Origin of the sequence: Microbacterium testaceum StLB037 (assembly GCF_000202635.1) — a bacterium.
Taxonomy (GTDB): Bacteria; Actinomycetota; Actinomycetes; order Actinomycetales; family Microbacteriaceae; genus Microbacterium; species Microbacterium testaceum_F.
Window position 1 is genome coordinate 1 of record NC_015125.1, and the last position, 111,183, is coordinate 111,183.

Consider the following 111,183-nt stretch of genomic DNA (forward strand, 5'->3'; position numbering starts at 1 on the left):
GGCGTTCACGGACCCGAGGCCTTCGGGGCACGCAAGGTCACGATCGCGACGGCCAGCGCGAGAGCGCACATCACCAGCACCGCCGCGAGGAACACCGACCACCCTGCCCCGCCGAACACCCATCCGAGCAGCCAGCCGAACAGACTCGAGCCGGCGTAGTACGCGAGGTAGTAGAGGGACGACGCCTGCGCCCGCGCGTCGGAGGCCGCCGCGACCGGAGTCCAACCGGATGCCACGGCGTGCGCCCCGAAGAATCCCGCGGTGAAGGCGAGGAGACCCACGACCACGACCGGGAGCGCCGGTACCGACATCAGCACGATCCCACCCGCCATCACGGCGATGCTTCCGACCAGCACCGGCAGACGCCCATGCCGCACCGCGAGCATCCCGGCGCGGGGAGACGACACCGTCCCCGCGAGATAGGCGAGGAAGAGCAGAGTCACCACCGCAGGCGGCAGGAAGAAGGGCGCCCCGGCGAGGTGGAACCCCAGGTAGTTGTACACCGCGACGAAGGCGCCTATGAGCAGAAAGCCCTGCGCGTAAAGTGCCAGCTGCACCCGTGAGCGCAGGTTCGCGAGAATCCTCCGCCTGACCGACAGGCCCCGCTCCTTTCGCGCGCGGCCCGGAACGAATCCCCGAGCCGACGGCACGAGCGCGACGAACAATACCGCCGCCACGACGCAGAGCAGAACGACGGATGCCACCCCCCACCGCCATCCGGCGACCTCACCGACCCACCCCGCGATGACCCTCCCCGACAGACCGCCGACCGTCGTGCCCGCGATGTACGAGCCCGCCGCCGCCGCGACGTGGCGCGGAGCGATCTCCTCGCTGAGATAGGCCAGCGCCACGGCGGGTACAGCTCCCAATGCCGCCCCCTCGAGGAGGCGTAGCCCCAGCAACATGACGATGTCATCCGCGAAGGGCGTGCACGCGCCGAGGAGCGTCGCCGCCACCAGTCCGAGCGCCATGACCGGAACCCGGCCGATGCGATCGGCGACGAGCGACCAGGGAATCACCGCGACAGCCAGACCCAGAGTCGACGCGGACACCGTCAGGGCGGCGCCTGCCGGCCCCGAATCGATGTCGGCAGCGATCGCAGGCAAGACAGCCTGCGTGGCGTAGAGCTGCGCGAACGTCGCCACCCCGCCGAAGAACAAACCCGCCAGGAGGCGCCTGTACTCACGACTCCCGGGCAAGTGGCCGGAGAACTCGCTCACGTTCTCGACTCTAGCTCCGTGTGACAACGACGAAGCGCCGCAATCATGCCCGTAAATGCGAAATGGCCACCCAGCTTTGGGTGGCCATTTCGTTAGAAGAAGTCCGGCGGTGTCCTACTCTCCCACAGGGTCCCCCCTGCAGTACCATCGGCGCTGAGAGGCTTAGCTTCCGGGTTCGGAATGTGACCGGGCGTTTCCCTCTCGCTATGGCCGCCGAAACACTATTGATGTTTCAAAAACCAACAACGATTACTTTCATTGTTGCGTTCCCGACCGTACATCGAGAACCACTCAGTGGACGCAAGCACCAAAAACGGTGTGTTATCAAGTCATCGGCTTATTAGTACCGGTCAGCTTCACGTATTACTACGCTTCCACATCCGGCCTATCAACCCAGTAGTCTGGCTGGGAGCCTCTCACCATAAAGGTATGGAAGTCTCATCTTGAGGCCGGCTTCCCGCTTAGATGCTTTCAGCGGTTATCCATCCCGAACGTAGCTAATCAGCGGTGCTCCTGGCGGAACAACTGACACACCAGAGGTTCGTCCAACCCGGTCCTCTCGTACTAGGGTCAGATCCTCTCAAACTTCCTACGCGCGCAGCGGATAGGGACCGAACTGTCTCACGACGTTCTAAACCCAGCTCGCGTACCGCTTTAATGGGCGAACAGCCCAACCCTTGGGACCTACTCCAGCCCCAGGATGCGACGAGCCGACATCGAGGTGCCAAACCATGCCGTCGATATGGACTCTTAGGCAAGATCAGCCTGTTATCCCCGAGGTACCTTTTATCCGTTGAGCGACAGCGCTTCCACAAGCCACTGCCGGATCACTAGTCCCGACTTTCGTCCCTGCTCGACCTGTCAGTCTCACAGTCAAGCTCCCTTGTGCACTTACACTCGCCACCTGATTGCCAACCAGGTTGAGGGAACCTTTGGGCGCCTCCGTTACATTTTGGGAGGCAACCGCCCCAGTTAAACTACCCACCAGGCACTGTCCCTGAACCGGATCACGGTCCTAAGTTAGATATCCAGAGTGACCAGAGTGGTATTTCAACAATGACTCCACACTCACTGGCGTGAATGCTTCACCGTCTCCCACCTATCCTACACAAGCCACACCGAACACCAATACCAAGCTGTAGTAAAGGTCACGGGGTCTTTCCGTCCTGCTGCGCGTAACGAGCATCTTTACTCGTAATGCAATTTCGCCGAGTTCGCGGTTGAGACAGTTGGGAAGTCGTTACGCCATTCGTGCAGGTCGGAACTTACCCGACAAGGAATTTCGCTACCTTAGGATGGTTATAGTTACCACCGCCGTTTACTGGGGCTTAAATTCTCAGCTTCGCCTTGCGGCTAACCGGTCCTCTTAACCTTCCAGCACCGGGCAGGCGTCAGTCCGTATACATCGTCTTGCGACTTGGCACGGACCTGTGTTTTTAGTAAACAGTCGCTACCCACTAGTCTCTGCGGCCACCACACCCTTTCGGAGCAAGTCCTAATAAGTGGATGGCCCCCCTTCTCCCGAAGTTACGGGGGCATTTTGCCGAGTTCCTTAACCACGATTCTCTCGATCTCCTTGGTATTCTCTACCTGACCACCTGAGTCGGTTTGGGGTACGGGCGGCTAGAACCTCGCGTCGATGCTTTTCTCGGCAGCATAGGATCACCCACTTTTTATCCGCATCGTGTCTCAGCCTCAATGACTCCCGGATTTGCCTAAGAGTCGGCCTACGCACTTGCACCAGGACTACCATCGCCTGGCTTGGGCTACCTTCCTGCGTCACACCTGTTAATACGCTAGCCGCACCAGCATGGGGTCGAGCGTTCACACACACCCGCCTCACCCCGAAGGGATCGGCTAAAGCGTGAGCTAGGACTCTTAGCACCACTGGATTAGCTTGGGCGGTTCTTCGCCGGTACGGGAATATCAACCCGTTGTCCATCGACTACGCCTGTCGGCCTCGCCTTAGGTCCCGACTTACCCAGGGAAGATTAGCTTGACCCTGGAACCCTTGGTCTTTCGGAGGACGTGTTTCTCACACGTCTTTCGCTACTCATGCCTGCATTCTCACTCGTGTAGCGTCCACGGCTGGGTCACCCCGCCGCTTCACTCGCCACACGACGCTCTCCTACCCATCAACACGGCTGGACCACGAAGGCCTACCAAAAATGTCAATGCCACAACTTCGGTGGCGTGCTTGAGCCCCGTTACATTGTCGGCGCGGAATCACTTGACCAGTGAGCTATTACGCACTCTTTCAAGGGTGGCTGCTTCTAAGCCAACCTCCTGGTTGTCAAAGCAACTCCACATCCTTTCCCACTTAGCACGCGCTTAGGGACCTTAGTTGGTGGTCTGGGTTGTTTCCCTCTCGACTATGAAGCTTATCCCCCACAGTCTCACTGCTGCGCTCTCACTTACCGGCATTCGGAGTTCGGCTGACGTCAGTAACCTTGTAGGGCCCATCGGCCATCCAGTAGCTCTACCTCCGGCAAGAAACACGCAACGCTGCACCTAAATGCATTTCGGAGAGAACCAGCTATCACGAAGTTTGATTGGCCTTTCGCCCCTATCCACAGCTCATCCCCTCAGTTTTCAACCTAAGTGGGTTCGGTCCTCCACGACGTCTTACCGTCGCTTCAACCTGGCCATGGATAGATCACTTCGCTTCGGGTCTAGGACACGCGACTGAATCGCCCTATTCAGACTCGCTTTCGCTACGGCTACCCCACACGGGTTAACCTCGCCACGTATCGCTAACTCGCAGGCTCATTCTTCAAAAGGCACGCTGTCACCCCTACTAAGGAGGCTCCAACGGTTTGTAAGCAAACGGTTTCAGGTACTATTTCACTCCCCTCCCGGGGTACTTTTCACCTTTCCCTCACGGTACTTGTCCGCTATCGGTCATCTGGGAGTATTTAGGCTTATCAGTGGTCCTGACAGATTCACACGGGATTTCTCGGGCCCCGTGCTACTTGGGATACTCTTCACGCCAAGAACAGGCATTTCGACTACGGGGTTCGCACCCTCTATGACCGGCCATTCAAAACCGTTCGTCTATACCCTCTTGTCACGTCGACTGCTCGGCAGAACAATCAGAAAAGTCCCACAACCCCCAACATGCAACGCCTGCCGGCTATCACACACGCTAGGTTTAGCCTCTTCCGGTTTCGCTCGCCACTACTCACGGAATCGCTTTTGCTTTCTCTTCCTGTGGGTACTGAGATGTTTCACTTCCCCACGTTCCCTCTACCCGCCCTATATATTCAGGCGGGAGTCACCAGGTACGCACGCGCCCTGGCGGGGTTTCCCCATTCGGACACCCTCGGATCAAAACTCGCTTATCAGTTCCCCGAGGCTTATCGCAGATTGCTACGTCCTTCTTCGGCTCCAGATGCCAAGGCATCCACCGTTTGCTCTTAAAGACTTGAAATCACATGAGTTGAATCGTCAAAAAATTGACTAATGATCTTTAAGATCATCTTCACGACACAAACCCGAAGGCTCATGTCGAAGATGCTCGCGTCCACTGTGTAGTTCTCAAAGTACGGGCGGTACCCACCCCACACGCCACAACCGTGACAGCAGGGAAGGCCCACAAGGAAACAGCCACCAACCAGATCCGAAAACCCGATCAGCGCCCGGCCCCTCAGGACCCAACAGCGTGCATGTACCCACCCCTCCGACCCGAACCGTTCCACAGACAAGCTGCGTACTAGACCCGAAATCCTCAGAATGAGCACCCCATCAAATGTTCCACCCATGAGCTAACCGGCAGACACATTCGGTCTGATCCGGCGCCTGGACACCCACAGCAAAACCATGAGCGCCAGATGCTCCTTAGAAAGGAGGTGATCCAGCCGCACCTTCCGGTACGGCTACCTTGTTACGACTTAGTCCTAATTACCGATCCCACCTTCGACGGCTCCCTCCACAAGGGTTGGGCCACCGGCTTCAGGTGTTACCGACTTTCATGACTTGACGGGCGGTGTGTACAAGACCCGGGAACGTATTCACCGCAGCGTTGCTGATCTGCGATTACTAGCGACTCCGACTTCATGAGGTCGAGTTGCAGACCTCAATCCGAACTGGGACCGGCTTTTTGGGATTCGCTCCACCTTACGGTATTGCAGCCCTTTGTACCGGCCATTGTAGCATGCGTGAAGCCCAAGACATAAGGGGCATGATGATTTGACGTCATCCCCACCTTCCTCCGAGTTGACCCCGGCAGTATCCCATGAGTTCCCACCATTACGTGCTGGCAACATAGAACGAGGGTTGCGCTCGTTGCGGGACTTAACCCAACATCTCACGACACGAGCTGACGACAACCATGCACCACCTGTTTACGAGTGTCCAAAGAGTTGACCATTTCTGGCCCGTTCTCGTATATGTCAAGCCTTGGTAAGGTTCTTCGCGTTGCATCGAATTAATCCGCATGCTCCGCCGCTTGTGCGGGTCCCCGTCAATTCCTTTGAGTTTTAGCCTTGCGGCCGTACTCCCCAGGCGGGGAACTTAATGCGTTAGCTGCGTCACGGAAACCGTGGAATGGTCCCCACAACTAGTTCCCAACGTTTACGGGGTGGACTACCAGGGTATCTAAGCCTGTTTGCTCCCCACCCTTTCGCTCCTCAGCGTCAGTTACGGCCCAGAGATCTGCCTTCGCCATCGGTGTTCCTCCTGATATCTGCGCATTCCACCGCTACACCAGGAATTCCAATCTCCCCTACCGCACTCTAGTCTGCCCGTACCCACTGCAGGCCCGAGGTTGAGCCTCGGGATTTCACAGCAGACGCGACAAACCGCCTACGAGCTCTTTACGCCCAATAATTCCGGATAACGCTTGCGCCCTACGTATTACCGCGGCTGCTGGCACGTAGTTAGCCGGCGCTTTTTCTGCAGGTACCGTCACTTTCGCTTCTTCCCTGCTAAAAGAGGTTTACAACCCGAAGGCCGTCATCCCTCACGCGGCGTTGCTGCATCAGGCTTCCGCCCATTGTGCAATATTCCCCACTGCTGCCTCCCGTAGGAGTCTGGGCCGTGTCTCAGTCCCAGTGTGGCCGGTCACCCTCTCAGGCCGGCTACCCGTCGACGCCTTGGTGAGCCATTACCTCACCAACAAGCTGATAGGCCGCGAGCCCATCCCAGACCGAAAAATCTTTCCAAACACGACCACGCGATCACGTCTCATATCCAGTATTAGACGCCGTTTCCAGCGCTTATCCCAGAGTCCAGGGCAGGTTGCTCACGTGTTACTCACCCGTTCGCCACTGATCCACCAAGCAAGCTTGGCTTCACCGTTCGACTTGCATGTGTTAAGCACGCCGCCAGCGTTCATCCTGAGCCAGGATCAAACTCTCCGTAAAAGAAAAAAGCCCACCCAACCGGAATAAGGTCGGGACAAGCGAGTTCAATCTGACCAAACAGGAAGTCAAAACTGACTATCCAGATGCCAACCCCAAAGGGTTGGACTTTGATCCAAAGGAATTTCTCGCAATCCGCAAAACGGACCGACGAGGAATAAATTGGCATTTGACAAGTGCACGCTGTTGAGTTCTCAAGGAACGGACGCACCCACAGAAACGATCTCTCGACCTACCCGTGAGGCAGTTCACTTCTATATTCAGTCACTCGAACCTTGCGGCTCTCACAGTGGGACCTATCTAAGAGATCAACGTCGTGAAACCCGGTCGAGGACCAGAACCAAAACCTTACACCATGTGTTGGGGTTTTGGGTTGTTCTCCGCTTGAGAGGACGCGGGGCCTTTCGGCCGCTCCGCTCTCCCCTGTGGGGCGAACAAGTAATAAGTTACGCGGATCCCACCGACTCGTCCAATCCACACCACCGCCCGGGCGTGTCGCACCCCGGAAACCGCGGAAAAACGCGGATCTGGCGCGTTCGAGCCGCAGCGCGGCCGCTGTGGCCTCGGAAGGTCAGACCTCGGACGGGATCGATGCCAGGGCGGCCGCGGCATCCGTGTGTCCACCGGTGAACTCGATTCCACCGAAGAACAGGGCTCCGATGACGAGGGCGAACACGAACGCGATCGACAGGAACAGGACGGCGACGCCGGCGACGGTCATCAGGAGGGGGATGCGGTTTGCCATGTGTCGAGCCTCCCCCACCCCCTCGTGCAATCACCAGGGCTTGCGCAGGAACGACCGAAGGCCGGTACCCCGAGGGGTACCGGCCTTCGATGAGGAACCGATCAGCGACCGGAGAGCTTCTCGCGAAGCGCAGCCAGCGACTCGTCATCGGCGAGGGTGCCCTGAGCGGGCGACTCCGACGAGAACGATCCGCCGAACGAACCGGTGTCCGCCGGGTTGGCAGCCTCGGCCTCGAGGGCCTTGGTGACGGCAGCCTTGTGGGCTTCCCAGCGACCCTGGGCAGCGGCGTACTCCTGCTCCCAAGCTTCGCGCTGGGTGTCGAAGCCCTCGAGCCAGGCACCCGACTCGGGGTCGAAGCCCTCGGGGTACTTGTACTCGCCACGCTCGTCGTACTCGGTGGCCATGCCGTACAGCGCCGGGTCGAACTCGGTGCCGTTGGGGTCGACCGACTCGTTGGCCTGCTTGAGCGACAGCGAGATGCGACGACGCTCGAGATCGATGTCGATGATCTTGACGAAGACCTCTTCGCCGACCGACACGACCTGCTCGGCGAGCTCGACGTGCTTGCCCGACAGCTCCGAGATGTGCACGAGCCCCTCGATGCCGTCTGCCACGCGGACGAACGCACCGAACGGAACGAGCTTGGTGACCTTGCCCGGAGCGATCTGACCGATCGCGTGGGTACGGGCGAACACCTGCCACGGGTCTTCCTGCGTCGCCTTGAGCGAGAGCGACACGCGCTCACGGTCGAGGTCGACCTCGAGGATCTCGACGGTGACCTCCTGGCCCACCTCGACGACCTCGGAGGCGTGCTCGATGTGCTTCCAGGAGAGCTCGGAGACGTGCACGAGACCGTCCACGCCGCCCAGGTCGACGAACGCACCGAAGTTGACGATCGACGAGACCGTGCCCTTACGGACCTGACCCTTGTGCAGGTTGTTCAGGAACGTGGTGCGCGACTCGGACTGCGTCTGCTCGAGCAGGGCGCGGCGCGAGAGCACGACGTTGTTGCGGTTCTTGTCGAGCTCGAGGATCTTGGCCTCGATCTCCTGGCCGAGGTACGGCGTGAGGTCGCGGACCCGGCGCAGCTCGATGAGCGAGGCGGGAAGGAAGCCGCGGAGGCCGATGTCGACGATGAGCCCGCCCTTGACGACCTCGATCACGGAGCCGGTGACAACACCGTCGTTCTCCTTGATCTTCTCGACGTCGCCCCACGCACGCTCGTACTGCGCGCGCTTCTTGGACAGGATGAGGCGACCTTCCTTGTCCTCCTTCTGGAGAACGAGGGCCTCGACGTGATCGCCGACGTTGACGACCTCGTTGGGGTCGACGTCGTGCTTGATCGAAAGCTCGCGGGAGGGGATGACACCCTCGGTCTTGTAACCGACGTCGAGGAGGACCTCGTCGCGGTCGATCTTCACCACGGTGCCCTCGATGAGGTCGCCGTCGTTGAAGAACTTGAGGGTCTTCTCGACCGCGGCCAAGAAGTCTTCGGCGGAGCCGATGTCGTTGATCGCGACCTGCTTGATAGCGGGGGCGGTCGTTGCGGTAGTCATGTAGTGGGTTGTCCTAGTGGGTGGGTGTCGGGCTTCGGCTCCTGCGAGACGGTCCCGGGTGGGGCCGTACCCGGCCGGGCGCCACTCGCCGGAAGGCGAACGAAAGCCACGAGCCGAAGCGAAGCGGATTGTTTCGTGCGATACCACTCGCTCACACCCGCGGAGCGGGATAGTCAGACGAGTGACACTCAAGCCTAACCCATTCCGCTTCCCAGATCTCGACCGGACCGGGCGCGACGCGGGGGCGAACGGTGTTCGCAGCACACCGTGACCACGCATCCGCCCCGGCGATCCGCCCAGGTTGCGTCCAGACTGCCATGCCAGGCTCCCCGTTTCGTGCCCGTCGATCACGGGCAGGACGTGCTGTTCTCCGCCGTCCTCGCGATACGAAACCGGTTTTATGAGTTCTGATTCGACGCCCCCGTACAACCGCCGCAGCCGCCGACTGGCTGCCCGCCGCTCCACCCGCCGCCCCGCGATCACCGCCGGTGCCGTCGCCCTCGGGCTCGCCGCAACGGTGGCCCTCACCGGCACCGCCCCTGTCGCACAGGCCGCCCCGGCATCCTCTCTTCTGTCGGCCTCGAGCTTCCAGCTCGCGTCCTACACGGCCCCCGTGACGCCGGCCACCACCTCGGCCCCCACTGTCGCGGACGCTCGTGCGGCGGAGCAGGCGGCAGCAGCTTCTCTGCAGTCCGCGGCAGCCGTGCAGAACGACATCTCGGCATCCGGACTCGACATCGGGCAGCCGGCCACCGTCGACACCAGCGCTCTGCAGCAGGCCACCGATCGGCTGGATGCCGCGCAGGTGCTGCCGCCGGCGTTCCTTCCCGGCGTGACCGGCGAGGTCACCGCCGCGGCGTCCGCCGTCGACCAGCGCGTCAGCGCCCTGCGCGGGAGCCTCGACGCGGCCGTGGCGAAGAAGCAGGAAGAAGAAGCCGCCGAAAAGGCCCGGCAGGAAGCTGAGGCGGCGGCCGCGGCGAAAGCCAAGGAGGAAGCCGAGGCTCGTTCGAGCGCTCCCTCCGACGACTCGTCCGGCGGGTGGACTCCCCCGCCGTCCTCGGGCGGCGGCTCGGGCGACAACAGCCCGGGAGGCGCTCAGTCCACCGCGCGCGGCATGCTCGCCGGCTACGGGTGGGGCGACGACCAGTTCTCGTGCCTCGTCTCGCTGTGGAACCGCGAGTCCGGATGGAACTACCAGGCCTACAACGCCGGGAGCGGTGCCTATGGCATCCCGCAGGCTCTCCCCGGAAGCAAGATGAGCTCGGCCGGCGCCGATTGGCAGACCAACGCCGGCACGCAGATCGCGTGGGGCCTCGGCTACATCTCGGGCCGCTACGGCAGCCCGTGCGGGGCGTGGGATCACTCGCAGTCGACCGGCTGGTACTGAGCTCAGCGCCACCACACCAACGAGCGCGCCGCGCCGGAGAACGCTCCGGAGCGGCGCGCTTCGCTGATCACGGCATCGCCTTCGGACAGACCGACCTCGTGCAGGGTCACGGGTCCGATCCGGCGCTGCCACTCCTGCGCGAAGCGGTGGGCGACCTCGCGACGGCGTCCGACATCCGCCGGTACCGCGAGGAAGCGACGGGGCCGACGCGAACCCGCGAGCCGGAGGACCGCGCCCACCACCGCGGAGCGCCCGCCCCGGTCGACCTCGAGCACGAAGCGCGGGGCGCGGACAGGGGCGCACAGCTCGATGAGGGCCTGCCCGAAGGCGGCACGGTCATCCGGCTCCGCACCGCGCAGAACGACCTCGAGTCTGTGCACGGCCGTGAGGGCATCGGCGGGGATGACCGACGGTGCGCCCGCCGCGGCGCGGACGCGACCGGCGTCCGCGAGTGCCGCCCAGAGCACCTCCACGATGCGGTGAAGAGTCGCGCGGGCGTCGCGGACGCGCCGCCTCCCCTGCCGCCACGCGATCCCCAGGGGAACCGCGGTGAGGGCTCCACCCAGCAGCGCCGCTCCCGCGAACGGCGGTGCAACGTCAGGCACGAGAGCGAACGCTCCGGCGATCGCTGCGCCCGAGGCACCGAGCGTTCCGACGAAAGCCGTCGCGGTCTCCCGCGTCGCCGACACGGATGTCGGGAACAACGGCACGTGCGGCCGGTGCTCGACGACGAAGGACTCCTCCTCGACGTCTTCGTAGGGCTCGCCGATGCGCCAGAGCTCTCGGGTGGTGGCACGCGACGGGATCGCGTCCAGGGCGCCGACGCCGGCGGACGCCGCGCCGGGAGCCTTCGACAGGACCCCGGTGAGCGCTCGGCGTTGGGCATGTCCGAGGGCGGCGCCGATGCCTCTGACGACCCGGCGCGGATCGTCGACGTCCACGCCCCAGAGCCGAGCGTGCTTGCGGCGGAGGCGGGTGGCATCCGGTTGCGCCTCCACCGCGAGGTCGGTCGGGACGAGCGCCGTCACCGTCCAGTTGTGCGCCGTCTTCTCGGGCCACGCCGGGTCGAGGCGGAGGGTGCGCCCGCGCAGCTGCTGCATCGCCGCGTCGCCGGCGGCGGCCGTGAGGTCGACGAGCGTGTTCACCCGCGGGCAGTCCCAGCCCTCACCGAACAGCCCCCGTGTGCCCACGACGACCTGCAGACGGCCGGCGCTCAACAACCGCGCGGCCGCGCCGACGATCCCTGCCCCGGCGATCCCCCGCACCTCCACGACGTGCGGATCGTCGTCGACGGGCGCCGCGGTGACCTCGACGCCGAGTTCTGCCACGAGCGCCGCCAGGAGTTCCGCTGCGTCGCGGCGCGCCAGGCGCACGGTCGACGAGGTGACGAGCATCGCGCGGAGGTCGGCGGTGGCGGCATCCGTCGTCAGCACCGAGAAGGTTCGAACGGCACCGGCCGCGCCGAGCAGACCTCCGTGCACGTTGCCGTGTCGCGCGAAGTCGGTCACGACGAGGGCGCAGAGCCGCTCGCCGAGCGCCGCCGCCTCGGCGGCCAGGATGTCGCAGGCGCCCTGGTCCTTGGCGAGGGACGAGGTCAGCACGGAGTCGATGGGGTCACGGGTCCGGCGCACCCCCCGGTCCGTGAGCGCGTAGCCGAAATCGGCGAGGAGGGTGCGCAAGCGCGTCCATTCCTCCGCACGAGACGGGTCGGGCAGCACGTGGTCGAGGGCGAAGCGACCGAGCAGCCGCAGGGTCTCGTCGGTCGTCGGCGGACGGCGGGCGAACGCGGGCAGGTGCGCGACGACGGGGTCGTCGGGGGCGACGAGGGAGAGCATCGCGCCGGCCGCCTCCGCCCCGGCGAAATCGGCCGCGAAGGCGGCGGCCAGCAGGTGGTCGATGTCGTCGGCGTCGGCGTCGGCCGTCCCCACGGGCTTCAGGATGCCGAGCAGGCTCGCGCGGCCGGACCCCACGGCGAAGCTCGTGCGCAGCGCGACCTCGAGGGCCTGCGCGTGCGCGCTCAGGAACAGGCGCTCCTCGGCGGTGGGTTCGACCACGTGGACGAGCTCGCGGTAGGGCGCGAGGTCCCCCTCGCGGACCACGGCCGGCACCGGCACCTCGAGATCGACCTCGCCCAGCAGCGAGATGTAGTTGTCGTACTCGTCGGCGTCGTCGGGAGTCGGCAGAGTCGCCGTGAGGCCGATGACGAGGGGATCGCGGCCGTCCGCCCGGATCCGGGCGAGGAGGGCGGCCACGACGAGCGCCCAGTGGTCGAGGAGGTGGTGGCACTCGTCCAGCACGATCGTCTCGACCCCGCGCGCGACCAACCGGTCGATGAGTTCGCGCGCGTTCGGGTGCAGAGCGGCGGCGAGGACCGTGGCATCCTGTCGCGCGAGCGAACGTCGGATCGCCCGCGCACGGGATTGGATGCCGCGCCGGTACGCGCTCGGATTGCTCTCCGACAGCGCGTCGAGCCATACCGTCGCGGCCTCGGGCGTCCGGTCGTCGTCCTTCAGCTCGTCTCGCCAGCGTTCGCGGGCGAGAGCGGCGAAGGGCGACGCGGAGTCCAGGACGCTGATGGATTGATAGGTGAGGGCGGTCAGGTCGGCCGGCGCCGCGGGGTCCTCCGACACGGCCGTGTCGTCGTGCGCGAGCGCGCGGGCCGCCCCGACCCACTGCTCGCGGATGGCGATCGTCGGGGCGAAGACCACGGTTCGCCGTCCCCGCCGGGCGGCGAGGAGGAGTCCGAGGAGGGTCTTGCCCGAGCCGGGTGGGGCGACGAGGTGGAGCGGCTCGCCGGCGTCGACGTCGACCCGACGGAGCGCCGCCGCTTGATACGCGCGCAATGTGCCGTCGAAGGACCACCCGGCGAGCGGGCGTGCGGGTTCCGGGGGCACCGGGCCAGTCTAAGGACCGGCGCGCCGCGCGGTCAGGCTCCGTTGCGGCGCGCGATGATCCCCGCGAGGAGAGCGTGCGACAAGGGGGCGACCGAGGCGATGAGCAGAATCGTGCCCCAGAATCCTTCCTCCGGTTGGAGCAGGATGCCGCCGAGGAGGAGCCCCGTGAACAGGACGGCGGACACCACCCGGCGGATCATGCGCTCGAGGTCGCGCAACCGACGTTCGATCCTCGGCGTCTGCACCGAGACGGCGCCCTCTTCGAACCGCGAGATCAGGTTGTCGACGCGGCGCGGCAGCCGCGCGGTCACGGCGGCCACGGCCCCTACCTCGCGCACGAGCGCTTGAGCGGTGTTGCCGCTCTCCTCGCGGATCAGGCGCTGCGCGTAGGGCTCGACGGCATCCCAGATGTTGAAGGACGGATCGAGAGCGCTGCACATGCCGCTCGTGAGCGACATCGCACGGACGATGAGGAGGAAGTTCTCGGGCAACTGGAACGGCAGGGTGCGGACGACGTCGCCGAACTCGACCGCGAAAGCGCGGAACTCGCGCGGGTCGACCTCCTGCAACTCCGCGAACCCCATTCCCCCGAAGCGCGAGAACAGTTGGGTCATCGCGCGCTCGAGCTGGACGGTGTCGGCCGTGGGGAGAAGGACGCCGATGTCGCGGATGCCGTCCACGAGACCCTTTCCGTCGCGCGAGGCGGCGGCGATGAGCACGCGCCGGAGACCCCGACGGAGCCCCGGAGGCACCTCCCCCATCATCCCGAAGTCGATGAAGGTGAACCGCCACGCCGGGGTGTCGGCATCCGGGGTCGGAAGCGGGGTGACGAAGACATTGCCGGGGTGCGGGTCGGCGTGGAAGAAGCCGTCCTCGAAGAGCTGGTCGAACATCACCGCGGCGAACCGCGCCGCCACCTCGGACGGGTCGATGCCGGCGGCGCGCAGCGCGTCGACGTCGGTGATCTTGATGGCCGAGACGTCTTCGAGGGTCAGGACGCGCCGCGTCGTGCGCTCCCAGGCCACGGCGGGGACGGCGACCCTCGCGTCGTCGCCGAAATCGGCGGCGAAGCGCTCGGAGTTGGCCGCCTCGTGAAGGTAGTCGATCTCTTCGAGGCTTGTGACGGCGAACTCCTCGACGAGCGCGGGCATGTCGACGCGGTCCGATACGAGCGAGACCTTGCTGAGCCACCGACCGACCTTGCGCAGGGCGCGGAGGTCGACGTCGACGATGCGGTCGATCCCGGGACGCTGGATCTTGACGACGACCTCTCGCAGTCCGCTCTCCTCCGCCAGCGCGTCGGTGAGGGCCGCCCGGTGCGCCTGACCGAGCGAAGCGGCAGCGAGCGGTCGCTCGTCGACGAAAGCGAAGGCGCGGGTCAGCGGCATCCCGAGCTCGTCCTCGATGCGCTCGCGCATTCGTGCGAACGGCACCGCGGGAACCTCGTCCTGCAGGCCCTCGAGCTCTTTCGTGATGATGGGTGGGAGCACGTCCAGGCGCGACGACATGAACTGCCCGACCTTGATCATCAGACCGCCCAGGTCGACAGCCAGCACGTGGAAGCGCTGCGCGAGGCGCAGCAATCGCCGGGTGCGGCCCCGGGCGGAGATCCACCCGAGGCCGAACCGCGGCAGGAACAGCTCGTACCACCACGCCTGGACGAGATACCGCGCGGCGAACCGCGTGATGCGCCGGTAGCGGGCGCGCATGAGGGCGTCGTCGGTCAACGGGACTCCTGGATGCCGACGTGCCGGAGGCACGCGCCGGGGACGGGCAATCTCAGCCCTGAGCGAGGATGGCGTAGAGCTTGCGGCGAGCGTCGTCGAGGATCTCGACGGCCTGCGCGACCTGCTCCTTGTCACCCGTGCGCGCCACCTGCGCGGCGGCCTGGGCGAGCTCGACGCCCGCCTTCGGGAGGGCCGTCATACGTCCACCGTCGCGCGAACCCGCGGACTCCCACGGGGCGGTGCGCTCGGTGGTCTCTTCGCCGGCGGCCTCGCGGCCCTCGGCGGTCAGCGAGTAGGTCTTGCGGCCGTTGGACTCCTCGGACTGCACGAGCCCCTCGTCGGTCAGCAGCTGAAGCGTGGGGTACACCGAGCCGGGGCTCGGCTTCCAGGAGCCGCCGCTTCGCTCCTCGATCTCGCGGATGATCTGGTAGCCGTGCATCGGCTGCTCGAGAAGAAGGGAGAGGACGGCCGAGCGGACGTCACCCTTGTTCATGCGCGGTGCGCTGCTCGCCTTCTGCTCGAACTGCGTGCGCAGCTGCTCCACGGCCTCGAGGATGTTGGACATCGGCCAGCCGGGGGTGTTGTTGCCGCCGCGTCCGCCGAACGCGTCTCCCAGGAATGAACCACTCATGACGACCTCCTTGGCGCGGACCCGATTTGAGTCAGCGATACATAACGATATATCGCTATGCGAAGGGATGGGGCCGTCGGGCGGGAACTTCTCAGTACCAGTTCGTGGCCTGCGAGTGTCCCCAGGCGGCGCACGGCGTGCCGTATCCGCGGGAGATGTAGTCCAGACCCCACTTGATCTGCGTCGCCGCGTTCGTCGCCCAGTCGGATCCGAAGCTGGCCATCTTGTCGCCGGGGAGCGACTGCGGGATGCCGGTGGCACCGCTGGGGTTGTACGCCTGGTAGTTCCAGCCCGACTCCTTAGTCCACAGCGAGGAGAGGCAGGAGAACTGGTCGTCGCCCCAGCCGTACTGGTCGGCCGCGAGCTGGGCGGCGAAGGCCTTCGCTCCGTCGGGGGTGTTCACCCGGGCGAGCGCCGCGGCAGCCTCAGCCTCGCGCTGCGCCTCGGCGGCCGCCGCAGCCTCAGCCTGTCGCTGCGCCTCCGCCGCGGCATCCGCCGCCGCCTTGGCCGCGACGGCGTCGTTCAGGCTGCTGCGCAGGGTGGCGACGCGGTCGTTGACGCGCTGGGTCTCGACCTCGGCGTTCTGGCTCAGCGCCGGCAGAAGGACGGTCGGCAGAAGGTCGGATGCCGACAGGCGCTCGACCGCGTCGCTCAGGGCGGCGGTGTCGATGCTCGTGTCCCCCACAGCGAGCGGCAGTCCCGCCGTCGCGATGTCGGCCTGGACGGCGGAGGCGCCGGCGAGGGCGGACTGCGCGTCGGTGGTCGCGGAGTCGGCGGTCTGGGTCACGGCCTGGAGGGTCGGGGTCGAACCGAGAGTCGCGACGCTCATCGCGGCGGGTGCCGTGGTGGCGGCGGGCGCGCTGAAGGCGGAGGCCGAGGCATCCGGCATCGACAGCGGCGCGGCGACGGCGAGGCCGGTCGTGGCGACCATGCCGAGCGCGAGGCCGGCGCAGGTCATCGCCGTGGTAAGCGTGCGGCGGGCGCGATGAACGGGGAGGAGCTTGAGATCGGAACGCAGCAAGAGAGCACTTTCGTCGGGGGCGCGCTCTCGGGCAGAGCGCGGTCGCTGTGTCGTCGGGTCGACACAAGTCCCCGAGTGTGGGTGGCTGTTCTGAGCGTTATCTCTTCGTTACCTGGGAGGGTCGTGGGAGGAGCATGGCGCGCGGGAGCGGCTACGGCGGTCGAGCACAGGCGCGATCGGCCGCGGCGAACCCCTCGAGAACGCGAAGGAAAGAGGGCCTCCGACCAGGGCTTTTTTGATAAACCTTCAAGGCGGGGTTGAATACCGCTTCCTCGGGTCCCGTCGACGCCTTTCGGCGCCGCCGGGCCGGGCTGATCCGCGCCCAAGAAAAACCGCGGATCAGCCCGATTTCTCAGGCGCGGTGGTCGCGGTAGTAGGCGAGCAGCCCCGCCGTCGAGGCATCCTGAGCGGCCAACGCCTCATCGTCGCCCTCGATCGCGGGCGCGATCTGCAGGGCGAGCTGCTTGCCCAGCTCCACGCCCCACTGGTCGAAGGAGTTGATGCCCCAGATGGTGCCCTGCGTGAAGGTGATGTGCTCGTACAGCGCGATCAGCTGACCCAGCACCGCGGGGGTGAGGGAGGGGGCGAAGATCGACGTCGTCGGGCGGTTGCCGGGGAAGGTGCGGGCGGCGACGAGAGCGCCGGTCGTGCCCTCGGCCTCCACCTCTTCGGCCGTCTTGCCGAAAGCGAGGGCTTTGGTCTGCGCGAGGAAGTTGGCGAGGAACAGACCGTGCACGTCACGTCCGTCGTCGGCCAGCGGATACGCCGGGTTGACGAAGGCGATGAAGTCGGCGGGGATGAGACGAGTGCCCTGGTGGATCAGCTGGTAGAAGGCGTGCTGGCCGTTCGTGCCGGGCTCACCCCAGAACACCTCTCCGGTGTCGGTGGTGACGGGCGTGCCGTCCCACCGGACGGACTTGCCGTTGGACTCCATGGTGAGCTGCTGCAGGTATGCCGCGAAGCGGTGCAGCTGCTGGGCGTAGGGCAGCACTGCGTGCGACTGCGCACCGAGGAAGTTCGTGTACCAGACGTTCAGGAGTCCCATGAGGACAGGGACGTTCTGCTCGATCGGCGTGGATGCCACGTGCTCGTCGACCGTGTGGAACCCGGCGAGGAGTTCGCGGAACGCGTCCGGACCGAGGGTGATCGCGAGCGAGAGTCCGATCGCGGAGTCGACCGAGTAGCGGCCACCGACCCAGTCCCAGAAGCCGAAGGCGTTGGTGGGGTCGATGCCGAAGGCCTCGACCTTGTCGAGCGCGGTCGACACGGCCACGAAGTGGTGGGCGACGGCATCCGTGCGAGCGGCGTCGGTGTCGTCGATCACTCCGGCGGAACCCAGCTTCTCCCACAGCCAGTCGCGGGCCAGGCGCGCGTTGGTCAAGGTCTCGAGGGTGGTGAACGTCTTCGACGCGACGATGAAGAGCGTGGTCTCGGGGTCGAGGTCGGCGGTCTTCTGCGCGATGTCGGTGGGGTCGATGTTCGAGACGAAACGCGCGTGGATGCCGGCATCGGCGTACGGAAGGAGGGCCTCGTAGACCATGACGGGACCGAGGTCGCTGCCGCCGATCCCGATGTTGACGACCGTCGTCACCTTCTTGCCCGTGACGCCGCGCCACTCGCCCGAACGCACGCGGTCGGCGAACGCGCTCAGACGGTCGAGCACTTCGTGCACGTCGTGGTCGACTCGCTGGCCGTCGACGACGAGCGCGGGCTCGACTCCGGCGGGGCGACGGAGGGCCGTGTGCAGCACGGCGCGGTCTTCGCTCGTGTTGAGGTGAGCGCCGCGGAGCATGTCCGCGAACCGCTCGCGCACGCCGGTCTCGCCCGCGAGCGCGACGAGGGCCTCGAGCACCTCGGGGGTCACGAGGTTCTTCGACAGGTCGACGTGCAGGTCGCCGACCGTGCGGGTGAGGTCGCGGACCCGGTCGGCGTCGGCGGCGAACCAGCCCCGGAGATCGGGATCGAAGGAGTCGCGCAACGCGGAGAGGCGGGACCAGGCGGCGGTGGTGGTGGGGTCGATAGGCGCAGTCACGGTGTCCACGCTAGCGATCCCGACGGTCGCGCACATCGCGGATGACGAAGCCGGGGGAAGACGCTACAGATCGACCGGATGGGCAGGAGAAGTCGACCCCTGTTCGGGGAGCGCGATCTCGCGCGTGGCATCCCACGGTTCGGTCCATCCGAGCCGGTCGAACAGTCCGTCCAGCACCATCGCGGTGAAGCCCCAGACCGTCTGCGGGCCGCCCGCCGTCTCGAGCGTGAACGCCGGTCCCCGCCAGACCCGTCCCTCGCGGCGGATCACCGTCGACCCCCGGCGGTCCGGATCGAGCAGATCCGCGACGGGGGCGCGGAACACCTCGGCCGACTCGGCGTGGTCCACCGCGCGAACCGGCGTCGGGCGGGACCACCAGCCGAGCACCGGGGTGACCTCGTGCCGGGAGAACGCCAGCGGCACGGCCGGGAGCGTCCCCAGCACATCGACGCCGTCGGGGTCGAGCCCCGTCTCCTCGCGCGCTTCGCGCAGCGCCGCGGCCACGGCATCCGCGTCTCCCGGATCGACGCGCCCACCCGGGAACGCGACCTGCCCCGGGTGCGCGCGCAGGGTGCTGGCGCGCGCCAGCAGGAGGACATCGAGGTCGCTCGGAACGTGCGCCGCTTCGCGTCGACTCGGGATGCCGTCGAGCACGCCGAACAGGACGAGGATCGCTGCGGCTCGGGCGTCCCCGTCGACGGGGACCGCGTGCAGGGCGGCGAAGTCGTCGGCGTGCGGACGGCGAACGAGGTTCTCCAGTTGCGCGCGGGGGGAGGGCATGGGTCGAGGTTACCGAGGGCGGCGTCCGGTCAGCCGTTGCACGCCCAGCCGTCGCCGTCCCGGTCGAGGTCGTATTCGTCCGGGCCCACCACTCGCGCGACCCCGTCGAAATAGGACGGGCCGTTGCCTGACCCACCCGCGCAGTCGACGTCCGAGTCGATCGGCACGCACGCATCGGCATAGCTCGGGTGGCATCCTTCGGACACCGGCGGCTCTGCAGCGGGCGGGGGCACGTCGTACGTCCCGACGGCGGTGACCTCTGAGACGGGCTCACGGGACACCGACTCGCTGACCAGCGTGCGCCCGGTCTCGACCCCGTCCACCGTGGTGACGCGGAACACCGAGACCTTCTCCCCGTCGACGCCGCCGACATCGACGCGCGACTGACCTCGGGGCAGGTTCCCGTCGTCGACGGACACATGGTCGAACGGAATCGTGGAGGAAACAGATACGTCGGACACGCGGACGACCGGGGTGGAGGACGGAGCGGGTGTCCGGGTCGGCAGTGGGTTCGAGGACGGTGTCTGCTTCGGTGAGGCCTTCGGCGTCGGCGAAGCGGGTGCCGTTGTCGAGAGGGGAGGCGTCCCGGACGGGGAGGGAACGGTCGGAGACAGGCTCGAGCCGTCGACGGGCTGGGCCAGCGGAGCGGGCTCGGCGAACGTCGCCGTGGCCGGAGGGAAAGTGAGGGCCGCCGCCGTCAGACCCCCTGTCGCGAGGACGACGACGGCGGCGACGGAGGTCGCGGCGACCGCCGCGGCGGGCGACGAGAACCGCAACCAGGTTCGGGATCTCGTCGCGAGGGCGACCACCCCGGTCACCAGGACGACCAGGGCTGCTGCACCGAGGAGGGGCCAGAGTACGAGGAGGACGGGGAAGACGATCACACCGGCCACGACCCAGATCCACACCGGGACCCGGCGCTTCCGCCTCGCGGTCGGCGTGAGCGGAGAGCTCCGCTGCCGTCCGCTCTCTCCGATCTGGTCCGACCAGGCCGTCCCGTTCCACCAGCGCCAACGGCGCCCGTCCGTCGGGTCCGGGTACCACCCGGGCTGTGGTGCGCTCATCGTGTCTCCCCCGACCGATCCGCGCGCCCTCGCGCGAGCGGTCCGGGCTCAGTAGAGCAGAACGGGACGCTCCGGTCCAGTGCGCGAGAGACCTCCATCGGCATTCTCTCCGCTGCTCTCGGGCTCCCCCTCCTCCGCCAGCACGATCCACCGCGGGTGAGCCGAGGTGCCGACACGGACGCGTCGGGGAGCCGGGGTGGTCTCGGGAGGCGGAGGGACCGGATGCCGGGCCTCGCCGACCTCGCTCGTCTCCCCCTCGATGGTCGGGGCGAGGAGCGTCGACCCGGCCGGGGCGACGTCCGACGGGGGCGGGGCGGACTCGTGCGGAGCGGATGAAGGCGGGGCCGAAACGGACGGCGCCGCGAGCGCTTCGGCGATGATCCGGCGTGGGTCGTACTGCCGCGGGTCGAGCGCTCGCCACTGCGCCGCGTCGGCGGGGACACCGAGCTCGTCCGCGGCGCGCAGCCGAGCGGCATCCACCGTCCGCCGGAGGCTCCGCACGAGCGCGGCGACCCGGGCGACCACCGTGGGCAAGCGGTGCGGGCCGAGGATCACGGCGGCGAGAAAGCCGACGAGCAGGAGCTTCTCGAAGGTCAGGCCGAACACGGTGGCTCCTCCCCCGCCGGGGCGGTCGTCCGTCGCGCGACCGAGCGATCGTGGAGGGCGGCGACGGCGAGCGCCGCCGCGAACAGGCCGCTCATCGGGACCGCGACGAGGAACATCGACAGCACGTCGGCGGACGGGGTCGCCAGGGCACTGAAGACGACGATGCCGACGAGGGCGTATCTCCAGCTCCGCGCGAGGGTGCGGGCGGGAAGGACCCCGGCGAGATTCAGCACCACGAGGAGAACGGGCACGACGAACGCGATCCCCGTCGCCACCACGATCTTCAGCACGAAGTCGATGTAGGTCCCCGCGTCGAGGATCGTGGAGTCCTCGGCCGAGGCGAATCCCGCCAGCACCGACACCATGTGCGGGAAGAGGAGCAGTCCGGTCGCGCATCCCGCGATGAAGAGCGGCGCCGCGGCGCCGACCGAGCCGAGGACGTAGCGCCGTTCCCGCCGGGTCAGACCCGGGAGGACGAAGGCGAAGAGCTGGTACAGCCAGACCGGACTCGACAGCACGAACCCCGCGACCAGCGCGACGCGAAGGTGGAGGTCGAAGGCCCCGGTCACGCTGTCGAAGTTGAGGCTCGCGTTGCGTTCGGCCGCGATCTGCGCGATCGGCGTCCGGACCAGGTCCATCACGGGTTCGTACAGGAACCAACCGGCGATGGCACCGAGCGCGATGGCCACCGCCGCCCACACCGCGCGACGCGTCGCCTCTTCGAGGTGGGCGGCGACGGGCATGGGGGCCGACCGCGGCGCCTCGGATCGGGAGGACGCGGCGGAGGGGGCGACGGCGGTGGTCACGGCGTGCTCGGCGGGGAGAGGACGGGCGTGGCGGATGCCGCCGGGCGTTCGGCGTGCGCGTGGACCGAGGTCTCGTCGGTGGGGGCCTCCGCGGCATCGGCGCGGGAGTCGCCCACCTCGCTCTTCAAGATGCGGACGGACTGCCCGAGGCTGCGGGCGAGGGCGGGGAGCTTGGCGGCTCCGAAGATGAGGACGATGACCGCCAGCACGATCAGGGCGTGCCAGCCGGTGAGGTTCTGCAGCATGAGAGGGGTTCCTTTCGATTCGGTTCAGCGCCCGCCCGGAGCGGCGCCCGCGGTCGGGGTGGTGGCGGTGTCGACGCGGACGCCGAGCGAGACGGTGTAGCCGGACGCGTTGTCGCCGGAGGTGGTGGCGAGCTGGAGCGCTCCCCCGTCGTCGCCGAAGACGTTGTCGCTGTCGAGCGAGACGCGCGTGAGGTTGGACGCCGAGGAGGGGTACAGGCTCGTGTCCGCGTAGACGACGTCGCACGTCTCTTTCGGCAGGGCGACCTGCGAGGTCGCGATCGCGTTGGAGGCGTCGGTGATGGCATCCACGCTCGGGTACACCTCGAAGTGGATGTGCGGCCACCGGCCGTCGTAGCAGCCGGGGAAGATCGAGGTGAACGACACCACGCCGTCGTCGCCGACGACCTGGACGCCGCGGAGGTACGTCTCGTTCTCGATGCCGGAGGAGTACATCGAGTAGTTCCCCTCGGTGTCGCAGTGCCAGACGTACACGGCGGCCCCGGTCATGGGCGTGTCGCCGTTCGCGGTGTCGAAGATCGTGAGGTTCAGGGTCATCGGGGTTCCCGCCGCTGTCGCGCCGCCGTCGAGGCTCGAGCGCAGATCGCTGCGGACGATTCCGGACTGCTCCAGGACGTCGGCGCCGTTGGATCCGTCTCCCGGGTAGGGGCCGGCGGTCTCGTCGGGGATCTCGCCGGCGGGCAGCGCGGCGGCCGAGGTCGTCGCCGAAGCGGTGGGGGTCGCCGACGCGGTCGCGGTCGGCGTGGCGGTCGTGGCGGTGGTCGTCCCGGTCGCGGCCGGGGTGCACGCGACCAGGGTGACGGCGCCGGCACCGAGGGCGACCAGCCCCAGGATCCCGCGGCGCGACACGAGTGTGCGGATGTCGAACGGCGCGCCCTGGTCGACGACGGGTTCGTCGGCCCGGTCGAGCAACCGCCCCTCGTATGCGGGACCTTCGGGGGTCATCTGGGTGTCGGGGATCCTGCTCATGGTCGCCTCCGGAGTCGGGGATGGTGTCGATGCACGACTCTGCGGGACTGACCCTCACCGGGACTTGACCGATCCTGTGCCCCAGCTATGCGACCTCGAACACGGGTCCCGCGGGCGATCCCCGTGTGAGGATGAGGAGACGGGAGGTACACCATGTCGGACACGCTGCACGCGGTCACGCTCGTCGTGGACATGCCCATCACCAAACTCGACGCCCTCGACGTCATCGCCTTCGCCGCCGACGGCGGCGTCGAGGACGCGGGCACCTCCCGCCCCCGGGTCTGGCTCGCGCCGCACGCCTGGGCCGAAGTCGAGATCCCGAAGTTCGCCGATCCCCCACCCTTCGCGATCGACGTCTACTCCGACGTGTCGAGGGAGGTCGCGTGGGCGCAGGCACGGCGGCTGCACGACGCCCTCGAGAGACTGGGCTGGGAAGTCGAACCGCCCCGGGCGGGTGCCCGGTGACCTTTCCTCGGTTGCTCTACGTCGAGGACGACGCCGAGATCGCGGCAATGACCCTCGAAGTCCTGCGCGAGACCTACGAGGTGGTCCATGAGACGGACGGCACGACCGGCCGCGATCAGGCGCTCCGCGGCCGGTTCGACGTCATCCTGCTCGACCGACGGCTCCCCGGCCGCGACGGCGCCGAGATCGTGCGCGACCTGCGCGCCGCGCACATGACGACCCCGGTGTTGATGCTGACGGCGCTCGGCGCCGTCTCCGACCGTGTGGAGGGTCTTGACGCCGGGGCCAACGACTACCTGCTGAAGCCGTTCGACTTCGACGAGCTCCTCGCGCGACTACGCGCGCTGTTGCGAGGATTCCGCGCCGAGGGTCGTCGCCGCGCCGTCGCCGACTGGACCTACCTTCCCGACACAGGCGTCGTCTATGGGCCCGGCGGCGCACGGGTCGCCCTCACCGCAACGGAGAACGCGGTGCTCGACCTGTTGTCGCGCAGCCCTGATCATGTCTTCTCGCGCGAGGAGATCGCGGGCGCGGTGTTCTCGTCACCGGAAGCGGTCACCACCGTCGACACCTATGTGCACTACGTGCGCCGCAAGACCGCAACCGATGTCATCGAAACGGTCCGCAGCCGCGGCTACCGGGCAGGAGCGGAGCAGTGAGCGTCGACGACGACCGTCGTATCGTCCACCGCTCGGCCGTGCGGGTGGGCACCCTGGTGGCGGGTGCCTCGGCCGTCGCGATCGCCGTCGGCGTCGGCATCCTGGTGTCCGTCCTCCTGACGCAGGCGCGCACCGAGGGCGGTGGGCACAGACCCTCACCCGGCGGGGTGGCCGGCGACCGGTTCGTGGTCGATCTCGACGACGTGCTGCCCTGGGTGCTCGCCCTCGGTGTCGCCGGCGTCGTCGTGCTCGGCGTGGTGGCGTGGGCCGCGGCCCGCTGGTCGGTCCGGCCCCTCGACGAGGCGCTGCGACGGCAGCGAGCGTTCGTCTCCGACGCCAGCCACGAGCTGCGCACACCTCTCACCGCACTGACGAGCCGTATCCAGATCGTCCAGCGACGCCAGAGCCGCGGCGAGGCGATCGACGAACCGCTCGAGCAGCTGCGCCGCGATGCGCAGGTCATGGACGACGTGCTGGCCGACATGCTGCTCACCGCCGAAGGAAGCGCGCACGCGGGTGCGGCCCGCGTCGACGAGAGCGTGCCGGCGGCCGTGTCCACGCTGGCCTCTCTCGCGACCGACGCGGGCGTCTCCCTGCGCGTCGGCGAGCTTCCCGACGTCACGGTCGCCGTCCCCGCGGTCACGGTGGTGCGCATGTGCACGGCGCTGCTCGACAACGCGATCGGTCACACTCCCGCGGGGTCCGCGGTGACGATCTCGGCCGTGGCCGAGTCGCACGACGTGGTGATCCGCGTCGCGGACACCGGCTCCGGCATCCGCGACGACGATCTCCCGCGCATCTTCAACCGCTTCGCGCGCGGGGCCGAGTCGGGCCGGCGCCGCGGCTTCGGCCTGGGCCTGTCCCTCGTTCGCGAGGCGGCGACACGCTACGGCGGACGCGTCGAGGTCGAGCGCACGTCCGCCGCCGGAACCGTCTTCGCGCTGCACCTCCCCCGAGCACGCTGAGGGGGTGGGCTCAGCCGACCACCGTGTCGCGGAAGGCCGAGACCTCGATGCCGCCCGCGAACCGGCGGCTGCGACCGTGCTCCCATACGATTCCGGATGCCACCGGCGCCACCGGAAGCCACTCGAGGTCGTCGATCCCGGCGATGGCCGCCACCGTCGCCCACGCGTCGGCCGTGGTGAGGTCGTCGGCGATGACCGTCGCGCTCACGGGACCGGCGAGGTGCACGCCCGTGCGGGGATCGATCAGGTGCGCCCCGCGCTCGGCGGTGCCCGAGGTGGCGACGGCTCCGTCGACGACCTCGACCGTGGCCAGCAGCTCCCCCTCGTGCGTGGGGTGCGCGATGCCGACACGCCAGACGTGCGAACTGGTCGCGGCGGTGCGCAGGCGCATGTCACCGCCGACATTGACGCCGACCGCCTCGATCCCGCCGTTCTCGAGCAAGGCGTCGAAGGCCTGCGCCGCGGCATCCGTCGACCATCCCTTGACGTAGCCGGTGGGATCGAACCATCCACGCCAGTGCGCGTCGAAGCGACCCCCGCTGCGCTCGCGCAGGTCGCGGCACCGTTCCGCCACCTCGGCCACCCGCGGGTCGATCGCACCGAGCTCGAGTTCCTCGTCACGGAGCCGGGAGATGTCGGAGTCGTCTCGGTAGGTCGAGAACACGCGCTCGTCGTCGCGCAAGCGTTGTATGCACGCAGAGACCGCGGCACCGACGTCGCCGTCGCGCCGCGCGGCGCCGAGGACAGTGATCGAGGCCACGGTGCCCATGACGGGGGCGGTGACGGTGAAGGCGGCACTCATCCGCGGGCCTGGTCGAGGGCGGACTGCAGCGAGGTGCGGTACCCGGTACTGGTGTAGGTGGCACCCGAAACCATGTCGACCTGGGCGCTCTGGGCCTGCACGGTCTCCTTCACCAGGACGGGGAGCGCCCGGGAGTTGATCTGCTGGTCACGCCCGCTTTCGGAGGGGTACCGCGGCACCTGCACGTCGGTGATCACTCCCTGCGACACGGTGATCTGCACCTGCACCGCCCCGTAGCGCGTGTTCACCGCTTGCCCCGTGTACGTGCCGTCGGTGAGGCCGCTCGACGAGGTCTGCATGGTCGAGCCGCTCGAGCTCGAGCCGCTCGTCGTCGAGCCGGAGGAGGCGGATGCCGAGGGGCTCGGCGTGGTCGTCGTGGTCTTCGGAGCCGTCGCGACACCCGACGAAGGGGCGTCGGCGAGAGCGCTCGTCGACTCGGGAACCGTCGAGGTGCGGTAGCTGAACAGCAGCACGAGGCCGGTGACGGTCGCCATGAGGGCGTAGACGATCTTCTTCATCGGGGTCTCCTCAGACGGTGAAGGCTTCGAGGTGGACGCGCTCCGCGAGGACGCCCGCACGGCGCAGGTCGGCGCGCACGGCATCCATCCACGGCTGGGGCCCGCACAGGAACACGTCGGTGTCGGCGGGTCGCGGCGAGACGTAACGGATGAGGTCGGCCCCGGCCCACTGCGCGTGCGAGCTCGGCAACCACGAGGAGGCGGTGTGCGCCCGCGGTCCCGGAAGCGGCGCATGCCGCAGACCACGCTCCCGCACGAGGCGGTCGATGGCCTCGGCGCGCAGGGCGTCACCGGCGGTGTGGTCGCGCACGATGAGCGTCGCCTCGCCCGGTGCCCAGTCGGCTCCTTCGAGCATCGCGAGCAGCGGCGCGACGCCCGCACCGGCGCCGATCATGAGCAGGTGACCGCCGCGGCGTTCGTCGGCGGTCATCGTTCCGTACGGCCCCTCGATGAGCACCCGCGTGCCGGGGCGGAGCGCGGCGAGCCGCTGTGTGCCGTCGCCGACGAAACGGGCCGAGATGACGAGCTCCCCGCCGGCCGGGTCAGTGGAGAGAGAGAAAGGGTGTCCGCGCGTCCAGCCCGCGCCGTCGAGGAAGCGCCAGACGAAGAACTGACCGCCGCGGGCCTTCAGGGCGTCGATCCGGCGCCCGGTCATGCGCACCGAGACACCGCTCCGACCGTCGCGCTCGACAGCGCTGACCCGGATGCCGTGGCGCAGCGACCTCGCCAGCGGAAGCCCGAGGCGGAAGACGACGACCGTCGCCGCGGTCACTGCCCACATCGCCCACCAGTAGACGGTGGCGGCGGGCGAGACGGTAAAGTCGGCGCCCGTCCACAGCATGTGCGGAATGGCGAGGCCGAGGCCGAGGTAGCCGTACAGGTGCAGCAGGTGCCACGACTCGTACCGCAGACGCGTGCGCGCCTTGCGCACCGAGGTGACCACGACCAGCAGCAGCAGTCCGGTCCCCGCGGTCGCCAGCAGCATGCCCGGGTAGTCCCACACGAACTGCCACGCCTGCTCGAGGGGGTTGATGCCCGCCTGCACCGCGTACCCCAGAATCTGCAGGGTGATGTGCGCCGTGAAGAGCGCGAACGACCAGAAGCCGACGATGCGGTGCATGCGGGTGATGCCGTCGCGACCGAAGCCGCGCTCGAACAGCGGCACGCGCGCCATGAGCAGCACCTGGTAGAAGAGCAGGTTCGCGGATGCCAGGCCCGCGGCGCGACCGAGAGCGTTGAGCGAGTCCGCTCCCCCGGCCAGCAGCGACTGCACCTCGCCGCCCGCGACCCACACGGCCACGACGACGAGGCTCGTCGCCCAGATGACGACGATCGCCGCGAGGTTCCAGATGGCCCGGGAGTTCGGCGTGCGCCGCGGGACACGGCGAGCGCCGCGCACGGCGGCGGCGGGCGGGGCGGCGAGGGCGGGTGCTGCGGTCATGCGCTCAGCGTGCGGGAGGACTCCCCAGACGGCTCCAAGAATGCCGACGAGCGGGCTGATACATAGGGAACGCCTAGCTTCGGGCTTGCCCAAGGGGACATGTCGGCTTCGCGCTTCGGACCCGCGCGCGGCCGGGGGGACGCGCGCCTCGCGCTACCTCACGCCAGGAGTTCTGAAGAGATTCACGACGTTGCCGTCGGGGTCGCGGATCAGAGCCGACCGATTTCCCCACGGCATCGTGGTCGGTTCGAGGACGATGTCCTCACCCTCGAGCGGGAGTGCGGCGAACGCGGCATCGACGTCGTCGACCTCGAACTCGATGAACACGGATCGGTTGGCGGCGGGGACGAGAGCCCCGTCGAGCATTGCGACCGTGGCGGTGCTCGCGATCGCGAGCTTCGCCCCCGGGCCGCTGAACTGCGCGAAGACGGCAGCGGGGCGCTCTGCCTGCTGGCCGGTGACCCGTTCGTAGAAGGCGACGAGAGCGTCGAGGTCGTCGGTGACGATACGGAGGGAGGCGAACGGCATGGGATTCCTTCGGATGAGGTGACGAGTTGAACGCCTCAGCCTCACCGATGGTCGCGACACCGTCCTGTCGGTCTTTCCTGAAGTCCGTCGAGATCAGTCCTCGACCACCGACCGCAAACGCCCGTAGAGGATCCCGAGGTCCGCGGCCCGGACGGCTCGTTGCGCGGGGCGCTCCTCGGTCACCTCGATCGACAGCATCCGGTCTCCCCGGAACGCGCGCACCCCGTCACGCAGCCGACACCAGGCGATGAGATACCACTGCCTCTCCTTTCTGATGGACCCCAACGGTTCGACATCGCGAAAGGACTCGGCTCCGTTCGCGTCCTGGTAGCGGAGACGCACGACCCGGTCGGCGCGCAAGGCCGCGGCGAACTCGGGCGGCACGACGACTTCGTCCTCGCTCTCCAGGAAGTGGACGCGCGAAGCCGAGGCTCTCGCGCGGGCCGCGTCGCCGTCCGGCATGACCGCGAGAATCTTGCGGGCCGCCGTCCGCGCGGACTGTCGAAAAGGACTGCGCCCGAGGGTGCCGAGCCCGATCAGCACCGCCAGCGCCTCGTCGAGCGTGAACCCCGCCGGCCCCAGCGTCGCGGACGCGTCGATGACGTACCCACCGGTGCGGCCGGGTTCCGCCCAGATCGGCACGCCCGACTCTTGGAGAGCCGAAAGGTCGCGCTCGATGGTGCGGACCGACACCTCAAACCGCTCCGCGAGACGGCGGGCGCTGCGGGGCCGCGGCGAGGCGGCCCGCAGTTCCTCCACCAGCCCGTAGAGCCGATCCGTGCGATTCACGTCCCCATCATCCGCCACGTCACACGTGCCGTGAGGACGGGAGCCGATCAGTCGTCGAGATCCACCAGTACGGCGCTGCGCTCCCACAGCTGCCGGGCGATCATCGGATCGTCGGCCAGCCGGCTCGTGCGAGCGGGCTTGTTGTTGGCGTAGAAGCCGCCGGGCTCCCAGTCGATGCCGGGCTTGCCGAGGGCGAGCCACGTCAGGCGCGCGCCGCCCACCGCGGTCGAGGTCATGAGGCTCTTCGCCAACGGGCCGCCGTAGAGGAACTTCCACGGACCGCCGCTGGACGCGCCGAAATTGGAGGCGATCACCCCGGGGTGGAACGCCGCAGCCGACAGGCCGAACTCGCCGAACCGACGGTGGAGTTCCTTGGTGAACAGCACGTTGGCGAGCTTCCCATTGCCGTACGCAGCGGTCGACGAGTACCGCCTCTCGCCCTGCAGATCGTTGATGTCGAAGCGCGGGAAGAGCTTCGCGGCGGCGCTCGAGGTCTGGATGACGGACGCCTGCGACTGGAGCAGCCGCTCGAGAAGCAGATTGGTGAGCAGGAAGGGCGCGAGGTGGTTGACCTGGAAGGTCGTCTCGTAGCCGTCCTTCGTCAGGGTGCGCTCGCCGAAGACGCCGCCGGCGTTGTTGGCGAGGACGTCGATACGCGGGTACCTCTCGAGGAGGGATGCCGCGAGCTCCCGCACCTGCGCCAGGTCGCTGAAGTCCGCGACGAACGAGTCGACGCCGAGGGAGCGGGCGACCCGAGCGGTCTTCTCCGGGTTCCGACCGACGACGACGACCTCCTCGCCGACCTGCACGAGCTGCTTCGCGGACGCGGCGCCGATGCCGTCGCTGGCGCCGGTGATGACGATGGTGCGGGTCATGCGAACCTCCTGGTCGATGTGCGCCACGCTAACGCGGGCACCGAGGAGAACCGCGGGGCTTGCCCTCGGCATCCGCACCTCCCCGGAACTCACAGCCCGCTCCCAGCCCCGCGGGACCAAATCAGCGGGGCGCGACGTTCTTACCCATGTCGCCCGCTCCAGAGCGACACGACGAGAGGATACGAACCGTGAGCACGGAGTACCGGAAGACGTCGGAGGCGCTGAGCCGCCTCACCGACCACCAGTTCGCCGTCACGCAGGACGACGCCACCGAACCGCCGTTCCGCAACGAGTACTGGGACAACCACGAGGACGGCATCTACGTCGATGTCGTGTCAGGACAGCCGCTGTTCTCCTCGACCGACAAGTTCGAGAGCGGTTCGGGCTGGCCGAGCTTCACGAAGCCCATCGACGACGCAGCCGTCGTGGAGAAGACCGACCGGAGCCTCTGGATGACGCGCACGGAGGTGCGCTCGGCCGGGGCCGATAGCCACCTCGGTCATCTGTTCGACGACGGCCCGCACGATGCCGGCGGGCTGAGATACTGCATGAACTCGGCTGCCCTCCGCTTCGTGCCCGTCGCCGAACTCGAGGAACAGGGCTACGGCGCCTACCTCTCGCTGTTCCCGGAGAGCCGAGCCTCATGAACCTCTTTCCGTTCCGCAACCGCAAAAGGAGCACCACCATGACCAGCGGACCCACTGACACCGGCGAGATCACCCGCCGCCCCGGCACCGAGACCGCCGTCCTCGCCGGCGGCTGCTTCTGGGGCGTCGAAGACCTCATCCGTCGCCAGCCCGGCGTGCTCGACACGCGCGTCGGCTACACCGGCGGGCAGAACGACCACGCGACCTACCGCAACCACCCCGGTCACGCGGAGGCCGTCGAGATCGTCTTCGACCCCATGCAGACGTCGTACCGCGACATCCTCGCGTTCTTCTTCCAGATCCACGACCCGTCGACCCTGAACCGTCAGGGCAACGACGTCGGCACGAGCTACCGCTCGGCGATCTTCCCGCTCTCGCCCGAGCAGGAGAAGGTCGCGCGTGACACGATCGCCGACGTCGACGCGTCGGGCATCTGGCCCGCGAAGGCCGTCACCACGATCGAGCCCGAGGCGCCCTTCTGGGAGGCCGAGCCCGAGCACCAGGACTACCTGGTCCGCATCCCGAACGGGTACACGTGCCACTTCGTGCGCCCCGGCTGGGTGCTGCCGAAGCGCGAGGAAGCCTCCGCGTAAGGCGTTTCGAAGGGCCCGGATGCCATGGCATCCGGGCCCTTTCTCAGGTCAAGAGATCGTCGAGCAGACGCTGCACACGCGCCTTGATGTCGTCTCGGATGGCGCGAACCTCCTCGATCCCCTTCCCCGCGGGGTCGATCAGCTCCCAGTCCTCGTAGCGCTTGCCGGGGAAGATCGGGCACGCGTCGCCGCAGCCCATCGTGATGACCGCATCGGACGCGCGGACGTCGTCGGTGAGCAGGAGCTGCGGCACTTCGGCGGTGATGTCGATGCCCTCCTCCGCCATCGCGGCCACCGCCACGGGGTTGAGTGCCGAGCCCGGAGCGCTGCCTCCGGACAGCACGGTGACGCGCCCGCCACCGAGCGCCCGCGCGTACCCGGCGGCCATCTGCGAGCGGCCGGCGTTGTGGACGCAGACGAAAAGGATCGTGACGGATGCCATGTCTCCATCCTGGCCGACCGGCAACCCCCGCGTTTCCCGGGGAGGCGCTGCTTAGGCTCGCCGGATGAGCGAATACGACGTCATCGTGGTCGGCGCGGGGCTGGCGGGACTGCGCTGCGCGACGCGGCTGGCGGAAGCCGGCCGGGATGTGGTCGTGCTCGAGGCGGGCGACGACGTCGGCGGACGGGAGCGGACGGACATCGTCGACGGCTTCCGGCTCGATCGGGGCTTCCACGTGCTGAACCCGGCGTACCCCGCCGTCCGGCGCGGGGTCGACATCGAGGCGCTCGCGCTGCGGCGCTTCCCCGTCGCGGTCGGCGTCCGTTTGGAGGATCGGCTCGCTCGGCTGGCGCATCCCGCGCGGCATCCGTCCTCGCTGCTCGAGACACTGCGCTCCGGTCTCGTCCGGCCCGCCGACCTCGCCGCGCTCGCACGGTGGGCAGGCCCCACCCTCGTTTCGGCGCGGGCCGCCAAAACGGGCATCGACCGCCCCCTCGGGGAGGCGTGGGACCGCGCGGGACTCCGCGGCCCCCTGCGCGAGAGCGTGCTCGAGCCCTTCTTGGCCGGGGTCCTCGCCGATGACCGACAGCGCACGTCGGACGCGTTCGTCCGCCTGCTGATCCGCAGCTTCGCGTTCGGGCGGCCGGGGGTCCCCGCCGCGGGGATCGGAGCGCTTCCCGCGCAGCTCGCGGATACCGCCCGCCGCGCTGGGGCCGGTATCCGCCTTGGTCATCGGGTTGTCTCGACACGGCGCCGGGCGTCCGGCTGGCACGTCGGTATCGAGGGACGGGATGCCGTCACCGCCCGCACCGTCGTGATCGCCGCCGGTCTCGACCCGGCGATGGATGTCGAGCTCCCGCGCACGCGCGGCTTGCAGACGTGGTGGTTCGCCGCCGATTCCGCGCCGAGCGACGATGCCGCGCTCCGCGTCGACGGCCGCCGCCGCGGGCCGATCGTCAACACCGCCGTCATGACGAACACCGCCCCGACCTACGCCCCGCGGGGGCAGCACCTCGTTCAGGCGACCTGCGTGATGCCCTCCATGGCGACGGAGGAGGGCATCCGGAGCCAGCTCGCCGAGATCTGGGATGCCGATACCCGGCCGTGGCGGCTCCTCCGGCGTGACGACATCGCTCGCGCGCTGCCCGCGCAGGATCCGCCCCTGCGGCTGCGCCGATCCGTCCGGCTCGACGACGGTCGCTTCGTCGCGGGAGACCACCGCGACACCGCGTCGATCCAAGGGGCACTGGTGTCAGGCGAGCGCGCGGCCGAGGCCGTCCTCGCCGACGCGGCCGGCTGAGATCGCGGAGCGCAGCTCTTCCGCGCGGGACGTCTGGAGGATCCGGAGCGACCCGTCCTCCAGGGTGAGACGCACGGCGGGGCCGGCCGACCACAGCGCGAGGCGGCGACGCCCGACGATCCGCCAGCCGATGCCGCCCGCCATCGCCGGATCGACCTGGCAGACGCGCACCTCGGCGACTCGTCCCCGCGGGAGGTGCATCACGCGGAAAGGCACGAGACGTACGTCGACGTGAGTGTCGTCCACGGTGACGGTGATCCGTCGAGCGAGCCCCATGGCCCCCGCCCCGACGACAGCGACGAGTCCGACGCCACACACCACGAGAGTGCCGATCCCGACCCGGTCGATTCGCGTGATCAGCACGGGCAGGGCGATGACGGCAAGAACCGCGACGAACGCCAGAGTGAGTGCACCCGCGATCGCGAGCCACCGCGGCCCGACGAGCGTCTCGTGGAAGCGCACGGACGGACTCCTTCCCCCAGGGTCGTGAACACGGATGTTTCGACGGTACCCGCCCATCCGCCCGGTTTTGCCGTTCGGGGGCCCGTGATCGCCCTGAGGCTACGGTTCCCGAGGGATCAGCGCGCCCGGGCGGCGAGCGCCGTCAGCGCTTCTCCCGTCACGCGCCGGGTGGTCCACTCGTCCATCGCCTCCGCGCCCAGCGCACGGTAGAACCCGATCGCGGGTTCGTTCCAGTCGAGGACGGTCCACTCCAGGCGCGAGTACTGCTTCTCGACGCACTCGGCGGCCAGCGCGGCCAGCAGAGCGACCCCGTACCCGTGCGAGCGGAACTGCTCGTGCACGTAGAGGTCCTCGAGCCAGATACCGTGGCGCCCGGTCCACGTGGAGTAGGTGAGGAACCAGATCGCGATGGCGCGGATCTCCCCCTCCCGCTCCACGACGAACGCGAAAGCGCGCGGGTCGTCGCCGAACAACGTCGCGGCGATCATCTCGGCCGTGTTGTCCACGGCATCCGGCTCGTTCTCGTAGTCGGCCAACGCCTGAATGCACGCGAGGACGCCCTCTTCGTCGCCCGCGCGGGCGGGACGCAACACGGCGCCGTCTCGGAGATCGGTCATGTCAGGGGCTCCCAGCTCTCGGCCGCCACGCGGCGGAAGTTGCCGCCGAGCACGGCGGCGGTGTCGGTGTCGGCCCATCCTCGCGCGGAGAGCGCGGAACCCAGACCGACGAAGGTCTCGGGCGGCATCCATTCCATGGGTCCCCACCGGGTGTAGCTCTCGTCGTACAGCGCGGGCGATTCGGCGATGGTGTCACGGAACGTCGGCCAGTCGAATGAGAAGTCCGTGCTGACACCGACGTGCCGGATGCCGACGACCCCGACCGCGTACTCGATGTGGCGCACCATCGCGTCGAGGGTGGGCGTATTGGGGCCGAGGAAGATGCCGACACCGGTGATGCCGATCACTCCCCCCGTCTCGGCCGCGGCGCGCGCCTGATCGTCGGTGATGTTGCGCGGGTGGTCCCACACCGCGCGCATGTTCGAGTGACTGAACACGACCGGTCGAGTGGAGATCGCGCACATGTCGAACGTCGTGCGCGCGCCGACGTGCGAGCCGTCCGGCACCATTCCGCGCCGGTTCATCTCCGCCACGAGGTCGCGTCCCCACGGGGTGAGGCCGTCGTCGACCGGGTCTAGGCAGCCGCCGCCCGCACGGTTGGCGTGGTTGTACGTGGGGCCGAGCGTGCGCACGCCCTGCGCGACGAGGGGGCCGACGGCATCCAGGTTCCCACCCAGCGGTGCGCAGTCCTCGAGGTCGAACGCGACGGCGGTGTCGCCCCGGGCCGCGATGCGGTCGATGTCGGCGACCGTGGCGGCGAGCTCGAGTCCGTCGATCGCGTCCACCTGCGCGCGGAAGGAGCGCAGGAGGGATGCCGTGAGCTCGGGCGCGTGGGGTGCGTAGCCGACGTTCAGCGAGACGTAGCCTCCCCCGGCCCCGCGGTACCGCCGCAGTTCGGCGATGTCAGCGGTCTCGACGAGTTCGACGCAGGCGTGCTGATCCCAGAGCATCAGGCGCCCGCTCGCGGCGCGAGCCCCGCATCCAGAGCCTCACGCTCGTCGAAGACGAAGCAGTCGCCGTCCCAGTGCGCGTCGCCGTGGGCGGCGAACCAGCCGAGGATCCCGCCGTCGAGCTGGTACGCGTCGAGACCCTCGTCCCGCAGATACAGCGCCGCCTTCTCGCAGCGGATGCCACCCGTGCAGAAGCTGACCACCGTCTTGCCGGCGAGCTCGTCGCGGTGGGAGCTGGCGGCATCCGGGAACTGGGTGAATCTCTCGATACGCCAGTCCTTCGCTCCGGAGAAGGTTCCGTAGTCGACCTCGAAGGCGTTGCGGGTGTCGACGAGCACGACCTCGCGTCCGGCGTCGTCGGTGCCGCGGTCGAGCCAGCGCCGCAGGGTGTCGGGGCTCACGGCGGGCGCACGACCGTCCTGCGGACGCACCTCGGGACGGTCCATGCGGATGATCTCGCGCTTCACCTTCACCAGGAGCTTGCCGAGCGGGACGGCGTCCGACCAGCTGTCCTTCGTCTCGAGGGCGGCGAACCGCTCGTCGGTGCGGAGCTCATCGAGGAACGCTCGCACGGGGTCGGCGGGCCCGGCGAGGAAGAGGTTGATCCCCTCCTCGGCGAGCAGGATCGTTCCGCGCAGCTCCGCCTCGACCGCTCGCTCACGAAGCGCGTCGCGGACCGCCGCGGGATCGTCGATACGCGTGAAGAGGTACGCCGAGACGTTGAGGACGGATGCCATGTCTCCAGGGTACGAAAGCGTCAAGCCTCCGACCGCCGCCGAGGCCATCGCCTAGCGTGGAGGATTCCTCGTCGTCTGGAGTTCGTCGTGCCCGCAGGACCCCTCGTGTCGGTCGTCATCCCGGTGCTGGACGACGGACCGCACCTGTGGAGGTGCTTACGCGCTCTGGCGGCGCAGACGCTCATCGCGGATGAGATCGTCGTCGTCGACAACGACTCGACCGATGACAGCGCCGACATCGCCCGGGCCGCGGGAGCGCGCGTGGTGTTCTGCGGCGAGCGCGGCATCCCCGCCGCGACCGCCACCGGTTACGACGCCGCACGGGGAGAGCTCATCCTGCGTCTCGACGCCGACAGCCTGCCGGCCCCCACCTGGATCGCGACGATGGTCGAAGCTCTCGCCGATCCGGACGTGGATGCCGTCACCGGAGGCGCGGTCTTCCACGACGGTCCGAGGTCTCAGCGCGTGACGATGGCGCGGGCGTTCCTCGGCACGTACAACGCGTTCGCGTTCCCCGCTCTCGGACACACGCCGCTGTGGGGGTCGAATATGGCGTTCCGCCGCGCGGCGTGGGACGCCGTGCGACACGAGGTGCACCTCGACCCGGAGGTGCACGACGATCTCGACCTCGCCTATCACCTGGGTCTCCGGCATCGCATCCGCCGAGTCCCGGGTCGGCACATGCGGGTCTCCTCGCGCACGGTGGAACCGCGCCGTTTCGTCCGCTGCTTCCGTCGCGGGGCGGGGACGGTCTTCGCGCACTGGCCCCGAGACATCCCGCCGGTGCGGTGGGCGCGGCTGGCCCGCGCTCGACGTCGAGCGGCAGGAACGGGGGCTGCGCGCTGATGGCCGGCATCCTGTTCCCGGACGTCGCCGCGCCCGACCTGCACGTGATGAGCTTCAACATCCGCCGGCGCTTCGACCGGATGACCTGGCCGCCGGCCGATCGGTGGCCGATGCGCAAGCAGCGCCTGCGGACCTTCCTGAGCGCGAACCGTCCGCACCTCCTCGGCTCCCAGGAGGCGATGCCCGATCAGGCGCTCTGGGTGCAGCAGTCCCTCGGGTCCGCGTACGGGCGCATCGGGCTCGGGCGCGGGAAGAATCGCGACGGCGAGGGCACACCTCTCTTCTACGACCGCGACCGCATCGAGGTCGAGGAGTGGGAGCAGGTCATGCTGTCGGATACCCCCGACGTCCCGGGCTCGACGGGCTGGGGCAACACCATCCCCCGCGTCGCGGTCATCGCGCAGCTGCGCGATCGCGCAACCGACGCGCGCTTCACCTTCGTCAACACGCACTTCGATGCCTTCTCCCGGCGCGCACGTCGGCGATCGGCGTCGTGGCTGCACGATCTCGTCGCCGCGCGCGAACGGCCGCTGCTGTTCACCGCCGACGTCAACGCGCACGTGCGCTCCGCGGAACTGGCAGGGATGTTCGCCGACGGTCTGCTCGTCGACACGTGGGCGTACGCACCGGCGCGGCGGACGGCGGAGTGGGGCACGTTCAACAACTACGCGAGCCCCCGGGTCGGCGCGCGGCGCATCGACGCACTGCTCGCGACCCCCGACGTCGGCGTGCGTGCCGTGGGCATCGACCCGCGCCCCACGGGCACGCAGTGGCCGAGCGACCACTTGCCGGTGCAGGCGGTCGTCCGCATCCATCCCGGAAGCGACGCGCGATGATCCGGGCCATGTACGCCAATCTGAAGCGTCCCCCGCGCAGCGTGACGGACTGGCTGGCCGATGTCGTGCGGGCCGTCGCGATCGTCGTCGTCATCGTGTCCCTGTTCACGCTGCCGTTCACCGATTTCGCGGTGCTGTCGATGTCACTGCCCGCCGTCATGCTGTCGCGCATGATCGGTCTGCGCTCGGGTCTCGACCTCGTCACGTGCGTGACGGTGTTCGTGGCCGCGGGCAGCAACGTCATCGATCTGTACCGCGCGTGGACGGGGTGGGACCTCCTGGTCCACCTCGCGTGCACCGGCGTCCTCGCCGCCGTCGCGCTCGTCCTGCTCGATGACGCGCGCGTTGTCGAACCCACCGGACACCGTCGCACGCCCATCGTCGTCGCGACGATCGCGGGCCTCGCGCTCAGCGCCGTGTGGGAGATGGTGGAGTGGTTCGGTTACCGCTTCATCACGGATGCCATCTTCGTGACCTACGACGACACGATCGGCGACATGATGGCCGGCGGCGCCGGCGCCTTGATCGCGGGAGTGCTGGCATCGCGGTGGCGCCTGACGCGCGCGGACCGCGCGAAGCTGTAGACCCGCGGGCCGCCTGCCGAACTCCGCTCAGACGTGGGCCGCGGAGACCGACTCACCGCGGCAACTCCGACGGCGCTCGACCCACAGGATCGCCAGCGCGGCGAGCCCACCCACCGCGGCGCCGACGGTGTTCATGAGCCAGTCGTCGGTGTCGCAGCGGCGACCGAGGGCGGGAACCAGCGCCTGGACCGTCTCGACGGCGGCGGACAGCGCGGAAACGGCGCCGATCACGAGCACCGGCCGACGGGTCGCGACCCCCAGGAACAGGGCGAGCGGCAGCATCATGGCCACGTTGGCGAGAGTGTCGATCCCCTGCAGGGGAACCGAGAACTGCACCGTACATCCCCCGTCCGACGGCTCGCCGTCGGGAAGGAGCGTGAGACCGGCCACCGCGAGGAGCGCCAGGCCCGACAGGACGAAGAGGGCGACGCGCAGCCGCAGTCGATGAAGAATCCACGCCGTCGCCGCCACCGCCGCGCATCCCGCCCAGAACAGCAGCGGCACCCAGCGCGAGATCTCGACGAGGATGGTCGAGATCACGCTGCGCCGCGCTCGGCCCCAGCGGCGTTCTCCGCACCCCCCGCGTTCCACTGCGCCGCGAGGTCGTCGAGAGACAGTCCCAGCGCGCCGGCCACGGCGGCGACGGTCGCGAACGACGGCGTGACCAATCGCCCGGTCTCGATCTTGCGCAGTGTCTCGGGCGAGACGGCGGCGGAGGCGGCCACGTCCGCGATGGATCGCGCGCCGCGCGCGTTCCGCAGGAGCACACCCAGGCGCTTACCCCGTGCGACGACCTCTGACGTGTGCGGCAGACGAACCATCATGGCTTCATCGTATCGGTATTGTTAGACCGGTATTGTTAGACCGGTCGAGTGGATTCCGCGTCAGCGAAAGAGAGCACCATGATCGAGATCCTGAACGCGACGCAGCTCGCGCACGCGCGAACAACCGGCGCCATCGTGGGTGAGACGTTGGCCGAGCTCCGGCGACGAGCCACCGTCGGCGTCAACCTGCTCGAGATCGACGAGTGGGCGCGCGAACTGATCGCGGATGCGGGAGCGCGATCCTGCTACGTCGATTACGCGCCCGCCTTCGGCAACGGTCCGTTCGGACACCACATCTGCACCGCCGTGAACGATGCCGTGCTCCACGGCCTCCCCCGCGACTACGCGCTCCGATCGGGCGACCTGCTCACCCTCGACCTCGCCGTGTCGAAGAACGGGATCGCCGCCGATGCGGCGGTGAGTTTCGTCGTCGGACCGGATCGCCCCGCCGGTAGCGCCGCGCTGATCCAGGTCACGGAAGATGCCCTCGCCGCCGCCATCGACGTGGCGCGACCGGGTAACCGGATCGGCGACATCTCCCACGCCATCGGACGCGTGCTCGCCGGGGCGGGCTACACGGTCAACACCGAGTTCGGCGGACACGGGATCGGCTCGACCATGCACGGCGACCCGCACGTTCCCAACGACGGCCGGCCGGGGCGCGGCTTCCGTCTGCGTCCCGGATTGCTCCTGGCTCTGGAGCCGTGGGTGATGGATGACACGGACGTCCTCGTCACGGACGCCGACGGGTGGACGCTGCGCAGCGCGACGGGGTGCCGCACGGCGCACTCCGAGCACACCATCGCGATCACCGACGGCCCCGCGGAGATCCTCACCCTCCCGCGGTGACCCGTGAGAGCGCCGCGAGATCGGGGGCACCGACGGCACCCCCGACCCCACGGGGCCACGGTCAGATATTTCCCGCCACGTCCGTCCCCACGAGGTCGCCGTCGGGGTTCGGCTCGCTGAGCTGCTCGCCGGGCGCGGTCGAGCTCTCGAGCGGGGGAAGCGCCGCCTCGAGGCGCGAGCCGATCTCGGCATCCACGTTCTTCCAGTACTGCACGGCACGGTCGCGCACGTCCTTGCGCGTCACCCCGCCGACGTGCCCGGTGATCGTTTCGACGAGACGGTCGCGCGCCTCGGCCGACATCACCTCGCGCACGAGCGTTCCGGCCTGGCCCCAGTCGTCGTCCTCGGGGTGCAGGGTCGCCGCCGAGCGCACGAGCTCGCCGTCGCTCTGCCACCCGCCGTCGCCCGCGCGGCGCGGATCGGCCGCGGGGCCCCCGGCGGAGTTCGGCGCGTACACGGGCACCTCGGGCGGGTTGTACTCGTAGCGCATCGCACCCTCCTTCGAGTACGAGTGCACCTCGGTGTGCGGGCGGTTGACCGGCAGCTGCTGGTAGTTCGTGCCCACGCGGTAGCGGTGCGCGTCGGCGTAACTGAAGATGCGAGCCTGCAGCATCTTGTCGGGACTGCCGTCGATGCCCGGCACGAAGTTCGACGGCTCGAACGCCGCCTGCTCGATCTCGGCGAAGTAGTTGCCCGGGTTGCGGTTCAACTCCATCGTGCCGACCTCGATCTCGGGGTAGTCGCTGTGCGGCCACACCTTCGTCAGGTCGAACGGGTTGAAGCGGTAGGTCTTGGCATCCTCGTACGGCATGATCTGCACCTTGAGCGTCCAGGTGGGGAACTCGTTCCGCTCGATCGCGGCGTACAGGTCGCGGATGTGGAAGTCGGCGTCCTGCCCGGCGATCTGGTCGGCCTCGTCCTGCGTGAGGGTCTTGTGACCGAGGTCGGTGTGGAAGTGGTACTTCACCCAGAACCGCTCGCCCTCGGCGTTGATCCACTGGTAGGTGTGCGAGCCGTACCCGTTCATGTGGCGCCAGGAGGCCGGGATGCCACGGTCGCCCATGAGCCACGTGACCTGGTGCGCGCTCTCGGGCGAGAGCGTCCAGAAGTCCCACTGCATCGTGTTGTCGCGCAGGTGGCTGCCGGGGAGGCGCTTCTGCGAGCGGATGAAGTCGGGGAACTTGATGCCGTCCTTCACGAAGAAGACGGGGGTGTTGTTGCCGACGAGGTCGTAGTTGCCCTCTGTCGTGTAGAACTTCAGCGAGAATCCGCGCGGGTCGCGCCACGTGTCGGGGCTGCCCTGTTCGCCCGCCACGGAGGAGAAGCGCGCGAGCATCTCGGTCTCGACGCCGGGCTGGAACAGCGCCGCCCGCGTGTACGCCGACACATCGCCGGTGGTGCGGAACGTGCCGAACGCCCCACCGCCCTTGGCGTGCACCACGCGCTCGGGCACACGCTCGCGGTTGAACTGCGCGAGCTTCTCGATCAGATAGTGGTCGGTGAGCGCGATCGAGCCGTCGGCCCCGACGCTCTGGGAATGCTCGTCGCTGGCGACGGGCGCTCCGCCGTTCGTGGTGGTCGGCTCGGTCATGGCTCTCCTCACGTCGTGGGCCGCGAAATGAAAGGCCCCCCTCGACGCTACGCAGGGGGTCCGACATCGCGGAGGCATTGCGGATCGATCGCCGACCACGTAGGCCCTCGGGTGTGTCAATCCCCCGATGCGCCCCGCACCGCCTCGACAGCATGGCGGGACCGACGAGAGGAACGGAACATGTCGAAAGATCTGTCGAAGGGCGACCGCGTCAGCTGGGACACCCCGCAGGGGCGGACCCAGGGCGAGGTCGTGGAGAAGAAGACGAAGGACTTCCAGCACGACGGCCAGAAGTTCACGGCATCCGACGACGAACCGGCCTACATCGTGAAGTCGGAGAAGTCCGGGTCGACGGCGGCGCACAAGGGCTCGGCGTTGAACAAGCTCAAGAGCTGAGTCCGCGGACGCTTCGACAGGCTCAGCGACCGCTCACGCAGAGGTCCCTGAGCCTGTCGAAGGGACCGGCACCACGATGCCCGGTGGCTTCGACAAGCTCAGCCACCTCCGCGCAAGGTCCCTGAGCCTGTCGAAGGGACCGGACCCCCGCGCGCACTACCCCCGCGCCTCGCGCCGCTTCCTCATCTGCGCCAACGCGAGACCCAGCCGGTGATTGCCCGCCAGCACATCCTCGTGACGCTCGAGGAACTCCCAGTACGCGTCGGTGAACACCGAGTCCTTGGCATCCTGAGCAGAGGGCCACCACGAGCCCATCTTCTGCAGGTACGCCCCGCCCGAGACGTACGGCTTGGTCGCCACGAACCCGCCGTCGGCGAACTGGCTCATGCCCATGACGTTGGGCACCATGACCCAGTCATACGCGTCGACGAACAGCGCGAGGAACCACGCGTTCACCTGCCGCGGCGCGTAGCCCTGCAGCAGGAACCAGTTGCCGAGCACCATGAGCCGCTCGATGTGGTGCGCATAACCCCAGCGGTGCACGCGCTCGAGGACTGTGCGCACCGGGATCGGCAGGTCGCTCGGCATCCGTTCTCCCGAGTACCAGTACTTCTCGATGCGCTTTTCGAGGTGCAACGCGTTGACGTGCTCGAGCTTCGGGTGCGCCCGGTACATCCCGCGCATGTACTCCCGCCACCCGATCACCTGCCGGACGAACCCCTCGACGGATGCCAGGGGCGCATCAGTCCGCGTGGCGGCGGCGACCACTTCCTCGACCGTGAGCAGGCCGATGTTCAGCATCGGCGAGATGATCGCGTGGAAGAGGAAGGGCTCGTCGGCCTTCATCGCGTCCTCGTAGCGGCCGAAGTCGTGCAAGCGCTCGGCGACGAACGTATCGAGCCAGTCGCGGGACTCCTCCGGGGTGACCGGCAGCCAGAACTCCTCCGCCGCTCCGGGGTGCTCGGGGAAGAGCTCATCAACCTCCGCGATGACCGCGCGGGTGATCTCGTCGGGCTCGATCTGAGGCAGGGGCGGGATGTCCACGCCCTTCTTCGGAAGGGCCTTGCGGTTGTCGGCGTCGAAGTTCCAGCGACGCCCGGCGGGCTTTCCGCCGTCCATCAGGATGCCGGTACGCCGCCGCTGCCAGTGGTAGAAGTCCTCCATGAGCGGCGTCGGGTGCTCGGCGAACCAGCCGTCGACGTCCTCTTCGGGCGTGAGGAAGAGACCGTCCGGGAGGACCTCGGTCTCGACGTCGTGCGCCTGGCAGATGCGAGCGATCCGCTCGTCGACGGGCCGGTTCGGGTCGCTCATCCACGTCAGCTCGGTGACCCGGTGCGCCTTCAGCAGACGTTCGAGCCCCGCCTTGAAGGTGAGGTCATCGTCCAGCGTGATCCGCCGGACGGTCCGCCCTTCACCCTCGAGGCGGGCTGCTGTATGCCGCATCGCCGAGATCAGCAGCACGATCTTGTGCCGGTGATACGGGAGCTTGCGGAACCGCGGCGCCGACTCGATGAAGAAGAACTCCTCGATGTCGTCGTCGTAGGCGGGGTGCTCGGCGAACTGCTGCGTCGCGAGGATCAGCGCGGCCTTCATGCACCGCGCCCCTCTCGCTCGTCCGCGACGACGCTCATGCGCGCCTCCTCTGCTTCGCCGCGTTCGCGCGGCACCCGCGCGAGCAGTAGAGCACCTGGTCCCACTGGTCGCGCCCGCTCCAGCGCTTGCGATCGGTGAACGGGCGTCCGCAGTAAGCGCAAGGCTTGGCGCGCACCTCGGGTCGTGACATGTCGTCATGGTCGCAAAACGCCGCATCGAGTCGCGGGGGCTTGCGCTGACACAGTCGCGGAGTCCGCGCAAGGCCCGCGCGCGCCCGCCGCGGTTCGTGATCGGGTGCCCCCATGGACACGACACCGGATCGCACGAACGACACCGCCGACGAGCCCGACGAGCTCGAGACCGCCGACGCGCCGCGAATTCCCGACACCACGGACGACGACGCACCCGTCGACAACCCCTCCGGGGGCTGACGCGAACGAAGGGCCCCGCGTGCGGGGCCCTTCGTCCTTCCGGTCGGTCAGACCTCAGTCGGTGAGGTCGAACTTCTCGTTCTCCCCGCCCTTCGGGCGTTCACCGGTCACCTTCGACGTCACCAGGGCGATCGCCGTGGCGAGGCGGCCGCCGGCGCTGCCCCAGTACTCCCCGGTCAGCGCGGAAACCTTCATCAGCGTGACTCCGGGGGACTCGGGGCCGTCGGGGAACCACGCCTCGACGGTCGTCGACCACAGCTCCTTGAGCTTCGCGAGGTCATCGACGACCTCGGCCTCGCCGGCGAGCGAGAGCCACGTACTGTCGGAGCTGAAAGACAGGCCGACCTTCGGGTCCCGCCGCACGTGCTCGACGGCGGAGGCGTGCGTGCCGACGATGAACCACAGGTCGCCGTCGGACTCGTTCTCCTGGACCGTCAACGGATGGGCGTGCAGCGCACCGTCCTCGGCTCGCGTGGTGACCATCGCGAAGCGGAACTTCTTCAGCAGCTCGTTGAGCGTGTCCAGCTCGGTGTCGGTGGATGACATGGCACTCCCTCTGTTCGTGGACCCCCAGCCCAGCGGGTCGATCCGACCCGCGCTATGTGTTGACGTCGGAGCCGTCGTCTGCTCTCGGCGGGGCGAGGCGGTCGAGCTCCTCCACGGCCTCCCTCGCCCGCCGGGTGCGGTCGGCGACGTCCTCTTCCCACCACCGCGGTCCGCGCTCACCGAGCCCGGCCTTGGCGAGTCCGACGCGACGCCGGGCGTCGGCGGTCCCGTCGGCGTCGCCCGCCCGCTTCGTCGTCCGCACCGCGGAGCGGGCCCGTCCGAGGTGGGACCTCAACCGGGCGGCGAGATCATGCGGCAGCGCCGGATCGGTGCGACGCCACCGGCGACCGTCGATCACCAGCCACCGCTCGGCGTCGGCGGAGTCGTCTGTTCCGGATGCCATGGCCCCAGTCCACCCCGGAAAGGAGGCCCCGAGAATCTCCCCGGCGCTCCGCAGGCATCCGTGCTACCGTGGGAGCATCAATTCCGGGATTTGCTTCATGGACGCCCGCCTCATCGATGAGATGTCGGGCGCACGGCACCGAGCCGTTCACCATCGGAATCCCCCTGTATCTCGTCGCACGGCACGCTCGATGACCTCCGTCATCGCCTGCCTCCCGCGGAAAGTCTCTGTGTCTTCGCTTTACCCTTCGCCACTTTCGTGGCGCCAGGCCGATCTCGACGTCTACGTCGCGACGGCCGGATCCGACTATGCCGGTTTCGTCGGCGCGGCCACCTCGGGCTATGAAGCCCAAGGTCCGCTCGGCGAGAACCTCGGCATCCACACGTCCGTCGGGGCGGCTCAGGCCGCCGTCGACGGGCACCGCGTACGCGGCACCACTTCGGTGCTGCGGCGTCCCCGTCCGCTCCGCGTTCGTCGGAACGGCGCCCACGGTCGCTTATGCGGCCCAACATGAATAAAGGAAGAACACGATGGCCACTGGCACCGTGAAATGGTTCAACTCCGAAAAGGGCTACGGCTTCATCGCTCCCGATGACGGCTCCGCCGACCTGTTCGCGCACTTCAGCGCGATCCAGGGCAACGGCTTCAAGGAGCTGACGGAAGCGCAGAAGGTCGAATTCGACGCCGAGCAGGGCCCCAAGGGCATGCAGGCGGCGAACATCCGCCCCCTCTAAGCTCCGCTTCACCCCGAAAGCCGGGTCTGCCGCATGCGCGGCGGCCCGGCTTTCGTCGTCCTCTCGGCGTGAACGCCGCGAGTCCGGCAGATGTGCATTCCCGGTGAGGTTCCTGCACATGTGGATGTATACCGGAGCCTCCATACATCGCCCCGTAGGGTGGGGCAGACCCGGGGAAGCCTCTCGGGATCCCGACTCCGGTCATGAATACCGAGGAGCAGTTCATCGCCTCCACCATCGTCGAGTCCCGTCTCGGCCCCGTCCGTCAGACTTACTCCGGCACCACGGAATTCCCCCCGATCGCGAAGGCCTACACGGAACTGTCCCAGGTCGTTCGCGAAAGCGGCCTCCTGGTCCGCACCCGCGTTTTCTACGCTCTCGTCGGTTCCGCCCTCGTCCTCGCCTTCGCCGGCTGCATCGCCGGTTTCGTGCTCCTGGGCGACAGCTGGTTCCAGCTGCTGATCGCCGCAGCGCTCGGCATCCTGTTCACCCAGGTGGCCTTCCTCGCCCACGAGGCGAACCACCGTCAGATCCTCGCCTCCGGTCCCGCGAACGACCGCTTGGCGCTGTGGATCGGCAATGGCATCGTCGGCATGAGCCAGTCGTGGTGGGCATCGAAGCACACCCGTCACCACGCCAACCCGAACCGTGTCGGCAAAGACCCCGACATCGAGATCGACACGATCTCGTTCCTCGACGAGGACGCGGCGAAGGCTCGCGGCATCCAGCGCTGGATCACCCAGCGACAGGGCTGGTTGTTCTTCCCCCTCCTGACGCTCGAGGGTCTCAACCTGCACGTGCTCGCCATCCGCCACCTGCTCTCGCGCGGCGAGGTCAAGGGCCGCTGGACCGAGCTCGGACTCATCGCCCTGCGCTTCGCGGTGTTCGTGGCTCCGGTCTTCGTCTTCCTCCCGATCGGCATGGCCTTCGCCTTCCTCGGCGTCCAGCTCGCGGTGTTCGGCGTGTACATGGGCGCGTCCTTCGCTCCCAACCACAAGGGCATGGCGGTGATCGCCCCGGGCGCGAAGCTCGACTTCTTCAGCAAGCAGGTGCGCACCTCGCGCAACATCTCCGGCGGCTGGTGGGCCACCTGGCTCATGGGCGGGCTCAACTACCAGATCGAGCACCACCTCTTCCCGAACATGCCGCGGCCGCACCTGAGCCGCGCGCGCGAGATCGTCCGGGAGCACTGCCAGACGCTCGGCGTTCCGTACGTCGAGACGACGCTGCTGCAGTCGTACGGCATCGTGATCCAGTACCTGAACCGCGTGGGCCTCGCGGCCCGCGATCCGTTCGAGTGCCCGCTCACGTCGGCGGCCCGCCGGGTCTGAGACCGCGCCACCATCCACGAAGGGCGTCGCGCCGGGGAACCGGTCGCGACGCCCTTCGTGTTCCCCCCCCCCCCCCCTCCAGCCTCGGGCATCGAGCTTCGGCTCGGGACACTCGCCGCCGGGCTCGGTCGCCCGCTCGAAGTGCCACCGCTCGTTCGCATATGTCTGGCAGAGTCCCCACTCCCGTCCGTGCTCGATGATCCACAGCTGCGCGTCGAGCGAGCCGATGTCGACCGCCTGCCCGGTCACGTGGCTCGACGTCTCGGGGGTCGCGACGTACTGGCGTGCGACCTCCTCGCTGCCATACGTGCGCACGGCGTCGGCGAGCAACCGCCGCTGCAGATCGACGCTGCGCCATCCGCTGGTGATGTCGAAGCGGATGCCGTCGGCCTCGGCCGCGGCCTGCGCCGCCCGCAGCGCGTCGAGGAGGGCCGGATCCAACCGTGCGAGGGCGGGGTGCGTCTCGTCGTCGACGCTCAACGAGGTCTCGGCGGCGATGAGACCGTCCGCCTCGGTCGGGATGAAGATCCCCGTCGGGCGCACCGCGGTGGCGAACGACGAGAACGTCAGGGTCACCGCCAGGGTGACGATCGCGGCGAGAACGAGCACGACGCCGCCCGCCGTCGCGAGGAGGAGAACGAGACGGCGGTGCCCCGAGGCGGGGTGGGAGAGAACGGCCATGCACCGCAGTCCACCGCCCGGCCCGTTGCCCCGCCGTATGGAACGTCGGATACGCGGACGATACGCCCCTCAGTCGCGGGCGACTCCGTGGAGTTCGAGATCACGGAGCTCCCCGTCGGTCAACGTGAGCGTCATCATCGTGCAGCGGGGCTGCCGCCGACGGTCCGTGGGCGATCCCGGGTTCAGCAGGCGCAACCCCGCCGGCGTCGTGGTGTCCCACTGGATGTGGCTGTGCCCGAACACGAGAAGGTCGGTGTCGGCGAAGGCGGCATCCATCCTCTTCTCGCGGCCGGTCGCGGCACCCGTCTCGTGGATCACGGCGACCCGGACGCCCTCGATCTCGGCGCGGGCGACCTCGGGAAGGCGCGCGCGGAGGTCGGCTCCGTCGTTGTTGCCCCACACGCCGAGCACGGGCCCGAGGGCGAGGAGCTCGTCCAGCACCCCCGCGGTCACCCAGTCCCCCGCGTGGACGATCAGGTCGACCTCGGATGCCACGCGCCGCACGGCATCCGGGAGGGTCCGGGCCCGCTTCGGCACGTGCGTATCGGCCACGAGGAGCAATCGGGTCGCCATGCGTCCACGCTACATACGCTCGCGATACACCGGCCCGCCTACGATGACGGGATGCGCGTGCTGATCGTCGAGGACGAGCCCTATCTCGCCGAGGCGATCCGTGACGGGCTCCGACTGGAGGCGATCGCGGCCGACATCGCCGGGGACGGCGACTCCGCGCTCGAGCAGCTCAGCTACACCGCCTACGACGTCGTGGTGCTCGACCGCGACATCCCCGGGCCGAACGGCGATGAGATCGCTCGGCACCTCGTCGCTCAGCCCGCCGCGCCGCGCGTGCTCATGCTCACCGCCGCGGACCGGCTCGACGACAAGGCGTCCGGGTTCGAGAGCGGAGCAGACGACTACCTGACGAAACCGTTCGTCCTGAAGGAGCTCGTGCTGAGGCTCAGGGCGCTCGCGCGCCGCCCCGCGGTCGGGGCTCCCCCGATCCTCGAGCTCGACGGCATCCGTCTCGATCCGTTCCGGCGCGAGGTGTACCGGGACGGACGCTACGTCTCTCTCACCCGGAAGCAGTTCGCGGTACTCGAGGTGCTGATGACCGCGGGCGGCGGGGTGGTCAGCGCGGAGGTCCTCCTGGAGCGCGCCTGGGACGAGAACGCCGACCCGTTCACCAACGCCGTGCGCATCACGATCTCGACGCTGCGTAAACGTCTCGGTGAGCCGTGGCTCATCCAGACGGTCGCCGGTGTCGGGTACCGCATCGGCCCCGCGGATGCGTGAGCGTCCGGCCGGCCTGTCGGTCCGGATCAAGCTGACCCTCAGTTACGCGGTGTTCGTCGTGATCGTCGGCATCGCGCTGTTCACCGTGGGATTCCTGGTGCTGCGTTTCCTGCCCGAGGGCAATCTCTACGCCGACAACGGCCTGTTCACCCCCGCTCGCAGCAATCTGGCGGAGGTCTTCGTCAAGTACGCGTGGTTCACTCTCGCGGCTCTCGCGGTGATCGGACTGGGCGGCGGGTGGATCGTCGCCGGTCTCATGCTCCGGCCCCTGACCCGCATCACCGACGCGGCGCGCGCCGTGCGCGACGGGAGCCTCGATCGCCGGGTGGATCTTCCCGGGCGCCGCGATGAGCTCACCGACCTCGCCGACACGTTCGACGCCATGCTCTCGCGTATCGCGGAGACGGTGCAGGAGCAGCGGCGCTTCGCGGCGAACGCCTCGCACGAGCTGCGCACGCCGCACGCGACGATGCGGACGATGCTCGAGGTCGCCCGCGCCGACCCCGACAACGTCGACGTGGAGCGGCTCCTCGGCCGGCTCGACGACACGAACGAGCGCGCGATCCGCTTGACCGAGGCGATCCTGGCGCTGTCGCGCGCCTCGCACGGCGGGGTGATCGCCCGCTCGGAGGTCAGGATCGACGCGCTCACCGCGGAGGTCTGCGCGGAACTCGCGCCGCTCGCCGTCGATGCGCCCGCCCGTCTGACGACGCGCATCGCCTCGCCCGCCGTAGCCGTCGCGGATGAGACGCTCGCGCGCCAGATGATCACCAATCTCGTGCACAACGCCATCGTGCACAGCGCCGCCGAGGGCACGGCATCCCGGGAGATCCAGGTCACGGTGCGGACGGATGCTCGCAGCGTCGTCATCGACGTCGCGAACACGGGAGCCGAACTCTCCCGCGAAACCGTGGCCACGCTGCCCGAACCGTTCGTGCGCGCGGCCGGTCGCGCTCGGACCGCGGCCGCCGGGACGGGGCTCGGTCTCGCCATCGCGGTCGCGATCGTGCGCGCGCACGAGGGGTCGCTCGAGCTGTGGCCGCGCGAGGGCGGCGGGCTCCACGCCCGCGTGCGCCTTCCACGGCCGACGGGCGACCAGGCGCGGGGCTGACGGGCGACGCCGGCCTGCGGGTCGCGGTCGCGCAAAGCGCGGGCCCGACGGGTCGGCACCGGCGCGCCGATCGCGGTCGCGCGGAGCGCGGGCCCGCGGGCTCCCTCTCCGGCGCCGCATCGCTCGCGCGCGATCGCGACCCGCCCGGACCCGCGTCATCCGCGCGAGACCGTCTCCCCCGCGCGCACCGCCGCCCGCGTCGATAGCCGCAGGACGATCACGATCAGCGTGCCCACCGCCGCCCCGAGGGTGTTGTGCAGCACGTCGTCCACGTCGGGTACCCGACCGGGAATGAGCGACTGCGCGGTCTCCACGGCGAGAGACACCGCCAAACCGAACGGGACCGTCAACGGCGTGAATCGGAGCGGGAGCAACGCCGCGACGGCGATGCCCAGGGGCACGAACAGCGCGATGTTCATCACGACGTCGCTGTTGTACGCCAGCGTCAGTCCGCCCCACCGCTCCGCGACGAGGAAGAAGGCGTCGACCGCCCGCTCCTGGAAGGGCCGGATGAGTGCGCGCGGGGCGAGGGTGAGCACCCCCACGACGGCGAGCGCCGCGGCGGCGACGAGGACACGGGCGGGGGTGAGGATCGGGGCGTTCGGCATGGAGACTCCTGGGTGTTCGGGCTTCCAGCCCACACGCCGCCGTGTTGCGAGCGCATCTGCGCCCGGCGATACGCGGACGATATGCCCTTCCCAGACGAGGACAATGGATGCCGTGACCTCCTCCCGTACCCGTCTCGCGCTCGTTCTGCTCGTCGATGTCGTCCTGGTCATCGTCTTCGCCGCGATCGGTCGCGCGACCCACGACGGCGACGTGCTCGGCCCCCTCGGTTCGGGGCTGGCGACGACCGCGTGGCCGTTCCTCGTCGCTCTGGTCCTCGGTTGGCTCATCGCCCGGGCGTGGCGCGCCCCTCTCGCGCCCCTGCGGACGGGGCTGATCGTGTGGGCCGTCACGGTCGTCGTCGGTATGGTGCTGCGCGCGGTGAGCGGCCAGGGCGTGGCCGTCGCGTTCGTGATCGTCGCGTCGATCACGCTGGCCCTGTTCCTCGTGGGCTGGCGCGTGGTCGCCCGGCTGGCGTCGCGGCGCCGCCGGGCCGTCTGAGACGCTTCTCCCCCGCGCGCCGGGTTCGCGCTCCACCAAAATGAGACGCTCGGACCGCCGGACGGCAGGTGAGGGTGAGAGACGAACAGTCGACGCCCTGGGAGGATGCCTCGTGACGAACCTGGATGAGGACCTGCGTGCCGCGGATCCCGCACATCACCTCGAAGGTTCTCGGGCCGAAACGATCGCTGCAAGAACGTGGGATCACATGCGCGCGATGGCCCCACCATCTCGTCCGCGGCGCAGGAGGCTCGTCCTCCCCCTCACCCTCGCCGTCATCGCGCTGTCGACGGGTGCTGCCCTCGCCGCACCGATATGGCTCGGGGTCGGGGAGGACGCGACCCGCGTCGATCCGGACGCACAGATTCCGATCACGTACACGACGCTCAGCGGGGTGAAGGTGGATTGCGTGTGGGCGGTCCGCGTCGGCGAGGATCAGCGCTCCGCCGCCGACGACCGGGTTGCCCGAGCGCTCGCTCAGACCGACTGGGAGGGCATCGGGCAAGAGATCTACGACTACGCGATCGCGAATCCGCGCGGCCCCCAGCCCGGCGAGGTCTGGACCAACGACACGCCGGAGGTGCGGGATGCCCTTGCTTTCCGGATCGCCGTCACGCCGATCATCGAACGTCGTCTCCCGGCTGAGATCCGTGCTCTGGAGCCGGGATGGGCGAGCACCAGCACCTGCACGGGTCCGTTCCGGTGAGCCGTCGCCCCGACGCCCGATCAGAAGACTGGGCGACGAGAGTCGCCGCCGACAACGGCGCCGACCTCCTTCGCTACTTCGCCCGTCGGCATCCGGACGACGCCGACGACCTGCTGAGCGAGACCCTGGCCGTGATCTGGAGGCGTCGCGATCATTTGCCGACGAACCCGTCCGACGCGCGCATGTGGAGCTTCGGTGTCGCGCGGAACGTCTCGCACCGTCACCGGCGAGGACTGCTCGGCCGCCGTCGCCTGTACGACGCCCTGGCATCGGAGGCCGACGTGACCGAGGCTGCGCCCGCAGACCCCTCCGCGGCGGCGGAACGTCGAGAGCGCGAGACCGACGTACGAAGAGCGATCGGGCGCTTGCGGGCGACGGACCGCGAGCTGATCATGCTCGTGCACTGGGACGGCTTCACCCTCGTGGATGCCGCCGCGTTGCTCGGGCTGAACGCTTCGACGGCTCGCACACGCTACGGACGCGCCAAGGCGTGTTTCGTCGTCCACCTGGAAGAGCACCGCTCCGCCCCGCGACGAGATGACGCCGAGTCGCACTCGACCCGACGTCGCTACGGCCCCGGCGTCCAGGACGCCTGACGGCGCTTGACAGGCATCAGTCCGCGAGCGACACGTCGACCTGGATCTCCGCCGCGAGGCGCTCCAGTTCCTCGACCAGGTCGTCGGTCTCGACCCCCTCGATGAGCGTCACCGTGATCGAGGCCTCGAACAGGCGTCCGCCCGCCATCGCGGCATCCGTCGTCTGCGTCGACATGCGTTCGATGCTCACGCCGCGCGCGGTGAGCGCCGCGGAGATCTCGCGCACGATGCCCGGACGGTCGTTGCCGATCACCTCGAGGGTCACGCTGTGGGGAGCGGATGCCGTGCCCTCGGGCGCTCCGGTGTGCACGGTCACCGCGAGGGTGCCGGCCATGCCCTCGAGCGCGGCGCGCAGGGCGTCGGCCTGATCGGCGGCGACCGACACCTCGACGATCCCGGCGAACGCTCCGGCGAGCTCAGCGAGCTCGCTGTTCTCCCAGTTGCCGCCGTGGGCGTCGATGATGTCGGCGACCGACGACACCAGGCCCGCGCGGTCATCGCCGACGATGGTCAGAACGAGGGTGGTCATGGCCCCAGCGTAGCGACCGGCCCCTGCTAGCGTGGGAGGGACGTCGAGGGGAGGGCGCACATGATCGCATCGCTGATCGCTCTGCTGAACCTGCTCCTCGCGACCGCCGAACTGGCCCTCACGCCGGGGACCGGCGCCCCGCTTCTCGCGGTGGTCCTCGCCGCGGCGGTCGTCGTCACCGTCGCGATCGTCCTCGTGGTGCTCCCGGCTCTCCTCGCCGGGGCGTCGCCGCGCGCGCCGCGGCCGATCGACCCCTCCGCGCCTCTCACACAGAGCGATCCCGACGCCGCCGGACATCCCCGTCCTCGAGCGCCGGGGTTCGTGGCCCGCGCCGCCTAGCCCTCCCCCGCACCGTCCGCTGACGGTGGTCTGTGGCATCCGTTCCGGAGGGGCGGTGGCGCAGTGATCCCTCGATCACCGATCCCTTGATCGCCGCCACGAACGGAACCCTCATGGACCTCTTCACCCTGCCCCCGCTCGCCTTCCTCCTCGACCTCACCACCCGAGCCCTGCTCGCTCTCACGGACACTCTCACTCCCCTCACCGGCGGACTCGCCGCCGCTCTCGCCGTCGTCGCCGTCACCCTCGTCGTCCGGCTCGCGCTCATCCCGGTGGGCGTGTCTCAGGCCCGCGCGGAACAGACGCGCGCGCGCCTGGCTCCCCGCCTGCGCGTCCTGCAGGAGCGCTGGCGCAAGAACCCCGAACGCCTGCAGCGCGAGACCATGCAGCTCTACCGCGACGAGAACACCTCGCCCGCCGCCGGTTGTCTCCCTCTTCTCGCCCAGGCCCCGGTCGTCGGTCTCCTCTACGCGGTTTTCCTGCATCCCACCGTGGGAGGGCACGCGAACACGCTCCTCACGCACGACCTGTTCGGCGTCCCCCTGGGCCGCAGCCTCGTGGGCGCCCTGACGTCGGGGACGATGGATGCCACGACCCTCGCCGTCTTCGCGAGCCTCGTGGTCGTGATCGCGGGGGTGGCCGAACTCACCCGGCGGCTCCTCCGTCCCGCGACCGACCCGTCGGCGCCGACATGGATGACGGGGATGGTCGGGGTGCTGCAGTTCACCACCGCGGGGGTGGCGCTGTTCGTCCCCCTCGCGGCGGCGCTGTATCTGACGGTCACGACCATGTGGACGCTCGGGCAGCGCCTCCTCCTCCGACGGCGTTACCCGCTGCAGGCGTGAGGATCAGGGGGTTCGGCGGTCCCACCGGGGGCTGCGCGCGGCGTTCAGCCCGGCCGTCGCCAGGACGAGGAGCGCCGCGCCCGCGGGGAACAGCATCGCCGTCTCCACCGAGACCTGCTCGGCGACCGCGCCGGTCACCGCCGACGACAGCGCCTGCGCGAGCGTCAGCGCCGAGGCGAGCACCGTCATCGTCGACGCGGTACGACCGCGCGGGGCACGGTGGCCGGCGAGGCTGAACAGGGTGACGAGCGAGGGGCCGACGCCGATGCCCATGAGACACAGCACGAGGGTGACGGTGGGGACGGACCCGCCGACCGTGTACGCGCCCGCCGAAGCCGTGAGGATGCTCGCGAACGCCACGAGACGCCACCGCAGCGAGAAGCGGGCGGGCAAGAGGGCGACGGCGAGGGCGAGAACGGCCGAGCCGACCCCCATCACGCCGTACAGCAGAGCGCCGGCTTCGGGGGCGCCCTGGGCTTCCATGAACGCCGTGAGCGAGGTCAGCGTCGAGCCGAAGAAGAGTCCTACCCCGAACACCGCGGCGACGAGCACGAGCAGTTTCGGGTGCACCAGCTCTCGTGCCGGGGCCATGGCTGCACGCTCGGCGCGCTCCGGGACGGCCCGGCCGGTCGGGTGCAGAGCGAAGGCGGTGACGAAGACGAAGCTCAGCACCGCCGCGCCCACGATCGGCGCCCACGGCGCGATCAGCGCCGCGAGGAGCCCGACCACGAAGGGTCCGATGACGAATGCCGTCTCATCCGCGGCGGACTCGTACGCCATCGCCCGCGAGAACGTGCGCTCGCGCCGCTGCGGGTCCACGCGCTCCCCGATGAGCGCCATCACCCGGCTCCGTGACATCGCGGCGGTCTGCGGACCGGTCAGCCCGATCGCCGCCGCCGACGCGAGCAGCAGCGCATCCGAGGAGGAGGCCGCGACCACGAGCGGGAAGAGCGAGAGCAGGATGCCGTTCGCGAGGCCCACCGGCACGAGCACGCGCCGCTGCCCGAAGCGATCGGCGAGGTCGCCCAGCACCGGACCCGCGACGACGACGCCGAGACCGACGGCCGCGGAGGTCAGACCGCCGAGGGCCACGGATCCGCGCACGGCGACGACCAGGGCCAGAACGCCCACCGTCATCATCGCGAAGGGAAGACGGGCCACGAACGCCACCGGGAAGTACCACAGACCGGTGTGATGGATCAGCGATCGATGGGTGGTCACGGGCAGAGTCATAGAGCGGTCTCCGGAGGCGGGGGAACGTGCCGCCTTGCCGAGCCGGTAGGTAGTTGCACTGCGTGCGGCGGGCGAACCCGCGCCCCCATTCTACCGAAGGGTCAGGAGACCAGCGCGGCGATCGCGGCGATCAGCGACGCCAGAGCCAGCGCGAGCGCGAGGCCGATGAGCACGGTGTGCACGATGAGGAACGGCGTCGCCTTGCCCGCGGCGTTCTTCGCGCGCGGGTCCTTCGCCACTCGCACGTAGAACCGCGGCCACACGACCGCGTTGAAAACGGCGTTGGCGAACAGCAGGGCGATGAGGACCGGTTCCATGCCTCCAGCCTAGGTTCTGCTCCGCGCGTCACACCGCGCACGCGATGCAGCGGCGGGCGAAGGGGCGGGCCTCCAACCGCGCATCGCCGATCGGACGGCCGCAGTTCTCGCACACCCCGAAGGTCCCGGATGCCACGCGCTCCCGCGCCGCCTGGATCTCGACGCGCTCCGCCTCGGCACCCCGGCGCAGGGCATCGACCTGCGCCCACTCCCCCGACAGGGTGGACCCCTCGGGATCATGCTCGTCGTCTGCCGTGGCATCCGCCCGGTCGTGCCGAAGGCTCGCCTCGTCTTCTCGCAAGCGGGCGAGCCGATGATCGACCTCGCGCTGGCGGTCGTCGAGCATGCGCTCCGCGTGTGCGGCATCCATCCTTCGACGCTAGCCCCCGCCACCGACACCGGCTCTGCGGCAGGATCGGGGCATGAGTGAGCTTCGACGTCATTGGACTCCGACCGCGGTGCTGTTCCTCGTCCTCGCCGTCGCGGGACTCGTGGGCACGTGGACCTTCAACGTCCTCGCCATCGTGCAGATGAGCGACTTCCTCGGCGATCTCGTCACGAGCGGGCCGGCCGTGTCGTCGATCACCGTCGATCTGCTCGTCGTCGCGATCGCCGGAAGCGCCTTCATCATCATCGAGGCTCGCCGCCTGGGCATGCGGTTCGGGTGGGCGTATGTCGTGCTCTCGGGCATCACCGCGTTCGCGTTCACGTTCCCGCTGTTCCTCGCGATGCGTCAGCGCCATCTCACGGCCCGTCGCGAGGCGACCGCGGGGGCGTGAGATGCCGTCGCCGGCGGCATCCCACGCCCTTCGGTCAGCGCGCGGCGAGACCCTCGCGCAGCCCCTGCGCGAGAGGAGTGGTCGGGCGACCCAGGAGGCGCGACAGCGTTCCATCGGTCTGCCCCAGCGCGCCGCGGGCGATCGCGTCGTCGATGCCCGCGACGAAGGCGGCGGTGCCGGCATCCAATCCCGCGGCTTCCAGGCCGGCGGCGAGTTGCTCCACCGTGACGGCCGTGTAGGCGACCGGGCGTCCGACGACCTCCGAGGCCGCCGCCGCGAGCTCGTCGTAGGTCCACGCGACGTCCCCACCCAGTTCGAGCGTCTGTCCGCGCAGGTCGTCTCCGATCAGCGCGATCGCCGCGGCTTCGGCGTAGTCGCGACGGCTCGCGCTGGCCACGCGGGCGTCTCCGACGGCGGCGACGATCTCGCCCGTCTCCGCGGCCCGCGCGACGGCGTCGAGGTAGTTCTCGGTGTACCAGTTGTTGCGCAGGATCGTGGCCTCGACGCCCGAGGCGGCGATGAGCGCTTCGGTGGCCTTGTGCTCGGCTCCGAGCGCGTAGTCGATCTCGTCGTTGCGCGGAGCACTGGTGTAGACGAGGCGCTCGACGCCCGCCGCGCGCGCCGCGTCGATGACGTTTCCGTGGCCGGTGACGCGGTCGACATCGGTCCCGGAGATCAGCAGCACGCGGGTCACGCCCTCGAGGGCCGGGGCGAGGGTCTCGGGGCGCGCGTAGTCGAACTCGACGACGCGGATGCCGCGATCGGCGAGGTCGCCGGCCTTGGCAGGGGTGCGGACGCCGGCGACGATGTCGGATGCCGGAACGCCACGCTCGAGCAGAGCGTCGACGACGAGGCGGCCGAGGTGTCCGGAAGCGGCGGTGACGAGGAGGGTCATGGGAGTGTCCTTTCGATCGGTACGCCGACCTCAACGCGTCCCCGTCAAGCACATTCCGGAATGCCGGTACCCACTTTCTGGTTAGGTACTCACATGAGCGTCAGTCTTGCGGAAATCCGCGCAGAACATCCGGAAGTTTTTGCCGACGGCTGCCCGACGCGCACCGTGCTCGACCACGTCATGGGCAAGTGGGGCATCCTCGTCCTCATGGCCCTGTCGGATGGGACGCAACGCTGGGGCGTGCTGCGCCGGAACGTGTCCGGGATCAGCGAGAAGATGTTGGCGAGCACGCTCAAGACACTGGAAGCCGACGGCCTGGTGGTCCGCACCGCCTACCCGGAGGTGCCACCGCGCGTGGAGTACGGGCTGACCGACCGCGGCCGCGGCTTGATGGAGCACGTCCTCCCGCTGATGGGATGGGTCGCCGAGAACGCCGCCGCCATCGTCGCCCGGCCGGAGTGACCGTGCTCTCGATCCCTTCTCGATACCTGCGCGAAAGCCTCTCTTTCCGGACGAAACGCCGCGCACCGTTCCTCCAGGTGGCGAAGTCCGCGATCGCTACCGTCGCCGCGTGGCTCGTCGCCGGGTGGCTCGTGCAGGGGCCGCCACCGATCTTCGCCGCGATCGCCGCGCTCCTCGTCGTCCAGCCCAGCATCAACCAATCGCTGACCCGCGCGGTCGAACGCAGCGTCGGCGTCGTGGTCGGGGTCGTGATCGCCTCCCTTCTGGGGATCGCCCTCGGCAGCCCGACCTGGGTGATCCTCCTGTCCGCCGGAGTCGCGCTGGTGTTCGCGTGGGCGCTGCGCATGTCACCCGGGGCGACCAACCAGGTCGCGATCAGCGCGATCCTCGTCCTTGCGCTCGGCACCGCCACGCCCAACTACGCGCTCGACCGCGTGCTCGAGACGCTGATCGGGGCACTGGTCGGCATCGTCGTCAACGTCGCTCTGGTCCCCCCGGTTCTCGTCCCTCCCGCGCGCGAGAAGCTCGAGGTGCTGGGCCGCGAACTCGCCGCCGCCCTCGAGCGCCTCGCCCAGGCGCTCGAGGCGCCGCAGACCCCGGCATCCCTCGAAGAGCTTCTTCTCGAGGCGCGCCTGCTCCGCCCCGTTCGGGATGCCGCGGCCACCGCCATCGCGGACGGCGCCGACTCGCTGTCGCTGAACCCCCGCAGCGGTCGCCACCGGGCCGACCTTCTCGCGATGCAGGATCTCCTCGACCGCTTCACCCCCGTGGTCACGCAGGCGATCGGCATGACCCGCGCCGTCTACGACGGCTACGACGCGACGATCGCCGAGGAGCCCTCGGTGCGCGCCATCGCCGAGCAGCTGCACCGCGCGGCGCACGACGTCCGCCGCGCCTTCGCCGTCGACACGGGGGCGGATCTTCCCATCGCCGCCGAGGAACCCGCCCTCACGCGACCCTTGCAGATCCGCACACCGTCCGCCGCGCACTGGGTCTTGGTGGGATCTCTCCTGATGGACCTGCACCGCGTGCACGAAACGCTGCGCGACGGCGAGGGGTGAGCGCGTGCGGCCTGGCGGCGAGGACGCCGGGCGCCGACGGCGAGGCGCTCTCCGCGGGCACACGCCGCGATGAGCACCGGACCACCTCGCTGCGCGGCGCACGAGTTCGCCCGCTGCGACCCCTGCCGCTCACGACCCTGGTTGACTGGGGCGATGGGTACCGCGATGTTCCCTCTGGGAGCTGTCCTCTTCCCGCACACGCCGCTGGCGTTGCGGATCTTCGAGGAGCGCTACCTCGTCATGCTCGGGCGGCTCCTCGACGAGTCCGCCCCTGCCTTCGGCGTGGTGCTCATCGAGCGGGGAACCGAGACCGGCGGCGGCGACCAGAGATTCGCGATCGGCACGATGGCGCGCCTGAGCCACGTGCTCCCCGAAGCGGACCAGCTCCAGATCGTCGCCCGCGGCACGGAGCGCTTCGAGATCGTCACCTGGCTCGACGACGACCCCTACCCGCGCGCCGACGTCCGCGCCCTCCCCGACCTCGAGTGGAACGAGGCTCTCGCCCCCGTTCTCGAGGAGGCGGAGCGCATCGTGCGACGGGTCCTCGGGCGGGCCGTCCAGTTCGGCGGCAGCCGATGGGACCCCGAGGTCGAACTGTCGGAGGACCCGCTCGAGCGTGCCTGGCAGCTCGCCGCGATCGCGCCTCTCGGGGAGCTCGATCAGATCGAGCTGCTGCGTTCCGAGACCGCCGGAGGCCTCCTCCGCGCGACGATCGACCTCACTCTCGCCGCGGAACCGCTGCTGAGCGAGCCCATCCCCGACGGTGTCATCGTCATCGAGGACGACGACGACACCGCCGGGGAGTGAGCGGTGGCCCGAGCGCGCTCGATTAGTCGGACGGAGCCGTCTTCTCCTCGACGATCGCCTCCGCGATGAGCGTGTCACCCGCGCCGAAGCGGATGAACCTCCCGATCGTCGCGGACTGGAGGAGCACCGCGGCTGCGACGGCCGCGACATCCGCGCGTCCCACCTCGGCCGACCCCTGCGGCGCCGTCGTGATGCGTCCGGTGGGCGGGTCGAGGGTGAGAGTCCCGGGGCCGAGGATGGTCCAGTCCAGGTCGCTGGCACGCAGGTAGTCGTCGGCGGCGAGCTTGGCGTCGGCGTACGCGAAGAACGAGTCGTCGGGCGAGATGCCGTGGTCCGGCACCGAACCGATCCACGACACCATGACGAAGCGCCGCTTGCCCGCGGCGCCGGCGGCGTCGACCGCGCGCTGCGCGGCATCCCGGTCCACCGCGTACGTGCGGTCGGCGTCGCCGCCTCCGGCCCCGGCCGCCCAGACGACCGCGTCCGCCCCGGCGAGCGCGTCGGCGAGCGCGTCGACGTCGGCCTTCTCGACGTCGAGGACGAGCGGCGTTCCCCCCGCCTTCTCGACGTCCGCCGACTGGTCGGGGTTGCGGATGACTGACACCGCCTCGTCGCCGCGTTCCGCGAGGAGCCCCGCCAGGTGCAGGGCGACCTTTCCGTGGCCGCCGATGATCACGATGCGTTCCATGTCACTGTCCTCCGACTTTCTCGACCGACATCTTGAGGATCACCCGATCCGCGCGGTCCGGCGGAGCCTGCTGCGCGGGGTTGCCGTAGCGCTGACCGAGGCGCACGTAGAACGCGCCCTCCGGATCTGCCACCTCCTCGACCAGACGCCCGCGCACCTCGATGTACCGGTACGGCTCCGCCGGGTCGTAGACCATGAAGCTCATCGACGGGTTGTGCTGCAGATTGCGGTACTTCTGCCGCGTCACCGTGTGGGTGAACAGGATGTACTCGCCGTCGAACTCGAACCACATCGGGTTCACCTGCACCGTGTCATCGGGCCGGACCGTGCCGAGCGCGCCGTAGTACGGCTTCTCGAGCAGGTCGCGCAGTCTGTCGGGGATCATGCGGCTCCTCTCATCGGGCGATCGAACTCGACCCTACGCGCGACCTCCGACACGCCCTCGCGGGGTTGACGGCCTCAGTTCACGTCCCCGTCGAGGTACACCCATCGCCCGGCGCGGCGGACGAACCGGCTGCGCTCCGACAGGACCTCGCGCTCGCCGCCCCGCCGCCACTCCGCGCGGAACGCGACGACGGCCGTGTCGGCTTCTTCCTGCGCGTCGTCGACGGTGAGACCCTCCCACTCGGTGCCGTCGTCGAGATCGAGGTCGTCCGGACGGGTCCGTGGATGCCACGACCGCACGAGATGCGCGAGATCGCCGACGACGTACGCGGTGTACCGGGAGCGCATCAGACGCTCCGCCGACGGCGCCGCCTCGCCGTCGAGGATCGGACCGCAGCAGCGACCGAACTCTCCCCCGCCGCACGGGCAGGGCGAGGTCGACGACGGGCGGACGCGGACCGATCCGAAAGACATCCCGCCACTCTAGGTCGCGCCGCGCGCGGACTTTCCACAGGACGTCGTCCGCGCGGCGCGGCCTTCGTAGCATGGACCCGGGGAGGCGACATGACGAATCAGACACCGCAGGACCGACGCCCGCCGTTCGCGGCGTACGGACCCGCGTCCGCCGGGTACGGCCAGACCGCCACCGTGTCGGCCCCGCCCCCTCCGGGCGCAACGGCGCCGTGGCCGAGCCCGCAGGCGGCGCCCACGCATTCGCCGGGATTCGTCCCGGCCCCCGGCTCCGCGGGTCCGCGACCTCCGCGACGCGGACTCGGCATCGTCGCTCTGGTCATCGCCTGCGCGGGCGCCCTCTTCGCCTTCTCCGCGTCGCCGCTGGTCTGGCTGTTGTTGGTCACCGCCCTCGTGCTCGCGATCGTGCAGGTGGCGCGCCGCGGCAGCGCCCGCGTCCCCGCCGTGGTGGCCATCGTGATCGTCGTTCTCGGCATCATCATCGCGATGGGTGCGGCGATCCTCTCCGGACTGACGTCTTCCGCGTCGACCGCAGACCCCGATCCCGAGACCGACACGTACACACTCGCCCAGAGGTTGTCGGTCGCCCCGGGCCGCGGCTCCCCGTCGGAACTCGCCTGGGGCACCGCGCAGACCATCGTCGACTCCGACTCCGGCGACGACGTCTGGTCGATCCGGGCCCTCGCCCCCGTCGACATCACCGCCGAGGCGGGTTCCGCGAGTCCGGCCCCGTTCTCGGCATCCGGATCTCTCGTCGCGGTGCCCATCGAGTTGACCAACCTCACCGACGAGTCCATCGACCCCGACGGGTGGCAACTCCGCTTCTCGTCGAGCTACCTCTCCCCCGAGGGGAACTACCTGGAAAGCGTTTACGACCCGTCCGTCACCGACGCCTACCCCAGCCGCTACGACATCCCGGGCCCCATCGCACCCGGCGAGACCGTCACGTTCTATCTCGTCGAGGACACGTCGTTCACAGGCGCCGATCGGGGCAGCGTGGAGGTGGGGCTCTACTCCGGCGACATCATCACCTGGAGGACGACCGGCGGCTGAGTGTCCCCGGACCACGGAAGAAGGTCCGGAAGAGGGAGGATGCCGGGCGAGATGACTACCCTGGGCACATGGCATCCCGGCCCGAGAAGCTGCTTCTCCTCGACACCGCGTCCCTCTACTTCCGCGCGTTCTACGGGGTGCCCGACAAGGTGCGCGCCGCCGACGGCACCTCCGTCAACGCGGTCCGGGGCCTTCTCGATATGATCGCCAAGCTCGTCTCGACGTACGGTCCCACCCGGGTGGTGGCGTGTTGGGACGATGACTGGCGGCCGGCGTGGCGCGTCGAACTCCTTCCGAGCTACAAGGCGCACCGCGTCGTCGAGGCGGTCTCGACCGGGCCCGACCGCGAAGAGACCCCCGATCCCCTTCTGGCCCAGATCCCTCTCATCCGCGAGGCCCTGGCCGTGCTCGGGATCCCCGTCGTCGGAGCCGCCGAGCACGAGGCCGACGACGTGATCGGCACTCTCGCGACCGCCGCCGACGTCCCGGTCGACATCGTCACGGGTGACCGCGATCTGTTTCAGCTGATCGACGACGACCACCACGTCCGCATCGTGTACACCGCGCGCGGTATGAGCAACCTGGAACTCGTCGATGACGCGGTGGTGGTGTCGAAGTACGGCATCCACGCCGCGCAGTACGCCGACTTCGCCGTCTTGCGCGGCGATCCCTCGGATGGCCTGCCCGGCGTCGCCGGCATCGGCGAGAAGTCGGCGGCGGCCCTGCTCACCGCGCACGGCGATCTCGACGGCATCCTCACCGCAGCCGAGGCCGGCACCGGCGGCACCCCGGCGCAGCGCGCCAAGATCCTCGCTGCCGCCGACTACCTCGCCGTCGCCCCCACGGTCGTGCGCGTCGTGCGCGACCTCGACCTCGACGTGCCGGACGACGAGTTGCACCCCCTCGACGACCACCGTCTCGCCGCCGCGAACGCCCTCGCCGAGAAATGGAACCTGGGTTCGTCGATGACCCGCGCCCTCGCGGCCCTGCCCCACTGACGGCACGACGCGCCGCGTCACCGCCCGCGGGTCAGCGCGCGCGTTCCAGCCACGATCGCAACCGATCGAGAGTCCAGGTCGTCACGATGCGCTCGTGCGGAACCCCCGCGGCCTCGGCACGGGCCGCGCCGTAGTCGAGCAGCGACAGCTGCCCCGGTGCATGCGCATCCGAGTCGATCGAGAACAAGCACCCCGCCTCCAGCGCGAGCGCGATGAGCTCATCCGGCGGGTCCTGCCGTTCGGGTCGGGAATTGATCTCGACCGCGACCCCCGACGCCGCGCACGCGGCGAACACCGCCCGCGCATCGAACTCCGACGGCGGACGAGTCCCCCGCGCACCCTCGACGAGCCGCCCCGTGACATGACCGAGCACATCCACGCGAGGATCGCTCGCCGCCGCGACGAGGCGACGCGTCATCGGCTCACGATCCATGCGGAGTTTCGAATGGGCGGATGCCACCACCACGTCGAGCTCGCGCAGCAGCGCATCCTCCTGGTCGAGGTCGCCGTCGTCGAGGATGTCGACCTCGATTCCCGACAACAGGGTGAATCCCCCGCCGCTCAGACCCCGGACGACCTCGAGCTGTTCGCGCAGCCGCGCGGGTGACAGCCCGTTCGCCACGGTGAGGCGGGGGGAATGGTCCGTGAGCGCCAGATACTCGTGGCCGAGCGCGCGCCCCGCCTCGACCATCGCCTCGATCGGCGTCACCCCGTCCGACCACTCGCTGTGGCTGTGAAGGTCGCCCCGCAGCGCGGCCCGCAGGGCTTCGCCGCCGGTCGCGCCCTTCGTCTCTCGAAGCGCCGCGAGTCGCTCGGGCACCCCGCCGGCGAGGGCCTGCTGGATCACCGCGAGGGTCGAGTCGCCGATGCCGGGACGCCGCCGAAGGCCGGGATCGCGGAGCTCCGCGTCGCTGAGGCCCTCGATCGCGGCTGCCGCCGTCCGGAACGCCTTGGACTTGTACCGCGACGCCCTCTCGCGTTCGAGCAGGTAGGCGATCTCGTTCAGGGCGTCCAGCGGTCGCATGCGTTACCCCGCGAGCTCCCGCGTGGTCGAGATCCACGCGTCGAGTTTCGCGGACGCCCGACCATCGTCGACCGCGGCGGCCGCGTCGGCCATCGCTTCGGCGAGCCGCTCGAGGATCGGGCGCTGCACCTCCGCGGCATCCTGGAACAAGCGATACGACACCAGTCCGGCCGCGGCGTTCAGCAGCACGATGTCGCGCACCGGCCCCGTCTCACCGGCGAGCGTGCGCCGCACGACCTCGGCGTTGTGGTCAGGGGTCCCGCCGAGCAGGGCGTCGATCTCCACGAGAGGGATGCCGAGATCCCGGGGATCCAGATCGTGCTCGTGGACGTCACCGCGGCTGATCTCCCACAGGCGGCTGTGCCCCGTCGTCGTCAGTTCGTCGAGGCCGTCGTCGCCACGGAACACGAGCGCCGTCGCCCCGCGGGTTCGGAAGACGCCGGTGATGAGGGGGACCCGGTCGAGATGGGCCACGCCCACCGCGTTCGCTTCCGCCCGGGCGGGATTGCACAGCGGACCGAGGAAGTTGAAGACCGTCGGCACGCCGAGCTCCGACCGCGTCGGCCCCGCGTGACGGAAGCCGGGGTGGAAGGCCGCGGCGAAGGCGAACGTGATCCCGGTGCGGTCGAGGGTCTCGGCGACGTGCGCCGGGTCGAGGGTGAGGGCGATCCCGAGGGACGACAGGACGTCCGACGATCCGGATGCCGAGCTCGCGGCCCGGTTGCCGTGCTTGACGACGGGGACTCCGGATGCCGCCGCCACCACGGCCGCCATCGTCGAGACGTTCACCGTGCCGTAGCGGTCACCGCCCGTGCCGACGATGTCGAGGACCTCGGCGCGGACGGGAAGGGGCACGGCGGCCTCGAGGATCGCGTCGCGGAACCCCACGATCTCTTCCACCGTCTCGCCCTTCGCGCGCAGCGCCACGAGGAAGCCGGCGAGCTGCGACGGCGTCGCCTCCCCCGCCATGACGCGTCGCATCGCCCACGTCGATTCCGACACGCTGAGGTCTCGCCCTTCGAGAAGGGAGGTGAGGACATCGGGCCAGGTCAAGCGTTCCGCCATGACACGATCCTTCCACACCGGCATCTCCCGCTCAGCGCCTCGACGGAGCCCGCGAAAGTCCGGCCGTACCGGGGATTCCCCGTGGATTCTTAGGTTTCCCTAAGTCTCGAGCGTGGAATATCTCCAGCTCGAGATGGGAATATCGGCCCGTCGGATCGCGCATAATGGGATGGTGACGACCTCAGCGACGTATTCCCAGGCCGTGCGTGCCGTGAAGCGGCCCGACCCGGTCGCCGTGGGCACCATCGTGTGGCTGGGCAGCGAGGTCATGTTCTTCGCCGGCCTCTTCGCCATCTACTTCACTCTGCGCAGCACCTCCGCGTCCCTCTGGGCGCAGGAGACCGAGCTGCTCAACGTCCCCTTCGCGACCGTCAACACGATCATCCTCGTGCTGTCCTCGGTCACGTGCCAGATGGGCGTGTTCGCTGCCGAGCGGTACCAGCCGTACCGCACCGGTAAGTCGTTCCGCTTCGTCCAGTGGGGAATGGTGGAGTGGTTCTACCTCACGTTCATCCTCGGCGCCGTCTTCGTGTCGGGCCAGGTGTGGGAGTACGCGACGCTGGTTGCCGAAGGCATGCCCATCAGCGCCAACCCCTACGCCTCGGCCTTCTACCTGACCACCGGCTTCCACGCCCTGCACGTGACGGGCGGGCTCATCGCCTTCCTTCTCGTCATCGGCCGTGCCTACGCCGTGAAGAACTTCGGGCGTAAAGAGATGACCACCTCGATCGTCGTGTCGTACTACTGGCACTTCGTCGACGTCGTCTGGATCGCCCTGTTCTTCGTCATCTACTTCCTGAAGTAAGAGAGCTGTACCTGACATGGCACGAGAGAAGAAGCCGCGCCGCGCCTCCGGGCGCCGCAGTCCCCTGGCCGCCGCCGCTCTGATCGGCATCGGCCTCCTGCTCACCGGTGGGGTCTACGCGGGCGCCTCCGCCGCGATGGCCGCGACGGACACGCCCACCAGCAGCGCCTCGTCCGCCACCGCGGTCGAAGAGGGCAAGAAGCTCTTCCAGGCGAACTGCGCCACCTGCCACGGCCTCGACCTCGAGGGCAGCCAGCAGGGCCCGTCGCTGTTCGGCGTCGGCGAGCTGTCGGTCCACTTCCAGGTGTCGACCGGTCGTATGCCGCTGCAGGCGCAGGGTCCGCAGGCCCCGCAGAAGCCGGTGCAGTTCACCGAAGAGCAGATCGACGCGATCGCCGCGTTCGTGCAGTCGTCGGCTCCTGGCCCGACCTACCCGAGCGCCGAGCTCACCGACGGCGAGGGAGACCTGTCGCACGGTGCCGAGTTGTTCCGCATCAACTGCGCCATGTGCCACAACGTCGCCGGCGCCGGCGGTGCGCTCACCGAGGGCAAGTGGGCTCCCGATCTGCACACCGTGACGCCCGTCAACATGTACGCGGCCATGGTCACCGGCCCCCAGAACATGCCGGTCTTCAACGACCTGAACCTCACCCCCGAAGACAAGCGCGACGTCATCTCGTACCTGATGTTCCTTCAGAAGTCCGAGTCCCCCGGCGGGTTCTCGCTCGGTTCGCTCGGTCCGGTTTCCGAGGGTCTGTTCATCTGGATCTTCGGAATCGGGGCGCTCATCGCGCTCACCGTGTGGATCACGGCGAAGTCCAACTGACCGTCGTCATCGACATTACGTAAACGCACGAGGAGCACCATGGCACACGAGGAAGACGCGCTCGAGCACGAGAGGGCTTCATGGAAGCCTTCCGCCGGGCTCGCGGTCGCGATCCCCGACCCCGTGGAGAACCCGGGTCTCCCGGGACACCGCCACCGCATGACCGACCAGGACCCGCAGGCGATGAAGCGGGCCGTTCGCACGGTCTACACCCTGTTCTACTTCTCGGTCGCCGCGAGCATCTGGGCGAGCATCGCCTACATGATCTTCCCGATCGAGTCGGGCGCGCTGATCGACATCCGGTACAACAACCTCTTCATCGGACTCGGCATCGGCTTCGCGCTGCTGGCGATCGGCATCGGCACCATCCACTGGGGCAAGTCGGTCATGTCCGACAAGGAGTACATCGAGGACCGCCACGCGACGCGCGGGCGCGACGACACCCGCGAGGGCGCGGTCAACGTCTTCGTCGAGGCGAACAAGGACTCCGGCTTCGGTCGCCGCGAGATCATCCGCAACTCGCTCTTCGCCGCTCTCGCCGCCTCGATCATTCCGGGCATCACGCTGTTCCGCGGCCTCGCACCCCAGGATGCGGACCCGGTGAAGCTGCTGAGCCACACGATGTGGAAGGAAGGCTCGCGCCTCTCGCACGACCCGTCCGGTCGTCCGATCCGCGCCGCTGACGTCACGCTCGGCTCGGCCTTCCACGTCATTCCGGAAGAGCTCGCCGGACTCGGCCACGACGAGGGTTACCTCGAAGAGAAGGCCAAGGCCATCGTGCTGCTGATGCGTCTGCAGCCCGAGCAGCTGAACCCCGAGACCAACAACATGGACTGGACGTACGACGGCATCGTCGCGTACTCGAAGGTCTGCACGCACGTCGGCTGCCCCGTGGCACTGTACGAGCAGCAGACCCACCACCTCCTGTGCCCTTGCCACCAGTCGCAGTTCGACGTCGCCAACGGTGCGGCCGTCATCTTCGGCCCGGCTGCCCGTCCCCTGCCGCAGCTCCCCATCACCGTCGACGCCGAGGGCTACCTCGTCGCTCAGAGTGACTTCCACGAGCCCGTCGGCCCCAGCTTCTGGGAGCGCAAATGAGCATCGGTACTCATCCCACCGAGAACGTCACGACCGAACCGGCCGTCTCCTCGGGCCCGCAGCCGGCGGGTCGCGACGGCAGGCCCCTCGGAGGCCGCTTCGTCGGCGCCGCGGCCAACTACCTCGACGAGCGCACGAGCATCTCGGGCATCGTCAAGGAGCTGGGTCGCAAGATCTTCCCCGACCACTGGTCGTTCATGCTCGGCGAGATCGCGCTGTGGAGCTTCGTCGTCGTGCTGCTGTCGGGCACGTTCCTGACGTTCTTCTTCCAGGCCTCGATGGTGGAGACGCACTACAACGGTGCGTACGAGCCCATGCGCGGCATCGCGATGTCGGCGGCCATGGAGTCCGCGCTGCACATCTCGTTCGATCTGCGCGGTGGACTGCTGGTTCGCCAGATCCACCACTGGGCAGCTCTGGTGTTCGTCGCCGGCATCGGCGTGCACATGCTGCGCGTCTTCTTCACGGGTGCGTTCCGCAAGCCGCGCGAGCTCAACTGGGTCGTCGGCTTCATCCTCTTCATCCTCGCGATGGCCGAGGGCTTCACCGGCTACTCCCTCCCCGATGACCTCCTTTCCGGCAACGGTCTTCGCATCATCGACGGCATGATCAAGGGTCTGCCGATCATCGGCACGTGGACCTCGTTCCTGCTGTTCGGTGGCGAGTTCCCCGGCACCGCCATCGTCGGCCGCCTCTACACGCTGCACATCCTGCTGCTGCCGGCCATCCTGGTCGCGCTGTTGGCGGTGCACCTGATGCTGATGATCATCAACAAGCACACGCAGTTCGCCGGCCCCGCCCGCTCGAACAGCAACGTCGTGGGCTACCCGATGCTCCCGGTCTACGCGTCCAAGATGGGTGGCTTCTTCTTCATCACGTTCGGTGTGATCGTGTTGATCGCCGCTCTCGTGACGATCAACCCCATTTGGAACTACGGCCCGTACGACCCGTCGCCGGTTTCGGCTGGTACCCAGCCCGACTGGTACATCGGGTTCGCCGATGGCATGCTGCGCCTCATCCCGCCGCACCTCGAGTTCGTCCTGTGGGACCACACCTTCTCATGGAACATCATCATCCCGGTCGGTGTCCTCGGTCTGTTCATCGTCCTCGTGCTGGTCTACCCCTTCATCGAGGCGTGGATCACCGGCGACACCCGCGAGCACCACATCGCCCAGCGTCCCCGCAACGCGGCGACCCGCACCGCGATCGGTGCGGCCGGTGTGACGTTCTACGCGGTCATGTGGGCCGCGGCTTCGTCCGACATCATGGCCACGCACTTCCACCTCACGATGGAAGGTGTGATCCACGCGCTCCAGGCGCTGCTGATCCTCGGCCCGATCCTCGCCTACTTCGTCACCAAGCGGATCTGCATCGCGCTTCAGAAGAAGGACCGCGAGATCGCGCTGCACGGATACGAGTCGGGCCGTATCGTCCGCCTCCCCGGCGGCGAGTACATCGAGGTGCACCAGCCCGTCGACGAGTACGAGCGGTGGAAGCTGGTCGACAACGAGACCTACGAGCCCCTGGTCGTGCGTCCCAACGCGCAGGGACAGATCCCCTGGTACGCGAACTTCCGCGCCGGTGTGTCGCGTTGGTTCTTCGAGGACCGTCTCGCCCCGCTGACGCAGGCCGAAGTCGACGCGGCCGTGGCGCACCAGCACCACGAGCCCGACCACATCGACCACGAGGAGACCGACGAGATCGCCGGCGCGAACGCTCGCGCAGACGAGGACGGTCGTCCGCACATGGCGATCGGCGAACGGGCAGAAGTCGAGTTCCCCGCCCCGAAGGGTCTCGAGGAGAAGAATCGTCCTCAGGGCGACAAGAGCGAGTGATCGCCAGACGAAACCCCGGTGCTTCGGCACCGGGGTTTCGTCGTTCCGAGGGCCTCCAGGCGCTCACCGGCGCGATGCCGCGGGCGAGTGAGTCTCCCCCACCAGTCCCATCCGCATCGCGTCGGCACCAGGGGCTGTCGCATTGGCAGGATGCCACTGGTGTGTGGCATCCGTCCCCTCCCCCGCTGCGCCCTGGGCGTCGTACCGTGAGCGGATGACCAGCACTCAGGAGTACTTCGCCGCCCGGCTCGCTGCGGAAAGCGACCCGTCCGACGTCTACGCCGCACAGAAGGCCGGCGACCGCTTCGTGCTCGTCGACGTCCGTGGCGACGACGCCTGGCGACAGGGCCGCGTGAGCGGCGCCGTCCACATCCCGTACCGCGAGATCGCCGCACGCGCGCCCGTGGAAATCCCGATCGACACTCCGGTCGTCGTGTACTGCTGGAGCCCCGGCTGCAACGCCGGCCAGAAGGGCGCTCTCGCGTTCGCTTCACTCGGCTACAGCGTGCGAGAGATGATCGGCGGCTACGAGTACTGGGTTCGCGAAGGCCAACCCTTCGAGAACGACGAGGGCCCCTGCGATCGGGTGTTCGACGCCACGGTGATGGTGGTGCGCCCGCGCTGAGCACGACGAGTGTGGGTCGTGCGCGAGGCCGACGAACGCGGCGCACGGGGGTGCGCGCCGGTTATCGAGCGGGCTCCCCTTCGGCGTCGGGACCAGGCCGTTCGAGGACACGGTCCCGGAAGCTCGACAAGTCTTCGAAGCTCGATCCCAGCACGTGCGCGAGTTCTGCCGACGTTCTCACCCAGACGGCGTCATCGGGATCCGGAAGCTCCTCCCGCGCGTGGGTGTCGCCTGGGACGATGTACATGGGGCTGCCCTGGGGATTGACGACCATCATCTTCCCGGCCACGCACAGACGGAAGATGAACTCCGCCTCTTCCGGCCCCAGCGTCGCGTGATCGATCCTCCCCGTTACGGGCCCTTCCTGAGACAGATCGTCGAGCTGAAGATCTGTCGAGCGTCCGTCGAACGCGAGGGGAGCGCTGTCCGACCTGCGGCTGAGCTCTCCGGAATCGTCCGGGAGATCCAGCCCCGCTCGGGAAAGGAAGTCGGCGAGTCCGACACGGTCGGCATCCAGGAGGTCACCGTCTCGGACACGCACGAACATCAAGGAGAAACCCACACGCGAAGAGTACCGCCGCGCGCCGCCCAGCGGCCCGGCAACAGGGCACGGGCGCATCTCGCACGCCAAGACGAGCGGGGAGATCGCCGGATCAGGCCGTCTCGACGTCCTCGGCGAACCATCGTGCCGCAGATCCCGAGAACACGGGCTCCCCGGCGACCGGTTGATCGTCATCGACGACGTCGCAGACGACGACCGTCACGTTGTCGCGCGTGCCCGCCTCGAGCGCGAGCGCGACCGCGGATGCCGCCGCGGAACGCGGGTCATCCGCTTCGGCGATGAGACGAGCCACGTCCGCCTCGGGCACGTAGTCGGTCAACCCGTCGCTGCAGAGAACCCAGCGATCACCCACGACGGGAGGACGCTCGGCGACCGAGACGACGTCGCCCTCAGCACCCCCGAGCGACGCGGTGATGATGTTGCGACGCGGGTGGGCTGCGGCCGCCTCCGGCGGGATGATGCCGTGATCGACGAGCGCTTGCACGTACGAGTCGTCCCGGGTTTCGCGAGTGAACTCGCCCCCGCGCAGCAGATACGCGCGCGAGTCGCCGGTGTGCGCGAGAAGCAGCTGACCATCAGCCCCGAGGAACAGGCCCGTGAAGGTCGTCGCCATGCCCCGAAGAGCGGGGTCTCGCTCGACGTGGGCGCGGATGTCCCAGTTCGCCTCGCGAATCCGGACGAGAAGACCGTCCGCGTCGATCGCACTCCCCCGCGTCGCCACCAGGCGATGGATGAGCGCCGCCGAGGCGAGGTCGCCGGACGGACCGCCACCGACGCCGTCTGCCACCGCCGCACCCCAGGACGCCACGAACGCGGCGTCCTGGTTGGTGGGACGATGGGCGCCGGCGTCTGAGACGGCGGCCGTATTCAGCCGAAGGGGCACAGGATCAGCGGGCGAAGTACCCGCGGTAGTACTCGTACACCCAGCCGACGATCGCGACCACGAAGACCATGAATCCGATGGGAACCATCCAGCTGCCCACCGCGAGACCGATCACGGCGATCGCCGCGGACGCAGCGAGCACGATGGGCCACCAGGACCAGGGGCTGAACTCACCCATCTCCGGGTCGCCGTCATCGATGTCGGCGGTCAGCGTGTCTTCGGGAAGCTCGCCGTTCTGCGCCTTGAGCACACGGCCCACGTAGAAGGCGATCATCGACGACATGAGGCCGAGGAAGACCAGTGCAACTGTTCCGACCCACTCGACACCACCGTGCTGGATGAGGCTCCAGACCGTGTAGACCGCCGCGATGAAGAATCCGAAGCCCGCGAGGAGCCACCAGAGTCCGACATTGGTACGCATCGTTTACTTGACCTCTCCAGCCGCCGCGTCGACGACGGGCGTGTCGGGGGCGTCCTTGGCCGGGCCCACGCCGACCGGGATACCGGCCTCGGGGTGGTTCAGGTCGAAGGCGGGGCGCTCGCTACGGATACGCGGAATCGAGGTGAAGTTGTGGCGCGGCGGCGGGCACGAGGTGGCCCACTCGAGCGATGCTCCGTAACCCCACGGGTCGTCGACCGTGACACGCGGCGCCTTGCGGGCGGTGATCCACACATTCAGCAGGAACGGGATCATCGAGGCGCCGAGGATCATCGAGCCGATCGTGGAGAGCTGGTTCTCCCAGGTCCATCCGTCGGCTGCGGCGTAGTCCGCGTAACGACGCACCATGCCGTCGACGCCCAGCCAGTGCTGGATGAGGAACGTCATGTGGAAGCCGATGAACAGCATCCAGAAGTGAACCATGCCGAGACGCTCGTTGAGCATCTTGCCCGTCCACTTCGGCCACCAGAAGTAGAAGCCGGCGAACATCGCGAACACGACCGTGCCGAAGACGACGTAGTGGAAGTGCGCCACGACGAAGTACGAGTCGGACAGGTGGAAGTCCAGCGGGGGCGATGCGAGGATGACGCCGGTCAGACCGCCGAAGACGAACGACACGAGGAAGCCCAGGGCGAAGACCATCGGCGTCTCGAACGTGACCGATCCTCGCCAGAGCGTTCCGATCCAGTTGAAGATCTTCACGCCGGTGGGCACCGCGATGAGCATGGTCATGAGGGCGAAGAACGGCAGGAGCACGCCACCCGTCACGTACATGTGGTGCGCCCACACGGCGACCGACAGGGCGGCGATCGCGATGGTGGCGTAGACGAGCGTCTTGTACCCGAAGATCGGCTTGCGGCTGAACACCGGGAAGATCTCCGACACGATGCCGAAGAACGGCAGCGCGATGATGTACACCTCGGGGTGGCCGAAGAACCAGAAGAGGTGCTGCCAGAGGAGAACACCGCCGTTCTCGGGGCTGTAGATGTGGGCGCCGAGCACGCGATCCGCGGCGGCGGCGAAGATCGCCGCGGCGAGAACGGGGAACGCGAGCAGGATCAGGATGCTCGTGATGAGCGTGTTCCACGAGAAGATCGGCATGCGCCACATGGTCATACCGGGGGCGCGCATGGTCAGGATCGTCGTGATGAAGTTCACCGCACCGAGGATCGTCCCGAAGCCGCTGATGCCGAGTCCCAGCATCCAGAGGTTCCCGCCGACACCCGGAGAGAAACTCGCGTTGGCCAGTGGCTGATAGGCGAACCATCCGAAGCCCGCCGCACCCTGCGGGGTGAGGAAGCCGGAGACGGCGATCGTCGAGCCGAAGAGGAACAGCCAGAAGGCGAACGCGTTCAGACGGGGGAACGCGACGTCGGGAGCACCGATCTGCAGCGGCAGCAGCGCGTTGGCGAAGCCGGCGAACAGCGGGGTCGCGAACATGAGCAGCATGATCGTGCCGTGCATGGTGAAGAGCTGGTTGTACTGCTCTTTGGTGGGGATGATCTGCATGCCGGGCTCGAAGAGCTCCGCGCGGATGATCAGCGCCATCACGCCACCGAGCATGAAGAAGATCACCGAGGCGATCAGGTACATGTACCCGATGGTCTTGTGGTCGGTGGAGGTGATCCACTTGACGACCAGGTTGCCCTTCTGCTCGACACGCGAGGTGCTGAGCAGAGCGGCTTGACGCGGAGGGAGAGTCGTCGGGCGAGAAGTGCCCTTCTCCTGAAGCGGAAGCGTCGTGGCCATGATCACTTGTTCCCTTCGGCGCCAGCCGTTGTGAGGTTCTGCAGACGCGACAGATCACTGATGTCGCCGACGTCACCGGCGTCACGGAGCGACTTGAGGTAGTTCTCGTACTCGGCGTCGCTCACGACCTTGACGTTGAAGAGCATGGCGGAGTGGTACTCACCGCACAGCTCGGCGCACTTGCCTTCGTACGTGCCCTCACGGGTCGGGGTGAACGACCACTCGTTGTCACGACCGATGTACATGTCCTTCTTGTACAGGAAGTCGATGATCCAGAACGAGTGGATGACGTCGCGCGAGCGGAGGTCGATCTTGACCGACTTGTTGACCGGCAGGTAGAGGGTCGGCACGTCTTCGAGGTCGTAACCGTCGGCCGTCGCCTTGGCCTGGACACCCATCGAGTACACGGCGTCGGAGTTGTCTTCCTTCGTGCCGTTGTACTGGAAGTCCCACGCCCACTGCTTGCCGTACGCGGTGATGGACACGTCGGGGTTGTCGTACTGCGTCTCGAGCGTGTTCTGGTCGCGCGCCGTGAAGGCGAAGAAGCCGATGACCAGGATCAGCGGGACGATCGTGTAGAAGATCTCGACCGGCATGTTGTAGCGCAACTGCACCGGGAGACCCGACTGGCCCTTGCGACGACGGTAGGCGATGACCGCCCACAGCATGAGGCCCCACGTGATGACACCCACGGCCAGCAGCACGATCCAGGAGTTGACCCAGAGACCGGCGACCATGTCGGTGTGGTTGGTGGCGGGCGTGCCGTCATCGACGAAGCCGGGCAGGAAGCCGTGCAGCTGGGTCGTGGTGCAGCCGGAGAGGAGCGCGACGGACGCGATCCCGACGGGGAGCGCAGCCCAGCGGAGGCGACGTTTGGAGGGCACAGTGCACCTTTCCGGGTCGTGGATGAAGCTTTGACAGTCTACGGCAACCTCTCACCGTTCTCAGGCCATTCGTCCAGTGCCGAGACATCGAAAACCCCCGGATTCCACGGTGTGATCCGTGGTTCCGAGGGTTCTCGAAGGCGGTTGCCGGACGGCGCGCCGAGCTCAGTGGAAGCTGTCGCCGCAGGCGCAGGAACCCTGCGCGTTGGGGTTGTCGATCGTGAAGCCCTGCTCCGAGATCGTGTCCTTGAAGTCGATGCTCGCACCGTCGAGGTACGGCACGCTCATGTCGTCGACGATGACCTCGACGCCGTCGAAGTCGACGACCTTGTCACCGTCGAGATAGCGCTCGTCGAAGTAGAGCTGGTAGATGAGGCCGGAGCAGCCGCCCGGCTGTACGGCCACGCGGAGGCGCAGGTCGTCGCGCCCTTCCTGCGACAGCAGGCTCTTGACCTTGTCGGAGGCGGCCGCGGTCAGGCCCACGCCGTGCTCGCGGGTGTCGGCGGCGGACGACAGTGTGGTGTCGGTCATGGCGATGCCCTTCGGTTGATCGGTCGCGGGGACGGAACGATTCTACGCCCGTCCCGGCCCCGCGGCCTCGGTCAGACGGTGCGCGCGTTCAGGCGCGCCAGCAGGAGCGCCTCCGACACCACCGCGTTGCGGAACGTGTCGAGGTGCAGCGACTCGTTCGGGCTGTGCGCACGGGCGTGGGGGTCCTCGACGCCGGTCACCAGGATCTGCGCGCCCGGGAACTCCCGGACGAGATCCGCGATGAACGGGATCGACCCGCCGACCCCGACGTCCACCGACGGGACGCCGTAGCCCTCGGCGAACGAAGCGCGCGCATCCTCGACGGCCCATCCGCTCGTGTCGACGAGGAACGCGTCCCCGCAGTCGACGTCGCTGAACTCGAGGTGGGCACCGAACGGCGCGTGAGCGCGCAGGTGCGCCTCGATCGCGGCGTAGGCGTCCTCGGCGCGCTGCCCCGGCGCCACACGGGCGCTGATGACCACGCTCGTCTGCGGGGAGAGCGTGTTGGATGCCGAGGCGACGGGGGTGGCATCCCATCCGGTGATCGTCACCGACGGCTTGTTCCAGATGCGGCTGAGGATCGAGTCGCGACCGATGGGGCTGACGCCCTCGAGCAGACCGGACTCCGCACGGAGGGTCGACTCGTCGTACTCGGGGGTCTCCGCGTCGCGGACGTGCAGCCCTTCGACGGCGACGGCACCGTCGTCGTCCCACAGCGTCGACAGGAGCTTCACGGTGGCGAGCATGGCATCCGGTACTGCTCCCCCGAGCATGCCCGAGTGGGATGCGTGCTCGAGGGTCCGCACCGTCAGGGTGAACCGGGCGTTGCCCCGGAGCGACACCGTGAGGCCGGGTGTGCGATCGTCCCAGTTGCCGGAGTCGGCGACGACGATCACGTCGGAGCGGAGCGCGTCGGCGTTGTCCGCGAGGAACTGCGCGAACGAGCGGGAACCGTATTCCTCCTCGCCCTCGATGAACACGGCGAGACCGAGATCGAGGTCGTCGCCGACGACCTCGGCCAGGGCACGGATGGCCGCGACGTGTGCCATGACGCCGGCCTTGTCGTCGGCGGCGCCGCGCCCGTACAGGCGACCGTCGCGGACCGTCGGCTCGAACGGCGGCGAGTCCCACAGCTTCTCATCGCCGGGAGGCTGCACGTCGTGGTGCGCGTAGAGCAGCACCGTGGGGCGACCGTTCTTCGGCGCGCGAGAGGCGAGCACCGCCGGCTGGCCGAGCTTGTCGGTGCCGGGGATCGCGGCGCGCTTCACCTCGACGCGATCGAACATCCCGGTCCCGCGGAACAGGTCGGCCACGGCATCCGCACTCCTCACCAGAGCGGACTGATCGAAGGCGGGCCAGGCGATCGAGGGGATGCGCACGAGGGCGCCCAGATCGGCGAGGGCGGAAGGGATGCCGGCGGCCGCGGCGTCGCGCACGGCATTCTGCAAGGACACGTCGGGGGTCATGCGGGTAATCTTAAATCTCCCGATCAGCGAGCTCTCGAGGTTTTCCGTGGCAAAGTCCCCCGCCCCCGCCCCCAACGACACCCCCGTCGACCCGACGGAGACCGGTTCGGGCAAGGGGCGCGCGACGCCCTCGCGGGCCGAGCAGGAAGCCGCCCGCAAGCGCCCGCTCGTGCCGGACACCAAAGAGGCCAAGGCCCGCGCCCGCGCCGAACTGGCGGCCCAGCGCGAGAAGGCCCGCGTCGGGATGGCCGCCGGTGAGGAGCGCTACCTCCCCGTCCGCGACAAGGGACCCCAGCGCCGCTTCGCCCGTGACTTCGTGGATGCCGGCTGGCACCTCGGCGAGGGCGTCATGCCGTTCATGCTCATCGTGATCCTGCTGACGGTGCTCCCGGTGCAGTTCTTCCAGTACTGGGCGTTCGTGGCCCTCTGGATCTTCATCCTCTTCGTCATCGGCGACATGATCATCACCTCGATCCGCGTGAAGCGCGCCGCGAAGGACAAGTTCGGCGAGAGCAAGCTCGAGAAGGGACTCGGCTGGTACGCCGCGATGCGCACCGTGCAGATGCGCTTCATGCGCCTGCCGAAGGCACAGGTCAAGCGCGGTCAGTACCCGGTCTGATCCCGGAAGCTCTCACGAAGCGGCGTGCCCTCGGGCGCGCCGCTTCGTCGTTGCGTCGGGCCTGAGCGCCGAACCCGGCTCACCGAGAGCGCGCGAGCCCGCGGTTGATCTGCCGCGCCCAGAGCGGTCCCCGGTACAGGAAACCGGTGTAGCCCTGCACGAGGTTCGCGCCGGCGGCGAGGCGCTCGCGCACGTCATCGGCGGTCTCGACTCCCCCGGCGGAGATCACGACGAACTCCGCCGGAACGACCGCACGCACCAGCCGCAGCACCTCCGCCGCCCGGCGCTTCAGCGGCGCGCCCGACAGACCTCCCGCTCCGGCTGCCTCGACCTTCGCGGCATCCGTGGAGAGCCCCGTCCGCGCGATCGTCGTGTTCGTGGCGATGAGGCCGGCGAGACCGGCGTCGACCGCGAGACGCGCGATGTCGTGGACCTCGTCGTCATCGAGATCGGGAGCGATCTTGACGAGGAGGGGCGTCGAGCCCGCGGCATCCTGAACCGCCGTCAGAAGGGGACGGAGCGTCTCGACGGCCTGGAGTCCACGCAGGCCCGGGGTGTTGGGCGACGAGACGTTGACGACGAGATAATCGGCGAGCGGCGCGAGGAGGCGCGCGCTGCGCACGTAATCGGTGGTGGCGTCGTCGACGGCGACCACACGACTCTTTCCGATGTTGACCCCGATCACGGGACGACGGCGCGACCGGCGAAGTCGGCGGAGCTTCGCGGCAGCCGCGGTGGCTCCGTCGTTGTTGAAGCCCATGCGGTTGATGACGGCGCGATCGGCCACGAGGCGGAACAGGCGCGGCTTCGGGTTGCCGGGCTGAGCGAGAGCCGTGACGGTCCCCACCTCGACATGGCCGAACCCGAGAGCGCCGAGTCCGCGGACCATCGTGACGTTCTTGTCGAACCCGGCGGCGACGCCGAACGGCGAGTCGAAGCGCAGTCCGAGGGCGCTCACGGCCTGATCGGGCGCGGGCGCGGTAAAACGACGGACCACGGATGCCACGGGCTCGACGCCCGCGACACGGATGACGAGCGCACCGAGGTGGTGGGCGAACTCGGGGTCGAGACGCGTGAGGACCGTGCGGAAGAGAAGGGGATACATCCCCGCCAGGCTACTGGACGTCGTCCCCCGCACCGCTCGCGGGCAGCGGCCGGTGCGCGTGGTCGGCCCGGAGCTGCGCGATCGCGGTGTCGAAGTCGTCGAGCGACTCGAACGCCTGGTAGACGCTCGCGAAACGGAGGTACGCCACCTCGTCGAGCTCGCGCAGGGGCCCGAGGATCGACAGACCGATCTCGTTCGCATCGATCTGCGACGACCCGGTCTGGCGGATCGCCTCTTCGACCTGCTGCGCGAGCATCGCGAGATCGGCGTCGGTGACGGGCCTGCCCTGACAGGCCTTGCGGACGCCCGACATCACCTTCTCGCGGCTGAACGGCTCGACGACACCCGACCGCTTGATGACGTTCAGGCTCGCGGTCTCGACGGTCGAGAACCGTCCACCGCACTTCGGGCACTGACGACGTCGACGGATGCTGAGGCCGTCGTCGCTCGTGCGCGAGTCGATCACTCGGGAATCGGGATTGCGGCAGAAAGGACAGTGCATGTGCTCGCCGATCTACTCGGGGAAACGGGCCGTGACGGCTTCGCCGTGCGCGGGCAGAGCCTCGGCCTCCGCCAGGGTGACGATCGCGTCGTGCACCGAGCGGAGCGCCTCGCGGTCGTACTCGATCACCTGCTGCGGACGCAGGAAGGTCGCTGCGGACAATCCCGCTCCGTAGCGCGACTGTCCGCCGGTGGGCAGGACGTGGTTGCTGCCCGCGAGGTAGTCGCCCAGGCTCACCGGGGTGTACGGGCCGACGAAGACCGCCCCGGCGTTGACGAAGTCCTCGGGGCGGGGATCCGCGAGGTGCAGTTCGAGGTGCTCGGGCGCGTAGGCGTTGCTGAACGCCGTCGCCTGCGCGACGTCGTCGACGAGGACGACCGCCGACTGCGGTCCCTCGAACGCGGCGGCCACCCGCGCGCTGTGCCGCGTGGCGGCGACGCGGGCGGGGAGGGCCGCGCGGACGGCGTCGGCGAGAGCGGGCGAATCCGTCACGAGCACGGCGGACGCCTGCTCGTCGTGCTCGGCCTGGCTCACGAGGTCGGCCGCGACGAGGTCGGCATCGGCGCTGCCGTCGGCGACGACAAGGATCTCGGTCGCTCCCGCCTCGGAGTCGGTGCCCACGCGTCCGGCCACCGCGCGTTTGGCGGAGGCGACGAAGTTGTTGCCGGGTCCTGTGACGACATCGACCGGGTCGAGGCCGAGGCTCGCGACCCCGGAGGCGAATGCGCCGATCGCACCGGCGCCGCCCATGGCGTACACCTCGGTGACCCCGAGGAGGCGGGCCGCCGCCAGGATGGCGGGGTGGACCCGTCCCCCGAACTCCTCCTGGGGCGGGGAGGCCAGGGCGATCTCGCGGACACCGGCCACCTGCGCCGGCACGGTGTTCATGACGACGCTCGAGGGGTACACGGCCTTGCCGCCGGGAACGTACAGCCCGACGCGTCGCACCGGCTGCCAGCGCTGCGTGACGCGGGCGCCGGGACCGATCTCGGTCACCACGGGCGCGGGCACCTGCGCGGTCGAGGCCACCCGCACGCGCGCGATCGCCTCTTCGAGGGCGGAGCGCACGGACGGGTCGAGGGTGTCGAGGGCCTCATCGAGGTGCGACGCGGGGACGGCGATCGCGTGGTCGGTCACGTGATCGAACTGCGCCGCCTGCTCGCGCAGGGCCTCTTCGCCGCGGACCGCGACGTCATCCACGATGCGCGCGGCGATGATGAGGGCTTCGTCGCGCGCGCTGTCGGCACGCGGGACGACCGCGAGAAGCTCGGCGGGCGAGAGCACGCGGCCGCGGAGATCGATGGTACGGAGCATGAGACCAGGCTACCGGCCGCCTGCGAGCCACCCTCCGCCGGAGAGGGCGGCTCGCAGGCGCTCCTCAGCCGCGCGTGACACCCGAGACGTCGTGCAGGTACCCGATGCGACCGTCGTCGTGACGGATGACGAATGTCTCGCCGCGGTCCTCGATCACGAGCGCCCACGCGGACGGCCCGATCCGGAAGATCGGCGTGCCGTAGTCGTCGACGACCTCGCGCTCGACCGGCGCGAGCGCCCAGAAGGCCTGAGCGGCGGGATGCGCGGGCTCGGCGGACAGGTCGTGGAGGCGGGTGAGCACGTCCGTCGGGTGATCGTCGGACGCGTTCGCGTGGTCGGTGATCGCGTGGTCGGCGCTCGCTTGGTTCGCGTTCGCGTGGTCGGCGCTCGCTTGGTCGGCGCTGGCGTGGTTCGCGTTCGCGTGGTTTGCGCTCGCGTGGTTCGCGCTCGCGTGGTCGCTGCTCGCGTGCGGATCGGGCGCGTGCTCGACGGCCGTCAGGACGGAGGTGGGCGGGTCGGTCGGACCCGGTCGGGGTCCCTCGGTCGAACGCACGTAGTCGCCGGGCGCGCCGACGTCCGCGCCGTCGTGCGAGCTCGTCGCCGCGTCGATGCTCGGTGCGACGGCGGAACCCGCCGGTGCCGGAGAGCGGCGCGCGGACCGGGGTGCGGCGGGACGCGGCACGACCGGGCGCACGGGACGGGCATTGCGGTGGGCGGGCACCTCTTCGCGACCGGCGAAGTCAGCGGCGAACGGAGGGATGAACGGTGCGGCGACCGTCAGGACGACGCCGGCCAGCATGAGGATCGCCTCGACCCACACGACCCAGGATCGAACCCATCCTCCGGTGTCGATCGCGATCGACACCGTCTCCCACAGCCATGCCACCCAGATGAACGCCGCGATCGAGAAGGCGACCGAGGCGAACTGATCGATGCCGAGCGACCCGACCCGGCGGATGCCCTGCGGGGACAGGCGGCGGAGGACGAGGAGGCCGACGGCCACCGTGGGCAGAGCGATGGCGGCGATCCACCAGAGCCCGGAGACCCAGACGTTGCTGCCCCCGACGAGGAGACGGGCGGCACCGGTGACGTTGTTGTCGGGGAAGAACGACACGAGGAAGGCGACTGCCCAGATTCCGAGCAGGGCGACCTCGCGCACCGAGAAGGGGCCGACCCCGTAGGACACCGTGCCGGAGCCGGAGCCGGAGGCCGAGGAAGGCAGTGAGATGCCGTGCGTGTTCACGTGGGAGCGCGCGGAAACCTGGCCCTCGGACGGGCCGACGGGGGCACCGCCGTCGTCGCCGTGATCGACGTCGATGTCGCCCGTCTCGCGCGGGTCGGTCTCGGCGCCGCGCGGCTGCATCATGGTCGAGCGCGCCACCCGAGGACCGGAATCCTCGGATGCCGCGGACGCCAGGGGGCCGTCCGCCGCGGAGTCCGCGGGCGGGACGGGGTCGTCAATGCGATCGGTCACGATGTTCCTTTCCGAGGGCCCCGCGGCGCCCTGTTCGGTCTTCGAGCGGCTCGCAGCGGCATCCTGTTGGACGTCCCGTGCGATTCCGCGCGATTCAACCCAGGCAGTTGGGCCCGAGCAATCCTTTCAACTCGCCGAAGAGATCGGCCGTCACGCGAACGGGCAGAGGCACCTCGAAGACCTTTGCCGTCCCACCTTTGTGAAGCTTGAGAAGCACCTCGGTATCGCCCGCATGGCGTTGCAGGGTCTGCGCGAGCTCGCCGATAAGAGCTTCGTTCGCGCGCTGCTCCGGGACCACCAAGGTCAGACCGCTCGCGGCGTCCATACCCTCGAGGTCGGGGGCGAAGGCGGACTGGGCGTGCAGATTCAGGCCGTCGTCGCGACGAGAGACCCGTCCGCGCACCACCAGGATCGAATCCCCCTGCAGGATCGGCGCGAACTCGGCGTAGGTCTTCCCCATGAACATGACGGTGACCTCGCCGTTGAAGTCCTCGACGGTCACCATGCCGTAGGGGTTCCCGCTCTGCTTGGCCACGCGGTGCTGGACACTCGTCAACAGGCCCGCCACCGTCACCTGATCGCCGTCCTGGACGTCTTCGGAGGAGAGGAGGTCGTGGATCGACGTCGACGCGTGCTTCGCGAGCGGAACCTCGAGACCCGCGAGCGGGTGATCCGAGACGTAGAGCCCCAGCATCTCGCGCTCGAACGCGAGCTTGTCCTTCTTGGTCCATTCGGGGCGTTCCGGGACCTTCGTCACCTGCTGCGGCTCGTCCCAGAGCGAGTCGAAGTCGAAGCCCACTTCACCGTTGGCCTCGCGCCTCTTATCGCTCACCGCGCCCTCGCAGGCGTCCTCATGGATCTCGAGGAGCGCGCGACGGGTGGAGCCGAGGGTGTCGAAGGCGCCGGCCTTGATCAGCGACTCGACGGTGCGCTTGTTGGCGACGTGCATGGGCACCTTCGCCAGGAAGTCGTGGAACGAGGTGTACTTGGCATCCTGTCGAGCGGCCACGATCCCGTCGACGACGTTCGCGCCGACGTTACGGACGGCGCCGAGACCGAAGCGGATGTCTTCTCCGACGGCCGCGAAGAATCTGATCGACTCGTTCACGTCGGGCGGCAGCACTCTGATGCCCATGCGGCGGCACTCATTGAGGTAGACCGCCATCTTGTCTTTCGAATCGCCGACGCTGGTCAGCAGCGCAGCCATGTACTCGGCCGGATAGTGCGCCTTGAGATAGGCGGTCCAGTACGACACGAGTCCGTAGGCAGCGGTGTGCGCCTTGTTGAAGGCGTAGTCGGCGAAGGACTCGAGGACCTTCCATAGCGTCTGCTGCGCGACGTCGCCGTACCCGCGCTCGGTCATTCCGCCGAAGAAGATCTCTTTCTGCTTGTCGAGTTCGCTCTTCTTCTTCTTGCCCATCGCCCGGCGCAGGAGGTCGGCCTGACCGAGTGTGTAGCCGGCGACGCGCTGCGCCACGGCCATCACCTGCTCCTGGTAGACGATGAGACCGTAGGTCGTGTCGAGGATGTCGGCCAGCGGCTCTTCGAGCTCGGGGTGGATCGGCTCGATCTCCTGCTGCTTGTTCTTGCGCAGCGCGTAGTTGATGTGCGAGTTCACGCCCATCGGGCCGGGGCGGTACAGCGCGAGGACGGCCGAGATGTCCTCGAAGTTGTCGGGACGCATGAGGCGCAGAAGCGATCTCATCGGCCCGCCGTCGAGCTGGAACACCCCGAGCGTGTCGCCCCGGGCGAGGAGTTCGTAGGATGCCGCATCGTCGAGCGCGAGATCCTCCAGCACGAGGGGGTGGCCCCGGTTGGCCTCGATGTTGTCGAGCGCGTCGTTGATGATCGTGAGGTTGCGCAACCCCAGGAAGTCCATCTTGATGAGGCCGAGCGACTCGCACGCGGGGTAGTCGAACTGCGTGACGATCTGGCCGTCCTGCTCGCGGCGCATGATCGGGATGATGTCGATGAGCGGCTCGCTCGACATGATCACGCCGGCCGCGTGCACGCCCCACTGGCGCTTGAGGTTCTCGAGCCCCAGAGCGGTGTCGAAGACCGTCTTGGCCTCGGGGTCGGTCTCGATCAGGGTGCGGAACTCCCCCGCCTCTTTGTACCGGGGGTGTTCGGGGTTGAACATACCGTCGAGCGGCATGTCCTTGCCCATCACGGCGGGCGGCATCGCCTTGGTGAGCTTGTCGCCCATGCTGAAGGGGAACCCGAGCACGCGGCCGGCGTCTTTCAGCGCCTGCTTGGCTTTGATGGTGCCGTACGTCACGATCTGCGCGACGCGCTCGTCGCCGTACTTCTCGGTGACGTACTGGATGACCTCACCGCGGCGACGGTCGTCGAAGTCGACGTCGAAGTCGGGCATGGAGACGCGGTCGGGGTTGAGGAAGCGCTCGAAGATGAGGCCGTGCTGCAGCGGGTCGAGATCGGTGATCTTCATGGCGTACGCGACCATCGATCCGGCGCCCGAACCACGGCCGGGGCCGACCCGGATGCCGTTGTTCTTCGCCCAGTTGATGAAGTCGGCGACGACGAGGAAGTAGCCGGGGAACCCCATCTGCAGGATGACGTCGGTCTCGTACTCGGCCTGCTTGCGCACGGCGTCGGGGATGCCGCCGGGGTAGCGGTCCTGGAGGCCGTTCTCGACCTCTTTGATCATCCAGCTGCCCTCGGTCTCGCCCGGGGGAACGGGGAAACGCGGCATGTAGTTGGCCGACGTGTCGAACTCGACGTCGCAGCGCTCGGCGATGAGCAGCGTGTTGTCGCAGGCCTCGGGGTTGTCCCGGAAGACCTGGCGCATCTCCGCGGGCGACTTCACGTAGTAGCCGTCGCCGTCGAACTTGAACCGCTTGGGGTCGTCGAGGGTCGACCCCGACTGCACGCAGAGCAGAGCGGCGTGGCTCGTCGCATCGTGCTGGTGCGTGTAGTGCAGGTCGTTGGTCCCGAGAAGGGGGATGTTCAGGTCTTTCGAGATCTTCAGCAGGTCGCTCATGACCCGCCGCTCGATCGACAGCCCGTGGTCCATGATCTCGGCGAAGTAGTTCTCTTTGCCGAAGATGTCCTGGAACTCGGCCGCGGCGGCCCGAGCCGCCTCGTACTGCCCGAGACGCAGGCGGGTCTGCACCTCGCCGGAGGGGCAGCCGGTCGTCGCGATCAGTCCCCTGCTGTAGGTCTGCAGCAGCTCCCGGTCCATGCGGGGCTTGAAGTAGTAGCCCTCCATGCTCGCTTTCGACGAGAGGCGGAAGAGGTTGTGCATCCCCTCGGTCGTCTCGGAGAGCAGCGTCATGTGCGTGTAGGCGCCGGAACCCGAGACGTCGTCGCTCTGCTGCTCGGGCGAGCCCCAGCGCACGCGCGTCTTGTCGGAGCGGTGCGTACCGGGGGTGACGTAGGCCTCGATGCCGATGATCGGCTTGATCCCCGCATCTTTCGCCGTCTTGTAGAACTCATACGCCGCGAAGGTGTTGCCGTGGTCGGTGACCGCGATCGCCGGCATGCCCTGCTTGACGGCCTCTTGGACCATCGGGCCGATGCGCGCCGCGCCGTCGAGCATCGAATACTCACTGTGCACGTGAAGGTGAACGAAGGAGTCAGCTGCCACGTATCGAGTGTACGTTCGGCCTCCGACATCGCGTCCGGAAGTTCAGAGCGGACCCCCAGGTGGGTGCCGCGCGTCGCAGTCCGCTCCCCCGCCCTCAGCCACCGGCTGGGTTACGGTGGGCGCGTGCCCACTCCCGACTTCGTCCTCGATCTCCGCCGCCTCGTCGGCACGCGCCCTCTCCCGCTCGTCGGGGTCACCGCCGTCATCGAGCGCGACGGCGCCGTCCTCCTCGGCCGACGCAGCGACAACGGGCGCCTCACCCCGATCACCGGCATCGTCGATCCGGGCGAGGAACCCGCGGATGCCGCCGTCCGCGAGGCCGCGGAGGAGGCGGGGGTCCGCATCCGCGCCGACAGGCTCGCCTGGGTCCACCAGATCCCCCGCGTCACCTACGCCAACGGAGACCAGAGCGACTACCTCGATCTCGTGTTCGCCTGCAGGTGGCTGTCCGGCGAGCCGCGGCCCGTCGACGGCGAGATGACCGATCTCGGTTGGCATCCGGTGGAGCACCTGGACGACATCCTCGACGAGGAGATGCTCGCTCGTGTGCGGGCCGGGCTCACGCCGGGCGCGGCTCGATTCGAGCAGGCTGCGGAACGGCCCTGACGCGGGTCAGAGCCCGTCGCGGAGGATCTCGAGCGCTTTCGCGAGGTCGGCCGGGTAGGCGGACTCGAAGCCGACCCACTCCCCCGTCGCGGGGTGCGTGAACGCCAGTCGGTGCGCGTGCAGCCACTGCCGTTCGAGGCCCAGCCGTGCGGAGAGCGTGGGGTCGGCTCCGTACAGGGGGTCTCCGACGCACGGATGCCGATGCGCGGCCATGTGCACGCGGATCTGGTGCGTGCGCCCGGTCTCGAGATGGATCTCGAGCAGCGACGCGCGCGGAAACGCCTCGAGGGTCTCGTAGTGCGTCACCGAGTCTTTGCCGTCGGGGACGACCGCGAACTTCCACGAGTGATGCGGGTGTCGACCGATGGGGGCGTCGATGGTTCCCGAGAGCGGGTCGGGGTGGCCCTGGACGACCGCGTGATAGATCTTGTCGACCTCGCGCTCTTTGAACGCGCTCTTGAGCAGCGTGTAAGCGCGCTCCGTCTTGGCGACGACCATCAGGCCGCTCGTTCCCGCGTCGAGACGGTGCACCACGCCGCGGCGCTCCGCCGGTCCGCTCGTGGCGATGCGGAACCCGGCAGCCGCGAGGGCACCGAGCACGGTCGGCCCCTCCCATCCCACCGAGGGGTGGGCGGCGACGCCCGCGGGCTTGTCGACCACGACGATGTCGTCGTCGTCCCACACGATGCCGAGGTCCGCGACCTCGACGGGCACGATCTCGGGCTCGCGCTTCGGCTCCCACTCGACGCTCAACCAGCCGCCCGCGCGGAGGCGATCGGAACGGGCGACCGTGCGGCCGTCGACGCTCACGCCCCCCGCGTCGGCGATCTCGGCCGCGAACGTCCGCGAGAAGCCGAGCATCTTGGCGAGCGCCTGGTCGACGCGCGTCCCGTCGAGCCCGTCGGGAACGGGAAGGTGCCGCGACTCCATGTCAGCGGGAACCGGGGTCCGTCGTGGCATCCACGCTGTCGCCCGAAGTCGCCGCCTCGGCCGCGCGCGAGGCACGCGTCTCGCGGGTGCCGTCGAGGCGGAGCCCGAAGAGCACGAGCAGGGCGACCGAGATCATCATCGACACGATGAACACGTCGGCCACGTTGTAGATGGCCGGCATCATCCACGGGGTCGAGATGAAGTCGACGACGTGTCCGACGGGGAAGCCGGGCTCACGGAAGAGACGGTCGCTGAGGTTGCCCAGCACGCCGCCGAGCAGAAGACCGAGCACCACGGCCCACAAGCGGGAGCGGACACGCGTGATCGCGAGGAAGAGGATGACGCACGCCACGACCGCCAGGGCGATTGTGAAGATCCAGGTGACGCCCTCGCCGAGGGAGAACGCCGCCCCGGGGTTGCGCACGAGGTAGAGCTGGAGCGCCTCGCCGATGACCGGGACGACGCGCTCGGGAGGAAGGTTCTCGATGGCGATCATCTTCGCCAACTGGTCGGCGGCCAGCACCACCACCGCGAGGATCGCGATGAGGGTACTGGCCGCCGCAGAACGCAGGGGAGGTCGACTGCGCAAAGAGTCGGCCTACAGACCGATCGCCGACACGGGCGTGGAGCCCGACGACGACGCGGTGGTGTCGAGGTCGCGCAGCTGGCCCTCGATGTACGAGCGAAGCTGCGAACGGTAGTCGCGCTCGAAGTTGCGCAGCTCGGTGATGCGACCCTCGAGGGTGACGCGCTCCTTCTCGAGACGAGCACGCTCCTCGCGGCCCTTCTGCTCGGCTTCGGCGACGATGGATGCCGCCTGAGCCTGCGCCTCGCTGATGAGCTGGTCGCGCTGGGCCTTGCCCTCGGCGACGTGCTCGTCGTGCAGGCGCTGGGCCAGCTCGATGATGCCGGCGCTCTGAGCGGCGGGAGCCGCGTCGACCTCGGCCGCGGGGGCCTCGGCGACAGGTGCGGGCGCCTCGGCGACGACGGGCGCCGCTTCCTTCGGGGCCTCGACCACGGGGGCCGCAGCAGCCGGAGCCGCCTCGCCGGACTCGTAGGCCGCGAGCTTCGCCTTCAGCTCGTCGTTCTCAGCGATCGTCTTGCGCCACTCGACGACGATCTCGTCGAGGAAGTCGTCGACCTCATCGGGGTCGAAACCCTCCTTGAAGCGCACGTGCTGGAACTGCTTGGTGACGACGTCATCGGGGGTCAGTGCCATGGTGTTTCCTCTTTCGAGAGCTCTGAGTTGGAACTGTTGGGGGTGTCGCACCGGGGCGTACCGCTTCGGAACAGCATAGCCGCCGCCCTCGACCGGTGTCGAAGGGCGGCGGCCTGAGAGGTCACAGAGTCGACAGAGACCGCGTGACGCTCAGCAGCAAGAAGCACAGGAACATGGTGATCGCGAATCCGAAATCGAACGCGATCCCCCCGATGCGCAGGGGCGGAATGAAGCGACGGATCAGCTTGATCGGCGGATCGGTCACGGTGTAGACGATCTCGGCGATCACGAGAGTGGCACCTCGAGGACGCCATTCTCGATTGAACATCGGGATGTACTCGAGCACGAGGCGCGCGAGCAGCAGCACGATGTAGATGAAGAGGAGCGCACTGAGAATCGAGCCGACCAGGCTCAGGACGGCCACGATCGCTTACTGGGACGCGAAGGGCGCGACCTCGGGGTCGGCCTGCGCGATCGCACCGTCTCCGGAGACGGCGATGTTCTCGGGCGAAAGCAGGAAGACCTTGCTCGTGACCCGCTCGATGCGCCCGTAGAGCCCGAGCGACAGACCGCTCGCGAAGTCGATCAGGCGGCGCGCGTCGGCGTCACTCATCTGCGACAGGTTGATGATGACCGGAATGCCCTCGCGGAAGTTCTCGGCGATCGTCTGCGCGTCGCGGTACTGCTTCGGGTGCACCGTGAGGATCTCGCTGACCGGACCGGCAGTGGGCTGACGCACCACGGCGGGCCGATGCAGGGGGGTCACGGGAGCAGCCTTCTCGACCGGCGCGGTCTGCTGCGGCTGCTGCTTGCGCGCGGCCGGCTGCGCAGGCTCCTCATAGGTCTCCTCCTCGTCGGCGAGTCCCAGGTAAACCATCGTCTTCTTGAGCGGGTTCGACATCGCATCCTCCGTTCGCTCGTCTGTGTCGAGGCTATCCGCGCACGGGCCTCGGACCCGTGATTGCGGACCCGATCCGCAGGTGTGTCGCGCCCATTGCCACCGCTTCGGGGAAGTCGCCGGTCATTCCCGCCGAGATCCATGTCGCATCCGGGACGACCGTTCGCACCGCGTCCGCGCTCCCGCGGAGTCGCTCGAAGGCACGGGCAGGCTCCTCGTCGAGAGGGGCGACCGCCATCACGCCGCGCACCCGCAGCGTCGACAGTCCCGCGACGTGGGTGGCGAGGGCCTCCACGTCGCGCGGGGCGACTCCCCCGCGCCCGGCGTCGTCCGTCAGGTTCACCTGCAGGAGCACGTCGAGCGGATCGCCCGAGCCCGCGGCATCCAGAGCATCCGCGATACGCGGACGATCGACCGAATGGACCACGTCGGCCGCCGCGCGGACGGCGCGGGCCTTGTTCGTCTGGGCCTGACCGATGAAGTGCCAGTGGAGGTCGACCACGTCCGCGAGCTCGTCCCGCTTCGCCGTCAGCTCCTGCTGCCGGTTCTCGCCGACGTCCCGGACCCCCAGCGCACGGAGCTCGCGGACCAGCGAGACGGGATGGAACTTCGTCACGACGATCCGGGTGATCCCGGAGAGGTCTCGGCCCGCCGAGCGGGCGGCATCCGCGATGCGCGCGTCCACGTCGGCGAGGCGATCGGCGAGGGCGGTGGACATGGGGCTCCTTCACGACGCAGCGGGCCCGGTCGAGACCGGACCCGCTGCAGTGCTCACTCGTGCTTACTTGAGGAAATCGGGCACATCGAGGTCGTCGTCGGCAAAGCCGCCGTCGTACGACGACTCGGGGACGTGCGCGGCCACGGGCGCCGGCTCGGGCTTGCGCTCGGGGGCGCGTTCGGTCGACGCCTTCTGCTCCTCGGCCGCGTGCAGGTCGCGGGCCACGTCGTCGGCGGGGATGACGGGGACGACCGGGGCCGACACCGCACGCTGCGCGCCGACGGCGTCGATGCGCAGCGAGGGCTCACCGCCGTCGAAACCGGCCGCGATGACCGTCACGCGCACCTCGTCGCCGAGGGTGTCGTCGATGACCGTACCGAAGATGATGTTGGCCTCGGGGTGCGCGGCCTCCTTGACCAGCTGCGCAGCGTCGTTGATCTCGAAGATGCCGAGGTTCGAGCCGCCCTGGATCGACAGCAGCACGCCGTGGGCACCCTCGATCGACGCCTCGAGCAGCGGCGATTCGACCGCGAGCTCGGCGGCCTTGATGGCGCGATCCGCGCCCCGCGCCGAACCGATGCCCATGAGGGCCGACCCCGCTCCCTGCATGACCGACTTCACGTCGGCGAAGTCGAGGTTGATGAGACCGGGGGTGGTGATGAGGTCGGTGATGCCCTGGACACCGGCGAGGAGCACCTGGTCGGCCGTGGCGAAGGCCTCGATCATCGAGATGCCGCGGTCGCTGATCTCGAGGAGACGGTCGTTGGGGACGACGATGAGGGTGTCGACCTCTTCCTTCAGACGCCCGACGCCGGCTTCGGCCTGGCTCTGGCGACGACGCCCCTCGAACGAGAAGGGCTTCGTGACGACACCGATGGTGAGGGCGCCGATCGACTTCGCGATCTTGGCCACGACCGGTGCACCACCGGTGCCCGTACCGCCGCCCTCGCCCGCCGTGACGAAGACCATGTCGGCACCGCGCAGGGCCTCTTCGATCTCTTCGGCGTGATCCTCGGCGGCGCGACGGCCCACCTCGGGATCCGCACCCGCGCCCAGGCCGCGCGTCAGCTCGCGGCCGACGTCGAGCTTGACGTCGGCGTCGCTCATGAGCAGCGCCTGCGCGTCGGTGTTGATCGCGATGAACTCCACGCCGCGCAGGCCGAGCTCGATCATGCGGTTGACGGCGTTGACGCCGCCCCCGCCCACACCGACGACCTTGATCACGGCGAGGTAGTTCTGGTTGTGGCTCATGCCGGCCTCCGTTTGTCCCCGAACCCGAAACTCTAAACCTCATGTTGAGGGTTAAAGAATTGCCCGGTATGCAATTCCTTGACTTGAAAGTAGGCGGCGTTGCGGTCCTCGCCCGGCCGACACGCGGCGTGTCCGAGGATCGCCGTCGAGATCAGCGGATGACGCCGGCCTCGGGAGAGGTGACGTCGTACTCGCGGGTGTTCTCGGGCGGGCTCTTCTGCATGAGCAGGTCCAGCACGCGCGCCTTCTCGGGCGACCGATCGGCACTCCCCCACATCACACGCGTGCCGGTGGCACCGAGGGTCAGGGTGACGTCGTCGGGCGTGGTCGCCGAGACGGCGGTCACCTGGGACCGGATGCCGTCGGGCAGGGCGCGCATGACGCGTCCGGCCGCGCGGAACGGCTCCGATGTCGTCCCGGCGGGGACGTCGATCACCGGCTGCCCGGCAGGTGCGTCCGGGGTCGTCGAGAGGACGACGCCCGCCGCGTCCACCACGGTGAAGCCGGCCGGGGTCTGCACGACGCCGATGGGCGTGCGCTCCACGATGCGCACCACCAGATCGTGCGGCGGCTGCGCCTCGAGCGTGTACGACTCGACGAGGGGGAAGCGCACCAGCGCCGCCTTGATCCTGCTGTCGTCGATGAGCGCGAGGGGCGTGCCGACCTGATCGCTGAGCGCGTCGGTGACCGCGGCGGCGTCGAGCTGCGAGGTCCCCACGACGTCGACGCGCTCGAGCGCGAACAGGGGGCTGTAGGCGGCCCCCACCGTCCCGAGGATCATGACGGCGAGGGCCGTACCGACGCCGATCCAGATGCGCCGACGACGACGCTGGCGCACGGTGAACCGCCGAACCTCCGCGCGCAGCGCGCGGCGCCGGGCACGCGAGGCACGCCAGACGTCGCGGAGACCGGTGCCGTTCTCGTCGGCCGGGGGCGTGGCATCCGCAAGCTCGTCCTCCTGCCGCGACGGCGGAGCGACCAGCGGCACGACCGGAGCGGTCACCCCCTCGGGCGCGGCCTCGGGTTCGACGCGGGGCCGCGACATCGGCCGCTTCGTCGCGGGTGTGCGCGACTCGGGCGGTGACGGCAGGGGGGTGGGCCGCTCCACGGTCAGACCGCCGCGGCCTCGGTGCGCGAGAGCGCCTCGAGCACCTGCGGGATGATCTGGTACACGTTCCCGCAGCCGAGGGTGATGACGTAGTCGCCGGGGCGCGCGATACGCGCCGTGTAGTCGGCGGCGGCCTGCCAGTCGGGCACGTAGTGCACGTGCTCCGGATCGGCGAAGGCGCCGCTGACGAGCTCGCCGGTCACACCGGGCACCGGGTCTTCTCGCGCGCCGTAGACGTCGAGCATGACGGTGTGGTCGGCGTGGGTCTCGAGCACCTCGGCGAACTCGCGGTACATCTCCTGCGTGCGCGAGTAGGTGTGCGGCTGCTGGATCGCGATGATGCGCCCCTCCCCGACGACCGTGCGCGCGGCCGAGAGGGCGGCGGCGACCTCGGTGGGGTGGTGCGCGTAGTCGTCGTACACACTCACCCCGTGCTGCACGCCGTGCAGCTCGAAGCGACGGACGGTGCCGCCGAAGCCCTCGACCGCGCGGGCGGCGTCGGCGAGCGAGTGTCCGAGCACGCGGAGCACGGCCACGGCGCCCGCGGCGTTGACGGCGTTGTGCGCACCGGGGACGCGCAGCTGCACCTCGACGCTCTCGCCGTCGGCGGTCAGCGTGAACGCGACGGGACCGTCGGTCCGGATGCCGCTGAGCCGGACGTCGGCTCCCGGGTCTTCGCCGAAGGTGATGACGTTCGCGTGCGTGATGCGCTCGCGGACGGCGCGGGCCCCCGCATCGTCGGCCGAGATGACCACGGCTTCGCTCGCGGCATCCGCGAATCGCGCGAAGGCGGCGTCGAACGCGTCGCGCGAGCCGTAGTGGTCGAGGTGGTCGGGGTCGACGTTGGTGATGAGGGCGACGGAGGTGTCGTAGAGCTCGAAGGTCCCGTCGGACTCGTCGGCCTCGATCACCACGAGGTCGTCGGAGCCGGTACCGCTCGAGGCGCCCAGGTCGGCGATGACGCCTCCGTTGACGAAGGTCGGGTCGAGCTCGAGCGCGCGCAGGGCGGTCACGATCATGCCGGTCGACGTGGTCTTGCCGTGCGCGCCGGCGACCGAGACCAAGCGACGGCCGCCGATGAGCCAGTGCAACGCCTGCGAGCGGTGGATGACGTGGAGGCCGCGCTCCTTGGCGGTCACGAACTCGGGGTTCTCGGGCCAGATCGCGCCCGTGTGCACCACCGTGTCGGCGTCGCCCAGGTGCGCCGCGTCGTGACCGACGTACACGGTGGCCCCGCGCGCCGCGAGGTCCCGCAGCGCCGCGCTGTCGGCGCGATCGGAACCGGAGACCCGGATGCCGCGGTCGAGGAACATGCGGGCGAGGCCGGACATGCCCGAGCCGCCGACGCCGATGAAGTGCGCGGAGGTGATGGTCTCGGGGATGGGGAGGCTCAGGTCGGGTCTGATCATGGCGTCTGCGAGTTTACGTCGCGGATCCTGCGCGTCGGCCCCGGCGCGCCCGGGGGAAGGGTCAGCGCGCGAGCGCGGCGTCGATGAGCGCGATGACGTTCTCGGTGCCCGTCCGGGTGCCCGTCCGCGCCGCGGCGGAGCGCATGCTCGTGCGGGAAGCATCGTCGCGCAGCAGCGGCACGATCTCGTCACGCACGCGATCGGCGGTGAAGTCGGCGTCGTCGATGAGACGGGCGGCACCCGCGCGGACGGCGGACGCGGCGTTCAAGCGCTGCTCGCCGTTGCCCACCGCGTACGGCACGTACACGGCCGGGATGCCGAGCGCGCTGATCTCGCTGACCGTCGCCGCCCCGGAACGCGACACGATGAGATCGGCCAGGGCGAAGGCGAGGTCCATGCGGTCCACGTACCGGACCACGGCGTATCCCGAAGCCCCGGGGTCGGGAAGGTCGGAGTTCTGCCCCGTGACGTGCAGGAGCTGCCACCCGGCGTCCAGGACGTCGCGCCACGCGTCGCCGAACGCGGTGTTCAGACGCAGCGCACCGAGCGACCCGCCGAACACGAGGAGCGTCGGGCGGGTGGCATCCAGTCCGAAATGACGGGCCGCTTCCGCTCGCAGCGCGTCCGCGTCGAGCTCGACGATCTCGCGCCGCAGCGGCATGCCGACGACGCGCGACCCGCGCAGGGGCGTCCCCTCGAACGCCACACCCACTCCCGCGGCACCGCGGGCTCCCAGGACGTTCGCCAGACCGGGCTTGGCGTTGGCCTCGTGCACGACGAACGGGACACGCTCACGGCGCGCGGCCACGTACGCCGGAGCGGCGGCGTACCCGCCGAAGCCGACGACGACATCCACGCCGCGCTCACGGATGATGCGGCGCACCTGCGCCACGGCGCGGAGGAACCGCGCCGGGAACCGCGCCGCCGCGGCGTTCGGTCGCCGCGGGAACGGGACCTTGTCGACGAACAGCAGCTCGTAGCCGCGCAGCGGCACCAGACGCGCCTCGAGCCCCTCGCGCGTGCCGAGCACGAGGACCTCGTCGGAGCCGTCGCGCGCGCGCAGGCCGTCCGCGACCGCGAGCAGGGGGTTCACATGTCCGGCGGTCCCGCCGCCGGCCAGAAGAGTGGTCGTCACTCGTTCGAGCCTAAACGTCAGCGCCGCCGGGCCGCGCGCGGCCGGGCGACCGGTTCGACGACGCGGCGATCGGGCAGCGTTCGCGCGAACGACAGCAGGACGCCGCACGCGATGAGCACCGACAGCAGAGAGGTACCGCCCTGCGACATGAACGGCAGCGGCACACCCAGCACGGGGAAGACGCGGAGCACCACGGCCACGTTGACCATGGCCTGGCCCACGATCCAGATGGTGATGCCGCCCGCGACGATGCGCACGAACGGGTCGTCGGTGCGGCGGATGACGTGGAAGGCGCCCACGGCGAAGAGGCCGAAGAGGGCGAGGACGACGACGCAGCCGATCAGACCGAGCTCCTCCCCCACGATCGCGAAGATGTAGTCGTTCGCGGCCGCCGGGAGCCAGTCGTACTTCTCGGCCGAGTTGCCGAGGCCCACCCCGAAGATCCCTCCCGCGGCCAGTCCCCAGATGCCGTGCAGAGGCTGGTAGCAGTCGCCCAGGTAGTTCGCGATGCAGTCCTGGTCGAGGAAGCTCATGATGCGACGCATGCGGTCGGCGCTGGTGATCGCGAAGACGGCGATGCCCGCGAGGGCGCCCAGGGCCGGGAGCACGAAGATGCGCAGCTTCATGCCCGAGAAGAACAGAGCGCCGAGGAGCACCAGCACGAGGATCATCGTGGTGCCGAGGTCTTTTCCGCCCATGACGGTGGCGGCGACGAGGGCGAACACCGGCACGATCGGGATGAACACGTGCCGCCAGTCGCCCAGAAGCGTCTGCTTGCGGTAGAGGACGTACCCGAGCCACAGCGCCAAGGCGAGCTTGAGGAACTCGGCGGGTTGCGCCTGAATGCCCGCGAGGTTGATCCAGTTGCGGTTACCGTTCGCCGAGATCCCCAGCGGGGTGAACACGAGCAGCTGGAACACCGTCGCGAAGATGAGGGCCGGCCACGCCATGCGCTTCCAGAACCGTACGGGTGCGCGGCTGAGCACGAACATGAGCGGGATGCCGACCACGGCGAACACGCCCTGCTTGAGGACGTGGTCGAAGGGGCTCTGCGCTCCATCGAGCGCGGAGGTCGCCGAGAGCACCATCATCAGGCCGAAGCCGGTCAGAAGGAGCGCGGCCGAGGTGATGAGCAGGAACTCGATCGAGACGGGACGGAACGCGCGGCCGAGGGATACGCGGGCGGCGAGACCGGGAGTCGAGGGCTCGTCGGGGCTCTGCCGAGGCGGTGGGGCCGTGGTGGTCACTCGCATCCCCTCAGATCTATCGGTTCGTTCCGTCTTCGCTGTTCGCGAGCCATGTCCGCACCGCATCGGCGAACCGATCGCCGCGGTCGGAGTACGACGCGAACTGATCGAAGGACGCCGCCGCGGGGGCGAGGAGCACGGTGTCCCCGTCCTGGGCGAGACCCGCCGCCAGTTCGACGACGCGTGCCATGACGTCCTCAGTCTCGGTGTGGTCGACCTCGAAAACCGGCACCTCGGGGGCGTGTCGCTCGAACGCGGCCACGACCTCTGCGCGCTCGGTGCCGATGATGATCGCCGCGCGCGAGCGGATGCCGCGCGCACGGACGAGGTCGCTCAGGTCGACGCCCTTGAGCAGCCCCCCGACGACCCAGACCGCGCCGGGATAGGCCGCGAGCGACGAGGCCGCCGCGTGCGGGTTCGTCGCCTTCGAGTCGTCGACCCAGGTGATCCCGGCGTGCGCCGCGACGACCTGGATGCGGTGAGGGTCGAGGCGGAAGCGCTCGAGCGCGTCGTGGATGTCGGCCGGCGCCACGCCCAGCGAGCGCGCGAGGGCGCTCGCGGCGAGGATGTTGGCCACGACGTGCGGGGCGGCGAGGCCCCGCTCGGCGAGATCGGCGACGGTGGTCAGCTCGAGGGCCGAGGTGGCGCGCTCTTCGAGGAAGGCCCGATCGACCAGGATGCCGTCGACCACACCGAGATCGCTCGGCCCGGGCACGCCCAGGTCGAAGCCGATGGCGCGCGCTCCCTCTTCGACCTCGGCCTCCTCCACCATCTCGCGGGTGGCGACGTCGGCCTTGTTGTACACGCACGCGACGCGGGTGCGCGCGTAGACGCCCGCCTTGGCGTCGCGGTAGGCGTCGGCGCTTCCGTGCCACTCGAGGTGGTCGTCCGCGAGGTTGAGGCAGACGGACGCGTGGGGCGAGAGCGCGTCGGGCCCGTTCTGCCGGTTGAGGTACCAGAGCTGGTGGCTCGACAACTCGACGACGAGGGCGTCGAAGCCGCTCGGGTCGCGGACGGCGTCGAGGACGGGGGTTCCGATGTTCCCGACGGGTACGGCCCGCAGACCGCCCGCCACGAGCATCTCGGCGGTGAGCCGGGTCGTGGTGGTCTTGCCGTTCGTCCCGGTGATGAGGATCCAGTCAGCGGGAGAGCCGTCGGGGCGGACCACCTTGTCGCGCACCCGCCACGCGAGCTCGACGTCTCCCCAGAGCGGGATGCCCTGCTCCACCGCCCAGCGGATGAGCGGGTGCGACGGAGAGAAGCCGGGAGAGGCCAGCACGACCTCGGGGGCGAAGTCGAGCATCTCCGCCGGCGGCTGCGCGAGCGGGCCGACGTGCAGGCGGGCACCGATGACCGGGAGCAGACGCGCGTACTCGTCGTCGGCCTTCTCGGTCACCACGAGAACCTCCGCGCCGAGCTCCGCCAGCGTGTCCGCGGCGGAGAAGCCCGTCACCGAGAGGCCGAGCACGGCGACGCGCAGGCCCTTCCAGTCGGCGTACCAGCTGGTCAGGGAGGACAGATCGCTCATACCCGGGAAAGCCATTCGACGTAGAAGAAGCCGACGCCGGACACCGCGAGAAGACCCGCGATGATCCACATGCGCACGACGATGGTGACCTCCGGCCAGCCCCGCATCTCGAGATGGTGGTGGAGCGGGCTCATGAGGAAGAGGCGTTTTCCTCGCGTGACCTTGAAGTAGGCCCGCTGCAGGATGACCGATCCGGACGCGATGACATAGACGCCGGCGATCAGGATGAGCAGGAGCTCGGTGCGCGTGAGGATCGCCATGGCCGCGACGACCCCGCCGATCGCCATCGAGCCGCAGTCGCCCATGAAGACCTTCGCCTTCGGCGCATTCCACCACAGGAAGCCGACGAGGGCGCCCACGAACGACGCCGACACGATCGCCAGATCGAACGGGTCCCGGACGGCGTAGCATCCGGCCTGCACCGTCGGATCGAGCACGTCCGCGCACATCTGCTTGTTCTGCCAGAAGGCCATCAGGCTGTAGGCGCCGATGACGAAGATGCCGGAGCCGGCGGCGAGCCCGTCGAGTCCGTCCGCCACGTTGACCGAATTGGATGCCGCGGTGCCGATGAGCGAGATCCACGCGAGGTACAGCAGCCAGCCGACGATCGGGCCGAGCGCGAAGAGGGACAGGACCTGGATGTCACGGAAGATCGAGATGTACCCGGATGCCGGGGTCTGACCGAACGCGTTCGGGAAGTTCAGGGCGACGACGGCGAACGGCACCGTGACGATCACCTGCCCCGCGATCTTGCGCCAGCCCGACAGCCCGAGGCTGTTCTGCAGGCGCACCTTCATGTAGTCGTCGATGAACCCGACGACGCCGAAGCCGAGCATCAGCCACAGCACCAGGAGGCCCGAGATCGTCGGGGGGTTGTTCCCGGCGTAGGAGCCGATGAAGTACCCGATGATCGTGCCGAGGATGAAGATCGTGCCACCCATGGTGGGCGTTCCGCGCTTGGCGCCGTGCGAGGGGTTGTGCACGTTCTCGGGCGTGCGGATGACCTGCCCCCAGCCCCACTTCCGGAACGATCGGAGGAACACCGGTGTGAGGAACAGGGTGAAGGCCAGCGAGATCCCCGCCGACGTCAGTAGTGATCTCACGCGAACAACTCTCCTAGTCGGTCGCCGAGGAAGCGGAGCCCGGCCGAGTTCGAGGACTTGACCAGCACGCGATCGCCGTCGCGGAGCTCCGTGGCGAGGTAGTCGTACGCGGCGTCGGCGTCGGCGAAGAAGACCGCCTCCCCGTCCCAGGACCCCTGCGCGATCGCCTCGAGGTACATGCGACGCGCCTCCGGTCCGATCACGACGATCCGCTGGATGCGCAGGCGCACGGCCAGCAGCCCGACGCGGTCGTGCTCTTCGTCTGCGTACTCCCCCAGCTCGCTCATCGCGCCGAGGACGGCGACCGTGCGCTCCCCCGGGCCGGTGATCTGCGCGAGCGTGCGAAGGGCCGCGGCCATGGAGTCGGGGCTGGCGTTGTACGCGTCGTTGATGATGCGCACGCGGTCCGATCCGAGCGGCTGCATCCGCCAGCGCTCGGCGATCTCGACCGTCTCCAGCCGCGCGATCGCCTCGGCGGCCGGGACGCCCAGCGCCGTGGCTGTCGCGAGGGCGGCGAGGGCGTTCATGACGTGGTGCTCGCCGAGCACGCGCAGAGTGAGGGTGAACGGCTCACCGTCGACGAGGAGATCGGCTCGGGTTCCGGATGCCGAGACTTCGACGTCCACCGCGCGCACCGCCGCGCGCTCCCCGCGTCCGAACCAGCGCACGTCCTGCCCGCGCTCGCGCGCGAACGGCTCCATGGCCGCGACGCGCGGATCGTCGACGTTGAGGACGGCGAGGCCGCCCTCGCGCGTGGCGTGGACGAGCTCGCTCTTGGCGCGGAAGGTGGACTCGATGCCGCCGAAACCACCCGCGTGGGCCATTCCGACCATGAGGACGACACCGACGTCGGGGGTCACCAGACCCGCCAGGTGCGCGATGGCCCCGGGGGCGCTCGCGCCGAACTCGCTGACGAGGAACCGGGTGTCCTCGGTCACACGGAGCATCGTGAGCGGGGCGCCCACCTCGTTGTTGAACGACGCGCGCGGCGACACGGTCTCGCCTTCGTCGCTCAGGATGCGCGCGAGGAGGTTCTTGGTCGTCGTCTTGCCGTTGGATCCGGTGATCCCGACGATGCGCAGACGCCCGTGCTCACGGACCCGGGCCACCACGTCGCGGGCCAGGTCGGACAGGGCGGTCACGGCATCCGGAACGACGATCTGACTCACCGGGTCGTCGAGTTCGCGTTCGACGATCGCGAGGGCGGCCCCGCGCTCGACCGCCGTGCCGACGAAGAGGTGGCCGTCGGTGGTCTCGCCCGGCTTGGCGACGAAGATGTCGCCGGGCTCGATGAGACGCGAGTCGGTGTCGACGAGCCCGGCGACGAGAGTGTCGGGAGTGTCGTCGCCGCGCACGACGAGGCGACCGCCGAGGGCGTCGGCCAGATGGGAGAGGCTCGTGGAGATCATTGCTGTGCGGACGCCCTTTCCGTGTCGCATTCGTTACCGAGACGAGACCGGCGTCGGCGGTGTCTCAGCCGAACTTGGGCAGTTCGGGGGTCGTGGTTCCGGACGGGATCACGCGGTAGGTCTTGAGAACCTGCGTGAGGGCCTTCTGGAACGCGGGGGCGGTGGCCGCCGACGATTTTACCGTCCGCGGCTCGTCGAGGTTGACCTCGACGACGTACTGCGGGTCGTCGGCGGGCGCGAAGCCGATCATCGTCGTGAAGTAGGCGTCACCCTTGTAGGCGCCCGTGGCGGGGTCGGTCTTCTCGCCGGTACCCGTCTTGATCGCCACGCGATACCCGGGGATCTCGACCTGCTTCGCCAGCGTTCCCTGCGTGGCGACGTTCTCGAGCATGAGCGAGACCCGCTTGGCCGCGTCCTCGGACACGACGCGCGTGCCCTGCGTGTCGGGCACGTCGGTGACCGTGCCGTCCGCCGCGGTGCAGCCCTCGACGAGCGAGAGCGGCATCCGCACTCCCCCGTTCGCGATCGTCTGGTACGCGCCGGCGAGCTGCGGCACCGTGACCGAGATGCCCTGTCCGAACGTCGTGTTGTAGAAGGTCTGCTTGTCCCACTGCGAGGGGTCGCGCATGATGCCGGACGACTCGCCCGGGAAGTTGACGGCGGTCTGCTGCGTGAGCCCGAACTTCTCCAGGTAGGAGACGCGGGTGTCGAGGGGGATCATGTCGCCGAACTTCGAGATGCCGACGTTGGACGAGTCGATCAGGACACCCGTGAGCGTGTAGTTGTTGGGCCCGTGCGAGAACGAGTCGGACACGCGCGCGTCGCCGGGCAGGGTCTCGCTGCCGGAGGCCGTGACGGTGGTGTCGGCGGTGAAGGAGCCGGAATCCAGGCCGATCGCGGCGGTGATCGCCTTCATCGTCGACCCCGGCTCGTTCGGGTCGCCGAACGCGGTGCTTCCGCGGTCGGCGACAGGGCTCGACGACGGGTCGTTGGGGTCGACGGTCGGGTACTCCGCCAGAGCGCGGATCTTGCCGGTCTTGGCCTCGACGACCGTGATGGTCCCGCGCAGCGACCCGGTGTTCTGCACCTGCTCGGCGATCAGCTGACTGAGGTACCACTGGAGATCGCGGTCGATGGTCAGCTTGAGCGTTCCGCCGTCGACGGCGGGCTCGGTCTCGACCTCGGTCCCCGGCAGCACGTTGCCGTCGCGGCCCTGCTGGAAGACCACCTTGCCGTTGGTGGAGGCGAGGCAGGCGTTGTCGGCGGACTCGAGGCCCGCGAGCGGCTCGCCGTCGCTGCCGACGAAGCCGATGAGGTTGCCCGCGACCGCCCCGTCGGGATAGACGCGGCCCGCCTGGGGCGGGAAGCTCAGGAAGGGCAGTCCCAGCGCCGCAAGAGCCCGGTACTGCTCGGTCGAGACGTTCTTCGCGATCGACGCCCACTGGGACGTGGGGTCGGCCGCGTGGGCGTCGACGACGGTCTTCTCCACGTCGGAGGCGTTCTGCCCCGTGATGGCGGCGATCTGCTCGGCGATCTGCGTCCACGTCTGCGTGACCTTCACGCCGCCGTCGTCGGTGCGCTCGGTCAGGCCCTGCACGGCGAGGCTCGGGTCGATGTCGACGTCGTAGCGGTTCACGCTCGAGGCCAGGGTCACGCCGTTCTCGTCGACGATCGACCCGCGCGAGGCGTAGACCGTGCGGGAACTCTGCAGGCCCATCGCGAGGGAGTCGTCCACGTGCTCGCGGGCGTTGACGACCTGGATGTCGACCAGGCGGATGACGAACGCGATCAGCACCACCAGGACGACGCCGAGCGCGACCACCGTGCGGCGGCGGGGAGAGCGGGTGAGGGAGCTCGTCATGTGCTTATCGTGTCGCGGGCGTCGGCAGACCGTCGCTGATCGGCGGGGGTGTCGGAGAAACGGCCGGCGGAGTCGCCGCGTCGGGGGTCGCCCCGGCAGCGTTGTCGGTCGCGCCGGCGGGCGGGGTGGCGGCCGGCTCCGCGGCGGTCTGCGGCTGGGTCGCGAGCGGCACGCCGGTGATGAGGGCGTTGCGCACCGAGCCGCGGCCGAGCGCATCCACCGAGGAGACCCCCTCGGCGGGCTTGCCGGAACCGACCACCGAACCGTCGCTCAGGCGGAGGTAGGTGGGCGACTCGTCGATGACCATGCCGAGCGCGGCGGCGTTCGCGGCGAGGTACTGCGGAGAGCTGAGACCGGCGACGTCGTCGTACAGGATCTGCTTCTGGTACGTGAGGTCGCGCTGCTGCTGCGTGAGGGAGGAGATCTCGAACGAGCTCTGCGTGGTGAGGATCGACAGGCCCATCTGCACGAGGGCGATGAGCACCGCACCCGCCACCGCGATGACGCCGAAGGCGCGACGCGGGACGCGACGTCGCTCAGGCGCCGGAACCGCCTGCAGCCGCCGCGGTTCGCGGACGGGGATGGGGAACTCGGGCTCGACGTCGGTGTGAACCGCCCGGAGATCGATGGCCGGGGATGCGCTCATGCGTCCTCCTTGGTTCTCTCGGCCGCACGCAGTCGCACGGGGGTGGCGCGGGGGTTGGCCGCGCGTTCTTCGTCGCTCGCCAGTTCGGCGCCGCGCACGAGCAGGCGGAATTTCGGCGCGTGCTCGGGAAGCTCGACCGGGAGGCCGCGGGGAGCGGTGGATGCCGCCGCCTCGGCGAACACGCGCTTGACCAGCCGATCTTCGAGCGACTGGTACGACAGCACGACGATGCGCCCGCCCACCCCGAGCACCTTCAGCGCCGCCGGGATGGTGCGCTCGAGGACGGACAGCTCGGCGTTGACCTCGATGCGGAGGGCCTGGAAGACACGCTTCGCCGGGTGGCGCTCCCGCAGGACGGCCGCGGGGGTGGCCGCCTGAAGCACGTCGACGAGCTGCCCCGAACGCTCGAGCGGCGCTTCGGCGCGGGCGGCGATGATCGCCCGGGCGTAGCGCCCGGCGAGCTTCTCTTCGCCGTAGCGCTCGAAGATGCGCCGCAGGTCGCCCTCGCCGTAGGTGGCGAGCACCTCGGCCGCCGTCACGCCCTGGGTCTGGTCCATGCGCATGTCGAGGGGTGCGTCCTGCGCGTAGGCGAATCCGCGGGAGGCCTCGTCGAGCTGGAGCGAGGAGACACCGAGGTCGAACAGGATCCCGTCGACCTTGTCGACACCCGCGGATGCCACGGCCTCGGCGATCCCGTCGTAGACGGTGTGCACGAGGGTCACACGGTCGCCGAAGCGCGCGAGCCGCTCCCCCGCGATCCGCAGGGCGTCCGTGTCACGGTCGAGGCCGATCAGTCGCGCGGTCGGGAAGCGCTCGAGGAACGCCTCGGAGTGCCCGCCCATGCCGAGCGTGCCGTCGACGAAGACGGCATCCGGTCGCTCCAGAGCCGGAGCGAGGAGTTCGGCGCACCGCTCGAGGAGGACGGGGGTGTGGATGTCGCGGATGTCCATGAGATGTCGGGGACCGATCCTCGGCTCTGATCCCCATCCGCATCGACCTGGCGCCGGGGAAGTGCGTCAGGGCATGCGGCTGGGAGTCACAGCCGAGGGTCAGAACAGTCCCGGAATCACCTCCTGTTCCATCTCGGCGTACGTTTCTTCGTTGCTCTCGGCGTAGGTGTTCCACGCCTCGGCATCCCAGATCTCCGCGTGGGCACCGACGCCCGTGACGACGAGCTCGCGACCGAGGCCGGCGTAGGTGCGGAGTGCCGGGGGCACGGTGATGCGGTTCTGGCTGTCGGGCTTCTCGGCGCTGGCCCCCGAGAGGAACATGCGCAGGAAGTCGCGGGCCTGTTTGTTGCTGAGCGGAGCCTCACGGATGCGCTCGTGCACACGCTCGAACTCCTCGGTGCTGAACACGTAGAGGCAGCGGTCCTGCCCGCGCGTGATCACCACTCCGGCGCCGAGATCGTCACGGAACTTCGCCGGCAGGATGACCCGACCCTTGTCGTCGAGCTTGGGTGTGTGCGTTCCGAGCAGCATTCGGGCGTCCACCCCCTTCGTCCGGCCTGCGAAGTTTCCCCCACTTTACTCCACTGCCCTCCACTTAGCTATTGATTCACACCCTCTTCTGGGCGGGACGCCCGTCGTGTACAGTCAGCGCGCACCGCCGCCGCCGGGCACTCACCCGCGAAATGACGCGGGTTTCCGGGAATCGGGCACGCCGGAAGGGCCTCGGTGGAGGAAAAGGGAGACCTTTCACGCTCGATCCCCCACGACGGGGAACCGGATCAGCCCCCGGGCGCACGAAAAAGCACCGGCTCCGAAGAGCCGGTGCTTATCGAGGGTGAGGGCTTAGCGCTCCTCGTTGCGGCGGTCCCAGCGATCGTTCATGCGATCCATGAACGACGCGCCGGACGCGCGCGGAGCGCGCGCCGCCGACGGCGAGGTTGCGCTGGCGCGAGCGGATCCCTTCAACGGGGTGACGGCGAGGACGACGCCGGTGACCATGAAAAGGAATCCCAGAACGCCGACCGCGATGCCGAGGAAGCCGGTGTTGAAACCGATCGACACTCCCGCGACGAGGGCCCCGAGGCCCGCCAGGACCAGGATGGACCCGTACACGATGTTGCGGTAGCTGAGGGCGCGACTGGGGGCGGTGACGACGTCGGCGTCGTGACTCATGAGATGGCGCTCCATCTCGTCTAGCAGACGCTGCTCCTGTTCGGACAGTGGCATGCATCCCCCTCTGTTACTAAGTACGGACGATTCTACGCGGGGCGTGGATCACTAGGCTAGGCCTGTGGTGACCTCCCCGGAACCGATCGAAGCTGTTTCCCAGCGACTCGACAAGTTCCTTTCTGACCAGCTATCGTACGCCTCCTCGCTGGGCCCGGAGGCGGAGACGATGAGCCGCGCGGGCGCAGCTTCCCTGCGCGGAGGGAAGCGCCTTCGGGCGCGTTTCTGCCTCACGGGGTGGCGCGCCGTGGCGGAGTCGACCGCTGCCCGCACCGTCGCTCCCGCGGCGGCGGCGATCTCGGTCGCCGCGGCGCTCGAGATCTTCCAGGCGGCGGCCCTCGTGCACGACGACATCATCGACAACTCCGACACGCGTCGAGGCCAGCCGGCCGCGCACCGCGCGCTCGAAGCCGCCCACGCGGCCGCCCACTGGGCCGGGGACGCGGCGATGTTCGGCCGCTCCGGCGCCGTCCTGCTCGGCGACCTCCTCGTCGCCTGGAGCGACGACCTCCTCGAGGACGCTCTGGCCGATCAGCCCACGGCCTCCGCGACGCGGCGGCTCTACGCGCACATGCGGCGCGACGTCACGATCGGCCAGTTCCTCGACGTCGCGGAGGAGTCGGCGTACGCCGTCTATCCCGACGACCAGCACGCCGAGCGCGCGCTGCGCGTGGCCTCGTACAAGTCGGCGCGCTACAGCATCCAGAAGCCGCTCGAGATCGGTGCCGCTCTCGCCGGCGCCGACGACGACCAGCTCGACGCCCTCGCGCGCTTCGGCCACGACGTCGGGATGGCGTTCCAACTGCGCGACGACGTCCTGGGGGTCTTCGGCGACACCGCCGCGACCGGGAAGCCCGTCGGCGACGACCTCCGCGAGGGCAAGCGGACGGTGCTCGTCGCCTTCGCGCGCGAAGCCCTCCCCGCCTCGACGCGCCGGACGGTGGATGAGCTCCTCGGGGATCCGGACCTGGATGCCACCCAGATCGGCGCCCTGCAGAACACCATCATCGACACCGGAGCGCTCGCCCGCACCGAGGAGCTCATCGCCGACTACTCGCGACGCGCCGACCGCGCCCTCTCGGGTGCACGTCTCGGCAACGCCGCCGTCGGCGAACTCCGCGACCTCGCGCACGCCGCGACGCAGCGTTCGTCCTGAGCGGCGCGCGTCCCGGGACGACGCGCCACGCGCGCCACGAGAACGCGACGACAGGAGGGGCGGAGTCCGCTCAGGCCAGCGTCGCGGCGACCCGCCGCACTTCGCTCTTGCGGCCCGCCAGGAGCGCTTCGATCGGTGCGACACCGATGCTGTCCTCCGGGGTGAGCAGCCAGTCGATGGTCTCGTCCTCATCGAAGCCGACATCGTGCAGGACGATGATCGTGCCGCGCAGGGCCGGCAACGGGCGCCCGTCGACGATGAAGACGGCGGGGATGCGCAGCACACCGTCGCGGCGCGAACCGACGAGGTAGTGCTCGTCGAGCAGTCGGCGCACACGTCCGTGCGGCTCGCCCAGGATCTCGACGAGATCGGGGATCGTCAGCCACGCGGTTTCGTAACGGGGGGTTTCGCTCACGACCCCATCTTCTCATCGTGGAGCCCGGGAACGCGTTCCGACACCGTCGTCACACGTGTCACACAGGCCTCACGCGTTGACATCCTTCCCATGCCATGGGAGCGTTTCGGCAGTCGAAAGAACGGAATCCCCCCACCATGCGTCGACTTCCCTCCCCCGTCCTGCCCTCCCTCCCCCGGTCGAGCGTCATCCTGCCCGCCGCGGTCGTCGGAACGATCGCGCTGGCTCTCACCGGTGAGAGCAGCGCCCACGCGGCACCGCCCGCGCCCCCGCTCACCGCCCTCCCTCCCGCACCCGCGTCGCTCGCGCAGATCCCCGTGATGCAGGCGGCCGCAGCCGTCCCCGCGACCCACACGGTCGAGCCCGGAGACACCGTCTGGGGCATCGCCCAGCGCTACGGCCTCGACGTCGGGGCGCTCCAGGCCGCGAACGGCCTGGCCGGAGACAGCATCATCCGTCCCGGGCAGGTGCTCAGCCTCGGCGTCGCGATGCCCGCCCCCGCGGCTCCCGCCCCCGAAGTCGCGCCGGTCGGCTACGAGGTCACCGCCGGCGACACCGTCTCGGCGATCGCGGCCGCCCACGGCGTCTCGACCGATGCCGTGCTCGCCGCCAACGGTCTCACGCGCGACTCGATCATCTACCCCGGCGAAGTGCTGCAGATCCCGTCCGCGGCGGCACCCGGCCCGGCATCCGTCGATCCGGTCCTCGCACCCGGCCTGGACGCGGAGCAGTCCGAGAACGCCCGGCTGATCATCCGCGTCGGGCGCGAGCTCGGCGTGTCGGACCGGGGCATCCTGATCGCCCTCGGCACCGCCATGCAGGAATCGTGGCTGCGAAACCTCGACTGGGGCGACCGCGACTCCCTCGGTCTGTTCCAGCAGCGCCCGAGCACGGGATGGGGCACGCCCGATCAGATCCTCGATCGCGAGCGTTCGACCCGCGTCTTCTACGGCGGACCCGCGGATCCCAACGGTTCCGACACGCGCGGGCTCCTCGACATCCCGGGATGGGAGAACCTCCCGTACGCCGACGCCGCGCAGGCCGTGCAGATCTCGGCGTACCCCGACCGGTACGCGCAATGGGAGCAGCCGGCGACCACATGGCTCGCCGTTCTCGGCTGAGGTAGGGGTGAGCCGCTCCCGGAGCTCCCAGGGGGCGCTCCGTAGACTCGGATCGTGAGCACGAGTCAGCAGGCCGACCCGCTGATCGGCCGTCTCGTCGACGGCCGGTACCGGGTGCGCGCGCGCATCGCGCGCGGCGGCATGGCGACCGTGTACGTCGCGACCGACCTGCGCCTGGAGCGCCGGGTCGCGCTGAAGGTCATGCACGGGCACCTCAGCGACGACACCGTGTTCCAGAGCCGGTTCATCCAGGAGGCGCGCTCGGCGGCGCGTCTGAGCGACCCGCACGTCGTGAACGTGTTCGACCAGGGCCAGGACGGCGAGATGGCCTATCTCGTCATGGAATACCTGCCGGGCATCACGCTGCGCGAGCTGCTGCGCGAGCACAAGCGCCTCACGGTCGATCAGACCCTGACGATCATGGATGCCATCCTGTCGGGCCTCGCCGCCGCCCACCGCGCCGGCATCGTCCACCGCGACGTCAAGCCCGAGAACGTGCTCCTCGCCGAGGACGGGCGCATCAAGATCGGCGACTTCGGTCTGGCCCGCGCGACGACCGCCAACACCGCCAGCGGCGCGCAGCTGATGGGCACGATCGCCTACCTCGCACCCGAGCTCGTGACCCGTGGCACGGCCGACGCGCGCAGCGACATCTACTCCCTCGGCATCATGCTGTACGAGATGCTCACGGGCGAGCAGCCCTACAAGGGCGAGCAGCCGATGCAGATCGCCTACCAGCACGCGACCGACTCGGTGCCGCGGCCGAGCGCGAAGAACCCGTCGGTTCCCGAGCAACTCGACGAGCTCGTGCTCTGGTCGACCGAGCGAGAGCCCGACGACCGCCCCCTCGACGCCGGCGCGATGCTGCAGCGACTCCGCGAGGTCGAGAAAGAGCTCGGCCTCGCCCCGCAGGTCGCTCGAGCCGTCTCCGTCGGCACCGTCGGGCCCGCCAGCCCCGCGGAATCCCGGGAGCTGACGAAGGTGCTCCCCCAGACCGCCACGATCCCGGACGCCCCGACCGAGGACGTCGACAACGCGACGCGGTTGCGCGCCAAGACGCGCCGACGCACGGCGCGCGGCGTGTGGCTCCTGCTGCTCGTCCTGGTGCTCGCGGGTGGGTCGGCGGCGACCGGATGGTGGTTCGGCTCCGGACCCGGCTCGCTCGTCGAGGTGCCCGACGTCTCGCAACGGAGCTTCGCGGATGCCGAGAGCCTGCTGACCCAGAATCAGTTGCGCGCGCAGTCGCAGGACGTGAACGACCGCGAGATTCCCGCCGGAACGACGGTCGGATCTGATCCGGTGGCGGGTTCCCGTCTCGACAAGGAGACCGTGGTGACGGTCTTCGTCTCGGCGGGACCGGCCACCCACCAGCTGCCGGAGCTCCAGGGCAAGAGCGTCGAGGAGGTCCGCGGCATCCTCGAGGCCGCGTTCGTCGGCGTGGGGGACGTCGCGCAGGAGTTCACCGACGCCGGCCCCGACACCGTCCTGTCGGCATCCATCACTCCCCGCTCCGGCGGCGACGCGATCGACTGCACGGGCGGCTGCACGGTCTACGAGGGCGACGCCGCGACGCTGACCGCGTCGCTCGGACCCGTGCCCGATGTCGCGGGGCTGAAGACGGCGGATGCCGAGAGCAAGCTGCAGGCCGCGAACCTGAAGACCACGACGAGCGAGGAGTACAGCAACTCCGTCGCCTCGGGCACCGTGATCGCGATCGGCGACCGCGACGGCGGGGGCAACTGGCGACCCGGAGACACGGTCACGCTGCGGGTGTCGATCGGGCCGAAGCCGGTGATGATCCCCGAGAACATCGTGGGCATGTCCATCCGGGATGCCGTGACGGCGCTGGAGAACCTCGGCTTCGAGGTCAACGCGGGCATCGACGACGGGACGCTCCCGCTCGGGTTCAAGTACTGGGACATCTACAAGGTCCGTTCGAGCAACCCCAAGGCCGGGACGACGGCCCCGCAGGGCAGCACGATCACGCTGACGCCGACGCTGTAGCGCGCGTCACGCGGCGGGGCGGGGCTTCGACGAGCTCAGCCACCTCGCGAGCGTGCCCTCTGAGCCTGCCGAAGGTCCCTGAGCCCGTCAAAGGTCCTGAGCGCGTCGAAGGTCCCTGAGCCCGCCGAAGGTCCCTGAGCCCGTCGAAGGGACCGCCCGGCCGTCCGACGCCCCCGACCGCAACGGGTCGGGGGCGTCGGACGGCCGGGAAGACTCAGCGCTTCTCGAGCTCCTCGGCCACGAGGAACGCGAGCTCGAGGCTCTGGCGGTGGTTCAGGCGCGGGTCGCAGAGGCTCTCGTAGCGGGTCGCGAGGGTGGCCTCGTCGATCTGCTCCGCGCCACCGAGGCACTCGGTGACATCGTCACCGGTGAGCTCGACGTGGATGCCGCCGGGGTGCGTGCCCACCGCGCGGTGCGCCTCGAAGAATCCGCGCACCTCGTCGACGACGTCGTCGAAGCGACGCGTCTTGTAGCCGGTCGGTGTCGTGATGCCGTTGCCGTGCATGGGGTCGGTGACCCAGAGCGGCGTGGCGCCGGAGTCGCGCACGGCCTCGAGCAGCGGCGGCAGGGCGTCGCGGATCTTGCCCGCACCCATGCGCGTGATGAACGTCAGGCGACCCGGCTCGCGCTCGGGGTCGAGCTTGTCGATCAGCGCGAGCGCCGTCTCGGCCGTGGTGGTGGGGCCGAGCTTGACACCGATGGGGTTGCGGATCTTCGAGAAGTAGTCGACGTGCGCGCCGTCGAGCTCGCGCGTGCGCTCCCCGATCCACTGGAAGTGCGACGAGGTGTTGTACGGCAGACCGGTGCGCGAGTCGATCCGCGTCATCGGGCGCTCGTAGTCCATGAGCAGGCCCTCGTGGCCGGTGTAGAACTCGACGCGCGTCAGCTCGTCGAAGTCGGCGCCGGCGGCCTCCATGAACTTGATCGCCCGGTCGATCTCGGTCGCCATCGCCTCGTAGGCCTGGTTGGCGGGGGTGCTCGCGAAGCCCTTGTTCCAGCTGTGCACCTCGCGCAGGTCGGCGAAGCCGCCCTGAGTGAAGGCGCGGATGAGGTTCAGGGTCGACGCGGCCGTGTGGTAGCCCTTGAGCAGGCGCGCGGGATCGGCCTTGCGGGACTCCTCGGTGAAGTCGTAGCCGTTGACGATGTCTCCGCGGTACGCGGGAAGGGTCACTCCCCCGCGGGTCTCGACGTCGCTCGAACGGGGCTTGGCGAACTGCCCTGCCATGCGGCCCATCTTCACCACGGGCATCGAGGCGCCATACGTGAGGACGACGGCCATCTGGAGCACCGTCTTGATGCGGTTGCGGATCTGCTCGGCGGTCGCACCGGCGAACGTCTCGGCGCAGTCACCGCCCTGCAGGAGGAACGCCTGACCGGCGGCGGCACGAGCGAGACGATCGCGCAGGATGTCGACCTCGCCGGCGAACACCAGCGGCGGGAGGGTCGCCAACTCTGCGGATGCCGCGGCCACCGCGCCCTCGTCATACCACTGCGGCTGCTGCTTGATGGGCAGGGAACGCCAGTGGTCGAGGTCGTGGAGCTGCTGATTCACCCCTGAAGTCTAGTGGCGCGACGACGGCGCCTTCGCCGCCTGGGAGGTGGCGAGACGGTCCTTCACGGTCGAGGCGTAGACGTCCTCGTAGCGCTGCTCACCGAGGC

The 111,183-nt window shown here is 69.1% G+C and carries 117 protein-coding genes, 3 rRNA genes and 1 pseudogene (1 of these 121 only partly in view); 39 read left to right on the forward strand and 82 right to left on the reverse strand.

Translation table 11 applies throughout. The features are described from left to right. Window positions 1-5: 5 nt before the first annotated feature. The 6 genes from MTES_RS00005 to rpsA all read right to left on the reverse strand — a co-directional run bounded on the left by MTES_RS00005 (window position 6) and on the right by rpsA (window position 8,881). Window positions 6-1,220 (reverse strand): MFS transporter, encoded by a 1,215-nt coding sequence (locus MTES_RS00005; RefSeq protein WP_043360796.1) that lies wholly within the window; start codon window positions 1,218-1,220, stop codon window positions 6-8. A 101-nt stretch (window positions 1,221-1,321) separates the two neighbouring features. Continuing rightward, window positions 1,322-1,438 (reverse strand): 5S ribosomal RNA (gene rrf, locus MTES_RS00010). A gap of 102 nt (window positions 1,439-1,540) precedes the next feature. Further along, window positions 1,541-4,650, reverse strand: a 23S ribosomal RNA gene (locus MTES_RS00015). A 411-nt stretch (window positions 4,651-5,061) separates the two neighbouring features. Further along, window positions 5,062-6,583, reverse strand: a 16S ribosomal RNA gene (locus tag MTES_RS00020). The 16S, 23S and 5S rRNA genes sit together here, the layout of an rRNA operon. Before the next feature lie 568 nt (window positions 6,584-7,151). After that, a complete protein-coding gene (locus MTES_RS19425; RefSeq protein WP_158309734.1) occupies window positions 7,152-7,325 on the reverse strand; it encodes a hypothetical protein in 174 nt (57 codons plus the stop codon). A gap of 101 nt (window positions 7,326-7,426) precedes the next feature. Then, window positions 7,427-8,881, reverse strand: a complete 1,455-nt coding sequence (gene rpsA, locus MTES_RS00025) for a 30S ribosomal protein S1 (protein WP_013583094.1) — start codon at window positions 8,879-8,881, stop codon at window positions 7,427-7,429. 400 nt (window positions 8,882-9,281) lie between these two features. On the opposite strand from rpsA, the gene MTES_RS00030 reads away from it, so the two are divergent. Beyond that, window positions 9,282-10,268, forward strand: a complete 987-nt coding sequence (locus MTES_RS00030; protein WP_013583095.1) for a 16S rRNA uridine-516 pseudouridylate synthase — start codon at window positions 9,282-9,284, stop codon at window positions 10,266-10,268. 2 nt (window positions 10,269-10,270) lie between these two features. Here the strand turns inward: MTES_RS00030 and MTES_RS19430 are convergent, their stop codons facing one another. The 11 genes from MTES_RS19430 to MTES_RS00085 form a co-directional block, all read right to left on the reverse strand. Further along, on the reverse strand, window positions 10,271-13,162 hold the full coding sequence (locus MTES_RS19430) for a DEAD/DEAH box helicase family protein (protein WP_013583096.1): 2,892 nt from the start codon (window positions 13,160-13,162) through the stop codon (window positions 10,271-10,273). 32 nt (window positions 13,163-13,194) lie between these two features. Then, entirely contained in the window at window positions 13,195-14,871 is a 1,677-nt protein-coding gene (locus MTES_RS00040; protein ID WP_050901815.1) for an ABC1 kinase family protein, read from the reverse strand. A 70-nt stretch (window positions 14,872-14,941) separates the two neighbouring features. After that, window positions 14,942-15,520: a PadR family transcriptional regulator gene (locus MTES_RS00045; RefSeq protein ID WP_013583098.1), complete on the reverse strand. Its 579-nt coding sequence runs from the start codon at window positions 15,518-15,520 to the stop codon at window positions 14,942-14,944. A gap of 91 nt (window positions 15,521-15,611) precedes the next feature. After that, on the reverse strand, window positions 15,612-16,541 hold the full coding sequence (locus MTES_RS00050) for a hypothetical protein (protein ID WP_013583099.1): 930 nt from the start codon (window positions 16,539-16,541) through the stop codon (window positions 15,612-15,614). A 352-nt stretch (window positions 16,542-16,893) separates the two neighbouring features. Beyond that, the gene (gene pgi, locus MTES_RS00055) at window positions 16,894-18,609 is read right to left on the reverse strand and encodes a glucose-6-phosphate isomerase (RefSeq protein WP_013583100.1); all 1,716 of its coding nucleotides are present in this window, start codon (window positions 18,607-18,609) and stop codon (window positions 16,894-16,896) included. A gap of 27 nt (window positions 18,610-18,636) precedes the next feature. Next, complete coding sequence (locus MTES_RS00060) at window positions 18,637-19,353, reverse strand: NUDIX hydrolase (RefSeq protein ID WP_013583101.1); 717 nt, start codon at window positions 19,351-19,353, stop codon at window positions 18,637-18,639. Window positions 19,354-19,382: 29 nt separating this feature from the next. Continuing rightward, window positions 19,383-20,417 (reverse strand): G5 domain-containing protein, encoded by a 1,035-nt coding sequence (locus MTES_RS18655; protein ID WP_080575325.1) that lies wholly within the window; start codon window positions 20,415-20,417, stop codon window positions 19,383-19,385. A 48-nt stretch (window positions 20,418-20,465) separates the two neighbouring features. Further along, a complete protein-coding gene (locus tag MTES_RS18255; protein WP_013583104.1) occupies window positions 20,466-21,023 on the reverse strand; it encodes a Sec-independent protein translocase subunit TatA/TatB in 558 nt (185 codons plus the stop codon). After that, window positions 21,011-21,829 carry a twin-arginine translocase subunit TatC gene (gene tatC, locus MTES_RS00075; RefSeq protein ID WP_013583105.1) on the reverse strand — a complete coding sequence of 273 codons (819 nt, stop codon included), beginning with the start codon at window positions 21,827-21,829 and terminating at the stop codon, window positions 21,011-21,013. The genes MTES_RS18255 and tatC overlap by 13 nt, the downstream gene beginning before the upstream one ends. Next, on the reverse strand, window positions 21,826-22,074 hold the full coding sequence (locus tag MTES_RS00080) for a twin-arginine translocase TatA/TatE family subunit (RefSeq protein WP_013583106.1): 249 nt from the start codon (window positions 22,072-22,074) through the stop codon (window positions 21,826-21,828). The genes tatC and MTES_RS00080 overlap by 4 nt, the downstream gene beginning before the upstream one ends. Before the next feature lie 24 nt (window positions 22,075-22,098). Continuing rightward, window positions 22,099-23,061: a 3,4-dioxygenase subunit beta gene (locus tag MTES_RS00085; RefSeq protein ID WP_013583107.1), complete on the reverse strand. Its 963-nt coding sequence runs from the start codon at window positions 23,059-23,061 to the stop codon at window positions 22,099-22,101. 153 nt (window positions 23,062-23,214) lie between these two features. Between MTES_RS00085 and MTES_RS00090 the strand changes: the two genes are divergently transcribed. From MTES_RS00090 to MTES_RS00100, 3 genes are read left to right on the forward strand one after another with little or no spacing between them, the layout of a single operon-like run. After that, on the forward strand, window positions 23,215-23,526 hold the full coding sequence (locus tag MTES_RS00090; RefSeq protein ID WP_013583108.1) for a hypothetical protein: 312 nt from the start codon (window positions 23,215-23,217) through the stop codon (window positions 23,524-23,526). Then, entirely contained in the window at window positions 23,523-24,185 is a 663-nt protein-coding gene (locus MTES_RS00095) for a response regulator transcription factor (protein ID WP_043360801.1), read from the forward strand. The genes MTES_RS00090 and MTES_RS00095 overlap by 4 nt, the downstream gene beginning before the upstream one ends. Next, complete coding sequence (locus MTES_RS00100) at window positions 24,182-25,150, forward strand: sensor histidine kinase (protein ID WP_013583110.1); 969 nt, start codon at window positions 24,182-24,184, stop codon at window positions 25,148-25,150. Before MTES_RS00095 ends, MTES_RS00100 begins: the two co-directional genes overlap by 4 nt. Before the next feature lie 10 nt (window positions 25,151-25,160). On the opposite strand, the gene MTES_RS00105 is transcribed toward MTES_RS00100, so the two are convergent. From MTES_RS00105 to MTES_RS00130, 6 genes are all read right to left on the reverse strand, one after another. Continuing rightward, window positions 25,161-25,952 carry an FAD:protein FMN transferase gene (locus MTES_RS00105; RefSeq protein ID WP_013583111.1) on the reverse strand — a complete coding sequence of 264 codons (792 nt, stop codon included), beginning with the start codon at window positions 25,950-25,952 and terminating at the stop codon, window positions 25,161-25,163. Further along, a complete protein-coding gene (locus MTES_RS00110; RefSeq protein ID WP_013583112.1) occupies window positions 25,949-26,470 on the reverse strand; it encodes an FMN-binding protein in 522 nt (173 codons plus the stop codon). The genes MTES_RS00105 and MTES_RS00110 overlap by 4 nt, the downstream gene beginning before the upstream one ends. Before the next feature lie 10 nt (window positions 26,471-26,480). Then, window positions 26,481-27,911, reverse strand: a complete 1,431-nt coding sequence (locus MTES_RS00115) for a ferric reductase-like transmembrane domain-containing protein (RefSeq protein ID WP_013583113.1) — start codon at window positions 27,909-27,911, stop codon at window positions 26,481-26,483. Window positions 27,912-28,064: 153 nt separating this feature from the next. Then, entirely contained in the window at window positions 28,065-28,439 is a 375-nt protein-coding gene (locus MTES_RS00120; RefSeq protein ID WP_013583114.1) for a VOC family protein, read from the reverse strand. Between the two features lie 93 nt (window positions 28,440-28,532). Then, on the reverse strand, window positions 28,533-29,228 hold the full coding sequence (locus MTES_RS00125; protein ID WP_013583115.1) for a helix-turn-helix transcriptional regulator: 696 nt from the start codon (window positions 29,226-29,228) through the stop codon (window positions 28,533-28,535). 47 nt (window positions 29,229-29,275) lie between these two features. Next, entirely contained in the window at window positions 29,276-30,103 is an 828-nt protein-coding gene (locus MTES_RS00130) for an SDR family NAD(P)-dependent oxidoreductase (protein WP_013583116.1), read from the reverse strand. Window positions 30,104-30,291: 188 nt separating this feature from the next. Here MTES_RS00130 and msrB point away from each other — a divergent pair, with 188 nt between their 5' ends. Both msrB and msrA read left to right on the forward strand, forming a co-directional pair. Further along, window positions 30,292-30,750, forward strand: coding sequence for a peptide-methionine (R)-S-oxide reductase MsrB (gene msrB, locus MTES_RS00135; protein ID WP_013583117.1), 459 nt, complete (start codon window positions 30,292-30,294; stop codon window positions 30,748-30,750). A 38-nt stretch (window positions 30,751-30,788) separates the two neighbouring features. After that, window positions 30,789-31,343 carry a peptide-methionine (S)-S-oxide reductase MsrA gene (msrA, locus tag MTES_RS00140; protein ID WP_013583118.1) on the forward strand — a complete coding sequence of 185 codons (555 nt, stop codon included), beginning with the start codon at window positions 30,789-30,791 and terminating at the stop codon, window positions 31,341-31,343. A gap of 43 nt (window positions 31,344-31,386) precedes the next feature. Here msrA and MTES_RS00145 read toward each other — a convergent pair whose 3' ends face one another. Continuing rightward, entirely contained in the window at window positions 31,387-31,785 is a 399-nt protein-coding gene (locus MTES_RS00145) for an arsenate reductase ArsC (protein ID WP_013583119.1), read from the reverse strand. Window positions 31,786-31,849: 64 nt separating this feature from the next. Here MTES_RS00145 and MTES_RS00150 point away from each other — a divergent pair, with 64 nt between their 5' ends. Next, the gene (locus tag MTES_RS00150; RefSeq protein WP_013583120.1) at window positions 31,850-33,085 is read left to right on the forward strand and encodes an NAD(P)/FAD-dependent oxidoreductase; all 1,236 of its coding nucleotides are present in this window, start codon (window positions 31,850-31,852) and stop codon (window positions 33,083-33,085) included. Here MTES_RS00150 and MTES_RS00155 read toward each other — a convergent pair. From MTES_RS00155 to MTES_RS00170, 4 genes are all read right to left on the reverse strand, one after another. Beyond that, window positions 33,038-33,547 (reverse strand): hypothetical protein, encoded by a 510-nt coding sequence (locus MTES_RS00155; protein ID WP_013583121.1) that lies wholly within the window; start codon window positions 33,545-33,547, stop codon window positions 33,038-33,040. The genes MTES_RS00150 and MTES_RS00155 overlap by 48 nt on opposite strands. Before the next feature lie 116 nt (window positions 33,548-33,663). Then, window positions 33,664-34,164, reverse strand: coding sequence for a GNAT family N-acetyltransferase (locus MTES_RS00160; RefSeq protein WP_013583122.1), 501 nt, complete (start codon window positions 34,162-34,164; stop codon window positions 33,664-33,666). Continuing rightward, window positions 34,161-35,114: a dipeptidase gene (locus tag MTES_RS00165; RefSeq protein ID WP_013583123.1), complete on the reverse strand. Its 954-nt coding sequence runs from the start codon at window positions 35,112-35,114 to the stop codon at window positions 34,161-34,163. The genes MTES_RS00160 and MTES_RS00165 overlap by 4 nt, the downstream gene beginning before the upstream one ends. Continuing rightward, window positions 35,114-35,851 carry a sulfurtransferase gene (locus MTES_RS00170; RefSeq protein ID WP_013583124.1) on the reverse strand — a complete coding sequence of 246 codons (738 nt, stop codon included), beginning with the start codon at window positions 35,849-35,851 and terminating at the stop codon, window positions 35,114-35,116. Before MTES_RS00170 ends, MTES_RS00165 begins: the two co-directional genes overlap by 1 nt. An 87-nt stretch (window positions 35,852-35,938) precedes the next feature. Between MTES_RS00170 and MTES_RS00175 the strand changes: the two genes are divergently transcribed. Genes MTES_RS00175 through MTES_RS00185 form a run of 3 tightly spaced genes read left to right on the forward strand, consistent with a single transcriptional unit; the run spans window position 35,939 to window position 38,117 of the window. Further along, entirely contained in the window at window positions 35,939-36,697 is a 759-nt protein-coding gene (locus MTES_RS00175) for a glycosyltransferase family 2 protein (protein WP_013583125.1), read from the forward strand. Further along, complete coding sequence (locus MTES_RS00180) at window positions 36,697-37,533, forward strand: endonuclease/exonuclease/phosphatase family protein (RefSeq protein ID WP_013583126.1); 837 nt, start codon at window positions 36,697-36,699, stop codon at window positions 37,531-37,533. Before MTES_RS00175 ends, MTES_RS00180 begins: the two co-directional genes overlap by 1 nt. A gap of 8 nt (window positions 37,534-37,541) precedes the next feature. After that, window positions 37,542-38,117, forward strand: coding sequence for a hypothetical protein (locus MTES_RS00185; protein WP_043361723.1), 576 nt, complete (start codon window positions 37,542-37,544; stop codon window positions 38,115-38,117). A 27-nt stretch (window positions 38,118-38,144) separates the two neighbouring features. Here the strand turns inward: MTES_RS00185 and MTES_RS00190 are convergent, their stop codons facing one another. Continuing rightward, window positions 38,145-38,657, reverse strand: a complete 513-nt coding sequence (locus MTES_RS00190; protein WP_013583128.1) for a VanZ family protein — start codon at window positions 38,655-38,657, stop codon at window positions 38,145-38,147. Further along, entirely contained in the window at window positions 38,654-38,938 is a 285-nt protein-coding gene (locus tag MTES_RS00195; protein ID WP_043361724.1) for a helix-turn-helix domain-containing protein, read from the reverse strand. The genes MTES_RS00190 and MTES_RS00195 overlap by 4 nt, the downstream gene beginning before the upstream one ends. Before the next feature lie 81 nt (window positions 38,939-39,019). Here MTES_RS00195 and map point away from each other — a divergent pair, with 81 nt between their 5' ends. Next, window positions 39,020-39,790, forward strand: a complete 771-nt coding sequence (map, locus tag MTES_RS00200) for a type I methionyl aminopeptidase (RefSeq protein WP_013583130.1) — start codon at window positions 39,020-39,022, stop codon at window positions 39,788-39,790. A gap of 61 nt (window positions 39,791-39,851) precedes the next feature. Here the strand turns inward: map and MTES_RS00205 are convergent, their stop codons facing one another. Next, window positions 39,852-41,381 (reverse strand): catalase, encoded by a 1,530-nt coding sequence (locus MTES_RS00205; protein ID WP_013583131.1) that lies wholly within the window; start codon window positions 41,379-41,381, stop codon window positions 39,852-39,854. A gap of 180 nt (window positions 41,382-41,561) precedes the next feature. Between MTES_RS00205 and MTES_RS00210 the strand changes: the two genes are divergently transcribed. Continuing rightward, window positions 41,562-41,777, forward strand: a complete 216-nt coding sequence (locus tag MTES_RS00210; RefSeq protein WP_013583132.1) for a DUF2945 domain-containing protein — start codon at window positions 41,562-41,564, stop codon at window positions 41,775-41,777. A 156-nt stretch (window positions 41,778-41,933) separates the two neighbouring features. Here the strand turns inward: MTES_RS00210 and MTES_RS00215 are convergent, their stop codons facing one another. Further along, window positions 41,934-43,370 carry a cryptochrome/photolyase family protein gene (locus tag MTES_RS00215; RefSeq protein ID WP_013583133.1) on the reverse strand — a complete coding sequence of 479 codons (1,437 nt, stop codon included), beginning with the start codon at window positions 43,368-43,370 and terminating at the stop codon, window positions 41,934-41,936. A 34-nt stretch (window positions 43,371-43,404) separates the two neighbouring features. Then, window positions 43,405-43,674, reverse strand: coding sequence for a DUF2256 domain-containing protein (locus MTES_RS20015; protein WP_013583134.1), 270 nt, complete (start codon window positions 43,672-43,674; stop codon window positions 43,405-43,407). Between MTES_RS20015 and MTES_RS19940 the strand changes: the two genes are divergently transcribed. Further along, window positions 43,673-43,801, forward strand: coding sequence for a hypothetical protein (locus tag MTES_RS19940; RefSeq protein WP_013583135.1), 129 nt, complete (start codon window positions 43,673-43,675; stop codon window positions 43,799-43,801). The genes MTES_RS20015 and MTES_RS19940 overlap by 2 nt on opposite strands. A gap of 54 nt (window positions 43,802-43,855) precedes the next feature. On the opposite strand, the gene MTES_RS00220 is transcribed toward MTES_RS19940, so the two are convergent. Beyond that, a complete protein-coding gene (locus MTES_RS00220) occupies window positions 43,856-44,347 on the reverse strand; it encodes a pyridoxamine 5'-phosphate oxidase family protein (protein WP_013583136.1) in 492 nt (163 codons plus the stop codon). Window positions 44,348-44,399: 52 nt separating this feature from the next. Further along, window positions 44,400-44,750 (reverse strand): hypothetical protein, encoded by a 351-nt coding sequence (locus MTES_RS00225; RefSeq protein WP_013583137.1) that lies wholly within the window; start codon window positions 44,748-44,750, stop codon window positions 44,400-44,402. A gap of 229 nt (window positions 44,751-44,979) precedes the next feature. On the opposite strand from MTES_RS00225, the gene MTES_RS19145 reads away from it, so the two are divergent. From MTES_RS19145 to MTES_RS00235, 3 genes are all read left to right on the forward strand, one after another. After that, complete coding sequence (locus MTES_RS19145; protein ID WP_013583138.1) at window positions 44,980-45,264, forward strand: hypothetical protein; 285 nt, start codon at window positions 44,980-44,982, stop codon at window positions 45,262-45,264. A gap of 16 nt (window positions 45,265-45,280) precedes the next feature. After that, the gene (locus tag MTES_RS00230; protein WP_013583139.1) at window positions 45,281-45,484 is read left to right on the forward strand and encodes a cold-shock protein; all 204 of its coding nucleotides are present in this window, start codon (window positions 45,281-45,283) and stop codon (window positions 45,482-45,484) included. 203 nt (window positions 45,485-45,687) lie between these two features. Next, window positions 45,688-46,815 (forward strand): fatty acid desaturase family protein, encoded by a 1,128-nt coding sequence (locus MTES_RS00235; RefSeq protein ID WP_013583140.1) that lies wholly within the window; start codon window positions 45,688-45,690, stop codon window positions 46,813-46,815. A gap of 219 nt (window positions 46,816-47,034) precedes the next feature. Here the strand turns inward: MTES_RS00235 and MTES_RS18665 are convergent. Both MTES_RS18665 and MTES_RS00240 read right to left on the reverse strand, forming a co-directional pair. Further along, window positions 47,035-47,496: pseudogene (locus MTES_RS18665) on the reverse strand (D-alanyl-D-alanine carboxypeptidase family protein); the annotation flags it as partial. A 69-nt stretch (window positions 47,497-47,565) separates the two neighbouring features. Beyond that, complete coding sequence (locus MTES_RS00240) at window positions 47,566-48,069, reverse strand: metallophosphoesterase family protein (protein ID WP_013583141.1); 504 nt, start codon at window positions 48,067-48,069, stop codon at window positions 47,566-47,568. A gap of 51 nt (window positions 48,070-48,120) precedes the next feature. Between MTES_RS00240 and MTES_RS00245 the strand changes: the two genes are divergently transcribed. Both MTES_RS00245 and MTES_RS00250 read left to right on the forward strand, forming a co-directional pair. Then, entirely contained in the window at window positions 48,121-48,789 is a 669-nt protein-coding gene (locus tag MTES_RS00245) for a response regulator transcription factor (RefSeq protein WP_043360807.1), read from the forward strand. Then, the gene (locus MTES_RS00250; RefSeq protein WP_013583143.1) at window positions 48,782-49,900 is read left to right on the forward strand and encodes a sensor histidine kinase; all 1,119 of its coding nucleotides are present in this window, start codon (window positions 48,782-48,784) and stop codon (window positions 49,898-49,900) included. Before MTES_RS00245 ends, MTES_RS00250 begins: the two co-directional genes overlap by 8 nt. A gap of 155 nt (window positions 49,901-50,055) precedes the next feature. On the opposite strand, the gene MTES_RS18260 is transcribed toward MTES_RS00250, so the two are convergent. Beyond that, on the reverse strand, window positions 50,056-50,508 hold the full coding sequence (locus MTES_RS18260) for a VanZ family protein (protein ID WP_013583144.1): 453 nt from the start codon (window positions 50,506-50,508) through the stop codon (window positions 50,056-50,058). 103 nt (window positions 50,509-50,611) lie between these two features. On the opposite strand from MTES_RS18260, the gene MTES_RS00260 reads away from it, so the two are divergent. The 3 genes from MTES_RS00260 (at window position 50,612) to MTES_RS00270 (ending at window position 52,309) form a co-directional block, all read left to right on the forward strand. After that, window positions 50,612-51,007 (forward strand): DUF3054 domain-containing protein, encoded by a 396-nt coding sequence (locus MTES_RS00260; RefSeq protein WP_013583145.1) that lies wholly within the window; start codon window positions 50,612-50,614, stop codon window positions 51,005-51,007. A gap of 217 nt (window positions 51,008-51,224) precedes the next feature. After that, a complete protein-coding gene (locus MTES_RS00265; RefSeq protein ID WP_148272775.1) occupies window positions 51,225-51,713 on the forward strand; it encodes a hypothetical protein in 489 nt (162 codons plus the stop codon). After that, window positions 51,674-52,309 (forward strand): RNA polymerase sigma factor, encoded by a 636-nt coding sequence (locus MTES_RS00270; RefSeq protein ID WP_013583147.1) that lies wholly within the window; start codon window positions 51,674-51,676, stop codon window positions 52,307-52,309. Before MTES_RS00265 ends, MTES_RS00270 begins: the two co-directional genes overlap by 40 nt. A 16-nt stretch (window positions 52,310-52,325) precedes the next feature. Here the strand turns inward: MTES_RS00270 and MTES_RS00275 are convergent, their stop codons facing one another. Next, window positions 52,326-52,838, reverse strand: coding sequence for a glycine cleavage system protein R (locus MTES_RS00275; RefSeq protein WP_013583148.1), 513 nt, complete (start codon window positions 52,836-52,838; stop codon window positions 52,326-52,328). A 60-nt stretch (window positions 52,839-52,898) separates the two neighbouring features. On the opposite strand from MTES_RS00275, the gene MTES_RS00280 reads away from it, so the two are divergent. After that, a complete protein-coding gene (locus tag MTES_RS00280; protein WP_013583149.1) occupies window positions 52,899-53,177 on the forward strand; it encodes a DUF6412 domain-containing protein in 279 nt (92 codons plus the stop codon). A gap of 113 nt (window positions 53,178-53,290) precedes the next feature. Then, window positions 53,291-54,022 (forward strand): YidC/Oxa1 family membrane protein insertase, encoded by a 732-nt coding sequence (locus MTES_RS00285; RefSeq protein ID WP_043361739.1) that lies wholly within the window; start codon window positions 53,291-53,293, stop codon window positions 54,020-54,022. Between the two features lie 3 nt (window positions 54,023-54,025). Here MTES_RS00285 and MTES_RS00290 read toward each other — a convergent pair whose 3' ends face one another. The 3 genes from MTES_RS00290 to MTES_RS00300 form a co-directional block, all read right to left on the reverse strand. Continuing rightward, window positions 54,026-55,243, reverse strand: coding sequence for an MFS transporter (locus MTES_RS00290; protein WP_231848101.1), 1,218 nt, complete (start codon window positions 55,241-55,243; stop codon window positions 54,026-54,028). Between the two features lie 113 nt (window positions 55,244-55,356). Beyond that, window positions 55,357-55,572, reverse strand: a complete 216-nt coding sequence (locus MTES_RS00295) for an SCO4848 family membrane protein (protein ID WP_013583152.1) — start codon at window positions 55,570-55,572, stop codon at window positions 55,357-55,359. Window positions 55,573-55,600: 28 nt separating this feature from the next. Beyond that, the gene (locus MTES_RS00300) at window positions 55,601-55,942 is read right to left on the reverse strand and encodes a TraR/DksA family transcriptional regulator (RefSeq protein WP_013583153.1); all 342 of its coding nucleotides are present in this window, start codon (window positions 55,940-55,942) and stop codon (window positions 55,601-55,603) included. Between the two features lie 52 nt (window positions 55,943-55,994). Here MTES_RS00300 and MTES_RS00305 point away from each other — a divergent pair, with 52 nt between their 5' ends. Then, window positions 55,995-56,351, forward strand: a complete 357-nt coding sequence (locus tag MTES_RS00305; RefSeq protein ID WP_043360809.1) for a DUF2834 domain-containing protein — start codon at window positions 55,995-55,997, stop codon at window positions 56,349-56,351. Window positions 56,352-56,385: 34 nt separating this feature from the next. Here MTES_RS00305 and MTES_RS00310 read toward each other — a convergent pair whose 3' ends face one another. Next, on the reverse strand, window positions 56,386-57,246 hold the full coding sequence (locus tag MTES_RS00310) for an SDR family oxidoreductase (RefSeq protein WP_013583155.1): 861 nt from the start codon (window positions 57,244-57,246) through the stop codon (window positions 56,386-56,388). Window positions 57,247-57,339: 93 nt separating this feature from the next. On the opposite strand from MTES_RS00310, the gene MTES_RS00315 reads away from it, so the two are divergent. From MTES_RS00315 to MTES_RS00325, 3 genes are all read left to right on the forward strand, one after another. Further along, entirely contained in the window at window positions 57,340-57,708 is a 369-nt protein-coding gene (locus MTES_RS00315; RefSeq protein ID WP_013583156.1) for a winged helix-turn-helix transcriptional regulator, read from the forward strand. Between the two features lie 77 nt (window positions 57,709-57,785). Next, window positions 57,786-58,769: an FUSC family protein gene (locus MTES_RS00320; protein WP_231848102.1), complete on the forward strand. Its 984-nt coding sequence runs from the start codon at window positions 57,786-57,788 to the stop codon at window positions 58,767-58,769. A gap of 153 nt (window positions 58,770-58,922) precedes the next feature. Then, window positions 58,923-59,576: an LON peptidase substrate-binding domain-containing protein gene (locus tag MTES_RS00325; RefSeq protein ID WP_013583158.1), complete on the forward strand. Its 654-nt coding sequence runs from the start codon at window positions 58,923-58,925 to the stop codon at window positions 59,574-59,576. Window positions 59,577-59,598: 22 nt separating this feature from the next. On the opposite strand, the gene MTES_RS00330 is transcribed toward MTES_RS00325, so the two are convergent. From MTES_RS00330 to MTES_RS00340, 3 genes are all read right to left on the reverse strand, one after another. Further along, window positions 59,599-60,264 carry an NAD(P)H-binding protein gene (locus MTES_RS00330; RefSeq protein ID WP_013583159.1) on the reverse strand — a complete coding sequence of 222 codons (666 nt, stop codon included), beginning with the start codon at window positions 60,262-60,264 and terminating at the stop codon, window positions 59,599-59,601. A gap of 1 nt (window position 60,265) precedes the next feature. After that, a complete protein-coding gene (locus MTES_RS00335) occupies window positions 60,266-60,649 on the reverse strand; it encodes a PPOX class F420-dependent oxidoreductase (RefSeq protein ID WP_013583160.1) in 384 nt (127 codons plus the stop codon). Between the two features lie 74 nt (window positions 60,650-60,723). Further along, window positions 60,724-61,122: a YchJ family protein gene (locus MTES_RS00340; RefSeq protein ID WP_013583161.1), complete on the reverse strand. Its 399-nt coding sequence runs from the start codon at window positions 61,120-61,122 to the stop codon at window positions 60,724-60,726. 90 nt (window positions 61,123-61,212) lie between these two features. On the opposite strand from MTES_RS00340, the gene MTES_RS00345 reads away from it, so the two are divergent. Next, a complete protein-coding gene (locus tag MTES_RS00345) occupies window positions 61,213-62,172 on the forward strand; it encodes a hypothetical protein (RefSeq protein WP_013583162.1) in 960 nt (319 codons plus the stop codon). A 68-nt stretch (window positions 62,173-62,240) separates the two neighbouring features. Continuing rightward, entirely contained in the window at window positions 62,241-63,170 is a 930-nt protein-coding gene (locus MTES_RS00350; RefSeq protein ID WP_013583163.1) for a 5'-3' exonuclease, read from the forward strand. Between the two features lie 31 nt (window positions 63,171-63,201). Here the strand turns inward: MTES_RS00350 and MTES_RS00355 are convergent, their stop codons facing one another. Together MTES_RS00355 and trpD are read right to left on the reverse strand one after the other, a co-directional pair. After that, on the reverse strand, window positions 63,202-64,194 hold the full coding sequence (locus MTES_RS00355; protein ID WP_013583164.1) for a PHP domain-containing protein: 993 nt from the start codon (window positions 64,192-64,194) through the stop codon (window positions 63,202-63,204). A 3-nt stretch (window positions 64,195-64,197) separates the two neighbouring features. Beyond that, complete coding sequence (trpD, locus tag MTES_RS00360) at window positions 64,198-65,259, reverse strand: anthranilate phosphoribosyltransferase (protein WP_013583165.1); 1,062 nt, start codon at window positions 65,257-65,259, stop codon at window positions 64,198-64,200. Between the two features lie 169 nt (window positions 65,260-65,428). Between trpD and MTES_RS00365 the strand changes: the two genes are divergently transcribed. The 5 genes from MTES_RS00365 to MTES_RS00385 all read left to right on the forward strand — a co-directional run bounded on the left by MTES_RS00365 (window position 65,429) and on the right by MTES_RS00385 (window position 70,448). After that, complete coding sequence (locus MTES_RS00365) at window positions 65,429-66,064, forward strand: cytochrome c oxidase subunit 3 (protein WP_013583166.1); 636 nt, start codon at window positions 65,429-65,431, stop codon at window positions 66,062-66,064. Between the two features lie 16 nt (window positions 66,065-66,080). Continuing rightward, the gene (locus MTES_RS00370; RefSeq protein ID WP_013583167.1) at window positions 66,081-66,890 is read left to right on the forward strand and encodes a c-type cytochrome; all 810 of its coding nucleotides are present in this window, start codon (window positions 66,081-66,083) and stop codon (window positions 66,888-66,890) included. A gap of 39 nt (window positions 66,891-66,929) precedes the next feature. Beyond that, window positions 66,930-67,988, forward strand: a complete 1,059-nt coding sequence (locus MTES_RS00375; RefSeq protein ID WP_013583168.1) for a ubiquinol-cytochrome c reductase iron-sulfur subunit — start codon at window positions 66,930-66,932, stop codon at window positions 67,986-67,988. Further along, window positions 67,985-69,823 carry a cytochrome b gene (locus MTES_RS00380; protein WP_013583169.1) on the forward strand — a complete coding sequence of 613 codons (1,839 nt, stop codon included), beginning with the start codon at window positions 67,985-67,987 and terminating at the stop codon, window positions 69,821-69,823. The genes MTES_RS00375 and MTES_RS00380 overlap by 4 nt, the downstream gene beginning before the upstream one ends. A gap of 214 nt (window positions 69,824-70,037) precedes the next feature. Continuing rightward, complete coding sequence (locus MTES_RS00385; RefSeq protein ID WP_043361747.1) at window positions 70,038-70,448, forward strand: rhodanese-like domain-containing protein; 411 nt, start codon at window positions 70,038-70,040, stop codon at window positions 70,446-70,448. A 61-nt stretch (window positions 70,449-70,509) separates the two neighbouring features. On the opposite strand, the gene MTES_RS00390 is transcribed toward MTES_RS00385, so the two are convergent. From MTES_RS00390 to MTES_RS00420, 7 genes are all read right to left on the reverse strand, one after another. Further along, window positions 70,510-71,010, reverse strand: a complete 501-nt coding sequence (locus MTES_RS00390; protein WP_148272776.1) for a hypothetical protein — start codon at window positions 71,008-71,010, stop codon at window positions 70,510-70,512. 91 nt (window positions 71,011-71,101) lie between these two features. Continuing rightward, entirely contained in the window at window positions 71,102-71,893 is a 792-nt protein-coding gene (locus MTES_RS00395; protein ID WP_013583172.1) for a PP2C family protein-serine/threonine phosphatase, read from the reverse strand. Window positions 71,894-71,897: 4 nt separating this feature from the next. Further along, window positions 71,898-72,314: a cytochrome c oxidase subunit 4 gene (locus MTES_RS00400; RefSeq protein WP_013583173.1), complete on the reverse strand. Its 417-nt coding sequence runs from the start codon at window positions 72,312-72,314 to the stop codon at window positions 71,898-71,900. A gap of 3 nt (window positions 72,315-72,317) precedes the next feature. Then, the gene (ctaD, locus tag MTES_RS00405; protein ID WP_043361752.1) at window positions 72,318-74,081 is read right to left on the reverse strand and encodes a cytochrome c oxidase subunit I; all 1,764 of its coding nucleotides are present in this window, start codon (window positions 74,079-74,081) and stop codon (window positions 72,318-72,320) included. A 2-nt stretch (window positions 74,082-74,083) separates the two neighbouring features. Then, entirely contained in the window at window positions 74,084-74,965 is an 882-nt protein-coding gene (coxB, locus tag MTES_RS00410) for a cytochrome c oxidase subunit II (RefSeq protein ID WP_013583175.1), read from the reverse strand. 165 nt (window positions 74,966-75,130) lie between these two features. After that, complete coding sequence (erpA, locus tag MTES_RS00415; protein ID WP_013583176.1) at window positions 75,131-75,496, reverse strand: iron-sulfur cluster insertion protein ErpA; 366 nt, start codon at window positions 75,494-75,496, stop codon at window positions 75,131-75,133. Window positions 75,497-75,567: 71 nt separating this feature from the next. Then, on the reverse strand, window positions 75,568-76,962 hold the full coding sequence (locus MTES_RS00420) for a dipeptidase (RefSeq protein ID WP_013583177.1): 1,395 nt from the start codon (window positions 76,960-76,962) through the stop codon (window positions 75,568-75,570). Between the two features lie 46 nt (window positions 76,963-77,008). Here MTES_RS00420 and MTES_RS00425 point away from each other — a divergent pair, with 46 nt between their 5' ends. Then, a complete protein-coding gene (locus MTES_RS00425) occupies window positions 77,009-77,581 on the forward strand; it encodes a DUF3043 domain-containing protein (RefSeq protein ID WP_013583178.1) in 573 nt (190 codons plus the stop codon). A gap of 79 nt (window positions 77,582-77,660) precedes the next feature. On the opposite strand, the gene MTES_RS00430 is transcribed toward MTES_RS00425, so the two are convergent. The 5 genes from MTES_RS00430 to dnaE all read right to left on the reverse strand — a co-directional run bounded on the left by MTES_RS00430 (window position 77,661) and on the right by dnaE (window position 85,535). Beyond that, window positions 77,661-78,686 (reverse strand): quinone-dependent dihydroorotate dehydrogenase, encoded by a 1,026-nt coding sequence (locus MTES_RS00430; RefSeq protein ID WP_013583179.1) that lies wholly within the window; start codon window positions 78,684-78,686, stop codon window positions 77,661-77,663. Between the two features lie 10 nt (window positions 78,687-78,696). Then, entirely contained in the window at window positions 78,697-79,188 is a 492-nt protein-coding gene (gene nrdR / locus MTES_RS00435; RefSeq protein WP_013583180.1) for a transcriptional regulator NrdR, read from the reverse strand. A gap of 12 nt (window positions 79,189-79,200) precedes the next feature. Beyond that, a complete protein-coding gene (gene hisD / locus MTES_RS00440) occupies window positions 79,201-80,502 on the reverse strand; it encodes a histidinol dehydrogenase (RefSeq protein ID WP_013583181.1) in 1,302 nt (433 codons plus the stop codon). 64 nt (window positions 80,503-80,566) lie between these two features. Continuing rightward, a complete protein-coding gene (locus MTES_RS00445; protein WP_013583182.1) occupies window positions 80,567-81,976 on the reverse strand; it encodes a hypothetical protein in 1,410 nt (469 codons plus the stop codon). A 94-nt stretch (window positions 81,977-82,070) separates the two neighbouring features. Then, a complete protein-coding gene (gene dnaE / locus MTES_RS00450) occupies window positions 82,071-85,535 on the reverse strand; it encodes a DNA polymerase III subunit alpha (RefSeq protein WP_013583183.1) in 3,465 nt (1,154 codons plus the stop codon). A gap of 171 nt (window positions 85,536-85,706) precedes the next feature. Between dnaE and MTES_RS00455 the strand changes: the two genes are divergently transcribed. Next, entirely contained in the window at window positions 85,707-86,189 is a 483-nt protein-coding gene (locus tag MTES_RS00455; protein ID WP_043360814.1) for an NUDIX hydrolase, read from the forward strand. 6 nt (window positions 86,190-86,195) lie between these two features. Here the strand turns inward: MTES_RS00455 and MTES_RS00460 are convergent, their stop codons facing one another. The 19 genes from MTES_RS00460 to MTES_RS00550 form a co-directional block, all read right to left on the reverse strand. After that, window positions 86,196-87,119, reverse strand: coding sequence for an RluA family pseudouridine synthase (locus MTES_RS00460; protein WP_013583185.1), 924 nt, complete (start codon window positions 87,117-87,119; stop codon window positions 86,196-86,198). A gap of 1 nt (window position 87,120) precedes the next feature. Further along, a complete protein-coding gene (gene lspA, locus MTES_RS00465) occupies window positions 87,121-87,708 on the reverse strand; it encodes a signal peptidase II (RefSeq protein WP_013583186.1) in 588 nt (195 codons plus the stop codon). A 9-nt stretch (window positions 87,709-87,717) separates the two neighbouring features. Beyond that, window positions 87,718-88,338, reverse strand: a complete 621-nt coding sequence (locus MTES_RS00470; protein WP_013583187.1) for a DivIVA domain-containing protein — start codon at window positions 88,336-88,338, stop codon at window positions 87,718-87,720. A gap of 121 nt (window positions 88,339-88,459) precedes the next feature. Further along, window positions 88,460-88,762, reverse strand: coding sequence for a YggT family protein (locus tag MTES_RS00475; protein WP_013583188.1), 303 nt, complete (start codon window positions 88,760-88,762; stop codon window positions 88,460-88,462). A 6-nt stretch (window positions 88,763-88,768) separates the two neighbouring features. Continuing rightward, a complete protein-coding gene (locus MTES_RS00480) occupies window positions 88,769-89,239 on the reverse strand; it encodes a cell division protein SepF (protein ID WP_013583189.1) in 471 nt (156 codons plus the stop codon). Window positions 89,240-89,270: 31 nt separating this feature from the next. Beyond that, window positions 89,271-89,954 carry a YggS family pyridoxal phosphate-dependent enzyme gene (locus tag MTES_RS00485; RefSeq protein WP_013583190.1) on the reverse strand — a complete coding sequence of 228 codons (684 nt, stop codon included), beginning with the start codon at window positions 89,952-89,954 and terminating at the stop codon, window positions 89,271-89,273. Between the two features lie 63 nt (window positions 89,955-90,017). Beyond that, window positions 90,018-91,205, reverse strand: a complete 1,188-nt coding sequence (gene ftsZ / locus MTES_RS00490; protein WP_013583191.1) for a cell division protein FtsZ — start codon at window positions 91,203-91,205, stop codon at window positions 90,018-90,020. Between the two features lie 151 nt (window positions 91,206-91,356). Then, window positions 91,357-92,250, reverse strand: a complete 894-nt coding sequence (locus MTES_RS00495; protein WP_013583192.1) for an FtsQ-type POTRA domain-containing protein — start codon at window positions 92,248-92,250, stop codon at window positions 91,357-91,359. Window positions 92,251-92,315: 65 nt separating this feature from the next. After that, window positions 92,316-93,722 carry a UDP-N-acetylmuramate--L-alanine ligase gene (murC, locus tag MTES_RS00500; protein ID WP_013583193.1) on the reverse strand — a complete coding sequence of 469 codons (1,407 nt, stop codon included), beginning with the start codon at window positions 93,720-93,722 and terminating at the stop codon, window positions 92,316-92,318. 61 nt (window positions 93,723-93,783) lie between these two features. Next, window positions 93,784-94,857 (reverse strand): UDP-N-acetylglucosamine--N-acetylmuramyl-(pentapeptide) pyrophosphoryl-undecaprenol N-acetylglucosamine transferase, encoded by a 1,074-nt coding sequence (locus tag MTES_RS00505; protein ID WP_013583194.1) that lies wholly within the window; start codon window positions 94,855-94,857, stop codon window positions 93,784-93,786. A gap of 17 nt (window positions 94,858-94,874) precedes the next feature. Then, window positions 94,875-96,110, reverse strand: coding sequence for a putative lipid II flippase FtsW (gene ftsW / locus MTES_RS00510; RefSeq protein ID WP_013583195.1), 1,236 nt, complete (start codon window positions 96,108-96,110; stop codon window positions 94,875-94,877). A 10-nt stretch (window positions 96,111-96,120) separates the two neighbouring features. Beyond that, window positions 96,121-97,632, reverse strand: a complete 1,512-nt coding sequence (gene murD / locus MTES_RS00515; RefSeq protein ID WP_013583196.1) for a UDP-N-acetylmuramoyl-L-alanine--D-glutamate ligase — start codon at window positions 97,630-97,632, stop codon at window positions 96,121-96,123. Beyond that, complete coding sequence (gene mraY / locus MTES_RS00520) at window positions 97,629-98,735, reverse strand: phospho-N-acetylmuramoyl-pentapeptide-transferase (RefSeq protein WP_013583197.1); 1,107 nt, start codon at window positions 98,733-98,735, stop codon at window positions 97,629-97,631. Before mraY ends, murD begins: the two co-directional genes overlap by 4 nt. Continuing rightward, a complete protein-coding gene (locus MTES_RS00525) occupies window positions 98,732-100,144 on the reverse strand; it encodes a UDP-N-acetylmuramoyl-tripeptide--D-alanyl-D-alanine ligase (protein ID WP_013583198.1) in 1,413 nt (470 codons plus the stop codon). Before MTES_RS00525 ends, mraY begins: the two co-directional genes overlap by 4 nt. A gap of 64 nt (window positions 100,145-100,208) precedes the next feature. Continuing rightward, entirely contained in the window at window positions 100,209-102,005 is a 1,797-nt protein-coding gene (locus MTES_RS00530; protein ID WP_013583199.1) for a peptidoglycan D,D-transpeptidase FtsI family protein, read from the reverse strand. A gap of 4 nt (window positions 102,006-102,009) precedes the next feature. Next, window positions 102,010-102,651 (reverse strand): hypothetical protein, encoded by a 642-nt coding sequence (locus MTES_RS00535; RefSeq protein ID WP_013583200.1) that lies wholly within the window; start codon window positions 102,649-102,651, stop codon window positions 102,010-102,012. Then, window positions 102,648-103,601: a 16S rRNA (cytosine(1402)-N(4))-methyltransferase RsmH gene (gene rsmH, locus MTES_RS00540; RefSeq protein WP_013583201.1), complete on the reverse strand. Its 954-nt coding sequence runs from the start codon at window positions 103,599-103,601 to the stop codon at window positions 102,648-102,650. Before rsmH ends, MTES_RS00535 begins: the two co-directional genes overlap by 4 nt. A gap of 99 nt (window positions 103,602-103,700) precedes the next feature. After that, window positions 103,701-104,132: a division/cell wall cluster transcriptional repressor MraZ gene (mraZ, locus tag MTES_RS00545; RefSeq protein WP_013583202.1), complete on the reverse strand. Its 432-nt coding sequence runs from the start codon at window positions 104,130-104,132 to the stop codon at window positions 103,701-103,703. Window positions 104,133-104,444: 312 nt separating this feature from the next. Next, window positions 104,445-104,828 carry a DUF3040 domain-containing protein gene (locus MTES_RS00550; protein WP_013583203.1) on the reverse strand — a complete coding sequence of 128 codons (384 nt, stop codon included), beginning with the start codon at window positions 104,826-104,828 and terminating at the stop codon, window positions 104,445-104,447. Between the two features lie 64 nt (window positions 104,829-104,892). Between MTES_RS00550 and MTES_RS00555 the strand changes: the two genes are divergently transcribed. After that, window positions 104,893-105,984, forward strand: a complete 1,092-nt coding sequence (locus MTES_RS00555; protein ID WP_013583204.1) for a polyprenyl synthetase family protein — start codon at window positions 104,893-104,895, stop codon at window positions 105,982-105,984. A 70-nt stretch (window positions 105,985-106,054) separates the two neighbouring features. Here the strand turns inward: MTES_RS00555 and MTES_RS00560 are convergent, their stop codons facing one another. After that, window positions 106,055-106,399, reverse strand: a complete 345-nt coding sequence (locus MTES_RS00560) for an Rv2175c family DNA-binding protein (protein ID WP_013583205.1) — start codon at window positions 106,397-106,399, stop codon at window positions 106,055-106,057. A 137-nt stretch (window positions 106,400-106,536) separates the two neighbouring features. Between MTES_RS00560 and MTES_RS00565 the strand changes: the two genes are divergently transcribed. Both MTES_RS00565 and pknB read left to right on the forward strand, forming a co-directional pair. Next, complete coding sequence (locus MTES_RS00565; protein WP_013583206.1) at window positions 106,537-107,520, forward strand: lytic transglycosylase; 984 nt, start codon at window positions 106,537-106,539, stop codon at window positions 107,518-107,520. 54 nt (window positions 107,521-107,574) lie between these two features. Continuing rightward, window positions 107,575-109,524, forward strand: a complete 1,950-nt coding sequence (gene pknB / locus MTES_RS00570; RefSeq protein ID WP_013583207.1) for a Stk1 family PASTA domain-containing Ser/Thr kinase — start codon at window positions 107,575-107,577, stop codon at window positions 109,522-109,524. Window positions 109,525-109,738: 214 nt separating this feature from the next. On the opposite strand, the gene MTES_RS00575 is transcribed toward pknB, so the two are convergent. Together MTES_RS00575 and MTES_RS00580 are read right to left on the reverse strand one after the other, a co-directional pair. Next, window positions 109,739-111,076 carry a class II 3-deoxy-7-phosphoheptulonate synthase gene (locus tag MTES_RS00575; protein WP_013583208.1) on the reverse strand — a complete coding sequence of 446 codons (1,338 nt, stop codon included), beginning with the start codon at window positions 111,074-111,076 and terminating at the stop codon, window positions 109,739-109,741. A gap of 9 nt (window positions 111,077-111,085) precedes the next feature. Further along, a protein-coding gene (locus tag MTES_RS00580) for a lysophospholipid acyltransferase family protein (RefSeq protein WP_013583209.1) crosses the window boundary here: on the reverse strand, window positions 111,086-111,183 show its end. The gene runs 616 nt beyond the window's last position; the window shows 98 of its 714 coding nt (coding positions 617-714); its start codon lies beyond the right edge, outside the window; it ends in the stop codon at window positions 111,086-111,088.

Bases quoted from the DNA above. Each gene is read 5' to 3' on its own strand.
- MTES_RS00040 (WP_050901815.1), bottom strand. From the start codon at position 14,871: ATGCGCGCCCGCTACCGGCGCATCACGCGGTTCGCCGCGCGGTATCTC.
- MTES_RS00300 (WP_013583153.1), bottom strand. From the start codon at position 55,942: ATGGATGCCGCACACGCGGAGCGCATGCTCGACGACCGCCAGCGCGAG.
- MTES_RS00270 (WP_013583147.1), top strand. From the start codon at position 51,674: ATGGGCGAGCACCAGCACCTGCACGGGTCCGTTCCGGTGAGCCGTCGC.
- MTES_RS00250 (WP_013583143.1), top strand. From the start codon at position 48,782: ATGCGTGAGCGTCCGGCCGGCCTGTCGGTCCGGATCAAGCTGACCCTC.
- MTES_RS00260 (WP_013583145.1), top strand. From the start codon at position 50,612: ATGGATGCCGTGACCTCCTCCCGTACCCGTCTCGCGCTCGTTCTGCTC.
- MTES_RS00180 (WP_013583126.1), top strand. From the start codon at position 36,697: ATGGCCGGCATCCTGTTCCCGGACGTCGCCGCGCCCGACCTGCACGTG.
- MTES_RS00215 (WP_013583133.1), bottom strand. From the start codon at position 43,370: ATGAAGGCCGCGCTGATCCTCGCGACGCAGCAGTTCGCCGAGCACCCC.
- rpsA (WP_013583094.1), bottom strand. From the start codon at position 8,881: ATGACTACCGCAACGACCGCCCCCGCTATCAAGCAGGTCGCGATCAAC.
- murC (WP_013583193.1), bottom strand. From the start codon at position 93,722: ATGATCAGACCCGACCTGAGCCTCCCCATCCCCGAGACCATCACCTCC.
- MTES_RS00195 (WP_043361724.1), bottom strand. From the start codon at position 38,938: ATGGTTCGTCTGCCGCACACGTCAGAGGTCGTCGCACGGGGTAAGCGC.
- MTES_RS00275 (WP_013583148.1), bottom strand. From the start codon at position 52,838: ATGACCACCCTCGTTCTGACCATCGTCGGCGATGACCGCGCGGGCCTG.
- MTES_RS00480 (WP_013583189.1), bottom strand. From the start codon at position 89,239: ATGTCGAACCCGCTCAAGAAGACGATGGTTTACCTGGGACTCGCCGAC.
- MTES_RS00090 (WP_013583108.1), top strand. From the start codon at position 23,215: ATGTCGGACACGCTGCACGCGGTCACGCTCGTCGTGGACATGCCCATC.
- MTES_RS19425 (WP_158309734.1), bottom strand. From the start codon at position 7,325: ATGGCAAACCGCATCCCCCTCCTGATGACCGTCGCCGGCGTCGCCGTC.
- MTES_RS00085 (WP_013583107.1), bottom strand. From the start codon at position 23,061: ATGAGCAGGATCCCCGACACCCAGATGACCCCCGAAGGTCCCGCATAC.
- MTES_RS00315 (WP_013583156.1), top strand. From the start codon at position 57,340: ATGAGCGTCAGTCTTGCGGAAATCCGCGCAGAACATCCGGAAGTTTTT.
- map (WP_013583130.1), top strand. From the start codon at position 39,020: ATGATCGAGATCCTGAACGCGACGCAGCTCGCGCACGCGCGAACAACC.
- MTES_RS00310 (WP_013583155.1), bottom strand. From the start codon at position 57,246: ATGACCCTCCTCGTCACCGCCGCTTCCGGACACCTCGGCCGCCTCGTC.
- MTES_RS00130 (WP_013583116.1), bottom strand. From the start codon at position 30,103: ATGACCCGCACCATCGTCATCACCGGCGCCAGCGACGGCATCGGCGCC.
- MTES_RS00230 (WP_013583139.1), top strand. From the start codon at position 45,281: ATGGCCACTGGCACCGTGAAATGGTTCAACTCCGAAAAGGGCTACGGC.
- MTES_RS00295 (WP_013583152.1), bottom strand. From the start codon at position 55,572: ATGGAACCGGTCCTCATCGCCCTGCTGTTCGCCAACGCCGTTTTCAAC.
- MTES_RS00170 (WP_013583124.1), bottom strand. From the start codon at position 35,851: ATGGCATCCGTCCTCAACGTCTCGGCGTACCTCTTCACGCGTATCGAC.
- MTES_RS20015 (WP_013583134.1), bottom strand. From the start codon at position 43,674: ATGGGGGCACCCGATCACGAACCGCGGCGGGCGCGCGCGGGCCTTGCG.
- MTES_RS00350 (WP_013583163.1), top strand. From the start codon at position 62,241: ATGGCATCCCGGCCCGAGAAGCTGCTTCTCCTCGACACCGCGTCCCTC.
- mraZ (WP_013583202.1), bottom strand. From the start codon at position 104,132: ATGCTGCTCGGAACGCACACACCCAAGCTCGACGACAAGGGTCGGGTC.
- murD (WP_013583196.1), bottom strand. From the start codon at position 97,632: ATGAGCGATCTGTCCTCCCTGACCAGCTGGTACGCCGACTGGAAGGGC.
- MTES_RS00160 (WP_013583122.1), bottom strand. From the start codon at position 34,164: ATGACCGATCTCCGAGACGGCGCCGTGTTGCGTCCCGCCCGCGCGGGC.
- MTES_RS00165 (WP_013583123.1), bottom strand. From the start codon at position 35,114: ATGCTCTGGGATCAGCACGCCTGCGTCGAACTCGTCGAGACCGCTGAC.
- MTES_RS00220 (WP_013583136.1), bottom strand. From the start codon at position 44,347: ATGTCATCCACCGACACCGAGCTGGACACGCTCAACGAGCTGCTGAAG.
- MTES_RS00370 (WP_013583167.1), top strand. From the start codon at position 66,081: ATGGCACGAGAGAAGAAGCCGCGCCGCGCCTCCGGGCGCCGCAGTCCC.
- MTES_RS00030 (WP_013583095.1), top strand. From the start codon at position 9,282: ATGAGTTCTGATTCGACGCCCCCGTACAACCGCCGCAGCCGCCGACTG.
- MTES_RS00060 (WP_013583101.1), bottom strand. From the start codon at position 19,353: ATGCCCTCCCCCCGCGCGCAACTGGAGAACCTCGTTCGCCGTCCGCAC.
- MTES_RS19940 (WP_013583135.1), top strand. From the start codon at position 43,673: ATGGACACGACACCGGATCGCACGAACGACACCGCCGACGAGCCCGAC.
- MTES_RS00245 (WP_043360807.1), top strand. From the start codon at position 48,121: ATGCGCGTGCTGATCGTCGAGGACGAGCCCTATCTCGCCGAGGCGATC.
- MTES_RS00325 (WP_013583158.1), top strand. From the start codon at position 58,923: ATGGGTACCGCGATGTTCCCTCTGGGAGCTGTCCTCTTCCCGCACACG.
- hisD (WP_013583181.1), bottom strand. From the start codon at position 80,502: ATGCTCCGTACCATCGATCTCCGCGGCCGCGTGCTCTCGCCCGCCGAG.
- MTES_RS00550 (WP_013583203.1), bottom strand. From the start codon at position 104,828: ATGCCACTGTCCGAACAGGAGCAGCGTCTGCTAGACGAGATGGAGCGC.
- MTES_RS00485 (WP_013583190.1), bottom strand. From the start codon at position 89,954: ATGTCCACCGCCCTCGCCGATCGCCTCGCCGACGTGGACGCGCGCATC.
- MTES_RS00145 (WP_013583119.1), bottom strand. From the start codon at position 31,785: ATGGCATCCGTCACGATCCTTTTCGTCTGCGTCCACAACGCCGGCCGC.
- MTES_RS00150 (WP_013583120.1), top strand. From the start codon at position 31,850: ATGAGCGAATACGACGTCATCGTGGTCGGCGCGGGGCTGGCGGGACTG.
- MTES_RS00340 (WP_013583161.1), bottom strand. From the start codon at position 61,122: ATGTCTTTCGGATCGGTCCGCGTCCGCCCGTCGTCGACCTCGCCCTGC.
- MTES_RS00365 (WP_013583166.1), top strand. From the start codon at position 65,429: ATGGTGACGACCTCAGCGACGTATTCCCAGGCCGTGCGTGCCGTGAAG.
- MTES_RS00385 (WP_043361747.1), top strand. From the start codon at position 70,038: ATGACCAGCACTCAGGAGTACTTCGCCGCCCGGCTCGCTGCGGAAAGC.
- MTES_RS00285 (WP_043361739.1), top strand. From the start codon at position 53,291: ATGGACCTCTTCACCCTGCCCCCGCTCGCCTTCCTCCTCGACCTCACC.
- MTES_RS00355 (WP_013583164.1), bottom strand. From the start codon at position 64,194: ATGCGACCGCTGGACGCCCTGAACGAGATCGCCTACCTGCTCGAACGC.
- ctaD (WP_043361752.1), bottom strand. From the start codon at position 74,081: ATGGCCACGACGCTTCCGCTTCAGGAGAAGGGCACTTCTCGCCCGACG.
- MTES_RS00420 (WP_013583177.1), bottom strand. From the start codon at position 76,962: ATGACCCCCGACGTGTCCTTGCAGAATGCCGTGCGCGACGCCGCGGCC.
- MTES_RS00265 (WP_148272775.1), top strand. From the start codon at position 51,225: ATGGCCCCACCATCTCGTCCGCGGCGCAGGAGGCTCGTCCTCCCCCTC.
- MTES_RS00400 (WP_013583173.1), bottom strand. From the start codon at position 72,314: ATGCGTACCAATGTCGGACTCTGGTGGCTCCTCGCGGGCTTCGGATTC.
- dnaE (WP_013583183.1), bottom strand. From the start codon at position 85,535: ATGCTCGACGGCGCGGCGCGCATCGGCCCGATGGTCCAAGAGGCCGTC.
- MTES_RS00080 (WP_013583106.1), bottom strand. From the start codon at position 22,074: ATGCTGCAGAACCTCACCGGCTGGCACGCCCTGATCGTGCTGGCGGTC.
- MTES_RS00280 (WP_013583149.1), top strand. From the start codon at position 52,899: ATGATCGCATCGCTGATCGCTCTGCTGAACCTGCTCCTCGCGACCGCC.
- MTES_RS00120 (WP_013583114.1), bottom strand. From the start codon at position 28,439: ATGCCGTTCGCCTCCCTCCGTATCGTCACCGACGACCTCGACGCTCTC.
- MTES_RS00565 (WP_013583206.1), top strand. From the start codon at position 106,537: ATGCGTCGACTTCCCTCCCCCGTCCTGCCCTCCCTCCCCCGGTCGAGC.
- ftsW (WP_013583195.1), bottom strand. From the start codon at position 96,110: ATGCGAGTGACCACCACGGCCCCACCGCCTCGGCAGAGCCCCGACGAG.
- MTES_RS00345 (WP_013583162.1), top strand. From the start codon at position 61,213: ATGACGAATCAGACACCGCAGGACCGACGCCCGCCGTTCGCGGCGTAC.
- MTES_RS00530 (WP_013583199.1), bottom strand. From the start codon at position 102,005: ATGACGAGCTCCCTCACCCGCTCTCCCCGCCGCCGCACGGTGGTCGCG.
- erpA (WP_013583176.1), bottom strand. From the start codon at position 75,496: ATGACCGACACCACACTGTCGTCCGCCGCCGACACCCGCGAGCACGGC.
- MTES_RS00210 (WP_013583132.1), top strand. From the start codon at position 41,562: ATGTCGAAAGATCTGTCGAAGGGCGACCGCGTCAGCTGGGACACCCCG.
- MTES_RS00460 (WP_013583185.1), bottom strand. From the start codon at position 87,119: ATGGAGTCGCGGCACCTTCCCGTTCCCGACGGGCTCGACGGGACGCGC.
- MTES_RS00380 (WP_013583169.1), top strand. From the start codon at position 67,985: ATGAGCATCGGTACTCATCCCACCGAGAACGTCACGACCGAACCGGCC.
- MTES_RS00375 (WP_013583168.1), top strand. From the start codon at position 66,930: ATGGCACACGAGGAAGACGCGCTCGAGCACGAGAGGGCTTCATGGAAG.
- MTES_RS00045 (WP_013583098.1), bottom strand. From the start codon at position 15,520: ATGAGTGGTTCATTCCTGGGAGACGCGTTCGGCGGACGCGGCGGCAAC.
- MTES_RS00330 (WP_013583159.1), bottom strand. From the start codon at position 60,264: ATGGAACGCATCGTGATCATCGGCGGCCACGGAAAGGTCGCCCTGCAC.
- MTES_RS18655 (WP_080575325.1), bottom strand. From the start codon at position 20,417: ATGAGCGCACCACAGCCCGGGTGGTACCCGGACCCGACGGACGGGCGC.
- msrA (WP_013583118.1), top strand. From the start codon at position 30,789: ATGACCAGCGGACCCACTGACACCGGCGAGATCACCCGCCGCCCCGGC.
- MTES_RS00225 (WP_013583137.1), bottom strand. From the start codon at position 44,750: ATGGCATCCGGAACAGACGACTCCGCCGACGCCGAGCGGTGGCTGGTG.
- MTES_RS00470 (WP_013583187.1), bottom strand. From the start codon at position 88,338: ATGGCACTGACCCCCGATGACGTCGTCACCAAGCAGTTCCAGCACGTG.
- MTES_RS00430 (WP_013583179.1), bottom strand. From the start codon at position 78,686: ATGTATCCCCTTCTCTTCCGCACGGTCCTCACGCGTCTCGACCCCGAG.
- MTES_RS00305 (WP_043360809.1), top strand. From the start codon at position 55,995: ATGAGTGAGCTTCGACGTCATTGGACTCCGACCGCGGTGCTGTTCCTC.
- MTES_RS00240 (WP_013583141.1), bottom strand. From the start codon at position 48,069: ATGGCGACCCGATTGCTCCTCGTGGCCGATACGCACGTGCCGAAGCGG.
- trpD (WP_013583165.1), bottom strand. From the start codon at position 65,259: ATGGCGGAACGCTTGACCTGGCCCGATGTCCTCACCTCCCTTCTCGAA.
- MTES_RS00335 (WP_013583160.1), bottom strand. From the start codon at position 60,649: ATGATCCCCGACAGACTGCGCGACCTGCTCGAGAAGCCGTACTACGGC.
- MTES_RS00205 (WP_013583131.1), bottom strand. From the start codon at position 41,381: ATGACCGAGCCGACCACCACGAACGGCGGAGCGCCCGTCGCCAGCGAC.
- MTES_RS00525 (WP_013583198.1), bottom strand. From the start codon at position 100,144: ATGATCTCCACGAGCCTCTCCCATCTGGCCGACGCCCTCGGCGGTCGC.
- pgi (WP_013583100.1), bottom strand. From the start codon at position 18,609: ATGTGCGCGACCGTCGGGATCGCTAGCGTGGACACCGTGACTGCGCCT.
- ftsZ (WP_013583191.1), bottom strand. From the start codon at position 91,205: ATGAGCCACAACCAGAACTACCTCGCCGTGATCAAGGTCGTCGGTGTG.
- MTES_RS00185 (WP_043361723.1), top strand. From the start codon at position 37,542: ATGTACGCCAATCTGAAGCGTCCCCCGCGCAGCGTGACGGACTGGCTG.
- MTES_RS00110 (WP_013583112.1), bottom strand. From the start codon at position 26,470: ATGAAGAAGATCGTCTACGCCCTCATGGCGACCGTCACCGGCCTCGTG.
- MTES_RS00115 (WP_013583113.1), bottom strand. From the start codon at position 27,911: ATGACCGCAGCACCCGCCCTCGCCGCCCCGCCCGCCGCCGCCGTGCGC.
- MTES_RS00535 (WP_013583200.1), bottom strand. From the start codon at position 102,651: ATGAGCGCATCCCCGGCCATCGATCTCCGGGCGGTTCACACCGACGTC.
- nrdR (WP_013583180.1), bottom strand. From the start codon at position 79,188: ATGCACTGTCCTTTCTGCCGCAATCCCGATTCCCGAGTGATCGACTCG.
- MTES_RS00495 (WP_013583192.1), bottom strand. From the start codon at position 92,250: ATGTCGCGGCCCCGCGTCGAACCCGAGGCCGCGCCCGAGGGGGTGACC.
- MTES_RS00105 (WP_013583111.1), bottom strand. From the start codon at position 25,952: ATGAGTGCCGCCTTCACCGTCACCGCCCCCGTCATGGGCACCGTGGCC.
- MTES_RS18260 (WP_013583144.1), bottom strand. From the start codon at position 50,508: ATGCCGAACGCCCCGATCCTCACCCCCGCCCGTGTCCTCGTCGCCGCC.
- MTES_RS00235 (WP_013583140.1), top strand. From the start codon at position 45,688: ATGAATACCGAGGAGCAGTTCATCGCCTCCACCATCGTCGAGTCCCGT.
- rsmH (WP_013583201.1), bottom strand. From the start codon at position 103,601: ATGGACATCCGCGACATCCACACCCCCGTCCTCCTCGAGCGGTGCGCC.